The organism is Flavobacterium sp. MFBS3-15, assembly GCF_026107645.2.
Classification (GTDB): domain Bacteria; phylum Bacteroidota; class Bacteroidia; order Flavobacteriales; family Flavobacteriaceae; genus Flavobacterium.
In genome coordinates this window covers 56006-171348 of sequence record NZ_JAPCHV010000008.1, presented here as the reverse complement: position 1 = coordinate 171348, position 115343 = coordinate 56006, and the positions used below count along the sequence as shown (strand labels likewise).

Sequence of the window (115343 nt, the reverse complement as noted above, 5' to 3'; positions counted from 1 at the left end):
TTTTTCCCTTTTTGGTGCTCTATATAAAAAAACAGACCGATCGTGATAGATGAACAACTCATAACAGCATGCCGGAAAATGCACCGCGACGCCCAGCGGAAGGTGTACGAGTACCTTGCGCCGCGGCTCTATCGGGCCTGCAAGCGGTACCTAAAGAACGAGGAGGCGATTGAGGAAGCGATGGCCGATGCCTTCTTCACCATTTTTACGAAGATTGACCAGCTCAAGGAAGACAAGGCTTTTGAGGCATGGGCAAGAAAGATAGCTGTGAACCAGTGCCTGCTTACACTGAAGCGCAACGTAAACTTCAATATTTACATTGAAGACATGGGGCACAGTGTAACGCCGTCGGTTGGCGCGTCGGAAGCTTTGGAGGAAGAAGACCTGCTGCACCTGCTCACTTACCTGCCCGAAGGATGCCGCACGGTATTCAACCTTTTTGCCATTGAGGGCTACTCGCATAAGGAGATCGCCGAAATGCTGAACATCAGCGAAGGCACATCAAAATCGCAGCTGAACGTATCGCGCACAAAATTGAAAGAACTGGTAAACAATGTTTACTACCAAAACAGGAACAGTCATGGAGGATCAAGATAAATTATTTGAACAATTCAGGGCCTCTGCCGAAAAGGCAGAGCAAAAAGGCTTCGACCGCATGGAGGCGCTCTGGAATCGCGTTGAGGACAAGCTCGATCGGGAAGAACAGCGGAAATCGGCGACGTGGTGGAAGTACACGGGCATGGCGGCAGTACTGGTGCTTTTTGTAACGGTTGGCACATTCATGTACCGGGAAAACAGTCCGGAGATGACCCCACAGGGAATGCAGGAGAACCATATTACCGTGATCGACACACAAAGGGTAATGGAAACTTTTGAACCATCTAAGGAAAGTGTAGCGGAGGAAGCCGTGGTTTTTACTGAAAAAAAACAGCATACAAGAACACCTGATAATACTACATACGACACGTTGGCTCCCGGCAGGCTGGTTTACCGCGCACTTCCCGGCCAGATGGAAGCAATGAAAGATAAAAAAACCGCTACTGACGGTTACTATGACAATGCAAGAGCATACATTACCGAAGAAGCTGCTGACAATGGCAACACCATTACCTTCAGCGGTATCGTGACCGATGACCGGGGGATGCCGCTACCCGGTGCCCTTGTGAAATCAGAAGGGGGTACAGGCACAGCGCTTTCAGACATCAACGGGCGCTATACCATCACTGCTGCTGAAGGGGACAAGGTGACCGCTTCTTACATCGGGATGAAAAGCGGGTCAATACTCGCCTATAAGGCCAACAACAACCGCAAAGTAGCACTGGCCGAGGAAAACCCGGTTGCAGCAAATGCAAAAGTAAAATATACTGCGCTCCGGGATCTTACCCCTGCAGAAACAGAAGATGTACACAGTGGCTTCCTGCCGGGCGTAAACGGCACTGTAGCTGCCATTGATGAAGGGAAAGTACGCATCCGGGAAAAACAGGATGAAAAAATCGAGGCCAACACAGGCTATTTCAGCAATGGGCTGGCAGCTAAGAAAGAATCAGCACAGCGTGGCGATACTGACGACTACCTGCAAAAGCAGGCAGCAGGAATAAGCCCATCTGCCAGCAATAATGCTTCCAACCGGTTTCCGGACGATGTCATCGCAAACAGCAACCCGCTATATGTGATTGATGGGGAAATAGCCTCTGAAGAAGCCTTTAGGAAAATCGATGCAAAGGACATTGTGAGCATCACGGTACTTAAAGATGCCAATGCCAGAACAGTGTATGGCAGCAGGGCGAAAGACGGGGTAATCATAATAAAAACGAAAAAAAACCTGAGCGAAGAAGATCTTAAAAAGCTGGAACGCGACATGAAGAGATCCTACAAAGAAACGAAAAAGAAACTGAAGGCCGCCACAAAACCATAAGCCATGAAATACCTTTTTGCCCTTTTGTTATTAGCTAATGCTACTCAAGGTGTGGCACAGGGAGATTCCATCCAATCCGGGAGCATGAAAGTTGAAGATGTACAGCTGAAAAGCAGCTATGTACAATTGCAGCCCGGTGAAAGCGCACAAGATTTGGCAAACAGATTTCCATCATCAGTCCCGAACGAAGAAAGGGTGTACATTATTAATGGGGTACCTTTAAATTTTGAAGCCCTAAAGGTGCTAAATCCAAACGATATTGTAAGTGTTATCGTTTTAAAGGATGCTTCGGAAACATTGATCGGATGCAATAGATCGCCTTATAATGTAATAGTGATAAAAACTAAAAAGAACCTTACCAAGAGAGAGCTGCGAAAGCAAAACCGTGAAGAAAGAAGGGCCGCAAAGAAACTTGCGAAAGAATAAAAGAACAAATTCCTTTTTAGGTTAGGGAATTTCAACTACCGGATCCTATTTTTAACTAACTCAAATCCGAAAGCCCCGTGGGAGCCATAACCCGCGGGGTTTTTAAAAATTTGCCATGAAACAAATCATAATTGTCTTATTATTACTAACCGGATTTTGTTCCACTGCACAAACTCCTGAGAAATGGACACCACAGCAACAATTTGAAAAAGACCTTTCGGCAAATAACCTGCGAATATATATACTCGGTGGGATTGCCGCACGGCCAAAAGAAGGCGATGCCGACTTCGAAAAGAAATATGCGGTAGATTTTTATGATTTCGGTTGCCTTGCACCTGTCAACCTCAATTTTTACAATGAATACAATCTTTTAATTTTTAAGCATCTTACCGAAAAGAACGGAGAGGAATGGGAGGAAGCCATACGGAAAGATGTAATGGCGTGGAATAAGTGGAAGCCTGAAAAATGATACGTTCCTCTTGTCACTTCGAGCGCAGTCGAGAAGCAAAAAAATAACGGAATATCCATTTCGACTGCGCTCAATGTGACATTCCGTTATTTTTTTACTGAATTAACTTGTCAATTAATTCTTCTTCTCTATATCCCTTAGGTTTTCCATCTTCTTCATTTCGAGGAAGCCTTTGATGTCTTCAAAATGCTCTTTCACACGTTTGTGGCCAAATTCAAATACTTTGTTTACCAACCCGTCGAGGAAGTCCCTGTCGTGCGACACGAGTATCAGCGTACCGTCAAAAGCCTTTAGCGCATCCTTGATGATGTCTTTGGTCTTCATGTCGAGGTGGTTGGTAGGTTCATCGAGGATGAGCACATTTACCGGTTCAAGCAGCAGCTTGATCATGGCAAGACGCGTCCTCTCCCCTCCTGAAAGCACTTTTACTTTCTTGGTCGTATCATCCCCACTGAACATGAAGGCGCCCAGCAGGTTTTTAATTTGTGTACGGATATCGCCCACCGCAATCTGGTCGATGGTCTCAAATACCGTAAGGTTCTCGTCCAGCATGGCCGCCTGGTTTTGGGCAAAATAGCCTATCTGCACATTGTGGCCCACTTCGAGCTTCCCATCAAAATTGATCTCGCCCATGATGGCCTTTACCATGGTCGACTTACCCTCGCCGTTACGCCCAACGAAAGCAACCTTCTCACCGCGCTCGATAACCATTGCGGCATCCTTGAAAACTACATGGTCGCCGTAGGCTTTGGAAAGCTCGTTTACCACAACCGGATATTGCCCTGATCGTGGCGATGGCGGGAATTTCAGCTTGAGCGCCGAAGTATCTACTTCATCCACTTCTACGAGTTCCAGCTTTTCGAGCATTTTTACACGCGACTGTACCTGTAATGTTTTCGAATAAGTGCCTTTAAAACGCTCGATGAACTCCATGTTCTCTGCAATCATCTTCTGCTGCTCTTCGTATGCCTTTTGCTGGTGGGCACGGCGGTCCTTACGGAGCTCAAGGTAGTGCGAGTATTTCGCTTTGTAATCGTATATGCGGCCCATGGTCACCTCGATGGTGCGGGTAGTAATGTTATCGACAAAAGCCCTGTCGTGCGATATTACCATTACGGCTTTGGCACTGTTTACAAGGAAATCCTCCAGCCACTGGATGCTCTCAATGTCCATGTGGTTGGTAGGCTCATCCAGCAGGATCAGGTCGGGTTTTTGCAAAAGTATCTTTGCGAGTTCGATCCTCATCCTCCAGCCTCCGCTGAACTCCGATGTCGGGCGGGTGAAATCTTCACGTTCAAAGCCCATACCCTTCAGTACTTTCTCTACTTCGGCCTCATAGTTCACTTCCTCAATCGCATAGAATTTCTCACTGAGTTCCGATACTTTCTCAATGATCTTGTAATAGTCATCCGATTCATAATCCGTACGCACGGTAAGCTCCTCATTCAGCGCATCAATCTCGGCCTTCATTTTAAATATGCTTTCAAAAGCTTTCGAGGTTTCCTCAAAAACTGTTGCGGTGTCTTCGGTCAGCAGGTGCTGCGGAAGGTAGGCGATGATGGTGCCTTTCGGTGCCGATATCTGGCCGGAACTGGGCTTGTTTACACCTGCAATTATTTTGAGCAGGGTAGATTTTCCTGCGCCGTTCTTGCCCATCAAGGCGATTTTGTCGTTTTCGTTAATGGAAAAGGAAACATCGCTGAAAAGCGTTGTGCCGCCAAATTGTACCGAAAGTGAATCTACAGTGATCATTAGCTGTTTTTTTTGAAGCCGCAAAGATAATGGTTTTAGCCACGAATTTCACGAATGCCCGTAATTTAGCATTGCGGTAACTTTAGTATCTTTGCTTTATAATTTTGAAGGATGAATAAGAGCTGGGTAAAGTTCGGATTGATATGGGGCGCCCTTATGGCCATCATAATGAATATAGGCTTCCCGTTATTTGACGGTGAAAACATCAACTGGCCAAAAGCCGCAGTATCACTGCCGGTGTGGTTAATTTTCGGACTTATCTTCGGTTACGTTTCCCGAAAGAAACCTGTAAAAAAGCAATAAAATGAACCGGACAGCGCGATTCGCAATTATTTGGTTTGTGGCATTCTTTGTCCTCAACACATTCATTGGCCCACTGATTGGCATAAATGAAGTAGAGATGACACCTGTGTATATAGCCGGAAACTTTGTCATTTGGGGTGCCGCCGCTATGGCTATGTATTTTATACTGAAACGGAAACAGAAAAAATCAGACGGCAATGAAAAAATGGGTTAGGTCGGGGCTTGTATGGGGAGGCATACTTTACGTGATCACTATGGTACTCTTCCCCTTAATCGACCACGAAAAATTCGACACTACAAAAATACTGCTCGGCATCCCGCTGTGGATCGTGACAGGATTGACCATCGGGTATCTTTTTGATAAAAAGAAAAAGACAACTAAAGCCAGGAAAAAGGGATAGCCCTATAACACTTTGAGGATATCAAAGAGCTTTCCGGCAAACTCGTAACTCTCATTAATGGCATTATGTCCTTCTCCTGCCAAGGGTATCAGGATCACATTTTCCTTATCAATTTCTTTTAGACGTTGCGAATGGCTGAAAGGTATCAGCTTATCCCCGGTTCCGTGAAAAATATATACCGGCGATTTCATTTTTCCGATTTCGTCATACGTATTGAATTTGTACCTCTTAATGAATTCGGGAATAAGCGGAACCTTCTCGCTTGCCAAATCAGTAAGGCTGTAGTAAGGCGCCTGCAATATAAGAGCCTTTACATTTTTGGCTGCTGCCAAATGTGCCGCAGGGCCGGTGCCTATGGAATAACCGGCAATGATGATATTGGCCCCGTACTTCGGTTGCATGAAAAAAAAAGCCTTCTCTACATCCGCATTTAGCTGTTGCTCGCTTTCAATATGCCCATTGCTTTTGCCATAGCCCCGGTAATCCAACATAAAAATGTCATAGCCCGCCTCGTTATACAACTCTGCCGAGTGCCCCCATCCATCTACACAACCTCCATTGCCATGCAGGTAGAACACGAGCCCCTTGCTGTTTTTTGCTTTGAAAAGGATGCCGTGCAGCTTTACATCATCTTCAACAGGAATGTAAACTTCTTCAAACTCATTTGAAAAAGAGAACTTGTGCTTTTGGTCCAAAACTACAGGATGGAACAGTAGCTTTTCCTGAAAAAAATAAAGCAATGTGAGCGACAAGGCATAAATACCTATTATTACTAAAACTACCCTTAACCAAAAACGGTATATTTTTTTCATACTATTGGCCACAAAAAATTAAGGTATGGATCCCCATACCTTAATTTCATTTTGATTATTTCATTATTGGCGTAATTTCAAACTTGAAAGGCGCATCCTGTAATCCATCTACTACATAAACGTAAAATGGTGCTTTCACCTTACTTGGAATAAATGAATTATTTATATTCCACCACACCGATGATGAAACTTCAGCAACATTACTATCAAAATCTTCACGATAAATTTCTTTTTCGTCTTTATCTTTTACTATTATTGAAAACATATCGCTATTTGCAGCATCGATTGTACTCCTTTCTACCGTCAGCATTACGATACCTCCTTTAGCACTTCTTTTGAGAATATCTGTTTCAGACTTTAGCTTATCCTCAGACCACATTTCCTTGGCGCTCTCCTTCTTCAAATTTTCAATTTCCTGTACCAGGGAAGTATATTTTAATTCCGTAGTTCCTCCATATTTATGCTTCCCGGAAATAAGCTTTACTTTATACCCCTTGATACCCTGTGCTTCAATCGAATCCTGCACAAAAGTATCCGGTTCTTCTTTTACGGCAGATAGGGTATCTACAGTTTTCTCAAGTCCATCCGAGCTGGTGTCGGTTGCTTTTTTGTCATCTTTACAGGCAAATAGCATGGTCGCGCAAATGCCCATCATTAAAAATTTGGTTTTCATGGTTTATATGATTTTAGACGACCAATATATGATTTTTTTCTTTACGTAATAAAAAAATTAATGTTTTTTACCGGTTCGTAATTTCATACCACACCGAAGGCGAGCCTTCATCATAGAATGTCCCAATATATTTCAGTCCTGCTTTTTCAAGTACAGAATGGGAATTGATGTTTCCTGCATCGGCATAGGCATTGATCTTTGACAGTCCCATTACATTAAACCCATAATCTATAAATGCCTTGGCTGCCTCGGTTGCATAGCCTTTTCCCCAATGCCTCTTCATAAAGCGATAGCCGAGGTCAAAATGGTTAATGTGCCCATTGATTTCATGCTCCATAAACTTAAGCCCTGCCCAACCCAGGAACTCGCCTGTTTCCTTTAAAATGACCGCCATTCTTGCGGCACCATTGTCAAGGTATTGCTGGCGAATCATTGTAATCGCACTTCTTATCTCATCCATAGATTGTACGGGAGTATTGCCGAGGTAGCGGTGCACATCGGGGTCGGAATCCATCTCAAAAAGGCTATCTTCATCAGAAGGCAGCAGTTCGCGGAACAAAAGCCGTTCCGATTCGAAAGTTTCAGGCATATCAGGAATAATTTGGTTAAATATAAAATTAAAAACGGGCAGCATACGCCGCCCGTTCCAGGTTATATGCAAATTTGTTTTATTGTTTCACAACCTTAATAGTTTTTGACGCGCTGTCGCCCATCACTTTAACCATATATGTACCGGCAGACAACTGAGACATGTCTACTGAGGCTTCATTTTGGTTAACCGTTTTTGCGAATACTTTCTGGCCTACAATGTTGTACACCTCTACAGAAGAGATATTCTTATCGAAAGAAAGCGTAAGCACATCCTTTACCGGGTTTGGATGATAACGGAACGAAGCCGCATTGAAATCTCCATTGCCCAAAGTTACTGTCGCGGTTACCTCAAAACCAAGGCTCTCACAATCGTCAATAGTCTGTGTTGCATAATAAGTCTCTCCCGATACAAGCACAGTATCTGATGAAAGCGGGTTTTCGCCCTCTTCGGCATCTTCCTCTGTGGCATACCATGTTACGGTGCCGGCAGCAGTAACTACTAGGTCGGCAATCGTAGCTTCTTCAGCAGCAGCAACTGAAATTTCCTGTTCCTCATCTCCTGTTGGTACATCTGTAGTTGTTATTTGGACCGTAACCGGGGTACGGCCAACGCTTTCGCAGCCATCCATTGCCTGCGCAGCATAATACGTAGCACCTGAAACCAGCTCAAAATCGTCAGCGAGCGGCTCACCTCCTGTTTCATCTGCATACCATATTATTTCACCGTCTCCGTCGACATCAAGGTCTTCGAGTTCAGCTTCGTTACAGAATGTCTGTGTAGGCTCATCGGTTGTCGGGGCAGGGATGATAGTTATCTGGGCTGTAACTGCGGTTCTCGCAACGCTTTCGCAGCCACCGTCAGGAGTTACCGATGCATAATAGGTTGTACCATTTACAAGCTCAGCTGCTTCATCTACAATGTTCCCGCCTGTTGCGGCAGTGTACCATGTTATGGCATCACCTTCTGCCTCAAGTTCGGCCACGGTTGCCCCCTGGCAGAACATTTGTGTAACATCGGCATCAGGTGCCTGTGTGGCTGTTATGGTCACGGTAACCGGAGTCCTCGCAACACTTTCGCATCCTCCGGCAGGAGTCACCGAAGCATGATATACCGTCCCGTTAGTAAGCACTGTAGTTGAAGCGAGTGCCGTACCACCTGTAGCAGCGGCATACCAGGAAATGACTGTTCCTGTAGCTTCAAGGTCAGCTACTGTAGCTCCGGGGCAGAATGTCTGTGCAGCATCGGCAACAGGAGCAGCAGTTGCACAAGTTACGGTAAGGATTCCGCTTATGTTTGCAGTGCCATCCCAGTATCCGCCTCCACCGGCATTATATCCTCCATAAGTATAAGGGCCTCCGTTTAGTTGGAAACGGCTGGCGTAGTAATAGGTACCCGGCGCAAGAGTTGCACCTATAGTAGCCATATATTCATCGTTATTTCCTAAATCCGTTGCAGCAGTATTGAATGTTACAGGCACCCAGGTAGTCCAGGTATTTGGATTGGTATTGCTTCCCACAGGGCTGATGCCGATCCATGCAGTAATGCCTGATCCTGCACCGGCCGCTTCAGTTACGCCCGGCTCATATGCACGTGCATACACAGTATCTGAGCCACCCTGTGCAATATTTATTGTTGCAGGCCACTGCAGGTTGACCCAATCAATTGTCTCTACTACAGGCAGGGTTACATTTATAAGATAATCTTCAGCCTGTCCATAGCCTGTGTTTTGATTGCCACAAGCACCTCCATAAGGCAATGTCCATTCATCATCATCTTCATAATACCAGTTCTTCACTACTCTCATATAGGTAAGGCCTGCCATAGCTGCGGCTGGTACTGCTATTGGCCCTGTTACCTGCTGTCCGTCAGTACCGTTCGAATCAATAAGGAATCCAGGGATATTATATGTTTCATTTGTATCCCCAAAATCGCCATCGTGATTCCAGTCAATGAAAACTGTAAAATAATTTTCATAACCGTCGCCGAAATCATCGTTTGTATTTCCCGCAAGGGTTATTGGGTAACTTTGCCCGGCGGTTACCTGTGCAGGCGCTACTGTAGTAAAATTCTGGAGCGGGGCACTGCCATCTACCGTTGCGGATGAAGTATTATTGATACCTGCAAAATTAACTAATGTTATCGGTTCTACACCTTCATCAAAATCAATCGCGCACGGACATGGAGCACCGCTGCTCACTACCTGAACGGGCGCAGAAGTCGCAGACTGTCCCGATGCTGTACAGGTAACTACCAGACGGTACCAAGTTGTTGCAGCCTGGGTTGTGGTTAAAGTCGCCGAAGTGCCACCAGTGGGTAAGTCAGTATACGTAGTGTTGTTGGCAGAAGTCTGCCATTGGTAGGTAAGGCCTGTGTCGGTGTAAGCAGGTGTAACGCCTAATGTTACTGAAGCGCCGTTACACAAAAGTGCACCCGAAGCAACGGCAGCAGAAGCAGCAGGAGTCGCGTTACAGGCAACAGGCTCAGCCTGGGTAACATTGACCTGATCAAAATACACAAAGAAATCGCTGTTTTCATTTGTTAACGCTGCGTAAACACCGAGATAAACCTGGCTGCCGGCCGGCGGATAGAATGTCACGCTGCGCTGCGCACAGCTTGTCGATTCGATATGGTTGGTGGGATCTATGGTTTCAAGGAGGTAGAATGGCCCTGTAGCAGATGTCGCCCAATATACCTCAATAAACCCCCAGTTTTCAGAGTTTTCTGTAGCATCAACAGGTGGGGTGTCATAGTTCATCACTTTGTAACGATAATTAAACGTCACTTGTCCTCCGTTGGATGTACCTATGCTTGGAGAAACTGTTTGGGCTTCGGGTTCAAGATACCAAAGGTTTGCCCGCATAGCGCCATTACCCATGCAGGTACTAACACCGGTATGGTCGAACACATAGTTATCCCAAGTGTCCACGTTAGCCTGATTGTTAAAATTTGCCGTGTAATTGATCTGTGCTTCTGCACTCCCCGCAATAAGCAGCATACATAGGGCCGCAAAATTGCAGAGCAATTGTAATCGTGTTTTCATAACATTTTATTAATTGGTTGAAAAGCTAAATTTAACAAAAAAAACATACAAAAATGTTAAATATCACATATATATGCATTTATGCGTAAATTTTAACATTATTAAAATGCATTCTAACCACTTTATGAAACAAAACTCATTGACTTGCATTATTATCACAACTGGATATCCCACCTTTTTAAACAAATTCATGAAAAGCAACAATAAAACCCTCTTTCACTGCATTTTGCCAAAAGATTGATACGGATTTAACGAAAACGTTTTAGTTTTTAAAATAATTACGGATATCCAAAGATTTTACTTTACGAAAACGTTTGAAATCTATACTTTTGCCACACAAACAACAAACAAACTATCTCTCAGATGAACAACAATGTTTTATACGAAAAGGAACTTTCCTTCCAGGCCGACAGGCGCAGGGCAGGCGTTGAATTCATAAAGATCGTAAGCGACCTGTGGTATGACAAATCCATCGAACTGGTGCTTTTCCGCAACCAACTTATCGACCGCAGCGTAAGCGACATCATGAACCTCCACGAGTATGCCGGCGAATTTGTGCAAAAGCCCATCAACGTGTTCGATAGCGTTGAGATCGCACGTGCCATCGAAGCCCTCGACCTCCCTCCTTCCCGCATAGACATTGGCAAACTTACCTACGAATACCATCTGGAAGACGACAAATACAACGACGCCACCGCCTTCGTTATTGACAAGCTGAAAGGCGCCCGCACATCAGGCTCTATACAGCCGAAAGACGTTGTGCTGTACGGCTTTGGCCGCATCGGGAGGCTGTTGGCCCGCGAAATGATGTCCAAAATCGGGAAGGGTAACCAGCTGCGCCTCAGGGCCATAGTAGTGCGCGACAAGAACGACGCGGTACTCCTTGAAAAGCGCGCTTCCCTCCTGCGCCACGACTCTATCCACGGGGATTTTGAAGGCTCGGTGAGTGCCGACTTCGAGTCCGGATCGCTGATCATCAACGGGACTACCGTGCACATTATCAGTGCCGCACAGCCTGAGGACATTGACTATACCCAATACGGCATCAGCAATGCCCTGCTTATCGACAATACCGGCGCCTTTACTACCGAAGAAGCCCTCCGCCGCCACCTGGCCTCCCACGGCATCGAGAAGGTGCTCCTTACCGCTCCCGGTAAGGGCGTTCCGAATATCGTATACGGCGTGAACCACAACGAACACAGCCCTGAAGAAGTAGATATCTACTCGGCGGCATCGTGTACGACCAACGCTATTACCCCGATACTCAAGGCAGTAGAAGACACCCTGGGCGTAGTGAAAGGCCACCTCGAGACCATCCATGCCTATACCAACGACCAGAACCTGGTAGACAACATGCACAAGAAATACCGCCGCGGCCGTGCTGCCGGACTCAACATGGTGATTACCGAAACCGGTGCCGGAAGCGCCGTTGCCAAAGCCCTGCCGTCGCTGGCCGGGAAGCTGACTTCCAATGCGATACGGGTTCCGGTGCCCAATGGCTCGCTGGTGGTGCTCAACCTTGAGGTGGAGCGCGCTACCACGGTGGCCGAGGTCAACGAGATCATGAAGCACTATGCCCTTGAGGGTGAGTTGGTTGAGCAGATCAAATACAGCATGAACAACGAGCTGGTATCGAGCGACATCGTGGGTACGGCACAGCCTGCCATATACGACAGCAACGCCACCATCGTGAGCGCAGATGGCAGGAACATAGTACTTTACGTATGGTACGACAACGAATACGGCTACAGCCACCAGGTAATCCGCCTGGCAAAATACATAGCTAAAGTAAGGCGATATACTTACTATTAATAGCTACCTAAACCAATCTTTTTTCCAAATCCGTGGCTCGCAACAGCCGCGGATTTTTTTTTCAGGGGTATTTTAGGGGTATTTTTAGGTGAATGGCATGACTTTAGGAGGATACTAAAGGAATTTTAAGGTACGTACATGATGATTTTAGGGGTATACGCAGGGGCATTTTAGGGCCTAAAAAACACCTTTGCCCTTTTTTTTGGCGAATTTTGGAAAACCACTACCCAAAACACCAAATGCTAAAAAATTTCTTACAGAAAAAGATTTGGCTAGTTGCCTCCCGCGATTTTGTGTCATTTGGCTACGCCGAACCACTTCGTTAGGTTTCGACCGCAGCCTGCGAAGTGGAGAAATCCCAAAACGGAAGCAATTGGAATTTCGGGTAATCGAACCCCGTCGATTCCACATGTGTAGGTTTTATGTTTTTGGGAGCGGAGGGGTTTGGGCTTTTTTAGAAGCGTCTTTCCCGCTTTCCGCTCTATCTCCCTCTGCTCCGCGCCGGGAGTATGCCGCTGCAATCGGGGCTAAAGTAGAATCGGTAGTTGCTTATATGTCGTTAGTTTCTTACGGTCAGTTTTAATCTTCAACCATTGTCTTCCTGACTTCATCATATCTAAATGTGATATGATATTTTTTTCATTTAGTAAAATATTATTGTTTTCGTCAATTCTTCCATATACAAAAACATATAAGCCAATATTGGGATCGACCGAGTTAGTTTGAAATTCCTCTAATGCTTTTTCAAACAGTGAATTATATTTGTTTTTTAGTCTCGAAAGACTATACTTAGATAACGAGTCTTTGTTAATTTTAACCTTATAATTATCAATACTATCTGAAGATTTATCTTTTGACTTGTACCCAAGCATAGTAAAGAGTACTTTATCTGAGTATTTGTCGAAGACACCTTTATTCGTCACTGATAACCTTAGCCTGCCGTAAAAAATTCGATCATTGCGTAAGGTAGAGGGATCTGTATTACTATCAATCTTCTTAAATAAATATCTATATTGAATTTTAGTATTATTTATTTCAATTTCAACATCTCTGTTATAGGGAAAGCCCAAATACCAATCCACAATCCTATCAATTCCTTGAACTCTATTTTTTCTATCGAACTTGATATTTTCGCTGTCAAATTCATATGTAGTGGCGATTCCTCCCTTGCCAGTAATTCCCTCATCTTGGCTATTTAGCCTTGCTTTTGTAGTCTTTACTTGCTTTATTTCGCTGTCGTCCTCGTTGAGATTAAAAACAGAAGGATAACCAATCTTTTTTATTTGTGTTATATTTAGTTTTTGATTTTTTCCAACTTGATATAGCTCATTCAAAATAGCATATTTGCAAGTATCGATATGTTCTCTATTCCGGTATTTTTTAAAATGCGGTTTCCTGTGATCTTTTTTGCTTATGCATGCTGGAGCCATTCGAACAGAACATTGCTCATCGAGACATACAAATTCAAGTTCTCTGTAATTTGGATAAAGTTCAAGCAGCATATCTGCTTTAACAATCTCATTTGTATTAAAAATCCTAGCTTTATTCATGGCTTAAAAATTAATAATTTTTAACTGGACTAATTGTCGCTATGCAATTTAGTCTTGTAGATATAGTTAAGGAACTATCAGCGAACCTTTGTAGTTGAAAAACTAGCTCATAAAGAAGCTATATCAATTATAGTGAAAATCAATAATTTAAACCATATATTTATCTAGCAGCTATTATTATCTTCATTTAAAACACTAATGAAAAAATCTCCGATAGCACCAATACTGAAAAATAAAAAGTAAATAAATTTTAAGAGTAAAGTCAAAAAAATAATTTTTAAAATCATTTCAAGTAATATATGCCAAAAAATCTTCATAGACTCAACTTTCCACTCTATATCAAACTTGTAATCAAATACATTATAACTAAAAAAATCCGTGAGAAAGGTTTTATAAATTAATATCAATACTATAATCAAAACTGATAATATTATATTTTCAAGTGTTACAAAAATATATCTATTTGTAAAAGCCTTAAATAATCTAAGTCTCTCCAATGCTCCCTGACTCTTCCTTTCTATATCTGTTAAATGACTATTTGGGTCTTTAGCAAATTTATCATATACTAATATTAGAACTGGAATAATTAATGTTGCAAAAATCGATGTAAATGTTAGAATAGCATTTACAAGATCATCGGATATTTTAATCACGAAAAGACTTATAATGATTGCTATTAAAGTTACATACAGGTTAAACTTGGTGATTATACTAAAAAAAACTGTTGGTTCCACATTAGAGGACAAGTCCCTGTGTCTCCATTCAAAGCTCTTTAAGCAGATTTTTCTTAAGTTATCAAAAGTTCTAATCCTCTCCATAAATCTCTTCTTCTAATTCTGGAAGCAATTCATTTATGCAATAAACTTTCAAAGTCTCCCAGTCTGGGTTACCATTTTCGTTGATGACAACAGAGTCAATCTTCTCTAGATAAATTGATGGCTGTATCGAAATATTGTCGTTATTAATTTCAAAACGAGCAGGATTTTTCAAGGTGTCACTTTTCAAATAGCCCGCTTTTGTATTGAAGGATTCAAGCTCCATTTCATTCTCTGGAAATTTAAATAGAGCTTTATTAATTATTTTCTTCCACTTAGGTAAGGATTGGACTGGAATACTTTCATTAACAGGGGTAATAATGATTTTGACATTGAACTTACCGGACAGTTTATCTCTACCATCTTCTGATAATTGATTTACAACCAAATTATTTGTTTGATAATTTAGTTCACTAACAATAGCAGTATTTCTCGCAAGATCAGCGAAACTAGTAGGAAAATGAGGTGCGACAACAGCTTCATACGTTTGTCCAGTAAGCTTGAATAGTTTTTTTATAAAAGGTCTGAAAATGTCATCAATTTTATCAGTTCCGTAACTTTGAAGAATAAGTATTCCTACTTTCTTATCCAATTTTGTCTGTAGTAAAAAATAAAAATCGTCTTGTATAATTATATTTTTTCCCAGCTTTTTACTTTCCCTTTTTGTTCTTCTATCACCGGTGGATTTCCCAACATCATATGGGCCACCTTCCAAAACACCATGAATAACGAAGTTATTTACGCCCTTTTTCACATCATTGCTTAATCTAAATGCCTTCCTTCTTTTGCCGTCTTCATTATAATCGGGATTATCCGACTTGAACATATCTGTAAAAAATTTATTGAAAATTTTATCATCTTTAGCATTCTCCTTCAATCCATATTTTTTTATAAAAAATTCTCTAAATGAATAAAATTCTTTTCTTCTCTCTGAACTTGGAGAAAGAATAACTCTATATACTTCTATTTTAGGATTCTTCATAATAATCTAATTATATTGCCTTCCAAATTATTTCGAAGCTCCTTGCTTCACCTTCTAGTAAAGGAAGAAAAGTTAAGTCGCCGATAATATTTTCATGCATCTTAGCATTTCTGACATCTAATACTGCAAAAATTACATTATCATCCACGTGAGTCCGTAATTGATTCTCCATTAGCGACAATATTTGCCCAATTTTATCTTTTGTAAGCTTATCAGCTTTAAAATATAGTTTTATAACATACGAGACACCGTCTATTAATAGTCCGACTTCTGGATTTATTTTTATATCTAAATCTCCAACCTTCCAATGGTCGAAAGGCGGCTCAAACCACTTTAATTTTTTTCTTCCCCAAAACTTTTGATATCCTTTGATTGCGGTTGGATAGTTATCTATTTTCTTTTTATCGGACAAGAATTCTAGAATTTCTTCAAGTTTAGCTTTACCACCATCTTCCTGATGATTTTGAACAATTCCATCTCTAATTGGTTTGTAAAAATCTGACGAGGGGTGATAATCATCTCGATTCTTAACTTGTCTTACCTTAGTCATCTTACTACTACCTGATTTATTTACAAAGTCTAGAAAATCGGTAAGAGATATTTTCATGGTTTTAGTTCTTCGAGTCATACTACCTTAAATATTTTATAAAATTATAAAAAATTAACACAATAATTAAATGCTATAAAATTAATTATTGCGAATTGCAAAGAATAGTAATTTATTTAAATTATATATAGGTAAAATTACCTGTTTTTATAAAACAGGTAATTTCCGCAAAAATGTTAAAATTAGAGACCCGATATCCTCGCAACGCAGCGAAGAGATAAAGGCGAAATTCCGCTGAAATGCGGGAGAGCACGGGAACTACGTTTAGCAATTACACGAAGCCCCGGCGCTCCTTATTTGTATTCAGTCACAGTCGCAGTTTTCAGTCCCACTCCTGCCTCAGGAAAGATTGCCGCGCTCCGTTCCTCCGCTCGCAAACCTAACGAAGTGGTTCGGCGCAGCCAATGCAGCACGGGGAGAAAATCTGTGGTCATCCGTACAAATCAGCGTCATCCGCGTTCTATTTAGAGATTCTTCGACTCCGCTGCGCTGCGCTCAGAATGACAAACGCCACTCCTGCCTCAAGGAAAGATTGCTTCGTCGTTCCTCCTCGCAAACCTAACGCAGTGGTTCGACGCAGTCAATGACTAACCACCCCGCCCGCCGCGGCGGGCACCCCTTTAGGGGAGGGGAATAAAAAAACTCCCCGGCTTTCACCGGGGAGTTCCTATTTAAAAACTAAAAATTATTTACGCTTTTGCGGCTTCGGCGCCGGCGGCTGCGATAAGGTTCAGTGCCGACCCTGCTACGAACCAGCCGATCTGGCCTTCGTTGTAGCTGTGGTTGCACAGGATGGTGTCCTTTGTGCCGTCGTCGTGGATCACCTCAAGGGTTAGCTGCCTGTTGGGAGCAAACTCCTTCAGGTCAACAAAGTTGAAGGTGTCGTTTTCCTGTATCTTGTCGTAGTCGGCCTCATTGGCAAAGGTAAGCGCGAGCATACCCTGCTTTTTAAGGTTCGTCTCGTGGATACGTGCAAACGATTTTACCAGCACCGCCCTAACGCCCAGGAACCTTGGCTCCATGGCGGCATGCTCACGCGATGAGCCTTCGCCGTAGTTGTGGTCGCCCACCACGATGCTCGGTATGCCGGCAGCCTTGTAGGCACGCGCAGTTGCAGGAACGGCTTCGTACTCGCCCGTTACCTGGTTCTTCACGTTATTGGTCTTTTGGTTATAGGCGTTTACCGCGCCGATAAGCATGTTGTTCGAAATGTTGTCGAGGTGCCCACGGAAACGCAGCCACGGACCCGCCATCGAGATGTGGTCGGTAGTACATTTCCCGAATGCCTTGATCAGCAGCTTGGCACCCATGATGTTCTCGCCGTTCCATGGCTCAAACGGGGCAAGCAGCTGAAGCCTTTCGGAAGTTGGGCTCACCACCACCTGCACTTTGGAACCGTCGGCAGCCGGGGCCTGGTAGCCCGGGTCTTCCGCGTCAAAGCCTTTCGGCGGAAGCTCGTTGCCTGTTGGTTCGTCCAGCATTACCTCTTCGCCATCTTCGTTGATGAGCTTGTCGGTGATCGGGTTAAAGCCCAGGTCGCCCGCAATGGCGATCGCCGTTACCAGTTCCGGTGAACCTACGAACGCCAGGGTGTTCGGGTTACCGTCGGCACGCTTGGAGAAGTTACGGTTAAAGGAGTGCACAATGGTGTTGCGCTCTTCCTTCTCGGCACCTTCCCTGTCCCACATCCCGATGCACGGGCCGCAGGCATTGGCAAACACGGTACCGCCCATCTTATCGAACGTGTCGATAAAGCCGTCGCGCTCTATGGTATAACGCACCACTTCCGATCCCGGGGTGATGGTGAATTCTGCTTTGGTTTTCAGTTTCTTTTCAACCACCTGCTTCGCAACGGATGCCGAACGGGAGATGTCCTCGTATGACGAGTTGGTACACGACCCGATAAGGCCTACCTGCACCTGCAAAGGCCAGTCGTTCTTTTTGGCTTCTTCCTTCATTTTAGAGATCGGCGTAGCCAAATCCGGCGTGAACGGCCCGTTAAGGTGCGGCTCCAGCTCAGAAAGGTTGATCTCGATCACCTGGTCGAAGTAGTCGTGCGGGTTGGCATATACCTCAGCATCAGCCGTAAGGTAAGGAGCTACCTCTTTGGCAGCGTCGGCCACATCGGCACGGTTGGTGGCACGCAGGTAGCGGTCCATCGAATCGTCGTACCCAAAGGTAGAAGTCGTTGCACCCACCTCGGCGCCCATGTTGCAGATGGTACCTTTACCGGTACATGACATGGCTTTTGCGCCTTCGCCAAAATATTCTATTACAGCGCCGGTTCCGCCTTTTACGGTAAGGATGCCGGCAACTTTAAGGATAACGTCTTTAGGGGCTGTCCATCCTGATAGCTTACCTGTCAGGTGTACGCCTATGAGTTTCGGGAATTTAAGTTCCCATGCCATGCCGCTCATTACGTCAACAGCGTCGGCGCCACCAACACCAATGGCCAGCATGCCAAGGCCACCCGCGTTCACGGTGTGGGAGTCGGTACCGATCATCATACCGCCCGGGAAGGCGTAGTTTTCCAGCACTACCTGGTGGATGATGCCCGCACCCGGTTTCCAGAACCCGATGCCGTACTTGTTGGATATCGAAGAAAGGAAGTCGAATACCTCGTTGCTTTGCTCCTTAGCACGCTTAAGGTCGGTTTTCGCGTCTACTTTCGCCTGTATAAGGTGGTCGCAGTGTACTGTGGTCGGTACGGCTACTTTGGGCTTACCGGCGTGCATGAACTGGAGGAGGGCCATCTGTGCGGTGGCATCCTGGCAGGCAACACGGTCCGGTGCGAAGTCTACATAGTCCTTGCCGCGCTCAAAAGCTTTGGAAGGTGTGCCTTCCCACAGGTGTGAATATAAAATCTTTTCGGATAGCGTAAGCGGTCGCCCGACAAGCTCTCGTGCTTTGTCTACGCGTTCGGCCATGTTAGCATACGCCTTTTTGATCATTTCAATATCAAAAGCCATAGTAAGTGTATTAATGTTCGTTTGTAAAAAGTCCGTAAATTTACGGAAACCTGCGGCAATTAAAAAATTTTTATTGTTTCTTTAGTTTCAGGCAAATATTATTTATAAACATTCTATTTTGCTGAATAAACGGTAACAAATTTAAGAAAGAGGGTCAATTTTTTAGGAATTCGTAATATTTCGATTTTATATTATCAAATTACAAACAAAGGCCTTAAAAAAATAAAAAAGCCACGCTCCAAATTTCTATGGAGGTGGCTTTGAACTTTTTATTGCGGAAGCTAATAGGTTACGGTAAGCACGCTTTCTTCGTTATAGTTGTATTTAACCGTAGCGAAGCGGTAGAGCATCAGGCCGGCCATAAGCATGCCCATGCCGAATACGCCCCAAACGACTAACTGGAACTCGAGCGCGCTGACAGCAAATTTTTCAAATGCCCCCGACTCCGGATGCGCCCAAAGTGCCATGTACGCCGAAGCGATCCCAAAGGCACTGCCGTAAATAAGCCCAAGGAAACGGTTTTTGTAAAATAGCTGGAGGAACATCAGCCATACAATTAAAAGGGCAAAATAATTATATACATCCCCTGTAAAATAATTATCGGCCGCCCAAAAAATGCCCAAACCCATAAAGTAAAGCTCAGGCGTGAATTTTAGTAATGTCTTCATAATGTTTTTTTAGTTGCGCCATAAATATATAACTAATATTACATTCATTTTATTGTATTGTAAATAATTTTTCCGAGATATTATTAACAGGTTAATAAAAATCTGTTGACAATATTAAATTATCAATTTTTAAGAAGTTCATAATCTTTACATTTGGGCGTGGCGCTCCATTGCTTTGCGCGCCGGGCTATCGGCTTTATCTGCTCCGTGCCTCCGCAGGATACCGCCTCACCCGAGGCTGAAAGCCGAATTGGCGAAGCAATCCCTCACGCAGGCGTATCCCCTTCAAAAGGGCCTTTCCATTTCGAACGCAGCCTGGAGTGAGAAATCTCATTACGGCAAAATGAACAGATAAAAAAAAGCTGTCCTAAAACAGCTTCTTGATTATCATTTCCTCGGTGATGCCTTCGGCATCCGCCTTGTAGTTCTTGATTATGCGGTGCCTCAATATACCGGTAGCCACTGCCTGTACATCTTCAATGTCGGGCGAGTACTTGCCGTTCAGTGCAGCATGGGTCTTTGCGGCCAGGATAAGGTTTTGCGAGGCGCGCGGCCCTGCACCCCAGTCGAGGTAGTTCTTTACATAATCATTTGCCAGCGGGCTGCCCGGACGGGTCTTCCCGACAAGTGTCACAGCATATTCCACCACATTGTCGGCCACCGGTATGCGGCGTATCAGGTGCTGGAAGTCCAGTATCTCCTGGGCGGTAAACAAAGGCGTAATTTTTTCGGTGTTGTCGCTGGTAGTGCTTTTTACTACCTGTACCTCTTCGGCAAAAGTAGGATAGTCGAGCTTTATGGCAAACATGAAACGGTCCAGCTGTGCTTCCGGCAGCGGGTAGGTTCCCTCCTGCTCAATCGGGTTTTGGGTAGCCAGTACAAAATAAGGCAGCGACAGCTTATGGTGATGCCCCGCAATGGTTACCGCCTTTTCCTGCATCGCTTCAAGCAGTGCCGCCTGTGTCTTTGGCGGCGTACGGTTGATCTCATCCGCAAGGATGATGTTAGAGAATATAGGTCCCTTTATGAATTTAAACTGCCTGTTCTCATCCAGGATCTCACTGCCCAGGATGTCGCTCGGCATCAGGTCGGGCGTAAACTGGATGCGCTTAAAGTCGAGCCCCAGCGCCTGCGATATAGTGTTTACCATCAGCGTTTTTGCCAATCCCGGCACACCTACCAGCAGGGCATGCCCCCCGGCAAAGATGCTCAGCACAATCTGGCCCACTACTTCCTCCTGGCCTATTATTATTTTCGATATTTCCTTTTTAAGCTCTTTTTGCCTTGTGACTAAATTCTGTATCGCTGCTACGTCTGACATAGTGTTTTATCGGATAAAATTAAAAGGTTGCCTTACCGAGTTTCCCTGTCATTTCTACGAGAGGAGAAATCTCAATCCCTATAACCGAGATTTCTCACTCCTCCGCCGCGGCGGATGCGTTCGAAATGACAACACGTACAAGACAACCCTTCAAACTTAATAAATATTTTTACAGTATCACCTATACCCTTAAGGCAATACCCCTTATTTTTTTGTCCAGTTGTTCACAAACGGGAAATTCTGGTACTCCGGGCTTATCTTTATGTAGGTATCCTTGATTTTCTGGTCACTCCACTTGGCAATTGCCTTCTTCTGCTTTTCCCTGAGGGCAAGATCCTTGATTCGGGTATAGTCCTTGGCATAGTCGGCTGTGTGCTGGTCGTAGCGGTTAGCTACCGTATACAGCTTGTATGTCTTTTCACCCCTTTGACCTTCCACCAGTATGGGCTGCGATACCTCGCCGTCCTTCAGCGATTCTACATCACCATAAACTTCCGGCGGCAGCTTGGTCAGCTCAAAACGCGTCTCAAGCGTCCTTGGGTTCATCAGCAGTCCGCCGCTGTTGCGCGTCTCTTTATCTTCCGACTCCGAGCGTGCCGCATCGGCAAATGATATTTCACCACTCACAATGCGCTGCCTTATCCTCTCAATTTTCTCTTTTGCTTTTACCAACGCTTCAGTGGTCACCTTTGGCGAAAGCAGTATGTGCCTAACATCCAGGTCCTGTCCGCGTATTTTTTCCACATAGATGATATGGAAACCGTATTCGGTTTCGAACGGCTCCGATATCTGCCCTTCATCAGTACTGAAAGCCGCATCCTTGAATTCCTTTACCAGCGGCGACTTCCGGTTCATCTTGATAAAGCCCCCGCTTGACCGCGAACCCGGGTCTTCCGAATAGAGCACGGCCTTGCTGTAAAAGCTGGAACCATCAATTACATCCTTTTTTATCTGCCTGAGGCGGTCAATGACTATTTGCTTTTCGGCCTGCGTTACCTCGGGTTTTATCACGATCTGCGCCACTTCCATCTCCGCCCCGAATACAGGCAATTCCTCTTTCTTAAACTGGGCAAAGTACTGCCTTACCTCTTCAGGGGTAATCTCCACCTCATCCATTATCTTTTTCTGCATCTGCTCGGTAAGCTTCTGGTTCTTTATAAGTTCCGAAAGCTCTGTCCTGAATGCCTCAATGTTTTTCTTCTTGAAGTACTTCACCATCTTTTCTTCCGAACCGATCTGCTGTACAAAAAAGTCAATCTGCCTGTTCATGGTCTCGTTTACCTCAGCATCGGTCACAATGATACTGTCCTGTATCGCATGGTGCGCATACAGCTTGTCTTCCATCAGTTTGCCCAGCAGTTCCCCACGGGGTATTTCCTGTATCGGCATGCCCTGCGCCTGCATTTCGCGGTACATAAGGTCAATGTCCGACTCCAGCACCACAAAGTCGCCCACTACGGCAATTACACCGTCAACTTTGGTACGCCCCTGCGGCATGGCAGGTTTTACCGTATCTTTCGGGGTTTCAGGTATAATCTCCTGTGCACTGGCGGCCATCCCAAAAAATGCCAATACACCCAAAAGGGCAAGCCTATTTATAAACTTCATACTTTTTGTCTTTAATCGCATCATCCGTTATCTCTTTTTCAAACTTCTTTATTAACTCCAGCTTCCTGTTATTTATTATTACCTGTTCCAATGTGGGCCTTATGTATTCAAACGGTGCCACCTGGTTCCTGTCTATCACTCGGGACACCTTTACCAGATACACATCCGTCGAATCCGGGTATTGGTAGCTTATGCCGCTGCCAATGTATTTGTCCCTGTTGTCGGGCGTGATGAAGGGCAGCTTGCTGTACACCTCATTCATCTCTACCCAGGTAGTATCGTTAAAGGCGTAGCTTTTAAACTGTATCGCCATGTCATTTAACGCCTTCAGGTCCTTTTTATTGCCGCTGCCAAACCTGCTTTTCACGGTGCCTAACTTCGGGTGTTCCTTATCCATCCGTATGTACCTGAGCCTCACAAGGGTTCCGGTAGTGCGAAAATTCCCTTTATTATCGTTATAATATTTTACCAGTTCCTCCTCAGCAATTACCGTATCTACCCTCGACTTCACGATCTCCTCCATGTAAGCCTTGGTATACAGGTCTACTTTATACTGGCGTATCAGTTCGTCATATTCCTCCTGCTTCTCCTTGCTCAGGTTCACCTGTGCCCTGCTGTACAGCAGCTTTTGCGAAGCCCAGCGGTCTATGTAGCTCTTTACGATGGCTATGCTGTCCTCTTTCGGGGTACCCGCCGGAACAATCCCCTTCAGGTCGTCGCGGTATAAATACGCATCACCCACCCTTGCCACGGCTTGCGGTTTCTGCCCTTCCCCGGCATCGTTGCAGGAAAAAGCCAGCAGTCCCAGTAGTGGCAGCAGGTAACGTTTCATTACTTTTTATTGATCTGTTTCTTTACTTTTTCAAAAGTATCCTGGTTTACCTTTATGGTAAATTCTTTCTTCAGCTCCGTTACCCAATTGGCCTCCAGGTATTGCTGGTAATCGTTGATCACACGGCCCCTTGCCTCATCGAGTGTTTTCGCACCGGCAGGCATTTGCTTGTTGATCTTTACCACATAGTAGTAGTTCCCTTCACGGATGATGTCAGAAACACCCGTTTTCCATACCGCCTGTTTTGGCAGTGCGTCGCTTCCCTCCTCAAAGGTGCCCGATTTTTCGATGATGTTCACCTTTTTGTCCACGTTCAGCTTCTCTTTGATAAAGGCAGCATCCTTGCCCTGTGCTAACAGTTCTTTGGCCTGTTTCACCATTTTCTCATCGGTAGATGAGTATACATCAGCCTCTACCCTGTTCTTCCATTGGTAGTTCGCCTTGTTCATGTCATAAAATTTCTGCAGCCCAATGGTATCGTTTTTGGCTTTGTCCCAAATTTCCTTCTCCATAAGGTCAAACAGCAGCAGCCCGTCGCGGTACTCCTCCATCACCACGGCAAACTCAGGAAATTCCTTCTCAAGGTTGTCATTATAATATACATTCAGCTGCTCTTCGGTAAACTTATCAAACAAAACCGATGCCAGCCTCGAAACCGGCTTTGCGGTTTGCGGCGACCTTTGCTGGGCATTTACATATTCAAGGAACGTTTTAGCATCTGCCTTGCCGTCGTTATTGATCACAAGCACCGTTTTTCCCTTATAGTCGTCAAGGTTTGCAGGCAGCTTCCATGCTCCCGAATAAATACTGTCAGTTATTGCTTTTACGGCAAGCTCATAGCCGGCATTATCCTTTTTAACGCTATATTTCTTCTTCAGCTTTTTGGTCATCGATTCCGCAATAAGCTTCGAGCGGTCGTCCTTGCGTATCCTGTTCTCGAAATCCGGCTTAACCTCATCAAGCGTTTTTACCGGATGCTTTTCTATCAGCTTTACGATGTGCCATCCGAAAGCCGATTCAAAAGGTTCCGATATCTGGCCCGGCTTTGTCAGTGCAAAGGCATGATCCTCAAACACGGTAGAGCTTAGTTCGCCTGAGCTGAACCTGTTCAGCTGGCCGCCCCCCGCAGAGGTCGATTTGTCCTGTGAAAACTGTTTTGCCAACGCGGCAAAATCCTCGCCCTGCTGCAGCTTCTGGTATATTTCGTTGATGGTATTTTTAGCCTTGGCGGCTTCTTCGGGATTGTCTTTCTTGGGCTTCATGATCATGATGTGCGCCGCGGTGATGTCGCCCCTGTTTTCCCTCACGTCGTTCACCTTAATTAAGTGGTAGCCAAAACGCGTACGGATGGGCTGCGACACCTGCCCTTTCGGGGTGTTATAAGCTCCCGACTCAAACGGGTACACCATCCTGAACACGCTGAAGTAGCCCAGGCTGCCATTATTCTCCTTTGCGGAGGGGTCTTCGGAATATTGTGCGGCCAGCTTGCCAAAATCTTCGCCTGCCATTATTTTTTTGCGTACATCCACGGCTTTATTGTAGGCCTTCAGCGTATCGGCCGGCAGGGCGTTCTCATCGGCGAGGAACAAAATGTGAGATGCGTTGATCTCTTTTTTGGATCGTTCGTAGGCTTCATTAATGAGCGCAGTGGTTACTTTAGAGTCGGTCAGGTAATTTTTAGACAGCTGCGTACGGTACGTTTTCAGCTCGCCCTGGTATTTTTTTCCTTCCTGCAGGCCCAGCTTATAGGCTTTGTTCACCTTAAGCTTGTAGCCAATGAAAAGGTCGAGGTAGTTGTCGAGGTCTTTTTGCGAATCATCCTTTACAAGGTCAAGGTTCTTGTTGTAAACCCTGATAAATTCGTCGGTATAATACGGTTTGTTGTCAATGGTAAAAAGGGTTTCTTTCTTGGCTTCTGCCGAATTCCCCTGTGTAGATTTGCACCCTGTAATGGCAATGGCCGTGAACATAAGGCCAGCAAGAACATGTTTTAATTTCATTATAACTGTAAATTTATAAAGTACCGTTAGTAAACGCAATGTAAGCGCAAAAAGTATACGTGGCATTTTGCGACCAACAAAAGTAACAATTCATAAAGACTAAACAAGAATATATTTTGCATTATGAGGGTTTATGTCAATTTAATTGTCTATATTTAAAGTACGAAACACTTTCGCACCCTTATCTGACCCGCTATGAAGAATATCTTTACATTTTTGGCCGCCCTGAGCCTGCTCCTTGCCGGCCCGGGACATGAAACGGACGACTCCTTTTATTAGTGTAATCCTTAAAAAGATAACGAAAGCCCAAAGGTTTACGGAACCTTTGGGCTTTTGTTTGTTTGTCAATTTTCTATTTTTCCATCCCGACAGCAGGAGAAATCCCCTCTTCCATTTCGACCGAAGGGAGAAATCTCTCTATTCCATTTCGACCAACGGGAGAAATCTCAAGTTCACGAATATTAACCAAGATTTCTCTCTCCGTAAACTCCGTTCGAAATGGAAAAAACGCATTTCGACGACAGCCCCTCTTCCATTTCGACCAAAGGGAGAAATCTCAAGTTCACGGATGCAACCGAGATTTCTCTCCGTAAGCTCCGTTCGAAATGGAAAACGCATCCCGACCAACGGAAGAATCTAAAAAAAAACATTATTTTAGTATATGCAAAATACACTCGGAACCCATAATTACTATGTGTACATAATGACTAATAAAGTCAAAACCGTACTATATATCGGTTTCACCAAAGATTTAAGGGACAGGGTTTACAATCACAACACGCCAGATCCGTTATCCAAAGCATTTACTGCAAAATACCGATGTTTCTATCTGATATATTGGGAGCATTATTCTGATGTTCAAATCGCTATCGACAGAGAAACAGAGCTAAAAAAATGGAGGCGCAGTAAGAAAGATGCCCTTATATCCGAATTCAATCCTGATTGGAAGTTCCTTAATGATGAGATTTGATCTTTACTGAGATTTCTCTCTCCGCAGGCTCCGTTCGAAATGGAAAACGCATTTCGACGACATCCCCTCTTCCATTTCGACCAACGGGAGAAATCTCTCTATTCCATTTCGACCAAAGGGAGAAATCTCAAATTCACGGAAGCCAACTGAGAGATTTCTCTCTCCGTAAACTCCGTTCGAAATGGAAAACGCATTTCGACGAGAGCCCCTCTTCCATTTCGACCAAAGGGAGAAATCTCAAGTTCACGGAAGCCAACTGAGAGATTTCTCACTCCGTAAACTCCGTTCGAAATGGAAAACGCATTTCGACGAGAGCCCCTCTTCCATTTTGACCGAAGGGAGAAATCTCAAATTCACGGAAGCCAACTGAGAGATTTCTCACTCCGTAAACTCCGTTCGAAATGGAAAACGCATTTCGACGAGAGCCCCTCTTCCATTTCGACCGGAGGGAGAAAACTCAAGTTCACGGATGTAACCGAGATTTCTCACTCCGTAAACTCCGTTCGAAATGGAAAACGTGAGGCCTACTTCCTCACAATTATAAAATCACTCCTTCGGTTCAGTTGGTGCTCCTCTTCGGTACACTCCACATCGTTGCTGCATTGGTTGCGGAGGCGGGATTCGCCATAGCCATGCACGCTTTCAATGCGTTTCGGGTCGATGCCCTTTGCAATGATATAACTGAACGTCGACTTAGCCCTGTCATCCGAAAGGCGCATGTTGTAGTCGTCTTTACCCCGGGAGTCGGTGTGCGATTCGATTCTAATGATGATATCCGGGAAATGCTGCATCACATACACTACTTTGTCCAGCTCGGCAGCGCCCTGCGGGGTAACATAGTATTGGTCGAAGTCAAAATAAATAGGGTTGATATCGATCTTCTCTACGTTATCCTCAATGCGTACCAGCTCTTCGTACTTACCTAAAACAAAGTCGACATTTTTAAGTTCGCCGGTCACTTTCCCCGTTTCCACATCTTTCCCGTCTGAAGAATAGCCTTCTTTGGAGGCAGTGATGTGTTGTTTTAAACTGCATGGAGCGTTGAAAGTATATTTCCCATGTATGTCAGTAATCGCGGAAACAACCGAGTCGCTATGTGCTGTCAACAATCTTACGCCTGCAATAGGCAGCCCGTCTTTTTTATTCCGAACCGTGCCGGAGATTGTATAAGTACACGGCTTCTGCCTTTCCTGTTTAAAAAAATAAATATCATCGTCACCCTTACCGCCTTTGCGGTTGGACGACAGGTAACCTGAAGTTCCTCTTTCGTTGATGATAAACCCAAAATCATCGCCATTGCTGTTGATGGGCTCACCCATATTCAGTGGGAAAGCGAACTCCATGTCCTTGCCGATTTTTACAGAGAACACATCCAGGCCGCCCAGCCCGTAATGCGCATCCGAAGAAAAATAGAGTGTATCGCCCTGCACATAAGGGAACATCTCCCTCCCTATGGTATTGATGTCCGGCCCGGCATTTACCGGCGTTCCAAAAGTACCGTCGCTGTAAATTTCCACATAGTAAAGATCCGTTTCGCCATACCCGCCCGGCATATCCGACACAAAAAACATATACTTGCCATCGGCACTCAGAGCGGGGTGCCCCACCGAAAAATCTTCACTGCAAAATGGCAGCTTCTCCTGCTTTTCGAGTTTGTCGCCCTTTATGGTGCCTTTTACTATTTGTATGTTGTTCGTCCCTTTTTGATCGTCCACCAGCTTGTTGCCTTTCTTCACATTGTTTACACTGAAGTACACCGTTTTCAGGTCAGGCGAAAAAATAGCCGCCGCATTGTGGTACGTAGTCTGGCCTTTCTGCAAAAACTTTTTGTCTTTAGAAAATGCCCCGGTAGCGGTGTCGCGTTTGGCCTCATACAACACCAGGTAGGGCTGGTCGTTCCAGGAATATTTCTTTTTGCCTACGGTATCCCGGCTGGAGGCATACACTACCTTATCGCCATACCATGCCACGCCAAAGTCGGCTTTATTTGAATTGACCGCCAGGTTAGATACGCTATACTTTGCATGGTCGGTAAGGCCGTTCCTGTAATCAAAAAAGTTGGCCTTTTGGTGCATCATCCTGCCCATGCCATTCAGGTCGCCCCTCGCCTCCATCCGGCTGAACTGCAATTCATCAGCCACTTCATATTTCTCTCCGGCGCGCAGGGCCAGCAGGTAGCGGTGGAAGTGCGTGTCGCTCATTTTCCCGCCCTGCAATTCATGGAGTTTGGAATACCACCGCAGCGCGCTCCCCATATTATTGATATAATAATAGGAGTCGGCGGCTTTGGCCACTACCTCAGCTTTCGGTTTTTTGGCATCAGCCAAATAGTCTTCATATAATTTTGCGGCTTCGGTATATTCGAAGGCGGCATACTTGCGGTCGGCTTTCAGGAGCTTTTGCGCAAAGCCCTGTGTCATGCAAAAAAGGAAAGCCAGTAAAAATAATGTTCTTTTCATAGTTTGCAATTTTAGAAGAACCGTGGCGATTTGACGCGTGAACCCGACGGCACCAACTGGAACCTCAGGATGATCTCGTGCGAACCGTCATTATACTTGTTCAATTCCGTAACCGAGTAGTCATACGAATACCCCGCAAAGATGCTCTTGGTGATCTGGAAGCCGGCCAGCGCGCTCACCGAATCGTCCCAACGGTAGGAAGCGCCCAGCGTAACCGTATTTTGTATCAGGAAGTTGGCCGAGGCATCTACAATGAGCGGCGAACCCGAAACGATCTTGCCCAGCACTGCCGGCTTGAATTTCAGGTCGTCCGTCAGGTCGAACACATAGCCGCCCATCACGTAATAGTGCAGCCGGTCCGACACCGTAGCCTCCTGCACGTCATCATAATAATCCGACCGCAAAAAGTTCGGCACCGAAACACCGGCATACCATTTCTCGTCGTACACATAGATGCCCGACCCAATGGTAGCGTTTATCCTGTTGTTGATGTTGGTATTCAGCAGCGGGTCGCCCTCCTGGTAGTACCGGCCTTTGGACCAGTCGATGTTGAGCATACGGGCGCCGGCACGAAGCCCGAAAGCAATTTTGGTATCGGCCCCCAACGGCAGTGTATAGGAGAAATTCCCATTGACAAAAGTCTCGTTAGATGGCCCAAGCCTGTCGTTTACTACGCTCAGTCCCAGCCCGACATTATCGGCCAGCATAGGCGCATGGATGGTAAACGCCTGTGTTTGCGGCGCCCCATCAATGCCGACCCACTGCGTGCGGTGCTGCAACGTCGCCTCGAGATTGCCGGTCGACCCGGTATAGCCCGGATTTACGGTAAGAGTGTTGTACATATACTGCGTATACTGCGGGTCCTGCTGGGCCGGCAGCTGCATTACATTAAATATAATGAGTACCGGCAGCCATCGCGCCAGCTTCGTTATCAGGGGATTGGAGTTTGTTGGTTGGCACACTTTTTCTTAGCAATTAAAAACTGTAGCTGTAAAAATAGTGTTTTCAGGGATATGTGGGAAAATATTGAGGGTAAAATGCTTATTGTGTGTAAATAGGGAGTATAGGTGATGGGAATTTTGGCGGGTTTGCGCGGATTTTTCCTTGAGAGGTTTGTAAACACACGTAGAACGTTTGAGTCTTTGCGAGGAGGAACGACGAAGCAATCTTTATAAATTCAGATCTTTGTAAAGTGCCGCAATGACTCTATCTACTTTATCAACAAATATTGGATAGCCAGACATCCAATTAATATCTGTATTTTTATCTGCTGCAATATTAAGTTCAGCATTATTTAGTAAACTCATTTCGCCAATTAAATCTTCAAATTCTTTACGACTTTTACTACTCAAAAATATAGAATGTTTTTCATAAAGCCTGTGCAGTTTCTCTCTATGAGTAAGTGCTCCTTCGCCTTCTTCTGGATGTGGTGCAAATTCATTTCCTGAATTTTCAGCAATTACTGCCATAAGATAACGCTTAAAATCTGTCAGCCCTTCATTAATTTGCTGAAAAGCTGCGACTTTTTGTTGTATTAAAATTTCTGTTTTCTTAGACTTAAGTCCAAATCTATAACCAATATAAGTAGCTATACATGGAACCGCTAATGCGGTCGACTTTACAACCAAATCCCAATCTACAACCTTAACTAATGAAACCATTTTGCGTTTTAATTACTGAACTCAAATATACCCAATTTCCCCAAAACTATGTTTTCCAAAATATAAACCCTATTTTTGCACGGTTTTATAAAAAGCATACCCATGAGTTTTAAAGAAGAAATTGAAAGAAGGCGCACCTTCGGCATCATCTCGCACCCCGATGCGGGTAAGACCACGCTAACCGAAAAGCTGCTCCTTTTCGGGGGCGCGATACAGGAGGCCGGCGCCGTAAAGAGCAACAAGATAAAGAAGGGCGCAACGTCCGACTTCATGGAGATCGAGCGCCAGAGGGGTATCTCGGTGGCGACATCGGTGCTTGCTTTCAATTACAAGGATAAAAAGATCAATATCCTCGATACGCCCGGCCACAAGGACTTTGCCGAGGATACCTTCCGTACCCTTACCGCGGTAGACAGCGTTATCGTGGTGATCGACGTGGCAAAAGGGGTCGAGGAACAGACCGAAAAGCTCGTACAGGTGTGCCGCATGCGCAATATCCCGATGCTGGTTTTCATCAATAAATTGGACCGTGAGGGTAAGGATGCGTTCGACCTGATGGACGAGGTGGAGCAAAAGCTCGGCCTTACCGTTACCCCTCTCAGCTTCCCCATCGGCATGGGCTACGACTTTCAGGGCATCTACAACATCTGGGAAAAGAACATCAACCTGTTCAGCGGCGACAGCCGTAAGAACATAGAAGAAACCATAGCGTTTTCGGACATCAACAACCCGGAACTCGACAATATCATCGGCGCAAAGCCGGCAGTGAAGCTCCGCGAGGAACTGGAGCTTATCGACGAGGTGTACCCGGCATTCGACCGCCAGGCCTACCTTGACGGCAAACTGCAGCCGGTGTTCTTCGGTTCGGCACTCAACAACTTTGGGGTGCGAGAACTGTTGGACTGCTTCATCGAGATCGCCCCTTCGCCAAGGCCTAAGGACAGCGATACCCGCGAAGTGAAGCCCGATGAGGACAAGTTTGCCGGCTTTGTATTCAAGATACACGCCAACATGGACCCAAAGCACCGCGACCGTATCGCGTTCGTGAAGATTGTTTCGGGTAAGTTCGAGCGCAACAAGCCCTACCTGCACGTACGCCATAACAAGAACCTGAAATTCTCCAGCCCGAATGCTTTTTTTGCGGAGAAAAAGGAAATTGTGGACGTGTCCTACCCCGGCGATATTGTCGGCCTGCACGACACGGGCAACTTTAAGATAGGCGACACGCTTACCGAGGGCGAACAAATGAGCTTTAAGGGCATCCCGAGCTTCTCCCCGGAGCACTTCCGCTACATCAACAATGCCGACCCAATGAAGGCCAAGCAGCTTGAAAAAGGCATCGACCAGCTGATGGACGAAGGTGTGGCACAGCTATTTACCCTCGAAATGAATGGCCGTAAGGTCATCGGTACCGTGGGCGCGCTGCAGTATGAAGTAATCCAGTACCGCCTGGAGCATGAATATGGCGCCAAGTGTTCCTACGAAAACTTCCCGGCCTACAAAGCCTGCTGGGTAAAGCCGGACGACCCGAAGAACGAGGAGTTCGCCGAATTCAAGCGCATCAAGCAGAAATTTTTGGCCAAAGACAAATTCGGGCAGCTGGTATTTTTGGCCGACTCGGATTTCTCCATACAAATGACACAATCCAAATACCCGAGCGTAAAGCTGTTCTTTACGTCGGAGTTTGATTAACGATACTAAGCCGTCTGAAAAGATGGCTTTTTTATTGATTCCTATTCCGCAGTTTCCATTTCTACAGCAGGAGAAATCCCCAACTTATTTACGTTATCACCCGAGATTTCTCTCTCAGTAAACTCCGTTCGAAATGGAAAACATCCCCCTTTCATTCGTCCCAACGGGAGAAATCTCGTTCTTCCATTTCGACCAACGGGAGAAATCTCAATTTATTTACGTTATCACCTGAGATTTCTCACTTCGTAAACTCCGTTCGAAATGGAAACACATTCAACGACAGGTGCGGCCCTTCCATTTCGACCAACGGGAGAAATCTCAATTTATTTACGTTATCATTCGAGATTTCTCTCTCCGTAAACTTCGTTCGAAATGGAAAAGTATCGGCCCTGCCTCTATAAACTAGCTTAAAAACCGCTGCTGACAGGGCTTCCGAGACTCATTCATGATTGCAGGATTCTGCTTCCCTGCACGCAGAAAATGACTTCCTGAATTTAAAAAAACTTCCCTTTTTACTACAACATAGGACTACACATTTTGCCATTTAAACATAATAGTTTGATTTTTAAATCAATATAAATACGTTGTCTATACTTTGTCTATGCCTTATTTTGTAGGTTTTTTTAAGATTTATTTAACACGTTTCAGTACCTTGAGGTCACCAAAAACACCTTGTTACCCTAAATGAAATACATAATAATTAAAGGATCGAAAAGTTCCGGAAAATCTGCCACCGTAAAAGATATTTGTAAACGCCTTAACCCATCTTCAATAAAAGAATTATATATAGATGAAACAGGCATGGCTACTTTAAAGCCGTTGGCTGTAACCGAAATCGGGCCGGCCAATTACCTGCTGACCATTAAGAAAAGGAACATACTGGTAGTAGCCGCCGCACCAACAGAACAGCGAAAAAGGATAACCGATATCCTGTTTGCCGTGCACAGCCTTAATATTTACCCCGAAATGGGTATCATCGCCATGTGCGGGATTGAAAAACTGAAAGATTATGCTACCGCCAAAGAACTCGAAAAGTTTGGCGAATGCATCCATGAAACAAAGATATGGAGGATTCCTTCCAACCAGTTCCACAAGACTGAGGAATGGGACTCCAGGATATCCCAACTAACCTCCCTGGCCCTCAAGAATATTTAAGGGATATCCGGGTTCTGCAATTAGCGGGACCCTTTTTGTTTATCACCGCCTCATATCCCCTAAAGACTCCAAAGTATCCTCCAATTCAAAGGATGCCTCCTTAATTTAAACATTACATTCGTCTCGCTTTTTCGAAATGAGTTTATAAAAAAGGCTCCCATTTATTTTGGGAGCCCTTTATCACAAAAACAATTAATAACCTATCGCTTAATTACTTTTATGGTTGCCGAGCTGTCGCCCGATGTTATTTTTACAATATAGTTCCCACCGGCAAGCGATGACAGGTCTATCGTGGCCGACGCAGCGTTTGGAGTTGCCGTAAGGACCGGCTGGCCCAATAAGTTGTACACCACTACTCCTGAGATGGCTTCACGGTAAGAAAGGTTCAGCACATCATTCACGGGGTTCGGATAGCAGCTAAGGCCGGCTTTATCAAATCCGCCTGCACTTAGCACCTCATCAACAACTACCGCAAAAACATCGCTTGTACACCCACCCTGGGCAGCCACAGCGTAATATGTGTTGCCGTCTGAAAGGAGGGTTGTTTCAGGAAGCACATTTATAAGATCTTCTTCAGCATACCATACGATATTATCGCCTTCCACTTCAAGGTCGGCCAATGTTTCGCCTGCCTCAAATTCCTGCTCCCCTTCACCGGTGATGTCCGTCACCTCCGTCACAGTAACAGCTACCGGTGTCCTTGGGCTTTCACATCCGTTAATGGTTTGCGACACGTAGTAGGTCGCTGTTTCAAGGGCAGCCTCAGCATCCAGTTCCGTTCCGCCTGTTTCGGCTTCGTACCATTTTACAGCTGTACCGGTTGTAACTTCAAGGTCAGCCACAGTAGCGGCATTACAAAACGATTGTGTAGCAGCCGTTGGCGCCATAGTAACATTCAGTGTTACCTGTACGGCAGTCCTTACGCTTTCGCATCCGTTCACTGTTTGCGTAACATAATATAATCCTGATTGTACAGCGGCAGACGCTTCAAGAGCCTCGCCACCTGTGGCGGCGGCATACCACTGAAGGTTATCACCTGTCGCAGTAAGCCCGTCTACCGTTGCGGCATTACAAAAGGTAAGCGGCATGGTGGCAGGAACGGCAGGTACCGTGTTTACCGTAACAGCAACGGCAGCCCTTGGGCTTTCGCATCCGTTCACGGTTTGCGATACATAGTAGGTTCCTGTTGCGAGTGCGGCATTACCCGCAAGTGCAGTACCTCCGGTTTCGTCCTGGTACCAAAGTGCGTTGGTTCCTGTCGTAACAGCAAGCTGACTCACGATGGCGCTTCCGCAGAAGTCCTGGGCAGCAGCCGTTGGGGTATCTGGTATGGTATTAACAGTTACGGCTACAGGAGTCCTTGGGCTTTCGCAGCCGTTTATGGTCTGGGTCACATAATATGTAGCTGTTTCGAGGCTGGCCGTATCTTCAAGGGCTGTACCGCCGGTTTCGTCAGCATACCACTGAACGGCAGTTCCGCCCGACATAAGTTCGCTTACGGTAGACTCGCCACAAAATGCCTGTGCCGATGCTGCCGGGGCAGCAGTAACGGTAAGCTGTACCGCTACAGCCGATCTCAGTGTACTCTCACACCCATTAACCGTTTGTGAGGCATAGTATATCGATGTACCTGCTGTCAGGGCAGTAGTTTCTGCAAGTGCTGTACCGCCTGTCGGCGTAGTGTACCATAGTATGCCTTCGCCCGTAGCTTCCAGGTCGGCCACAGTTGCCTGCGTACAGAAAGGCTGCACATCGTCAACCACCGGTGCGGCAGGGATTGTGTTAACGGTTACGTTAACCATTGTCCTCGGGCTTTCGCAACCGTTTACCGTTTGCGACACATAGTAAGTGCCTGTTGTTATGGCAACAGTTGCGGCAAGCTCTGTCCCGCCTGTTTCGGCTTCGTACCATTTTGGCGCTAAGCCTGTAGTTACGGAAAGGTCAGCCACTGTATTTGCACCGCAAAATGCCTGTGCGGCAGCAACCGGCGCATCAGGGATTGCGTTCACGGTAACGGCAACCATAGTCCTTGGACTTTCGCAGCCGTTTACGGTTTGCGTTACATAGTAGTTGCCTGTAGCTATGGCTTCTGTTTCGGCAAGCTCAGTACCACCTGTTTCAACATTGTACCATTTTGGGGCTGTGCCTGTAGTTACAACAAGGTCGGCCACAGTTGATGTCCCGCAGAATGCCTGTGCAGCGGCAACAGGCGCATCCGGTATAGGGTTTACGGTAAGTGCTACAGGGATCCTTCCGCTTTCGCAGTCGCCTATGCTTTGCGAAGCGTAGTAAGTTTGGGCAGTAAGCACTTCTGTCATTGCAAGGGCAGTACCGCCGGTTTGGGCAGTGTACCACTTAATGCCGGTTCCTGAGGTTGTCTGGAGGTCGGCCACGGTAGAGCCGTTGCATACGGTTTGCGCAGCAGGAGCTTCAGGAAGGTCAACGATTACCACATCCAGCGTCAGCGGGTTGGCCGTGATGTTCATTGGGTCAACCAATTTTATTTCGAAAGTAAGCGTGCCGTAGCTAACGCCTGCGGTAGGGTCAAAACGTACATATACCGTTACATCTTCACCTTCTTCCACATCTTCCAGCAGATAGGCGCCCTCGTCAAATGTGCCTGTAGCGCTTCCGCTAAAGCTGATGCCTTCCAAATCTGCACCGTTCGGGCCGCTGATGGCCACATCGCCAAGCCCGATGCCCTGTCCGCTAAGGTTCGTAGCATCAAAAGTAATGGTGCCAATTGCCCCGTTCGGGTCAGTGCTAAGGCATGCCGGCTCAAAGTCGATGGTGTTGCTTATCAAAGTAAGCGTAGTTGGGCCGGCAAGCGCAGCGGTAGTACCTGTACCCGCCGTGCTCCATGGTGTCTGAACGCCTGCGCCATTCTGTGCCGCAACGTCAAACGAATAAGCAGTATTGGGCTGGATTACGTCGACACTTATGATAGCCCCCCATTGTGAAGCAGTGAGCCATACGATGGTGTCTGTAAGGTTGCCATTGGCATCCACATACATATCGGTATTGCCGCCGCCGTTAATCCTGATGGCATACAGTGTATTGGCAGGGTTGCCGTTTACATTCAATGCGATATCCAGCGCAAAAAGCGAAGGGTTGCTTGTAACCGGTACACCCGGAGTATTGGCGTGCGTCCAGAATGAATATTCAGCTCCATAGGATGTCCCTGTGCTGTTGGTAGCATAGGCCCTGTAGAAATATTGCGTATTTGGAGAAAGCGAGGCCAGGTTACTGGTAAAAGTACCCTCCCCTGTGCCGTCAGTTGTAAGAGACGAAGCCGTGGTAGGGTTTGCCGTGGTGGCATATACCGTGCCGCGCGCTGATACTACATCCTGCCCGTCATCGGTTACGTTCCCGCCTGCTGTTGCCGTCGATGCTGTAATGCCTGCCGGAAGAATCTGGGTTGTTACCACAGTTGCAGGAACAGGGTTAGGCGTAGTTAGAGAAATAGTGTTGGAATCGTCCGATGAAGCAGTATTGATTTCCGCACGCACCCTGTAATAATAGGTTGTATTGGCAAGGATATCGATATCACAAAACTGCGAAGTTCCCGATACTGCGAAATTGTCATATATCTCGTGCATTTGGGTAAAAGCAGCATCGGTAGCTACATCAAGCCGGTAGCCGGTAGCGCCTGTCACCGAATTCCAGTTGGCCATAAACCCTGTAGATACAATATCTGTAGCTGCTGTAGCCACAGGAGCCTGAGGAGCGGACGGAGAAACAACACCGTGGATCACGATTGATTTTACGTGGCTGTACCCTAATCCGGATGTACTTCCCGGGGCACGCTGTACTTTGATGTCGACCGTAGCATTTTCCGGAACCAGTTGGTTGGCTGGGGGGACGACAAGGGAATTTAATGCTGCCGTACCCGAACAGCTTGAGCTGCCGCTGATAGTAGCCGCGGTTCCCGTATTTGTATTGCCATTGTTTACATACACAATGGTAAAGAGGCTTGCTCCGGAATTACTTCGCACACCTGTTCCTGAAATACCCGTAACTGTAAAATTATAGCCGGGCATGGCTTTCAGCCGGAGTGTAGTCACTGCATTAGCTCCGTTTGAAGTTGTGCTGCATGCCGTAACACCGTCATAGGACACAATCTGGATTCCTGCAGGCACACCGCTTGGGCCGCCAAATCCATGGGTAAGGGTAAATGCCTGTCCCCACGAAAGCACACCGATCATCAGGGCTGCAAGAGTGAGTAAGGCGGACATTTTCTGTCGTAAAATTTTCATCATAATTTTTTTATTGGATTTATTTTTTCAAATGCAACCAAAATTATAATTACGATGCCCCAAAGAGGTTTCTATTAAATAAAATAACAGTTATGTTTTTGTTAATCAATTTTTTACAAACCCAAAAAATCACAGCGTTAAGAATGCGCGATTACCGCCAGCACAGCAAAACATGGGGATTGCCGTACTTTACATTAGGTTAATATCACAGCAAAAAAAATGAAAAACGTAGAGGAGTATAAAAATTTTACGGCATTTAAAATTTCCATACCTGTACCGCATACGGCGGCAGCGTAACATACCTGCCGTCCCTCGGCAACTTTACATTCGGTGTCCCGGAAAGCAGTTTAAGATGGGCAATGCTGTAGTCTTCATACGGATCCAACAGCACTTCTTCGGTGTCAGGGGAAAGGTTTATTACAACCAATACTTTTTCCATTTCGAAGGTACGCACGAAGGAAAACACTTTATCGCTCGTATTCGGTATGGTTTTGTAATCGCCTTTTGACAAAGCATACCATGTTTTCCTTAGTTTAATCAACTGGCGGTAGTAGGACCACAGTGAGTTCGGGTCTTTTTGCTGCTCCTCCAGCGAAATGCCATCGTCAGGCTTCATGTTGCGGTTGTCCCACCACAGGCCGGAATCCTTATACCACGTGGCCATGCCGGGGCCATCCTCTTTCGCATACCATTCAAATGCCTCACGGATAGGGATGTCGGTGCCGTCGGAAGCGTGCTGCACCCGCTTGCCTTTCATGCCCAGTTCCTGCCCGTAATAGATAGAGGGCACACCTCCGATGAGCAGGTTCAGCGCGGCGCCTATTCTCAGTTTCCCAATATTCATGCCCGGCTCTGATGCAAAGCGGTCGGTGTCGTGGTTCTCAATAAACACTACCTGCTGTTTCCCTGCGGGGTTATACAGGAAAGTACTGTCGGCAGCTTTTTCAATCTTCTTTTTATCAAAAGTGCAAATGGCCTGCTTCAGCCGGAAGGCAAACACCCTGTCTACATTTCCTTTGGTAAAATATTCGTGGCCGTATGAGTTCCAGTCGGCCTGTTCGGCAACGATCTGCAATGCAGGGTTGGTTTTCCTGAGGCCGGTAAGTATCGGTGTCCAGAAGTCCTTAAACAGGTTAGTAAGCTTGTTGGCATTGTCCAGGTTGTCCATCATGTGGTCAAGGCGATAGCCATCCACTCCGTCATCAAATTTGCCATCGCCGTTTGGATCGGCCCAGTATTTAAGAACCTTCAACGTGTATTCCTTTACTTTCGGGTCTTTCATGTTGACTACAATAATCTGTTCCTTCAGGTTATCGTAGGTGGTAAACTCCGCCACATCCCAAAAATACCATGGCTTTTCATTGGCCTTATCATTATAATAAAGGTATTTACTGTATTGCGACTTTGGATTTTTATACGAATCCGCAAACCACGGATGCTTACCGGTAACATACTGCATCTCCACGTCCTGGTACAGCTTCATCTTTCGCTTATGCACCTCCGTAATTAGATCCCTGTATTCTTTGAACGTGCCGTACTCCTTATCAATAGCATCAAAATCGGTTGCAAAATAATTATGGTAAAAATCACTTTGGTACAGTGGTGTAAGCAGTATCGTGGTCACGCCCAACTGGTTCAGGTAGTCCAGCTTTTGCTGCATACCCTTCAGGTCGCCGTGGCCATCGCCGTCGCTGTCAAAAAAACTGCGCTGGAACACATGGTACATTGCTTCCTGCTGTGCCGAAGTACTCAGGGTAAAGAATATTGATAGTATAAGGATGAGCTTTTTGGTCATGGTCATTTTTTACCGATGTGGGTTAGTATTTGAACTTCAGCATAAGGCGATAACCGCATGTTTAAAACGTCACCTGCCGCAATACCGTCTTGTCCATAGGAACCAGGGTTACGGTTTCGTTCTTTCCTGTCTTTGGATTATACAGCCTGGTTTCAAATATAAGGCTTTTCCCTTTTTGCTTCACTTTTTCGCCTGCAAATTGGTACACAACCAAATCCTCAGGGGTATACTTCAGGTCGGCATAGCCCGGCAGGGGAAAGAATTTTGTTTTCGCTTCCGTACCTTTTATGGCATGCGCCAAAACCAACGCCCCATAGGTAAAATAATGCTCCCCGTTGATGTCCTGATGTGCTTTAACTTCCGGAATGAAATCTAATGTTACAGCATCTTTTCCCTTCCAGTCCTTCGCGATGATGATGAAGCCGTTCTCCTCTTTGTATTTCGCATTGACCTTAAATTTTGAGACCCAATCCGGCTTGCGTATTTTTAGGACAAAATCCTGACCTGCACCTTCTACTTCGAACGTGATTGTGTTTTCATGCGGATAGTTGGTAAGCTCTTTAACGGTAATATTGCCTGACTTTACAGTTGATGGCCCCAGCAATGATGCCACCAGGCTGTTGCCGTCCTTCAGCCACATATACTGTGCATAGTAAGGTGAAATCCTGCCGGCATTGGGCACACAGCACACCGCAGCATCCTGGTGAACGGGCGAATATTTATACCTCGTTTGGGTCTTTACCGAATTGTCCCCATTAAGCCCTCCGGTCATTTCGTACGAATTGTCGCTTTTCAGGTACGCAATGCAGCTTTGCTCCGGATGCCTTGCCCCCTGTGCCGCGTTGAAGAAAAGCCGTTCGATACGATCGCCGTAATCCTTGTCGCCCGACTTCGCATACAGGCTGGCATAGCTGTGCAGCAACTCCTGAAGTGAGCAGTATTCGTAACCGCGACCTGTAGCATCGGCCTTTTTGCCTGCTATCCATTCGTCGCCCACCGGCCCGCCCGATGCCGTAGTTGTTTGATTAATCTTTTCTTCAAAATTATCTATCGCCTTTTTCAGTGCGGGATTCCCCGAAGTTTGGTAAGCTGCCGCCAATGAACGCAGGTGCTCATACGTGTGCACGCCGTGGCCCGTCAGCATCCGCGAGGCATCCATCAGCTTTTTATACTGCGCGTCCTCATTCAGCTCATGCGTCGAAAAGTCCTTGTATAAAAACAATGCATAATCAAGGTATTTCTGTTCTTTGGTCAAATAATACAGTTGCTCCAGCACATCGGTAAACGTAAGCCCGTGCGACAGCCCGCCCACATTGGGGTTCACCGAATAGAACGGCTTCGACCCATCAACCGGACAGTTGAACATTACATTGTCCACTGCCCTTTTCACGGCATCCAGCACTTCCGGCCTGTCGGTATATTCATACCATGCCAGCAGGCCGCGCAATAGTGTGGCTTTCGCCCAAAGCTCGCCGTTCTCATTATCAAATTTGTAACGAAGCTCGGCATCGTAAATGCCCAGATAGCCATCCTTGTCCTGTGTGCTGAGAATGCGCTGTACATATTTTTCGATTCGCTCCAGATGTTTTTTATCATTTGCCAAAATGGAACTGCGTATATAGCCATCCCACCAATTGCTTTGGGTCTCGCTGTTCCACCACAGGAACTGCACCTGCCAGTCGCCCTCGTTGTCGCCTAATGCGCCCACATCCTTGCTTTTTACCTTTTTGGTCAGCCTGTCCTTCCCGTAAATGTCATCTTTTTGGATAAGGTCGGGAACCAGTTCATCCAGATGCCCGGTGTAGCCGTCGAGGTTGTCCTGTAGCTGGTCCTTAATCCAGCCCTGCGGCACCACATCGCCAAAAGGCAGTATGGTAAACGTCTCCGGCAGGCTGTTTATTTTTTTAAAAGGGTCTTCCTGGGCGCTGGTTACTAAACATGCCAAGGAAAATAGCCCCGGAAGAAGCCCTTTTCTAATGTTATTTTTCATGTCATTTACAGATTGATCTTCAAATAATCTTTCATTTTCGAATTAATTCCCCACTGGTCAGCCAAAGGCTCGCCGGTAAAAGGCATCGTGGGCATATAAGGCACGGGGCCAAACTCCGGTGTAATGGTAAGCCTCCTGCCTTTCCCGGTCCGGTAATGCTTAATGTCCTTCCACCATGAGAGAAAACAATCCAGGTGCTGCTGCCATTCGGGCGCAAACGGGTCGGCAGCCTGCGGGCCCTGCGGATGGCCGATGCGGGCATGGATGTGCCCAATATGGGGCAATACCCGTTCCAGCACGTAGCCCTGGCCTTCCAGCATGCTTTCGGACACATTGCACCAGTGCGAATAGTCGGCTACAAGCTCCATCTGCGGAAAGCGGTCCAGATAGGGCAGCAATGACGGGCCGTGAAAGCTGAACCTCCCGCGATGTGTTTCATGGAGGATCCTTACCTTGCTTTTTTCTCCAAAAGACCCGATCGCCTCAATCACTTTGCAATTCTCCTCAAAGGAATAGTAATCCTTGCCGGTATGCGAATTGATGGCATCCGGCTTCAGGCCGGCCAGTGTTTGCAAGCGTTTAAGCACCCTTTCGATATGCTCTTCCACCGTTTCATTCTTAGCATCCGGAACACATTGCGCGATAAATGCGAAACCGGGACGCGTTTCCCTCACCCCGGACAATTGCTGTTTAAACTCCTTTATGAATACTTCGTCATCGGGCATATTGATCTCGATCCCGTCGTAGCCTTCCTCCAGTACGGCTTCAAAAAAAGCTTTCGCCGTTTGTCCTTCACTGCCCCAATGCGGGCATAAGTAGTGTAATGTCATTATAGTAAGTGTGGATTTGGCCTCACCCCCGGCCCCTCTCCGAAGGAGAGGGGAGCAAGGATGGAAACCAACATTATAAACGTTAAATATTCTTTTTATATCTATTCAACCCATTCTATACATCTGAGCGAGGCTGCACCTCTCCTTTGGAGAGGGGTTGGGGTGAGGCCTATTGATACAATATCGGGTTCAGCGGCGTGATGATCACCTCTCCCACCGTAGCACCGGGGCACCATGTATGCCAGTCATTTATCTGGTTCTTGTTTTCCGGTTTTTTGAGCACCATGTCGCGATCCATGTAAATTACCGTCATCACCTTGCGCATTTCGTCGGTTGTGTTGGCCCCCGCCCGGTGGAATACCCACCCTGAATGGAAGCTCACCTCGCCCAGGTCAAACGGCTCAATCACGTGCTCAAAGTCGGTTACGCGCAGTTTTTCCTGCATCACGTTCTCGCTCTCATCGCCTATCTCCAGGTCGCGGCCCTCCACAATCACATGGCTCCCCGCACTGAATTCCAACGGGCCCATCTCCAGCGGGGTGGCCTGCAGCGGTATCCAGGCCGTTACGGTTTTATCGGTTTCCAGCGGCCAGTAGTATTGGTCGGCATGCCACGGGGTAATGCCGCCGCCGCCTTCCTTAAACAATGCCTGGTCGTGGTACAGGCGGCTTCCCTGCACCTGCATCAGGTCGGCCGCAATTTTGGCCAGCCTTTCGCTGAACACCAGTTGCTTTACCACTTCATTTTCCCTCCAGAGGTTGAACAGCTGCAAAAACGCCTTGCCGTAGGTATCCCTTTCGTCCAGCGACTTTTGCTGTGTATTCATTTTATTGACCTGCTGCGTAATTGCGTCGTTGAAGAAAGCGATCGTTTCGGCATCAAGCACTTGCTTTAACTTGATGTAGCGGTTCTTTTGGTAAAAGGCCACCTGGTCAGCCGTTAGGGCATACGGTTCCGAAAGGTGCTGCGCGATGGTTTGCGGTATCGATTCCATAATCTTTTTTTACAAAGCTAAAGGGGACGAGTACGGTTTTCAGGCACAGGAAGTCAAAATAATAGCACTATATTGACAATAATAAATTTAAAATAACAAATAAAGATTTATATTGTACCCATGAAAGCAGCGTATGAAAATGTAGAAAGCAAAAAGGAGGGTGCGTCGTTTGTGGCCTATCATTCTGTCGTGCCTTATTTTGAATTCAAATGGCATTACCACCCGGAATATGAGCTTACACTGATCACACAGGGCGACGGCAGGCGTCTGGTAGGCGACAGCTATGAGAATTTTGAGGCGGGTGACCTTGTGCTGCTGGGGTCGGGGCTGCCGCATACCTGGAGCAGCGAGCCAACAGCTAAGGGCACTACTTCAGCAGTGGTAATACAGTTCTCGGAAGAGTTCATCAACAGCTTTTTGCAGCATCCCGAATTTGAAGCCATAAAAAGGCTTCTGGATGCCTCGCATACCGGTATTTATTTTCCTTCTCAAAAATCCGAAGCCATTATACGCAAAATAAAAAAACTGCCGGAGCAAGCAGGTATTTCGAGAATAACCTCACTGCTGGACATTTTGCAGCTGCTCAGCACAAAGGTGGGAAAGCCGCTATCTTCTGAGTTTTTTGCTTCAGCGAAAGGGAAAGAGAACGAGGAACGCATCAACAAGGTGTGCGGGTACATCCAAAAACATTCTGCCGAAAGCATCAGCCTGGACAAAGCGGCAGGGTTGGTAGGATTGACGAACAGTGCGTTCTGCAAATTCTTCAAACGGGTGACCGGCAAAACATTCTCTGATTACGTAAATGACATCCGCACCGGCAATGCGTGCAGGATGCTCACGGAATCGGACAAAACCATCAACGAGATTGCATTTGCCTCGGGCTTTGAAAGCCTTACGTACTTCAACAGGGTGTTTTTAAAGAAAAAGAAGATGACTCCGAGGGGTTTCAGGATGAGTATCAAGCGATGATTTTGAAAGTTATTTCGAAAAGAAGACGCTAAGAGACACAAAGAAAAAGAAGGAAATTTAAAACCAGACACATCATTACTGTAAAAATCTTTACGGAACTTGTGCTTCTTTGGGCATCTTTGTGTAATAACCAAAACAGAATTTATATTACATTTACCGTAACCCATTAACCAACACCTATGGAATACGTTTTACTCATCGTACTCATTGTAGTATTCATAATATTCCTCAATACCCTTTCGTCGAAAATCGATAAGCTGAAGATTGACCTGTTTGAGGCGCACCGCAAGCTGGACTACCATACCCGGCTGCTCGAAAAGTTCCAAAAACCTGCCGAACCGGCCAAAGAACCGGCACTTGTACCCAAATCTGCTCCGGAAATACCAAAGCCGCTATCAGACTGGCCCGCAGAAAAACCAAAGGAAGAGTCCCCCACTCCCATACCTCCTGCCCCTAAACCGCAGGAACAGCCTGTGCCGGAAACTACTTTACGTGCTGCGGCAATGCAGCAGCCACGGCCTGTTGAGCCGTCAGCTACCCGCACCAACGTAGTACTGCCGGAACAAAAATCGTGGTGGGAAAAATTCAAGGAGCAAAACCCGGACATGGAGAAGTTCATCGGCGAGAACCTCATCAACAAAATTGGTATACTGATACTGGTGCTGGGTATCAGCTACTTTGTAAAATTCGCCATTGACAAAGAATGGATTGGAGAGCCTGCCCGCGTGGGCATCGGAATATTAGCCGGCGGCATCGTGATGCTTGTGGCCCACAGGCTGCGTAAAAATTATAAGGCCTTCAGTTCAGTGCTGGTCGCCGGCGCGGTATCGATATTCTATTTTACCATAGCCGTGGCCTTCCACGACTACCAGCTCTTCAGCCAGACAGTGGCCTTTATTATCATGGTTGCCATTACGGCATTCAGCGCCTTCCTATCCGTCTCGTATGACCGACAGGAACTGGCCGCCCTTACCCTCATTGGCGGTTTTGCCGTGCCGTTCATGGTGAGCACCGGTAGCAATAATTATATTGTGCTGTTCAGTTACATTACCATACTCAACGTTGGCATTTTGGCTATAGCCTATCACAAAAAATGGGGACTCATCAACCTGCAGGCGTATGTTTTCACGGTGCTGCTTTTTGCCAGCTGGCTATTCACCATCATCGGCACCGAAAATGCACCTTACGAGGGTGCTCTGGCTTTCGCCTTCACGTTCTACTTCGTGTTCCTGCTGATGAACATCATCAACAACGTGCGCCGCAAAACACCATTCTCCAATATGGAGCTTAGCATACTGGTGAGCAACACCTTCCTGTTCTATGCGGCGGGAATGGTACTGCTTGAAAATTACACACCCGAATACAAGGGGATGTTTACACTGTTGCTCGGAGTTTTCAACTTCTGCTTTTCGTGGCTGCTCTACAAAAAGCTGCATGTTGACCAAAGGGCCATTTACATCCTCATCGGACTGACGCTGACTTTTGTTACCCTTGCCATACCGATACAGTTCGAGGGCAATTACATTACCCTTTTCTGGGCCGCCGAAGCGGTATTGCTGCTTTGGCTAGCCCAGAAATCGAAAATTGAGAGCTTCCGGTTTGGGTCGGCCATTGTGCATGCCCTGATGCTCATCAGCCTTGTCATGGACTGGATGAACCTGTATTATTATGGCGAATCGTTGCGCATCATCATCAACCCGGCATTCCTTACGAGCCTGTTTGCCATTGCGTCGTGTTTTGGCGTTATCCTGCTGTTGCGTAAAGATTCCGGCATCTACAAGCTGTACGGATTGTCATTCAATGTAGCGAATTACCAAAGGATTGTTGGTATTTTTACATTGCTGCTAGTGTATACTGCCGGTTTCCTTGAACTGAACTTCCAGGCTGATTACATCCTTGAAAGCACCTATGCTGCCTATAGCCTTTTGGTATTCTACCATATGGCTTTCTGTATTGCATTCATCCACCTCCATTGTGTTGGGAAAGATGCACTGCACCGAAAGCTGGGTACGCTCATAGGCATTGCCAACACCGTAGCCTTCATACTGCTGTTTTCCAACCTTGCATACTATGAGGTGGAAGACTATCTGGGCATGGGCGTTTCGTGGCCCCTCGCCTACTGGCTGCATTTTGTACTGCTGGCATTGGCATTATACACCATCCTGCTCGTTTACAGAATGAATAAAGAAAGCATCCTGAACCGCATGCGCAACGAAAAAGCGTTGCCGTGGATCACGGTTTTCCTTTTGGTATACCTTGCCAGCTCGGAACTGATGCTGAACTGGCTCATGATAGCCCTTGAGCCAGTAACAACTGTGGTTGAGGCCATTGGGAATTCGGTTACCACCAATGATGCTTATGAACAAATAGACCGCGTACGCGACCATGTTGTAAAAACAGGTTATCCGGTACTTTGGGGTGCCATTGCCTTTTTACTACTGCTCATGGGGATTCGCAAGCAGCTACGCAGCATTCGCATTGCCGCACTCGTATTATTGGGTCTGACGATAACGAAATTATTTATCTATGACATCCGCAATGTATCGGAAACCGGCAAGATCATCGCGTTCATATTGCTGGGTATACTAATACTCGTAATATCGTTCCTTTACCAAAAGGTAAAGCGCCTTGTAATTGAAGACAAACCTGAAAATGAAGCTGATGATAAGCAAACTGATTAAACGTATAACCATGATGGTGGATAGCCTGGATTACTCTACTGCATTCACGCTTAAAATATTTTTGGCCAGCCTGGCCGTGCTGTTATCCTGTGCTGCCATTTCCCATTTGACTACGGCCCTGTATGGAGTGATGTATTTTGCAATATTCCTGTCGATATTTTCTGCATTCATCTCATTCATCGTCCTGCTTTTTCTTTTAGCCAAAAGACATTTCTGTAAAAGTTAACTACCATGCGCACCAAACACTTCTGCCACACGATCAAGTTAAAATTATTCCTGTTATTAGGGTTTTCCTCCTTTGCACAGGAATTTACCGTATCAGCAAAGATTTCACCCATAAAGGAGAGCGGCCCGCATGTGATCTATGTGGGCTCGCAGTTCCGCACCCTTGCTGACGAAAACCCGGAGATCATCCGCATACTGGACAGCAAAAATAAGGAAGTGCCTTATTTTTTGGAGTATAGTCCCACTACAGTGAACGAGCAGGGCTTCAGGAAATTCCCGATCATTGCAAAAAACAGTCTCCGCGGCAAGTCATCCTCTTTTACCATTGAAAATACTTCAGGCGGCAAGATGCAGGAACTCACTTTGGCCATCGCTAATACTGACGCAGTAAAAACGTACAGCATCAGCGGAAGCAATGACAATAAAGAATTTTTCGGTTTGGTAAACAATCAAATCTTAGACGGCCTCCATAACCCTGCTGACACAAAAATATACAAAACGCTGTACCTCCCGCTGCACAATTATAAGTATATCCGCATCGACTTTGATGATAAAAAGACCCTTCCTGTAAACCTGCTCGAAGCCGGGCAGCTTACTGAGAACATTACGCCTGTTGCCATGGAGCAAATTGCACCCTATGTAAAAATTGAAAATATGGATGGCGGGAAGAAAACACGAATCAGTGTCAAACAAGAACACCGGATTCTCATCAACCGGATGGTTTTTGACATAAAGGCCCCGTCATTCTATAAGCGCAGTGCCCGCATTCTGGTAAACCGCGAGGAGACCGTTAAGCGAAAGAAAAGGAAGAATGTGTCCGTGCTGGAAGAATTTGAACTGGATTCATCCACAAAAAACGCCATCGACTTCCTGCATTTTGAAGAGCAGGAATTCGTTATAGAAATAGATAATCAGGACAACCCACCCCTCGACATCACATCGGTAAAATTTTACCAGGCACCTATACGCATCGTGGCCGACCTGAAAGCCGGGGAAACATATACCATGGTTACAGGCAATGAAAAGCTGGGTGCCGCCCTGTATGATTTTATCAATTTTAAGGATAAGCTCCCTAAAAACCTGCCTGTTGCCACACTTTCCGATGCAAAAGCCATCAATGCAGAGCCTGTAGAAAAATCGCCAACCCACAATCCCTGGATCATGTGGGTGTGCATAGCGGCCGGGGCAGGCATCGTAATCTATTTTTGCATCAGCATGGTAAAGGACATGAAGGATAAGTAAATTACCACAAATTACACGAATTACACGAACTTCACCAACTCTTTGTTGTCACACCCGAAGGCGCAGATTGACAAATTTGTGGAATTCATGTAACTCGCGGCTAAAAATCCTGTGCTTTTGCGATTGATAATTGTTACTTTTGCAAAAAATTAAACACCACAACAATGCTTATCATCGGAATTGCCGGGGGTACCGGAAGCGGGAAAACTACGGTTGTACACCAAATAATGAACGAGCTGCCGCTTACCGAAGTGGGCATCATCAGCCAGGACCACTACTACCGCGAAACTACCCACCTCAGCTATGAGGAACGCGGAAAAATCAACTTTGACCACCCGCGTGCCATCGACTTTGAATTGCTTACCGAGCACCTTACGCAGCTAAAGGCCGGTAACGTGATCGAGCAGCCGGTGTACTCGTTTGTAACACATAACCGAACTGACGATACCATTCTGACCCACCCACGCAAGGTAATGATCGTAGAAGGCATCCTTATACTGTCGGATCCTAAATTGAGGGAACTTTTCGACATCAAGATATTTGTGCACGCCGACCCGGATGAAAGGCTCATACGCCGTCTGAGGCGCGACATTGCCGAAAGGGGCCGCGACATGGATGAGGTACTGAACCGCTACAAGACCACGCTAAAGCCGATGCATGAACAGTTCATTGAGCCTACCAAGGCCCATGCCGATATCATTATCCCGAATGACCGTTATAATAATGTCGCCATAGATGTGGTGAGGGCGGTGATTAATCAAAGGATACTTTAGTTTAAATTCCAAGTTCCAAATTACAAATCACAAACTTTAGGAAAATACAAATCGCAAATAGTTCCAATAGCAAATCCTAAATAACAAACATGGAGCATAAAGTACACAACCTGGAAGAAAGAACTTTTCTTTTTGCGAAGGATTGCCGAATGCTTCTGAAAAAGTTGCCGAGGACGATACAGACTATTGAAGACGGAAAACAATTGGTACGCTCATCGGGATCTGTAGGTGCGAATTACATTGAAGCTAACGAATCTCTGAGTAAAAAGGACTTTTATTACAGGATAAAAATTTGCCGCAAGGAAGCAAAAGAATCTAATTATTGGCTTTCTTTGCTAAAGGTTTGCAATCCGGAGTTTGAAAGTGAAATAATGGCATTGATACAGGAATCCACCGAATTAAAGAAAATATTTTCGGCAATACTGGAAAAAGCCACAATCAAACCGTCCTGAATTTCAGGTCCGGAGTTTGAAATTTTAGAATTTAAAAGATTGGAATTTATTTGTAATTTGTGATTTGCTATTTGGAACTTAGCTCTATGAAACTCTTCAAAAAAATAACCACCCGCCTGCCATTCCTGAAATTTTTAGGAAACCGCTACGTGCTGGTTATTGTTTTTGTAGGGATTTGGATGCTGTTCCTGGACAATTACTCCTACTTTGAGAAAGGTATTCTTGACAAAAAAATTGAAGAGCTGGAGAAGAACCGCGACTACTATCTTAATGAGAAACGCAAGGACAGCGCTGCCATAAAGCAGCTGAACAATCCTGACCAAACCGAAAAATATGCCCGCGAGAAATACTACATGAAGCGGGAAAATGAAGATATTTACATCATTGAATACGAGGGTGACACCCTTGAGGACGAAAACACAAAATCACTTTAGCATGAGCAGCCTGTTTAATGAATTTGACGCCGTTTCCTCCAAGCAGTGGAAACAGCAGGTACAATATGAGCTTAAGGGCGCCGATTATAACGATACGCTGGTATGGGAAAGCCCTGAGGGTATAAAGGTAAAGCCTTTTTATCACGTGGACGAGTTTAAGGAGCCCATCGCTTCGGGTGGCAAGGCGGCATCATTTACCATTTGCCAGAACATTTATGTGCAGGATGTGGAAAAATCAGCCGGGCGCGCTCTGAGCACCCTAAAGCGCGGTGCCGAAAGCATCCGTTTTACGATCCCTGCTGAAGATACCAATGTGGAAAAACTACTGGCACGCCTTCCGAAAGACGTTTCGGTGTACTTCAATTTGGGTTTCCTTTCAATCGATTTCGTAAAGAAGCTGGATGCAATTGCAGCTGTTAACGGCGCGAATTATTTTGTGTTGCTCGACCCCATTGGCCAACTCGCTAAGGACGGTAACTGGTTTACCAACCTGGAGACAGACATTGAAGCCCTTAACACTATTGCCTTAGCGTGCACCAACATCCATTTTTTGGGTGTCGACAGCACAACGTACCAGAATGCAGGCGCCAACATCGTACAGCAGATCGCTTATACCCTGGCACACGCCAACGAATATTTTAACCGTGTGGCAACTGTCGGAAAGCCGGTTACGCTACAAGTGGCTGTCGGCTCAAATTACTTCTTCGAGATCGCCAAGATAAGAGCGATCAGGCTTCTGTTTGGAATAATCGCAAAGGAGTATGACCATAACTACGACTGCCACATTATCGCCACTCCCACCAAGCGCAACAAAACGCTGTACGACTACAACGTAAACATGCTGCGTACTACCACAGAATGCATGAGTGCCATATTGGGCGGGGCCGATGCTGTTGCCAACCTGGCCTACGATGCATTGTACCATAAGGATAATGAATTTGGCGACCGCATAGCACGCAACCAGCTGCTGGTCCTGAAGCATGAAAGCTACTTTGATAAGGTAGACAATCCGGCCGATGGAGCCTACTACATTGAAGAACTGACCCAGCAACTGGCCGAAAAAGCGCTGGTGCTATTTAAGGATATTGAAGATAATGGCGGCTTCCTTACACAGTTGAAAGAAGGCACTATACAACGCAAGATAGTCGAAAGCGCCGCAAGGGAGCAGGAGCTTTTTGACAGTGGCAAAGAAGTGCTGCTGGGCACCAACAAATACCCCAACAAGAACGATCGCATGAGCAGCGACCTGGAGTTGTACCCGTTCGTAAAAGCCAACCCGAGGAAAACGCTGATAATCCCTATCATCGAAAAAAGGCTGGCGGAAAAAATGGAGCAGGAAAGGCTGGAAGCCGAAAAAACCGGAAACAATTAGTCATGAGAAAAAACCTCCAACATATTAAGTTAACCGCTAACCCGGAAACCGGAAACCGGAACGTTGTCACATCGGGCGCAGTCGAGATGCCTGAACAAAATGACTTTGTAACAGCCGAAGGCATTGCCGTAAAGCAGGAATATACTGCTGAAGACATTGAGAACCTCGAGCACATTGCTTTCGGGGCTGGGTTTGCGCCCAACCTTCGCGGGCCGTATGCCACGATGTATGTGCGCCGTCCGTGGACGATTCGCCAGTATGCCGGATTCTCAACAGCCGAAGAAAGTAATGCCTTTTACCGGCGTAACCTTGCCGCAGGGCAAAAAGGATTATCGGTGGCATTTGACCTGGCCACACACCGCGGTTACGACAGCGACCATGAGCGTGTGGTGGGCGACGTGGGCAAAGCCGGTGTAGCCATCGACAGCGTTGAGGACATGAAGGTGCTATTTGACCAGATACCACTGAATGAGATGTCCGTATCAATGACCATGAACGGTGCGGTACTGCCCATCATGGCCTTTTACATCGTGGCAGCCGAAGAGCAGGGTGTATTGCCGGAACTGCTTTCTGGGACAATACAGAATGACATCCTCAAGGAGTTCATGGTGCGCAATACCTACATCTACCCTCCTGCCCCGTCGATGAAAATCATTGCCGACATATTTGAATATACCAGCCGCAAGATGCCGAAGTTCAACTCCATCAGCATCTCCGGCTACCACATGCAGGAAGCGGGGGCCACTGCCGATATTGAGCTGGCTTATACCCTTGCCGACGGATTGGAATACATTCGCACCGGATTGGCTGCCGGTATGAAAATCGACGAGTTTGCACCGCGCCTGTCTTTCTTTTGGGCTATCGGTATGAACCACTTCATGGAGATAGCCAAGATGCGGGCAGGACGTATGCTTTGGGCAAAATTGCTAAAACAGTTTGATCCTAAGGACGAAAAATCGCTTGCCCTGCGTACACACTGCCAAACGAGCGGGTGGAGCTTAACCGAGCAGGACCCGTTCAACAATGTGGCACGTACATGCATTGAGGCGGCGGCGGCGGCATTTGGCGGAACGCAGTCGCTGCATACCAACGCACTGGATGAGGCCATTGCACTGCCAACCGACTTCTCGGCACGCATTGCCCGTAACACACAGATATTCCTCCAGGAGGAGACCAAAATAACCAAAACGGTCGACCCATGGGCCGGCAGCTACTATGTGGAAAGCCTTACCGACGAGATCGCTAAAAAAGCCTGGGCGCTGATTGAGGAAGTGGAAGAGCTGGGCGGCATGACCAAAGCCATTGAGGCCGGCATACCGAAGCTCCGCATTGAGGAGGCTGCAGCACGCAAGCAGGCACGCATTGACAGCGGGCAGGACATCATTGTAGGTGTGAACAAATACCGCCTGGAAAAAGAAGACCCGCTCCATATTTTGGATGTCGATAACCAGATGGTGCGCCGCCAGCAGATAGACCGCCTGGAACAGATAAAGGCATCACGCGATGGCGAAAAAGTAAAGGAATGCCTGGACAAACTCACCGTTTCGGCGAAATCAGGAGAAGGGAATTTACTGGAACTGGCCGTTGAGGCCGCTCGCCACAGGGCGACCCTGGGCGAGATAAGCGATGCACTGGAAACAGTGTTCGGGAGGTACAAAGCACAAATCAAATCATTTAGCGGCGTGTACAGCAAAGAGATAAAGAACGACGAAAGCTTTGAAAAAGCAAAACAGCTGGCGGATAAATTCGCAAAGCTGGAAGGCCGCAGGCCGCGCATCATGATAGCCAAAATGGGTCAGGACGGCCATGACCGCGGCGCCAAGGTAGTAGCGACAGGCTATGCCGATGTGGGCTTTGACGTGGACATTGGCCCGCTGTTCCAAACCCCGGCTGAGGCTGCCAAACAAGCGGTGGAGAACGACGTGCATATACTGGGCGTATCTTCATTGGCCGCGGGGCATAAAACCCTTGTGCCACAGGTGATCGAAGAGCTGAAAAAATACAGCCGTGAGGACATCATGGTGATTGTAGGTGGGGTTATACCCGCACAGGACTACCAATACCTGTTTGATGCAGGTGCGGTGGCGGTTTTTGGGCCGGGAACGAAGATCAGCGAGGCGGCTATTAAGATATTGGAAGTGTTGATTGAGGGTTTTGAGTAATTTCTTATTGATTATTTTTTATTTTCTACTTTGCCATACGATATGAAAAATATACTATCCTGCTTCCTTGTGTTTATAGGCCTAAGCGCCTATGCTCAAACCGATAACCCAAAATACGACAAGGCTTTGGCCGAATCATTGGGCGGTGATGACTACGGCATGAAAATGTACGTATTCTGCATCCTGAAAACAGGGACTGCCAAAATTGAGGACAAGTCCAAAGTGAACGAATTGTTCCGCGGGCATATGGAAAATATAGGTCGGCTGGCCAGTGAAGGCAAACTTACTGTTGCAGGTCCATTGGGTAAAAACGACAAGAATTACCGAGGGCTGTTCATTTTCAACGTAAAGACCATTGCCGAGGCACAGGCACTGCTGAAATCAGACCCTGTCGTTGCCGCCGGCCTGCTGGAAGGTGAACTCTATGAATGGTATGGCTCTGCCGCCTTGCCGGAATACCTCAAGGCGCACGAGAAGATCGAGAAGAAAAAGCCTTAATATAGGTTTCAACGTAATTCAAACGAAGGAGGAATCTCTTTATATCAGGGATTTTTATATTTCTTCCCACACATTTCCCCTTAATCCATATTTTTAGTACTTTGCGCCAAATTTAACGCTTTAACCCTTTTATGAAAAAAATTGCCCTTGCCCTCGCGGCTGTAGTACTGTTGATTGCATGCAATAAAGAAGACCACGGAGATGCCAACCTCCACATTACAGGCCACATCAAGGGGTTGAGCCAGGGTAAGCTATACATACAGAAAATAGTAGATACCTCATTGGTACCGATGGATACGATCATCATTACCGACGCAAAAAAAGGTTTTGAAAGCCACCTGAAAATCGATTCGCCTCAGATGCTGTACCTGTTTTTAGACAGGGGGCAAACCAACTCGGTAGATAACAGCCTGCCGTTCTTTGCCGAACCGGGTAATATGACCATTGAAAGCCACAATGAGGAGTTCTTTAAAAGGGCGAAGATAACCGGATCGAAAAACCAGAAATTGTATGAGGATTTCCTCAAGATAAAGAGCCGCTTTACCGACAATAACCTAGACCTTATGAAAGACGGGATGATTGCCTCGAAGTATGGCAAAGTTGCGAAGCTGGACAGTGTACTTGTAAAACAGGAAAAACTGAGGGACAGGAGGTACTTTTATACCCTTAACTATGCCGTACAGCATAAGGATTATGAAATTGCCCCATACCTGGGTGTGTATGAAATAGGCGACATGAACGTGGTATTCCTCGACACACTGCAAAAGAGCATTACACCAAAAGTGGCAAAGTCTTTGTACGGCAAACAATTCAACCAGCTAATGGAAGAGCGCAAAAAAGCCGCCACAGCTGAAATAAAATAGCACCATGAAAAACAAAAGCCACGATAAGAGAACAAATCCCAACGAGATGCATTCTTTTATCGGGGCTTTTTGCTGCCTGCTCTTCTCCGTTGGCAGCAACGCACAAACCAAACAACGGCAAAATGCCACCTACACCCCGGTAGAGACCATCATTACCGACCTGAATGCCGACACAGTAAATGATACCATTATCCTGTACCAAACTCCTGTTGAAGGCGACCCGGGTCTCTTTACAAAAATGAATGTTTCGGTAAATGGCAGACGGATGACTTTTTTTGCAAAAAATGCGTGGGATGAAATAGGCTTTTATCTTGCGGAAACCGGACAAAATGCCGTCCTTTCGAAGAACGCCTATGTGCATAAGGAAGGTATACAGTCTTATATATTCCTTTTCGGATTTCCGTACGGGTCAGGACGGGAGGAAGTTTTTATCCTTAAAGTGAAAGGGAGGAATATGGATATTATTTTCCACAACAAACTGGAGGAACTGCAACGTGTTTCTGACCTGGACAACGACGGCCATGCCGAAATGATCGTACGCAGGAGCCCACAATTTTTAACTGTTGAGGAGGACATCGGCACGTACAGCCCTTTTATAATCTACTCACTTGAAAATTTTTCTGTCAACAAATCCCTGACCGAAAAATACAACAAAGAACACTATATTTGGGAAGGGATAGAATATAATGACCAAATTGAAGTTTATTACCCAAACGACGGCAGCAAGCCAAAACTATTAAAACCATAAACCATGAAAAAATTATTATTACTGCTACTACTATTCCCTGCGTTTACATTTGCGCAAAGCCTTACCGGAAAGTGGGCCAGCGAAGAAGACAAAACCAAAATGGTCGAATTTAAAGCTGACGGCACCATGATGTTCATTGACCCTGAGGAACCGGATGCCATGGAGGGCCTCGAAATAAAATACAAGCAGACGGAAGAAGATGGCAAAAAATACCTTACCTGCGACCTTTCGTTTCAGGGTGAGCCAATGGACAGCCAAAAGAATGTATACAAACTGGAAGGCGACAAGCTGACCATTATTGACAATCCTGATGAAGCACAGCCCGGCAAAAGTCCGGAGAATGTGTACCTCAGGGTAAAGCCTTAAGAATGTGAAAATAATATACAGAATTATTAAAATACAAAAACCGCCTCATTTCTGAAGCGGTTTTTTTATTGAGCCGATAGAGGGACTCGAACCCACGACCTGCTGATTACAAATCAGCTGCTCTAGCCAGCTGAGCTACACCGGCGTCTCAATACGGGTGCAAATATAAGCCTGAATTTTAAATTTCCAAACGTTCACCCGTACTTTTTATCGATTTTTTTCGCTTACAGCGCGTTGATTTTCGCAACAAGCTGACCGGCAGTTTCTTCCAGTTCTTTGTTGATTTGCTTAAAATGCGCTGTTTTATTCTCAACGTTCTTTGCGTTCACTTTTTTGATAAGCGTGTCAAATGCCACAATGGCCTCATCAATAATCGCTTCCGATTTGTCCGACGGCTTTCCGCCTTTAGCAAGCTCGGTAAGGTATACTGCCTCGATGATATCGCCCATTACAAAATTGATATCCTTCTTTAAATTTCTAACGTTTGCCATTTCTATTTTTACTTTATGGTTCAGTTTGCAAAATTACATTATTCTTTGCTAAATCCTGTTAAGAAATACTTATTTCCAGCAAAGTGGCTGTGCCCGTAAGCAGGTAAGAGGCTAAAGCGGCCGGCACCAGTATGGTATCGCCCTTCTTAAAATCATGTTTCTGTCCGTCAAATTCCACTGAAAATGCGCCATCGGTACAAATGTATACCCTGAAGCTCGAGCCGTCATTCGTCTTGCCCGCGCTGCCCTCCAGCGGAAGGTAGCTTGTAGTAAAGTACGGGCAGTCTACCATTACATTGCTCTTGTTCGGCTCCTGCGTGTAATTCTTCTGCGTATCTGTAGTGTTATAGTTCATCGCATCCAGCGCCTGTTCTACGTGCAGCTCACGGCCTTTACCGTTGGCATCTACCCTGTCCCAGTCGTATATGCGGTAGGTGATGTCGCTGGTCTGCTGTATCTCAGCGATCACAATGCCTGCTCCTATGGCGTGTATCGTTCCGGTTTCCAGGAAAAACACCTGCCCCTTTTCTGCCGGCACTTCATTAAGTATCTCAATCAGGTTTTTGCTTTCCAGGTGCTGAAGGTATTCCTCCGCGCTCGACTGGTGCTTAAAGCCCACAATAATGCGCGAACCTTCATCGGCCTGCATCACGTACCACATTTCAGTTTTGCCGAACGAGTTATGGCGCTCTTTGGCCAATGCATCATTCGGGTGCACCTGTATGGAAAGGTCCTCCCTTGCATCCAGAAACTTGAACAATAGCGGAAATTGCGTCCCAAACTGCGCATGTACTTTTGTGCCCAGCACTTCGGCAGGGAATTTCTCCAAAAGTTCGGTCAGCGGCTTTCCGGCATAAGCACCGTTATTTACCACGCTCATATCGCCATCCACAGCCGACAGTTCCCAGCTTTCGCCGGTTGTGCGTGTAGGAAGGTTGGTTTTGCCCAGATCGCTTTCCAGCTTGGTGCCGCCCCATATCCTGTCTTTCAGGATGGGCTCAAATATCAATGGATACAATTCCATACTCATATCATTCTCCTTTATAGGTTACAAAATTTCTTGGGGTTTCATACAGCACCACTTCCAGCGCCATATTTTGATCGATGCGGGTGCGGATACGCTCCCATATAACTACCGCAATATTCTCGGCTGTGGGATTCAGGTCGGCAAACTCCGGCACATCAAGGTTCAGGTTCTTGTGGTCGAACGGCATCTCTACTTCTTCATAGATGATATCTTTCAGTACTTTCATGTCGATCACATATCCTGTCTGCGGATCGATGGCCCCGGTCACGCTCACGGTAAGCTCATAGTTATGCCCGTGGAAATTATGGTTGTTGCATTTCCCGAACACAGCAGTATTCTGCGCCTCATCCCAGTCCTTGCGGTACAGGCGGTGCGCGGCATTAAAATGGGCATTGCGGCTAACGGTGACTTTCATTTGGTTTTATGGTTGTCGGTTGTCGGTTTGGCGGTTGTCGGGAGCTTCCGGCAACCATAAACTGAAAACCATTATTTAAAATAAAGCGCATATGTGCCGGTACTACGAAGCTGCCGACAACCGGCAAGCATCAACCGACAACTATAATTTGTGTTCTTCCAGATAATGGTAAAACTCATCAAATATGATCCTGAACCACACGGTATACTGCTCAGGATGCTCCTGCATATCCTCCTTTACGGCATCGATGGCCATCCATTTCCAGCTTTCGGCCTCATCGCGGTTGATTTCTGGCTCGCCATTGTAGTACCCAATCATCACGTGATCCAGTTCGTGCTCGGTAAGGCCGTTATCAAAAGGCGCTTTGTAGATAAAGGAGAACAGCTCCTTGAGTTCAGTGGTAAAGCCCATTTCCTCCCGGAGCCTGCGCGTGCCGGCCTGGATATTGGACTCCCTTTCGCGCTGGTGGCTGCAGGTGGTATTGGTCCACAGCAGGGGCGAATGGTATTTTTGAGCCGCGCGCTGCTGCAGCATGATCTCGTTAGCTTCGTTCAGCACAAAAACCGAGAACGCCCTATGCAGGACACCCTTTTCGTGAGCCTCCATTTTCGGCATCAGGCCAATTGGTTCGTCGTTTTCGTTTACAAGTATTACTTTCTCTTCTTCCATGGCGGCAATTAGCTTCCAAAAATAAGAAAAACTTTGCAGAAAGATAGGCGTTTAACGAATGTTTAAAGCCCGACAATAAGAGTGGCTGAAACTGCTGTCTTTAATGGAAATAAAACAAATCCAAAACATTAGAGCCGTTGCAATGCAACGGCTCTAATGTTTTGGCTACAATATTCAGACGTTGCAGTGCAACACCTCTACAACGGGAACAGAAATATTTTTATCAAAGAATTGATTCCATTATTATCACACGTACTTCTCATAATCATTTATCCTTACTTCTGCCTTAAGATCCGAAAGCAGGTTGTACAGCCCCAAAAACGTTCGGTTGATGTAGATGAAGTGCTTTGACCCGCGGTTGCCGTTCATCTTTCGCAGCGTTTTATCGCTGGCAAGCTCCTGGCTCATGCGCGCCACCTCCTCAAGGAACGACGGTTCGGAAAAATCGAAGGTTTCATTTTGAAGCGGCCTGGTAAACACTACCAGCAACTCATGGAACAGTTCTGAGAAAAATTTAATATCTTCGGGCGAATCGGTCTCCTTGAGCATTTCAAGCTCGTGCATCAGCTTCATATATATTTCCCTGTTCGCAAGGTTTGCCGGGTTTACCAATTCGAAATATCGCTGGTAAAAATTATCCGGTATCCTTTTCATGCAGCCGAAGTCGATGGCTATCAGGTTATCATCTTTATCCACCAAAAAATTTCCGGGATGAGGGTCTGCATGGAAATACTTCAGCTTGTGTATCTGGAACATATAGAAGTCAAACAGCGCCTGCCCTATCCTGTCGCGCTTTTCTTTGGAAAGTCCGGAAGTATTATATTCCGAAAGGTGTATGCCATCCATCCAGTCCATCGTGATAATCTTCTCGCATGAATATTCAGGGTAGTATTCCGCAAACCTGAGGTTTGGGATGCCGCTACAGGCCAGCCGCACATATTCGCTCTGCTCCATTTCCAGTACATAATCGGTCTCCTCCATCAGCTTGCCTTCAATTTCCTGAAAATACTCATCCGAAGTATCCTTCAGGTTGAACATGCGGATGGCGATAGGCTTTACAATGGCAATATCGGTGCTGATGCTTTCCTTTACGCCGGGATACTGGATTTTTACGGCAAGTTCCTTTCCGTCTTTCTTCGCCTTGTGCACCTGTCCGATACTCGCTGCATTAACAGAATCAGGCGAAAACCAGTCAAACATCTCGTCAGGATATACCCCAAAATAGTTTTTGAACGTCTTGCGAACCAATGGAGCCGATAATGGCGGTACTGAGAACTGGCTTAGCGAGAACTTGTCCACATAGGACTGCGGCAGGAGGTTCTTTTCCATACTCAGCATCTGGGCCACCTTGAGCGCACTGCCTTTCAATTCTTTCAGTGTATCATAAATATCGGCGGCATTGTCCTGGTGCAGCTCGTCCTTAGTCAGCTCAGGGTTCACCATTTTCTTGCCGTAATATTTCAGGTAGTTCCCGCCAACCTTCACGCCTGTGGTCACAAGGCGCGTTACCCTGTCGATTTTGTTGGTAGGAATGGAGTCCAGTCGTTTCATTATGCGTTAAATTTTTCTTTCCAGATGAATTTGCCCAGGTCGAGTACGCTTTTCAGCGGGATATTGTATACCAGGTCGGCCGAGGCTTTTACTGATTTTTCGATGAATATGTCGGTTTTCTCAAAGGAAGCTGAAGTATCATCCATCCAGAATTTCAATATGGAGAGGAATTGCAGCCATGCCCCTTCACGAAGCGCCGCGTCCTGTACCTTGCCAACACGATGTCCATAGGTTTCAAACGGCTTTTCGAGAATGGCTTCGGCATATGGCAAAAATGCTGTGCGGAGTTCCTTTAACTTAACAAGGTTGCGCAATGCCGTGCCGCCTTCCTTTAGGGCAAACATCACAAAGCTCCTGTTGGCCGTGGCGAGTTCAAAGAAAGTAAAGTAGAATGCCGACAGCTTTTCGGTGCCGGAATATTCCGTATATGCGGGTGATTTTTCAAGAATTTCAAGGGTGTGGTTGAACATTTCAGCAAAGAAATGTTTCTCTAAAGCCTCAAATGATGAAAAATGCTTGTAGAAATGTGACTCCTCAAATCCGTTATCCTTTGCGAATTTGTAAACCGACTCCGGCCTCTTGCCGTGTACAAGGCAATGATCGGTATACTTACTGATAAGTAACTGCCTGTCAGGGGTTGTATTTTTTTTCGTAGCCATAAATTTGATATTTATACTATCAAAATTACAGATAAGTACAATCCGATGACTCGAAACAATGTTAATTGTCTTTCAAAATTTTTGAAAGTTCAGAAACTCGAGTTGTTTCAGATTTAAGAGTGTAGATTTTAGATTTACGACTCAGCCGTAGACTAACAAACTAATGATTGCCAATCAAATACATTGCGACCTATTCTCCAACCTTCACCACGAACACATTGTCCGGTTTGGTATTATCGTCGGTATAATCGCTGCAATCCTTTTCCCCGGCCAGACGGCAATTGGCAACTTTCAATGTGTCGACACCTTTTGCAATGGCTTTAAAAGTATAGGTAGTAACCCCTCCCGCACCATCGGCAGATGATTTTGGGTTGAAGTCTTGCGAGATGAGGCGTACCGACTTTACATCTGTAAGCCAGCAGTTTTTCCCGCCGGTTGAAGGATTTTCATCTAATTTAATGACAAAAGTATCGCCTTCTTTCAAATCGAAAGAAGCGTTTTCACCACGCGTATAATGGTCTTTGCCATCAGTATAAAACAATACGCCCAGCGTTATAAGCAGGGTTGCAATGAACACGACAACGCGAATAGGTTTCATAGTAGTTTCTAATAATTAACGCCGTCCCAGCAGGTCGTAGTATTCCTTCAGGTCGGCAGCACGCATTTTCAACAGGTCGATAGAGCGGCTGATGGGTACGATGCCGTACGGGTATTTATTCTTATGGCCGTATAATCCGCGGGCCAATACATTTTCGGAGCCTTCATATTCCTGCCATTGCTTTTTTGCCTCCTCCAGTTCTTTACGGTTGGGTTCATCGAGCACGGCATACAGCTGCTGGTAGTTTTTTTCAACTTCCGCTTTCCATGACTTCAGGGCTTCCATGAGGCATTGGGCAATGGCTTTTTCATTGTAGTCGGCTTCGCGGATACATTTTTCAAGGGCGATGTCGATAAGGTGTTTTTCGACAGCCGTCTCCTGTGCCACAACCGACAGCGATACCGCAATTAAAATAAGCGAAAAATACTTTTTCATGGTTTTCTTTACTTCTCAAATATACAAAAGGCCGGGTAATAAAAAAGAGCAACATCTCTGCTACCCTTTATGTATACTTTAATGCAATTAAAACCTGTTATCGCCATCGAGCAGGTTGCCAAGCCCGCCAAGGATACTGCCTTCGCCCCTTTGCTGGCCACCGCCTTGTGGTGCGGATGCATATATCCTGCCCGCCAGCCTGCTGAAAGGAAGTGACTGTATGAACACAGTACCAGGACCTTTCAACGTGGCATAGAACAAGCCTTCGCCGCCAAAGATGGTGTTTTTTATACCGCCTATGAATTCAATATCATAATCCACTGTCTGCTCAAAGCCCACGATACAGCCGGTATCTACCTTTAGTACGTCGCCCGGCGCAAGCACTTTTCGCGCAAGCGTACCCCCTGCATGCACGAAGGCCATGCCGTCGCCCTCCAGCTTTTGCATGATGAAGCCTTCACCTCCAAACAGCCCCCTGCCCAGCTTTTTCGAGAACTCTATGCCTACTGTAACGCCCTTTGCAGCGCACAGGAATGCATCTTTCTGGCAAATGAATTTCCCTTTGAACTGTCTCAGGTCGATAGGCACGATCTTGCCCGGATAGGGCGATGCAAAGCTCACCAGGCGCTTGCCGTGGTGCTGGTTAAGAAACACGGTCATGAAAAGGCTTTCTCCTGTAAGCAGTCTTTTCCCTGCCGAAAACAGCTTGCCCATGAATCCTTCATTCTGGTTGGAGCCGTCGCCAAAGATGGTCTGCATCTGTATACCGTCATCCATCATCATGAAGCTGCCAGCTTCGGCCACAACGGCCTCCTGTGGGTCGAGCTCAATTTCTACATATTGCATTTCTTCACCATAAATATGGTAGTCAATTTCGTGTGCTGTCATTTTTATTGATTAATTATGATTGATTTTATTCTTGTTAGAAGCATGGGAATCCCATTATCCTATAATTATTAGATGAATATAATGGAATTTTGTTACATCTTAAAATCAACACACTATTTTATCACTTCGAAGCCGCTCAATAAACTATGAGACCAGTTTTGCGGCCTGTACGTGCATCCAGTCGTAATTGCGGTTGCGGCCAAGGCTAACCCAGCCTTCCTCTTCCCAAAACTCCCACCATCTATTATATTCCGGCCTCGCAAAAACAGCCTTGTCCCTGCCCCATTTCAACTGGTTGTTTTCCGGGTCGAAATCGAGCGCGATACCCCAGGAATGCATGCTTAGCTCAGTTCCGCCACGCATGGCCCTGTACATGAAACAGCCACCGTAATAATCCAGACGCAGCCTTTTTATTTCTGCAGGGCCATAGTGCTGCAATGTTTTGTTAAGCACCCTCAATATGCTGTCCTTGACTTTTTTGTGGGCTGTAATTTTAGTAGTTTTCTTTAAAGGATCCCATGCTATAACCAATGGATAAGGTACTGCAAATGTTTCAAGATTTTTGTTGCCTGTAGGTTTGGCAACACCGTAGAAAGCATCAAGCGATGCCCTGACCTGCAGCGGCCAATGGTTGGGGTTAACAGGTGTTCTGTCTTCCGGGCGCCATGGCTCCTGCGCCTTGCCATATAGCAATATGTGCCGCAGGTCATCATAGGCAGTTTGGGTTTGCGTCCCCCACAAACCGTCCACAGGACCCGGATCCAGCCCTTCGTGCTTAGCATACAGCTGTATGGCAGCAAAAAATTTCCGTTCATTGCTCCAGGAAGCTTTCAGCCCGGGCAGCTTGTTGAGCGCCGTATAAGTTTTACTTCCGGGTATGCCGTCTACCTCACCGGCATTAAGGTTCAAAAGGTTTAGGTAGCGCTGTACAGTCTTAATGATTTCGGGTGTTAAGTCCATAGCTTCTAAATATTTAGAATAAACTTAACATATTTTCCCGACAACATAAACGCCTACAAGACAAACAGTTAAAAAAATCGATTAATGACACAGGAGTATATTAATACGTTCCGTCTGAGTAGTACCACTTTCCGCTTTCATTAATAAATACCGATTTTTCATGATGTACCTGCGCTTGCAATTTAGAGTCAAGGTAATATGCTTTGAACTCAACAGTGGTTTCAGTTGCCTTCAAAATCTCAAGCTTAACCCAATGATTGGCTTTTGCCCACTGCAATATGGCGCTTTTACTATAATACTTCCTCATTTTCGGGGCAGTGGTTTCCCAAAGATAACCGGCATCATGCACAGCATAAGCCGAATAGCGTGAACGCATAAGGGTTTCGGCGGTGGGTGCATTTTGTTGTCCTGATATATAGGGCTGACAACAATGGCCAAATGGAATACCCGAGCCGCAATGGCAGTTTTGTCCGTTCATAATGGCATAAAATGAGAAAGGGCCGCATAAACGGCCCTTTTGATGCATCGCAAAATATTATTTTTTTGTAGTGATAACGGTAGTCGTTTTGGTATCGTTGGTAACTTTCATGTTTATCTGCATCCCCTGCGCTTCAAAGCCCATATCCATGGTTACAGTAGCAGTGTTAGCCACAGGATAATTCTGGTCAAGGTCATATACCATTTCCCCTGAACCCGTACCGGAACCTTTCATGTCCTGGCCTTCCACATTTGCCTGAAGGGTTATTACATGATTCACATCGAATATGGCTTTGCGGCCTTCCACTTTCTTAAGCCTGAATGTCGCCACATCCTTCATATCCATCGATATTCCGGGCCCTACAGGTATTTCCATTGGAATGTCGATTGCAAAGCTCTCACCTACCTTCATTTTCTTAGCCGGAAAAAAAGTAGTCAAAAAAGCCTGCTCCATCATGCTTTTGATCATATCCTTTACCTGATCCGGCATGTTTGGTGCATCTACCGATTCAAAAGCAAGCTTTCCGCCTTTTACTTTACCCAATATTTTTGCACCATTCAGCATTTCAGCGCCTTGTTGGTTTGGATCTACAGCCATTGTTATTGTAAAAGGCAGTTCATTGTTGGTAAGCTTTCCTACCTCAATGGTCCTTGTAACGTTAGCAGGGGCTTCCTGCTCCATTGGCTCGTCTGCGCCTTCATAAGTTATTGCTATCTTGTTGTTTTGGACTTCTGTTTGTGTGTAAGTAGTGTTTGCCTTAAATTCCGGCTTCAAGCTAACTTCCTGCGCGTTCATGCCCATTGCCATTACGAAAGCAACTGCCAGTGTCGTGATTTTTTTCATTGTTTTGGTTTTTTAATACCCCAAATATACTATTTCCAAAATAAAAAAGAGCTTTTCGAATCCCCTTTTAGTTTATCTTTTTGTTGTATTGCTTTATCATATCCAACGTTGAGGCATCACTGCTGAATACGGTATTAAGTCCTTGTGGCTCCTGAGGAGGGTCGGCAGTAAAGTCATCACCCTTAGTCCATTTGCCATTGGCCGGGTTGTTTTTCCCGCTTCCGCCAAAGCCCCAAAAATTAAGGGCTGCAAAGGTTTCTTCGTTTTTAACACTCAATGCCAGTCTGTCGAAAATGGCCTTATAAAAAGCATCTCTTGCGTTAACTGATGATTTCCTGTCGAGGCTCTCCCCTTCTCTTGGCAGGCCAAATTCCTCCAATACAATGGGTTTTCCAAGCCTTTTTGCTACTTCAATGTGTTCATCAATATAGGCAACGGCCTTTACTATTGATGGTTGTAAAGTTTCCTTCTCGTTTTTATGGTCGTACCAGCTCCAGTTTTTCGGCCAGATGTGCATCGTCAGGTAATCGATCTTAGGGTTGTCGTGCGTGCGTTCAAAAATGGCAATATCATCTGCCGATCCTGCCTTGCCCTCACTGCCTGTACATATCAGCTGGTTGGGAGCAAGTGAGTCCAACAGGTCTACCACACCATTGAGCCATTTGGTAAACGCAGCCTCATTATCGGCAGTAAACACACGCGGCTCATTGGCTACCTGCCATGCCATGATGGTGTTATCCTCGGTATACTTCTTTTTGGTATAGGTATTGGTGCGCCCCAATATGAACTTTATATGGTCATTAAATGCCTTTATGCACGGTTCGCACTTGTGGAATTGCTTCGTATATTCCATGAACTGTGGCCAGGTGTTGGGCTTAATGTTTGGATTAGGGAGCTTTCCGTAGCCGTTCCACTCCAGGTATTGCGCCATGCCGCCGCTCCATTCCCAGTTATTGTTAAGATACAGCACAGCATACATCCCGCGCTTGCCCATTTCGGCCAGCAGGTAGTCCAGCCCTTCGAGCAGATTGTCATCATACCTGCCCTGTTGCGGCTGCAATGCCGGGGTCACGGTAAAGTCCTGATTGCCTGCTTCAGCACCTACAAGTATGCGAAGGTTGTCAACACCATTGGATTTGAGCAGGTCGAGTTCTTCAGCGAGGCGTTTGCGGTCGCCGCCATCTTTCGAAGCAAGCAGGGCACCATACCAGTAATTGGTACCGATATAATGATAGGGCTTGTCACCTTTGTAAAACTGAGTACCTTTAACTGTTATGCGAGGCTGTTGTGCCTGGCAGGAAGTCGATAACATGACAAGGAATAAGAGTTTGAATATTTTTTTCATTGATGTTTATGAGTTTGATTGAAGCTCAATCTGAAATCTGAAATAATTATGGCATTGCATAAAGGTTTGGCACTGTATCCTGCAATACCGATTCGGCTTTGTTAGCAAACTGCACAAAGTCCTGCGTATTGCTTTGCCCGGCAGGCGGAACATAATAGCCGTCCTGGTTGTTAGCCCAGAACATTACAAAAGCAAGTTCCACATTGTTAGCGGTCATTGCCGTATAAATGTTGTTGGCAAAAAAGTTATTTATCGGGCTTGTGCCTGATGTTACCGTGAAGCCTGTTTCGGTCAATGCAGCTATCTTGACTTTTTCTTTGGCAAGGTCTGATACCATTTTCAGCTTGTTGTTGGCTATGGTTACTCCTGTAGCGCTGCCATTGGCAAAATCGCCGTAATTATCCATGCCCAGTACGTCGATGTAATCATCGCCAGGATAACGGCTCAGGTAGTTGCCCGAAGTAGCATAGCTGTTGTCGGGCGAAAAAGAGTACAATACATTATGTACATTTTTCGTATCGCGAAGGTACTGCACGGTAAACTGCCACGCCTGCTTATACTGCTCCGGCGTACAGTAGGCCGCACCCCACCAAAACCAGTTTCCGTCAAACTCATGGAACGGACGGAAAATCACAGGTATCAGCTTGCTGTTATTGTCTTTGAGATTATTCAGAACACTGGCTATTTTGTCCAGTTTTGCTTTATAGTAATCGTGGTTCACACCACCAGGCAAAATGCTGGCAAAAGCTTCCTGTTTTTGCTGTTCGGTCATTTCACTGGTGTAGAACGTTTCGCCTTCAAAAGGCTCCCTTAAATGCCATGCAAAAACATTTACCATGCTTTTACCGTAAGCTTCCTTCACATCGTCAATGATGAGCTGCTCCTGCTGGTAAAACCAGTTGGATGGCGTGCCATCGTTCTGGTCATCGGTAATGAACATGAAATCGGAACCCAGCAACGCCGGGTCTTTTCCGGTAGCTTTCTTCATGTCGCTGTCGCCACCGGCATTGTTATAAAAACCGGTAAAGGCATCCTGCTGGCCAACCAGGTATTTTGTTTTAGAGAGCTGCTTCAGGTTATAAAACAGTGCCACGGTCTCGGCGGTAGCATTGGGATCGACCATGTAAGACCGAACATTCCCGGGTGTGAGCACATCCGGTTCTTCGTTTACAGGGCCGTCATCGTTAATGCCGGAGTAGCGGCTGTCTTCGGAGCAGGATGTAATGGCCAAGAAAAGGAATGATAAGGTTGTGAGAATTGTTTTTTTCATAATATGGTATATTTCAGACCTCACCCCCGGCCCCTCTCCAAAGGAGAGCGGAGCCAGGGACCGAAAAGGGTATCGATAATTCTCTTAATTAAATTTCATTATCCTGATTTAATCAGTCAATATACATCTGAGTGAAGCTCCTCCCTCTCCTTTGGAGAGGGCCCGGATGAGGTCAACTACAACCTCACCATCAGTTCCAAACAAGACCTCGAGTTATGGTACGGGCATTTCCAGAAACCGGCTTTGTCTTTTTTGATCTTCGAATAGTCGGCGTTCACGCCCCATATCCATTCGCCGTGGCTTTTATCAAGGATATACTGCTGTACGAATTGCCAGTTCTTTTCAACGGCATCAAGGTATTTGGCATCGCCCGTTATCTGCCAGGCGTTTACCATGCCAATCCAAAACTCACTTTGTGGCCACCAGTGCTTTTCAGCAATGAGCTTTTCCTCCTGCGGGTCATATTCGTACCATAGTCCGCCATCTTCATCCAGCCCTTCAAAGGTGGCATCGGCCATGGTCACAGCATGTTTTTTATAGATGCTGATGAGTTCCTCATCGTCAATCACTTCAGCGCACCATTGCAGCAGCCACGCTGCCTCAATGTCGTGCCCGTACGAAACCACATCCGGCTTCTCTACCCATTCCTCACTGAAGAACAGGCGCAAATGCCCCGTTTCCGCATTGATGAAATGCTCATTGATCGTATGCAGCAATTCTGCTATCTTATTTTTTAACCCCTCATCCTGCCATACTTTATACAGGTTGGCATATCCCTCCACAATGTGCAGGTGGGTATTCATGGTCTTTTTTTCGTTGGCATCCTTATCGCTCAGGCGAAGGTCGTCAATGGGCTGCCAGTTGCGGGTAAAGGCTTCAAAATAACCTTTATGTACAGGGTCGTAGCTGTATTGTCCGATCTTATGATAAAGCTTTTTGGCCAAAGCCAATGCCTCCTCATTTCGCGAAATAGCATAAAATTCAGAAAGGCCATAGATCATGAAGGCCAGCGCATATACTTGGTTCTTCGTATCTTTCGGGTTGCCGCTATGGTCAATGCTCCAAAAGATGCCGCCATTCTCCTTGTCGTAAAAATGAGAGTTTATATAATCATATGCCCTTTGGGCCAATTTTAAATGTTTCTCATCTTTAGTAACCGGGTAAGCCGCCGAAAACGCCCACAAAATCCGCGCATTCAGCACAGAACCTTTGTCGGCATTAAAATCTTTATTTTCAGAAAAATCGATGTTGCCGATGAAACCGCCGTTGGTTTCGTCAACGGTATTTTCTGTCCAGTAATTAAGTATGAACAGCAACTCATCGTGCACTTCCTGCTTCAGGTTTGCCATTACAGGAATTTACTGTTATTATCCACCATTTTGATGATTGTATCCACCGATCCTGCCGAAGTAAAAGTGTCCGCCGGGGTGTTCATGGCATAATCGACCAACTTGTCAATGGTCGAAACCGCCACGTGCATGCGGGTATCGGATGATGCGTAGTAAATATATACGGTGCCATCCTCATCGGGGATCCAGCCATTTGAGAACAATACATTCGACACATCGCCTACCCTCTCCCCGTCTTCAGGGGCCATAAAGTAGCCCGCCGGTACATGGGTCACTTTTGAAATATCATGAAGATCGGTCATGAAAAGGTACAAGGTATAACGAAGCCCTGCCGCGGTATTACGAACACCGTGGGCCATGTGCAGCCAGCCTTTTTCAGTTTTTATCGGCGCCGGGCCAAGGCCGTTCTTCAGTTCATATATGGTGTGGTACACTTTACCGAAAATGATCTTCTCGTCCTGTACAACAGGGTTTTCCATATTATCTACAAAGCCAAGGCCTATGCCGCCGCCGCTTCCCACGTCGATAAAGCCATCCTGTGGGCGGGTGTAAAGCGCATATTTGCCGTTCACAAATTCAGGATGAAGCACCACGTTGCGCTGCTGGCCGGTATTGGATACTAAGTCCGGTAACCTTTCCCAATTGATAAGATCCTTACTGCGAACAATGCCTGCATTGGCAACAGCCGCGCTTGTATCGCCAGCCGGTGCATCCGGGTCCTTTCGCTCAGTACAAAAGATGCCGTACACATAGCCGTCCTCATGGGCAACCAGGCGCATATCGTATACATTCGTATCAACATCCTCAAGCTGTGGTATCACGCAGGGCTTGTCCCAAAATTGGAAGTTATCCACACCGTTCGGGCTTTCAGCAATGGCAAAGAACGATTTCCTGTCCACGCCTTCCACGCGCACCGCCATCAGGTATTTATTACCCCACTTCATCGCCCCGGCATTAAACGCCGCATTGATGCCTATGCGTTCCATCCCGTGCGGATTGGTAGCCGCATTTAGGTCGTAACGCCACGCAATGGGTGCATGCGCCGCTGTAATTACGGGATTTTTATATCGTGTATAGATGCCGTTACTCTCGCCAACGGGGCTGTTTTTTTGTTCTATAAGCTGTTGGTGCGCGGTAGTGAGCGCATCATAGTTAGGTATCCGTACCAGCCTGTCAGTAATCATGTCATTACCCATCTTAATATCTGTTCTTTAATTTGTATTTCTTAATAATCGGTCAGCCTGTTCCACCAGGTACGTTTCATTGTCAGGAATATTATGGCCAGCAGCGCCAGCACAATGCCAAAGCCTGTCCATTTGGAAAGGATAAAGTACATCGGCAGCAGCGTGAGCAGTATCTGCCCTGTTATACCCATTGCCACATTGGCCATGTTGATGCCAAAATTCCTGTTCTTCTGTATGCCCGGATCTTCGGAAGCCTGGATCTTTTGCCGTACCGGTTTCCAAAAGCCCCACGGCCTTACGGTTTTATAAAACTCCTTCAGTGTTTCTTCATTGGTAGGAGGCGCGGCATACGATCCCAATATGCACGCGATGAGCTGTATCACGATGAAAACAGGGAAGAAGTACAGCATTCGTGTACCGTCGAAGTAGGTCGTAATACCGCTTACCGACAGTGCCGGCGGTATTGCGCTGGCAATGATTCCGGCGAACATCCCCCAGAAGTAGCCGTTGGCATTAAAGCGCCACCAGTACCATTTTAGCACGTTGGCACAAACAAACCCGCCGTACAGCCCTGCCGTGATGATGTTGAATATCATGTTCACATCCTTAATCATCAGGCCAAGACCCACACCAAGTATCACCATTACCGTACCCGATAAGTAGCTCATGGTAATGATCTGCTTCCTGTCGGCATCCGGCTTGAAGTATTTCAGGTAAATGTCGTTCACTATATAAGCCTGCCCCGCATTGAGCGTACCCGAGAAGTTACTCATGAATGCCCCGAGGAACCCGGCAAGTACAAGGCCAACCAACCCTACAGGCAGGTATTTGTTGATCACCGCCGGCATGATGCTTTCGAAGTTCACTCCGTCTGCCGTCTGGCCCAGGGCAAGGTCTTTAAAGTATAGTACACCCAATATGCATAAGCCCATCGTCATGAAGTAGCGTATCGGCAATAGTATAATCGAGATGAAGCCACTCATCTTGCTGGCCTCCTCCGGCGACTTGGTGCTCAATATTTTCTGGCAGTCGTAGTTTGGCGCAGGCCCGGCAAGGCTTTTCAGCACACCAGAGAAGAACATCATTCCCACCACTGCCGAGAATAGCTTGTACCCATCCTTCTCCAGCTTTACCTGGGCATCAGCTAAGATGTTTTGCCAGTCAAGGCCCAGTTCCATCCCGAAAAGTGGGTCATCCCAGCCCAAAGGCATTTTATCGGCAAGCACGATTCCCGAATCGGCAAGGTGTATCATGGCTATCGTCCCTACAAAAAGGGAACAGATGATCATGATCATGTATTTGATGAAGTCGGCCAGGACAATGCCATGCATACCGCCGATGATACTGTAGAATGTTGCCACAAGGCAGATGCTTACGCCATAAAACTGTGCGGTAATATTCTTGGCTTCGTATAATGCCGTGGTATATTCTGCCGAACCGGCAGAATATTGTTCTAAATTCTGGTTAAGGAAAGGGATTACTTCTTTTACCGACTCATAAGGAATGAATATCTCAAGAAACTCTCCCACCCCAACGAATGCGTAGGCCATGTAGCCAATGCACAACATGAGCGCGAACACCACCACTATGGCGTGGCTTTGCTTTACACCTTTGTCTGTAAGCCCAAAGCGAGTACCCAGCCATTCGGCACCCGTTGTAGCATTGCTTCGGCGGAGCCATTTGCTCAGGAACACCATGAGGAACACCTGGTTAAAGACAGGCCACATCCATGGGATCCAGACGCTCTTGAAGCCGTACAGGAAGGCCATACTCACGAGGAGCATCGTCCCACTGATATCGAACATATCGCTGGCATCGCTGAGCCCCAGCATGTACCAGGGCAGCTTTTTGCCACCCATCAGGTAGCTGTCCTTACTGCGCTTGGCGCGGTTCTTCATGATGATGCCGATGACGATCATCATTATGAAATATAAGGCTATTATCGTAAGGTCTATGGCTGTTAATCTCATTCGTTCTGTGGCTTATACGCTTATCGGTATAATTTTTCTTTAGTCACATCGCTTTGGAACAATGTATTCTTTCGGTTATAAAATTCTATGAAATCTTTTTCGGAAACCTGGCCTTTGTAGGGGCCGTAGTAGTGCATTTTGGCCGGCTTGAACCAGTCATTCCAGCCGTGGTTGCGCCATACCAACACATACGATATTTTATGGTTGCCAATAGCCTCCGCCAATGTGCCCGTCCACCATTTGGCATCCGGCACTGCTTCGTAACCCGTTTCGGCAATAGCGCACAGCTTATTGTGTTCGCGGGCCACCTTATCCATTATGGCAACAATGTTTTTGGTTTCCTTCAGGAACTTTTCGCGCTTTTCGCCCTCGCCGCCCTGGTATACATCGAAACTCACCATATCTACCCACTCATCACCGGGGTAATATTCCATGAAGTTGGCTTCGGTAGCCACATTTTCGTTGGATGTATTGTATACATAGATCAGGTTGTGCACGCCTTTGCCCTGGAAGTATTTTACTGTAAAAACCCACAATTCCCTGAACTGCTGTGGCGTGGTCGTATTTTTGCACCACCAGAACCAGTCGCCCGTAAACTCGTGGTACGGACGGTATAATATCGGAATCGGCTTCCCATCGCTGCCTTTCAAAGTCAAAAGGTATTCAGCCGCGTTGTCCAACCAGCCTTTGTATTTTTCGTGCTGCGAACCTCCCGGCAGTACCGAAGCTACCGTGCCCGGAGGGTTATCCCACGCGTCCTTGCCGCTAAGCGGATTATTTACGTGCCAGCTCACGGTATTGATGCCGCCACGGTCATACACCTGCTTCATCCATTCGCGCATTTTATCGAACGGCACGCCGTCAAGGTCTTTCGATTCTTTATTCTCTATGCGGCCAAAATCCCAGCCATACACCGCAGGATAATCACCGGTTACATCTTTTACATCGCTCCTGCCCTCTTCATACTTCCACTCCACACCATAAGCCAGTGCATCCTGATGGCCGAACATGTACCCCTTCTCCTTCAGGCGGAAAAGGTTTTGGTACAAGGCAACGGTTTCTTTGGTTGCCTTTTTATCTGCAGGCATGGGAGCCAAAGCAGTAGTTTGCGAAGTCCCTTTGCAGGAAAGCAGCATCAAAAAGGCCGGTATTATTAATAAAAGGTTCTTCATTAGGTGTTGCATCTGCTTCAAAGTTAAGCCTATAGGATTGTGAAATTCACAAATATTTATATCTATATTTTAGGACAGTGTAATTTTAAAGACACTTTTTTGATAATGCCAAAGATAATTTGACTCATAAATTTAAGTTAATATTATTTTATCAAATTTATATCATATAATTGCACTAAATATTTAAAATATGGACAACCAAAAGTTCTATCGTGAGATCCCGCCGCTTACAAAAGGTGACAGCTTCCTTGTTTTTGACCGCACCAAAGATACTTTCGACTTCCCCATACATTACCATGAGGAATTTGAAATCAACTTCATACTCAACGGGAAAGGCGTAAAACGGATCGTGGGCGACCATATCGAGGAGATTGACGATGTAGAATTAGTACTGGTTGGCCCGAACCTGTATCATGGCTGGGAACTTCACAAGTGCAAGAATAAGAAGATACACGAAATAACAATACAATTCCACAACGACCTGTTTAGCGATTCGATGCTGGAACGACGCATCATGCAGCCGATACGCGACATGTTCAACAGATCCAATCACGGGATACTGTTCTCAAAAAAAACGGGAGCCGAACTTGCTGACAGGCTGGTAAGGATCTCCAAACTCGATGGTATGGACTATTTCCTTGAAATCATTTCCATACTCCATGATATGGCCAACTCAAGAAACCAAAGGCTGCTTTCGACCTTCACTGTTGATTATGACACTTTTGAAGATGACGACAAGATGAAGCTGATTTACGAATATGTACAAAAGAACTTCTCCGAAAAGATTACCCTGGACGACGTTTCAAATGTAGCAAACATGAGCCCCGTATCTTTCAACAGGTTCATCAAGAAACGTACAGGCAAGACATTTGTCAACTACCTGAACGACATCCGTGTTGGATATTCTGCGCGATGGCTTGTAGAAAAAGACCTAAGCATTTCTGAAATTGCATTCAAATCGGGCTTTAATAATATTGCCAATTTCAACCGTATTTTTAAGAGCATAAAAAACACAACCCCAAGCCAGTACCGCGAAGAATTTTACGGCATGAAACGCTTCCTTTAAACAGCAAATGATTAAAAAATATTGCCCTTATTGGTTGTAAAAGGTAAATCATAAACTATTTTAATCACTGTAAATCAATGATTTAATTTTTACAACTTATTTTCTCACACTTATAGATATAATATTTACGCAATCGTTAGAGAAAATATTATCAATAAATGATAAAATAATATTAACAAACGCTTAACAACTCCCATAAATTTGTTTTTGTCAATATTCCCTACCTAAAATTATTGATAGTCAAAAGAATTTGTTATTTATTTTAAGATTTAGTAACTAACCAAACACAAATTACTATGGGTAATACTCTACTACATGATCTTATTAAATGGTGCACAGGGGGCCGCTCCCTTGTTTACCTCATCCTGTTTTGCTGTGCGGGTGCCGTACAGGCACAAAACACGGTATCAGGGGTGGTGTCCGACGGAAGCGGGATGACCATACCGGGGGTAAACGTTTCCATTAAAGGCACACAAACAGGTGTTGCCACCAATGTTGACGGTGAATATGCCATCGATGTCCCTGCCGACGCAGTGCTTGTGTACAGCTTTATAGGCTTTGAAACACAGGAAATTAAAGTTAACGGACGCCAACAAATCAACGTGACGCTTGTGGAAGGAAGCGAACAATTGGAGGAAGTTGTCGTAATCGGATACGGTACACAGCGCAGGGACGATATTACGAGCGCCGTATCAACCATCCGTACAAAAGACATTGAAAACCTTAAGCAAACTACCGTGGACCAGATGATACAGGGTAAAGCAGCGGGTGTATCGGTAACCAACAACTCGGGGCAGCCGGGTAGTGCGGTATCCATCCGTGTGCGCGGTACCACCTCAATATCAGGAACTAACGAACCCCTTTACGTTATCGACGGCGTGCCTGTATCAGGAGATGCAACAGGTAAGTCGATGAGTGGCAGGCCTGTCAGCGGCAACGACTTCTCATCAAGCGGCAGTGCGGGTAACAACGCTGTGAGCCCATTATCGATGATTAACCCTAATGATATTTTGTCAATTGACATCCTAAAAGATGCATCTGCAACGGCCATTTATGGCTCCAGGGGCGCCAATGGCGTTATCATAATCACTACCAAATCGGGTAAAAAAGGCACAGGGAAGCTATCTTACGAGGGTTGGACCTCAGCTTCGGCCATATCTAAGAAGCTGGACGTGCTAAACCTTCGCCAATACGCTCAGTACCAGAACGAACTATCATTGCTATTCGGTGTTTCACCGGACCAGCTTCGTCCGGAGTTCGCTCATCCTGAACTATTGGGCAACGGTACCGACTGGCAGGACGAAGTGTACCGTACTGCGGTAACCAAGAGCCATCAGCTGGCATTTTCGGGGGGTAGCGAGACGACTTCATACTACCTCTCAGGCGGTTTTATGGACCAGGAAGGGGTACTTTTAGGTTCAGGCTATAAGAGATACACCATGAGGCTTAATCTCGACACAAAAGTGAAGGATTGGCTTAAGGTAGGTGCCAACATCAGCACCGGTATCACCAATGAGGTCCTTACCATCAACCAGAGCTACGGCGGTATCATCAGCAACACGTTGCTACAGGCGCCGGACATACCGGTACGCAACCCTGACGGATCGTTTGCCGGGCCACTGGACAACAGCCAGAATGTTACCTACTTCAACCCGGTTGCGGAAGCATTATCTAAAGACAACAAGCTGATACGCAAAAACTTCCTGGGCAATGTATATGCCGAAGCTGAGTTACTAAAAGGGCTCAAGTACAGGCTGGAGCTGGGTGCAAACACCGAGTTCTCGGAGCATACCGAATTCAGGCCGCAATATGCATGGGGCGTGCAGACCAACGCAAGTGCCGACCTTGATGAAAGAAGGCAGAACTGGTACTCCATCAACCTGAAGAACCTGCTTTCGTATGACAAGATGTTCGGGAAGCACAAGATAACGCTATTGGCCGGACAGGAAGCCAATGACAGCCACTGGTCGGGCATATCTGCTTATGCGACAGGTTTCCAGAGCAACTCCCCTTACGGGCTCAACCTTGCCGACCCTGCACAAAGCACGGTTACAGGCTACAAAGGCAGCGCTGCACTGTTCTCACTATTTGGCCGTGCCATTTATGAATATGATGACCGTTACAGTGTTTCTGCTACCTACAGGGCCGACCGTTCTTCTAAATTTGACCCTACTACGAAGAACCAATGGGGCTATTTCCCGGCAGTATCAGGCTCATGGAAACTTTCTAATGAAAACTTCATGGAAAGCACACGCAAGTATATCGACAACATCAAATTCCGCTTAGGCTACGGTGAAACGGGTAACCAGCAGATTGAGAACAACAGGTATACGGCAATGCTTAACCAGCAGAACTCCGGCCTTGGTTCAGGCTTCCTGGTATCGAACATCCCCAACCCAAACCTTACCTGGGAATCGATGCAGCAAACCAATTTTGGTATCGACTTTACCCTTCTTGACGAAAGGTTTGGCGCCAGCGTTGACTTTTACAACAAAACATCAAAAGACTTCCTGTTCCAGGTACCGCTTGCCGACTACCTGACCGGTGGCGGATCGCAGTATGGCGGTATCGCGGCACCAATCTCCAACCTTGGGGAAATGCAGAACAAAGGTGTCGACATCACCCTTACCTATTCTACAAGGGGCGAATTCAAATGGAACTCTACCCTTGTATTCTCACGCTACCGCAACGAGCTTACAGCCATACAGGACGGGCTTCCGCTTACGCAGGAAGTGAACACCAACGGCTATATTCCGGTAGTTGCTACTAATACTGAAGTAGGCCATCCGATAGGAATGTTCTACGGCTATGTGGCAGAAGGGCTTTTCACAACACAGGAGCAGCTTGACAATGCCCCGATACAATTTGAGCAAAGCGTTGGCCCCGGTGCAGGGCAAACTTACCTGGGCGATGTGAAATACAAAGATGTTGATGGCAACGGCGTGATCGATGCCAATGATAAAACATTCATCGGCAACCCGCACCCCGACTTTACCTTTGGTTTTACCAACAGTTTCAGCTACAAGAATTTTGACCTTTCGGTATTCGTACAGGGATCTGTGGGGAACGATATTATGAACCTTACCTACAGGAACGGCACGTCGAACTCCGGCCTGTACCAAAACGCGCTTGCAGACGCGCTTAACTACTGGACACCGGAAAACACCAATACTGACATACCGAGGCCAATTGGCACGCAAAGCAACCCGAACGTGCAGATATCAAGCCGTTATGTAGAAGACGGGTCGTATGCAAGGATACAAAACCTGACACTGGGCTATACGCTGCCGGGCGACTTGGTTTCGAAAATTAAACTAAGCAGGGTGAGGCTGTACGGAAGCGTGCAAAACCTTCACACCTTTACTAAGTATAGCGGATATGACCCTGAGATTGGTTCCTTCAACCAGAACCAGCTCCTAACAGGGATTGACAACGGAAGGTACCCGACTCCAAGAACATGGTCTGTGGGCGTAAATGTTGAATTCTAAAAAAAGAAAAAGAAAATGAAAAGATTTCGCAATACATACAAATTGTTAAGCATAGCAGTTGTATTTTCAATATTATGGTCCTGCTCGGAGGAATTTACCAACCGCCCACCGGAAGACGGTATCAGCCTTGATGCCTACTACAGCACCAACGCGCAGGTAGAGTCGGCCACCAACGGTATGTATGCCCGTACGTGGTTCCAGTTCCACAACAAGTTCTTCTTTGCTGTGGCAGAGGTAGGGTCCGGGAACATGTATTCCGGCTCCAGCGACGTTAGCGCCATGCGCAACTTTTCGCTGAACGGCAGTGACCCGGAGCTTAACCAGGGATGGAGGTCGCTTTGGGCCAACGTAGCCCAGGCGAACGCCATCATCAACTTCCTTGCCGACCGTGTGGGTCCAGGCGTGGATGACGAAGTGCTCCAGAACACCATAGGTGAAGCCTACTTCATGAGGGCTACCGCTTACTTTTACCTGGTAAGGCTATGGGGCCCGGTGCCTATCATCGAGAACAACCTGGATTATGTATCGACGCCAAACATCAACACCAACAGGATTGAGGACATTTACACGCTTATAGAAAGCGATTACAACATGGCCATCGAAAAGCTGTATGCAAAAGTAAGGGGGTCCAACTACTCGGCAAACGGCCGCGTATCAAAGGGTTCGGCTAAGGCGATGCTCGCCAAGGTGCACCTCTACCAAAAAGAGTATACAGAAGCAAGGCAGCTGGCTGAAGAAGTGATCAACAGCGGCGAGTTCAAGCTTTTGGGCGGCGCTGAGCTTCCGGGCAAAACATTCGGGGACCTTTTCACGTATCCGAATAATAATAACGAAGAGTCGATATTCGCACTGCAGTGGGTAACCGACGGCAACTACGGTTCGGCCAGCAACTGCAACACGCAGTTTGGCATCAGTACCGCTGCGCTTACCACATCAAATGCTTCCTACGGGGGCGTGTTTGCCCCTTCGCAGGATGTACTTGACCTGTATGAACCCGGTGATGCGAGGAAAAATGAAACCATCATGTTCCCCGGCAATAGCTATCCGAACATGAAAGTGATCGTAAACGGCACAACAGAGCAGGTTGGCTTTACCGTTCCTGCAGCCGACCAGATTGGTGGACAGGGCGCGGGAATGGCTATCAAGAAATACTGCCAGGGCATTGTGAACGGGAATGCTACCGGGCCTATTGATGCCTGGGCGATGATGGAGAACAACACCTACATCATGCGATATGCCGACCTATTGCTCATCCACGCTGAGGCCGTACTGGCCGGTGGCGGAAGCACATCTGACGCCAGTGCATTGGCATCGTTCAATGCGGTGAGGGCAAGGGCCAACCAGCCGGTTGCGACAAGCATCACGTTTGACGACATCTTCCTTGAAAGAAGGCGTGAGCTGTGCTTTGAGGGCGACTTTTGGTTCGACCTGGGCAGGCTGCCAAGGGCTCAGGCCATAGCTTTCATTGCAGCACAAAACAGGGGCAATATGTTTACTGCAGAGTATTTTACCCCGGATGAATCTGACTTTTACCTGGACTACCCGGACAACGACGTGGCTAAAAACCCATTGCTCCTTGCCGATCCGGTGCCGTATAACTTTAATTAAAAAAATCGCGATATGAAAAATCTGAACATCAAACACTTATTTGGATTGCTGGCTGTTGCTTCCATAGCGCTGTTTTCAGCCTGTAGCGAAGATGACTCTTCAGGAGGCGGGCAGCCTGTTATCGAAAGCGTGAGCCTGGCCCAAAACGATTCGCTTGTAGAGCAGGGCTATGCTGATAATATGTACATCATCCGTGGGCGTGGCTTTACGGGTACAGAAAAGATCTATTTCAATGAAACGGATACATACTTTAACTCAACACTGGTGACCGATGAAGTAATATTTGTAACCATCGACAGGAATACGCCTTATGAAAATGCACCTGACGAACTGAAAGTAGTAACTCCTGAAGGTACTGCCGTATATCATTTTGTGGTGGCTCCGCCGGCGCCGTTTGTAAGGAGTTTCCAGCCGGTAAATGCTGCCGATGGCGAGCAGATCACCATTTACGGGTCATTCTTCCTCGACCCTACTGTTACGGTAGGCGGCAACCAGGCACAGATCGTATCAAGTACACTAACCGAAATTGTGGCAATCCTGCCGGCAGGATCGCAGCTCCAAACGGTTACCGTATCGACCATTTCGGGCGAGTCGGAATGGGGAACGGCTGTAGGAACCGCCATTTATGACGATGCTTTCTACGCGCCATGGGACATTGAGCCATGGAACAACCACACCTACGTGACCGATGCCGAAAAAGCCTACCAGGGAGTGAAGTTCATCAAGAAAACCATCAACGGATGGGACAACATCCAGGGCAACTGGGCATGGAACGACCAACTGTCACAGTACACCGGAATCCACTTCTGGGTACGCTCTGACGATGAGGGCGCTAAGCTTGTACCAATCATCAACGGAAACGGATGGGGCGATGCATCAAAAGCCGTAATCATCAATAAAGAGTGGACAGAATACCGCTATACCTGGGAGCAGCTGGGCAACCCTGCCGCACTGCAAAACATAACATTCCAGGAGTTTACCGGTTCGGCCCATAACTATTATTTCGACAACTTCGGTTATACTGTAGATTAATATCAGATATAAGTTGTTTTTGTGTACATTCCCTGACCAAACATCAGGGAATGTTTTTAAAGAAAAGTACCGCAAAGATGCGCAAAGAAGACGCAAAGGCCCACAAAGGTATAGTTTGGAGATGCCCATAAGCAATTTTGCCAAAAGGCAAAATAAAACGTGTGCGAACTTCGCTTCTGTTAATTTAATAGTCCTTCACGAAACTTTGCGCCTTCTTTGCGCATCTTTGCGGTATAGTCCTTTTAAAACTAAACGCAAAATCCGATAACACAATGGAATACCAACCGTCTTCGTCACGATACAGCAACATCCAATACCGCAGGTGCGGCAACAGCGGGCTTAAGCTCCCGGCATTGTCGCTTGGGCTATGGCACAATTTTGGGCATGTAAACGATTTTGAGAACAGCCGCAACATCATCCATACGGCATTTGACAACGGCATTACCCACTTTGACCTTGCCAACAATTACGGCCCGCCACCGGGAAGCGCCGAAGAAAACTTTGGGAAGATATTGCACAATGACCTGAACGGTTACCGTGATGAGCTGATTGTTTCGACAAAGGCAGGATACACCATGTGGGATGGCCCTTATGGCGACTGGGGATCGAAAAAATACCTGGTATCGAGCCTGGACCAGAGCCTGAAAAGGATGAAGCTGGACTATGTGGACATTTTTTACCACCACCGCCCGGATCCGGATACGCCTTTGGAAGAGACCATGCAGGCACTCGACCTCATCGTGAGGCAGGGAAAAGCACTGTATGCCGGGATATCGAACTACACTGCGGAACAAGCTGGAAAAGCCATAAAAATGCTGAACGAACTGGGCACACCCTGCCTGATACACCAGCCGAAGTACTCCATGTTTGAGCGCGGCCCTGAGAAAGGCCTGCTTGATGTACTGGGAAATGAAGGTGTAGGGTGCATCCCCTTCTCCCCTCTTGCGCAGGGGATGCTTACGGACAAATACCTCAATGGCATACCGGCAGACTCGCGGGTGGCCACAAGCGGAGTGTTCCTGAACGAAAGCAGCATAACACCTGAAAAGCTGGATACGATTAAAAAACTCAATGCGTTGGCCGGGCAACGCGGGCAAAAGCTGGCGCACATGGCACTGGCATGGCTGCTGAAGGATGAAAGGGTGACATCGGTACTCATTGGGGCAAGCAAGCCGGCACAGGTTACCGATTCGCTGCAAAGCCTTAACAATATTGCCTTCAGCCGTGAAGAGCTGGATGCGATTGAAACAATTTTAAAATAAAACCATTATTGATAGTGTTTCCGTTGCATTGCAACGTATGGCATAAAATAACACAACAATGAAAAAAATACTCTGTCCTGTTTTTACATTACTGGTAATCCTTGCCGCAACGGCGCAGGGCAACAATTATGTACAGGATTACACCAAGTACCCTGACCTGGCCATGACACCGCCAATGGGTTGGAACAGCTGGAACAAATTTGCCTGCAATGTAGACGAGGACATGATAAAGCAAATGGCCGATGCCATGGTGAGCAGCGGTATGAAGGATGCAGGCTACACCTACATAAACATTGACGACTGCTGGCATGGCGACCGTGATGAGAAAGGGTTCTTAAGCCCCGACCCGAAGCGTTTCCCGAATGGGATGAAAGCCGTTGCCGACTATGTGCACAGCAAAGGACTGAAGCTTGGCATTTACAGTGATGCCGGGAGCCAGACCTGTGGCGGAAGGCCGGGCAGCCGCGGCTATGAGTTCCAGGATGCGCTTACCTACGCATCATGGGGCATTGATTACCTGAAATATGACTGGTGCAACACCGAAGGCCTGAAAGCCGAAGGTGCTTACAAAACCATGACAGCCGCCCTGAAGCGGGCAGGCCGCCCAATTGTACTGAGCATTTGCGAATGGGGTAACGACGAACCATGGAAATGGGGACAGAACGTAGGCCACCTGTGGAGGACGACGGGCGACATTTACAACTGCTTCGACTGCATAAAGGACCATGGCAGCTGGAAAGCTTTTGGCGTAATGCAGATACTGGACAAGCAGGAAGGCCTTCGCCGGTATGCTGGCCCGGGGCACTGGAATGACCCCGACATGCTCGAGGTGGGCAACGGCGCACTGACCGCAGGCGAAGACAGGGCGCACTTTACCATGTGGGCCATGCTTGCCGCACCGCTTATTGCGGGTAACGACCTGAGGAGCATGACAAAGGAGACCATTGAAGTTTTGACGAACAAAGAGGTAATTGCCATCAACCAGGACAAGCTGGGCATACAGGGCTTTAAAGTTTCTGCCGAAGACGGGCTGGAAATATGGGCAAAGCCGCTACAGGGCGGCGACTGGGCCATCGCGTTCCTGAACCGCAATACAACGGCTAAAAAAATCGACTTTAACTGGGCCACGCAAAAGGTGTATGACAACGTTAACACGCTGGATGCGGCTTTTGGCACTACGACTTATAAAATAAAGAACCTTTGGGATAAAAAGGACAAGGGCACAGCCACAACAAAAAAGGCTTTTAAAGCCGAAGTGCCTGCCCACGACATCATTACCCTAAGGCTTAGCAAAACCAAATAACATGAAGCATTTCATTAAAACACTGCCTGTACTGCTGTTCTCTGCCCTCTCGTTCGGGCAGGGCGTAAAGGAGCACGGTCAGCTTAGCGTAAAAGGCACACAGCTGGTAAACAAAGACGGCAATCACGTAATGCTGCGCGGCATGAGCTTTGGGTGGCACAGCTTTTGGCCGAGGTTCTACAACGCCGGGGCTGTAAAATGGCTGAAGGATGACTGGCATGCCAATGTGGTACGCGCCGCGATGGGCATAGAGACCGGCAGCGAAGGCCTTACCTACAAGGAAAACCCGGCAGACAGCAGGAAAAAGATAATGGCGGTGGTAGATGGTGCCATCAAAGAGGATATTTATGTAATCATCGACTGGCATAGCCACAACATCAACCTTGAGGAAGCCAAAGCATTTTTTGACGGTATGTCTAAAAAATACGGCAAATATCCCAATGTCATATATGAGGTATTCAACGAGCCCGACGACGAAAGCTGGACCGATGTAAAAGCCTACAGCGAGGAGGTAATAAAGGTGATCCGCAAGAATGACCCGGATAATATCATCCTCGTAGGCTGTCCGCACTGGGATCAGGACATCCACCTGCCTGCCGCGGACCCTATCAAGGGTTACGACAACCTCATGTATACGGTGCATTTTTATGCCGCGACCCACAAGCAGGAGCTGCGCGACCGCACCGATGGCGCACTGCAAAAGGGCCTGCCGGTATTCATATCGGAATGTGCCGGGATGGAAGCGACCGGAGACGGACCCCTGAACCCGGAGGAATGGCAGCGGTGGATCGACTGGATGGAAGCCAGAGGGCTGAGCTGGGTAACATGGTCGGTATCTGACAAGGATGAGACGTGCAGCGTATTGCAAAAATCGGCGGCATCTGACGGCGGATGGAAACAACAGGACCTGAAGGAAAGCGGCATTAAGACAAGGGAATACCTGCGAAAACTAAACAAAGCGCCAAAGGCAAATAAAAAGTAGTCACCGTAGATATTCGAAAAGATAAGTTGAGTTAGTTTAAATTTGGGTTAGAAGCCCCTGCGCAAGCGGGGGCTTTGGGTTTATATACACCCGCAAAAAAAAGCAGCGAGCTACCACACCCGCTGCTTAACATCTATAAAACTAAAAACTTTTGGCATCTTGGGGGCGCTAAAAGTTTGCCTTCATTCAAAATAAAAAAGCGGCGGGACTATGTAAGACATAATTCAGTAGGGAGGGAGGTTGGCATTCTTAGGGGGCATGAACACCGAATTATTAATCCCGCCGGGCTTTTTTAATCAGATAACTTTGTAAATGGTATTGTGCAACTATAACATTATTTAATCATTATCCTGAGTCAAAAGTAGCAAGAAGGGATTATCCGGCATAGGTAGAAATTACCTGTTTTTGTAAAACAGGTAATTACCGCAAAAATGTTAAAATTTTGATAAGATAAAGAGATAAAACACACCTTAAATACCCTGTAAACAAGGAATTAAGGCTAAATAAGGGGGAGTTCCTCCACCCTGATGACGCCGTGCTGTATGGCAAAGATCACAAGGCCGGCAATATTCTTGGCGCCTGTTTTGGCAAAAAGGCTGCTTTTATGCCCTTCTATGGTACGCTGTGTGGTAAACAGGGCATCGGCAATTTCCTTGGCAGTCTTTTGCTGGCAAATGAGGCGCAGCACTTCTGTTTCCCTATCCGAGAGGCTGTCTTCCTGTTCCAGTGATGGCTTTGGCGATTTGGAGGATATCTGGTCACGCAATGCATTTACCTGGTCCGGCTGGAAGTAGTAACCCTGGCTGTGCACGGTACGGATGATTTCAACCAGGTCGATGGGTGAAATGCCTTTTGGCAAAAAGGCCGCCACCCCCATTTTGAGCATGAAGCCCATAAAGCTGCGCTGGTAATGCGATGACACCACAATAACACTAACCGAAGGATACTTTGCCTTCATGTGCTCGGCAACCTGCAGGCCGTCCATGCCTTCCATCTTCAGGTCGAGTATCAGTACGTCGGGTAGTACCGGGACTGCCTCAAGCTGCTCCAGTAAAGCACTGCCTTCATTGGCGGTAAACAATACCTCAAACCCCTCTACACTGTGCAGGTAGGCCTGCAGAAGGCTTACGATGAGCGCATCATCGTCGGTAATGGCTATTTTGATGTTTTCCATGGGTTGGTTTGTTTTTGGCCTCACTTCACCCGATAGTCACGGAGGCTTAACAAAGTAAATGATTCCGTAAATATAATTCTTCTTTTGTCCTGAAACAAAAGAAGTAAAAATTCAAGGCCAGCTTCTACACAGCCGCAGCCATGAATGTGGTAGTCCCCTGCCCCGGTTTTGAGCGCACTTTGTACCTGGCATTAAGGTACTGCATACGGAACTCGAGGCTGTTGAGGCCCAGCCCTTTTTTGAGCTGTTTGGCATCAAAGCCTTTGCCATTGTCGGAAACCGACAGTACTATGCCATTCGCCGTATGGCGGAAGCCTACCTGTACCTGTGTTGCGCCGGCGTGCTTTATGATGTTGGTGAGCAGTTCCTGCACTATGCGCAGCAGCTGGATCTTTACATCGGGGGTAAGGTCGGCGGCAACGCGCACATCGGTATGGAAACGGATGTCCATTTTCTCTTTCCACGGGTTGATCACGCCTTCCATGAGTTCTTCGGCACGGGAGAATTCGAGCAGCGGCGGCGTAAGGTCGTGCGATATCCTGCGTGCCTCGGTGATGCTTTCGCCCAGCAGGCCTTCAATTTCAGGTAGTGGCGACCCTATCTGGCTTTTCATCCGGATAAGGGTAAGCTTGCCGATGAGGCTGTCGTGGAGGTCGGCGGCAATGCGCCCGCGCTCCTTTTCCTGCGCCTCGAGGTTGGTTTCCATGAGTTTCTTCTGGTGCTCCAGGCGGGTCTGTGCCTCGCGGAGGTTGGCCTCGGTCATGCGCTTATAGCCGGCATGCATGATCTTCACCACAAAAAGGATGATGGTAAATATCAATACGACTATGATAGTAATCCATATAGCAATTACCTGGGGGTCCTGCCATTTTTCCATAAACATCGGGTAATAATGCCCCAAAAGTAGGAAGTTTAAGGGAGAAATGTAAAGGAAAAGGCAGCCAATAATCAAATGACTACCGGCTGCCCTCTGTAATTTCATTCACTTAGCTACAATGTCAGCAGATAGAAGCTTGTCTGCGGCAATGTTACGCTATATTGTGGTACTGGTGTCGCATAATTATCATAATACGTAGCGCTGCTTGTCTTATTGATGACGATCAACTCTGCCACAAAGCGCGTACTCACTGCTTTCAATGCAAGATATACCTGCGATTCCTTTCATAATTAGTTGATTTATTAGTTAATAAAATACTAATTTACAAAATTTTTATTTCTATGCTTTTTTAAAATTTTTCCCGTTTTTTATAATAGAATAAATCAGGTAAGAATAAAAGGATACTGTTGTTATCAAATTAACAAGCCAGAAATAAAGCCCTGTTCGTTCATTTAATATAAAATTAAGTGGCAGGAAAAAAATCAGATTAATCGAAAAAAAGATTAATATCACGGCATTTAGGTAAAAACTATCAAGTTTCGATTCTTTGTATTCATGAATTTTTTCGCTGAAAAAGGCAAGTGCTAAAGTTATAATAACAAAATTATCTGCGACTTTTGCATAAGACTGAAATTGGCGAACATTGTTTGAAAAGTAGAATAATTCCCAAATTATATATGATGCAGCGATAATACTAAACAGTTTTATCAGTATATGGCTTGCCTTAAAAAGAAATTTATAATAAAAGAAAACAAAAAATAACATTTCAACGAGACTATATACAAGCAGTACGATCAGGTTATTTCCGAAATTGTACTGAAAAAACCTGCTTGCCATATCAATTAAAAGCATCATTAGCAAATAGCCAATGATGCCTTTGTGAATATTATTTAAGCGTTTAAAGTAGGGCAGACCTATACCTAATCCCATAATTAGGATAAAAGGCGATAAAAAATTGAGTAATTTATATAAACTGGTAAAGGTCATGTATTAAATTAGATAGATGCCGCAGCTTGTAATAAATAGAAACTTGATTCTAGTGCAGCGGCACCAAAAGGCGGCACAGGGTTTACAAAATCATCAAATTCTACCAAAGTCTTATCATTGGCATTCGCTACAATAAGGTCTGCCGACATGGGCCCTTCGGCACCCTGGAGTTGCAAGCCCAAAGTAGCAAGGCACTCGTCGCCTGCAAAATCATCCGCAGGGATATTAAAGGCCTTAAACATACCGACAGGATCTGAAACCTGCTTTACTACAAAAGCCTGGTAATGCTCAATCCAACGGGCTATGCGCAGTTCGGCTTCCCAATCGGGTATCGTATGCGAACCCATTAACGTCCATATTACCGGCCGGCACTGGGTGTGCAGGTTGATCTCATCTTTATACGCTTCATTATCATAAGCATCAGGTATTACGAAGAAATATAATTTATCCTCAAAAATTCCCGGGTAAGCGTGTATATATTCTGTTGGCTCTGCCTGCTTAATGTTATCATAAGTGAAGGTGTTACCCTGTTCAAGGGCTTTGATGAGTTGCGCACTGTTGCTAATGATTGCCTGCCATGCAGCGATGCTCTCAAGGATTTCCTCCGATGTAAATACGTGTGTTGACATATATATAAGTTTATTGGTTAATTGGGGCTATGGAATATAGATGAAATAGTTTTAACAAATTTAATTTTTTCCCTGAAATCACTGGGGAATTTGCGCAATATTTTATCATTAATCATTAATTAATTAATTGGCAACCGCTAAAATACTGCTTCCGCCTGTTAAATATTTGGATTACGGAACAACCGAAGAGTAAATTTAATATTTTAGCTACCTTATAACACTGATAACATGAAAAAATTAATGTTCCTTTTTGTGGCCGTATGCCTCTCTACAGTTGCATCTGCCCAGAAACTGACCGAAAAAGACCTTCAGGGCAACTGGAAGCTTTCTGCCCTTGAAACTTCAGGAATGGTGATCGATGTAGAAAAAGAGAAAATCGTACTCCCTCCTGAGATGGAAGCGCAGCTTACTGATGACCAAAAGCAGCAAATGAATGCCGGCATGGCACAGGCTATGGAAATGTTTAAGGAAGCTTATGCTAAGATTGAAGGTAAGACGCTGAAGCAAACCCTGGGGCCTGAAGGGCAGGAAGGTACTTTTGTACTGTCTCAAAAAGACGGCAAAAACATCCTGACGCTTACAGAGGGCGACGGGTCAACAAAAGAAATTACCGTTTCTATTGTCGATAAAAAATTGCGCCTTGAAGAATCTGAAGGCGGCGCGTCGGCAGTATTTGTGTACGCAAAGCAATAAATTTACCCAAAGAGGGTTTATTATGAAGTCCCGTGCAATGCGGGGCTTTTTTTATGATATCAAATACCCATGAAAACCTTATTTTACTCCCTGGCATTTTTTCTTATTGCAACACTAGCCTCAGCCCAGGCCATTACGCAGGAAAGGCTGCAGGGCGCCTGGAAGATATGCGCCTTTAATGTGAACGGAATCAACTGGGATTTTAAGACCGATGTGGTTACCCTACCTGCCGAATATGAGGCCTCGACACTTGGCCCGAGCCAAAAGGAAGCCATGATTGCCGACATACGGGCGGGCCTTGCCGACTACAAAGATGGCAGCTTCGTAATTAAAGGCAACTATGTAGAGCAATCCATGGCAGGCCAGACGGCCAGCGGCACTTTTAGTTTGCAGGAGCAAAACAAAAAATGGTACATCAATATCGTGAATGATGATGCCGCCAAAACAACCGAAACCCTTATGGTAGCGCTGAAGGACGGCAAAATGCAGCTTACCATACCCGATGGCATGGGAGGGATTACGATATTGACGTATTGTAAGTAACCTGACAATCGGGAAGTGTAAGCCTTTCTTCTTTTGTCTTGAAACAAAAGAAGCGATCCGCCGCGGCGCACAATGCTCCAATATTCACTCAAACGCTCTTACGCTTTTTTCTTCCACACAGCATTAATATCTCATCACTATGGGCTTTCCCCATGCCTGTAATCAACGGGCAGGAGATCGCCGGCCTTGAGGCTCGCCATGTGGCCGCTAAAGGTCAGTTCGTTTAGCGGGAAAAAGAGCCCGTTGGCATCAACATAGAACGTACCCATTTTAAAGCTGATGGCCGATTGCTGTTTTTTATCATACAGGATATTAAAGCTCACACCGCTGAACTTACCTTCTTCCTTCTTTGGGTTAATCGCAAAAACACCGGCCTTCTTCGAACCTTCGGGCGGCATTTTCAGCAGGCGTACTTTTTTCAGGTCAAGCGTATCGCTTACGCCAAAATAATCGTGCGGATTATCGGGGAAGCTGCCGGTGTAAAACCTGAACTTCTGCTTTTCCCAATCGCCTGCCACAATGGTGCGCACCAGGTGGGTAGGCGATCCAAGGTAAGCCTCGCTGCGCACTTTGGCAGCCTTCTTTTTGTTTTTGGCGGTATCGGTATAAAAAGTGGTACCGGCAAAATAGTTGCCCAACACATCATATTCGGAGAGGCTTTGGGCACGGTACTTTACATTAAAGCCGGCCAGCTCAAATACTACCTTGTATTGCAGTCGCTTGTTTACAATACGGATCGGCTTTGCGGCAACGGCATACAGCGTGTTGTCGTCGACGTCATACCAGAGTGTAATGTCGTCCTCGTTTTCAATCGTGCAGGAGCGGCCTGCCCTTGAGCGGCCAAGGAACTCCTCCCGGAAAGCACCCAGCAATTGCCTGCGGCTAAAGGGGCCTTTCTTTTTTGTCACGACCACCTCGTCCAGGCGGGTTGACTCTTCGCGCAGCAATACTTTAAAGGGCTTGCAATAGCTGAAAGGATCTTCTACGCGCAGGGTTTCAAACCCTATGAAGCTGACCACCAGTGCGGCATTGTACTTTTGCGGTGCAGTGATGCGGAAAAAGCCCCGTGCATCTGTAGTGGACGAAAGCGTTGTACCATCGAGGTAGACCGACGCACCCTCCAGCGGCTTGTTTTCGGGTTCGTCATACACATAACCGGAAATAGTCTGGGCATCCAACGGAAGGAAAAAGCCCAATAAAAGAATAGCAAATATGTACTTCATCGCAACGCCGTTAATTGTCGGTTTCCACGCTTATGCCCACCGTAATGGCATTGGGGAGGTAGATGTTCGGGAAACTGTTTCTGATTGCTATGTTATACTTCCCTTTAGAAAGCTTACTGTTTTCCTTCAGCGGTGTAAAAAGGTCGCACACGTCGCCCAGGCACTCCGAAAGGTCATTCCCTTCTTTATCCTTAAGCTCAAGATTAAGCGCAACGTTTTCCTTTTCCCCTGAGGGATAGGTGATCACTGCTTCCACGGGAATGGTTGTAAACTGGGGATCGTGCACATGCGAAAATTTCATGATGATGTCTCCGGCATTGATATCCCTCGCCAGTTCAAATTCAAAATTCTTCACATCGGTTGCCAGCCAGCGATTGTCCTTAAAGTCTTCGGCAGTCTCGTTGTATAGCACTGTGTTGTCACATGATGCAAAGGCAAACAGGGTTGCCAGCAGGAGTAGTTTTTTCATTTTGGAAATTTTACCTCACTAAGGTAGGAAAATTTTGCGGATTACCTGTCATACCACGCCTCCACTTTCACTTTAACCGTTTTGCTTTTGCCGGGTTTTGCAATCACGATGTTGTCGTCTTCGCTTTGGTCGGTTGCCGCCTTCGAGTCCCAGCTGCCACGCGTTATCCTGAACTCAAGGGGGAATTGTACGCTGAGGGTTATCTCCCTTTCAAAATCAGAGACTTTTTTCAGCTTTACTTTCCCGGGATCCCAGTCACCGAGGCTATATTGGTTTCCGGCGATAAAGGCATCGTCGTTTTTATTTGGTACAATGACTTTAAAACTAACCAGCCATTGATCGCCCTGTGGTTTTGCCGGATTGCTCCCAACAAAGGCATTGAGCTTCTTCAATCCGTACATGAGCGACGGCACATAGGTATGCAAGTGGTTTTCTTCAGGGAATTCCTTTACCAATACGGTATACTTTCCAAAATCGTCTTTGGCATCAATGAATGTTTTGACTTTCTTATAGCTGATCCCCCACTCTTCCCTCATTTTTATTAGTTCATTCCCCTGGCTGATGTAGAGGAACCTTTTTTCACCGGGCTTGTTGAAATCGGCCGCAATGAAATCATTAGCCAGCCTGTACTCATCATAGGCCAGATTCGGCGAAATCGCAAGGCAGCCTTTAAAAACCGGCGGCGCATGGATAGCCTTGTCCAGCACGAATGATGCGCTTAGCGAATGCCCTATCGCATACTTCTCCGATGTGGTGCGGAACTTTTTATCTATGAAAGGCATAACCTCATTCGTAACGTATTTCCAGAAATTCTCTGCATTGGGATTATTTGTAAGCGAAAGTTGCTCCACGTTAACCGGCTTTGGAAGGTAATCGCTATTCCTGTAGTAATCCTGGTCCGGATAAGGCGGTGAGCAGATGCCTACGACAATGCAGCTTCTCGGCTTGTCGGTAAAACCCATTGCCGCATGCACCATGTCGAACATCTCGCGGTTTTGGGCATCGAAAACGTAAATCACATCATAACTCACCAGTTCACGCTCATCATAAAACCGGGGTGTAAATACCAGTATTGGCCTGTCCTGACTTAGTATTTTTGATTTAATCTGCAGTGCTTGCACCCTCGGGATTTCCTGTGCTTTTAAGCCCACGGGCAAGAGGATTGTTAAGCAAAAAAGGATGGCTGCCTTAGCTATATTTTTCATGGAGGACACAATTTATACCTCCAAAAGTAATGTAAGATTATACCCTAAAATTGTACGAATGGGACATTAATTACTAACTTTACGTACAAACTAACAAACACATGGAATTATTCATCTACATTTTTGCGGCGCTTTTTTCGGTGATCAATCCTTTGGGGGCCATACCGATATTTGTGGGGCTTACCCAGGACGACTCCCTTAAGGAACGCCAGCGCATTTCCTTTTGGACAGCAATCAACGTGTTCCTTATCATGATCATCTCGTTTTTTGTGGGGCAGTATGTGCTGGCCTTTTTCGGCATCAGTATCGATGCCCTGCGCATAGCAGGGGGGTTCATCATCGTGAATTCGGGTTTTACGCTGCTCAACCGCAAGTTCAGCAAGAGCCGCGGGGTGAACAAGGAAGTAGAGACCGACGCCCAAAAACGCAACGACATAGCGCTTACCCCCCTGGCCATACCCATGCTAGCCGGGCCCGGATCCATATCGCTGCTCATTGCCATGTACCAGGATTATAAAGACGATATTACCAACCTCATCATTGCCTGCGCCGCAATGGCTGCAATGGCCCTGTCGATATTCCTCATCATGAGGAGTTCGCACTACCTGTCAAGGATATTGGGTGCATCGGGCATCGTGGCCATTTCGCGCATCATCGGGTTTATCGTGATCGCCATTGGCATACAGTATATTGCGAGTTCGGTGGTGAATATTTTGGAATCGATTGATTTCGGGTGATAAAGTTTTCAGTCGCAGTCTCAGTTTTCAGTCTGGGGACTACTGTGACTGCGACTGAAAACTGCGACTTTTACAACGCCAAAGGCTTCAAATCCCCATTGGCAGTAACTACATAGACTGTCTTCTTGTCGGTCGGCTTAGTATCTTCTTCCTTTTTCAATTTAACGGTCACATACAGGTCGTAAAATACCTGTACCGAGGGCTCAGTCACTTCAGGGTTGATTACAAAGTCGTGTGTCTTTACCATAACCGGATTGTAATAGCTGGTTTCGTTTTTGGCCATGTCATTAACGATGCCATTGCGCGAATGCGGCAGCTGTGAACGCGAAAAAGCCGTATAGCTGCTGTAGCTTTCCACCGGATATACGAGGTTGTAGCTCTCCGATAGTGTTTTTTTCTTCAGGGCAAGGTCCTCGCCGAGCACCTGCGAATAGTATTTCAGTTTAGCCGTGTATTCCTCCAGGGAACGCGCCTGCAATTTTGCCTGGATGGCTTCGAGGTTGGTGATCACATAATCGACCTTAACCAGGTCGTAGACTTCATTGGCCGCACATACCGAAACGATCTTATCCAGCACCTGCGACTTGTACTTGATGATGAGGTTTTTCCGCATTTCGTAACCTGCCGGTTTTTCGGTATAGGTCTTTTTGCTGAAAATCTTTTTAGTGACCTCATATTCATACACCGGTACAAAGGAAATCATATCGGTCAGCACCTCGATGGTTGGGTCGACAGCCTTGATGCCCGCTTTTATGGCAGTGATCTTCTCATTCATCAGCGCATCGATCTCCTCCAGCGAGGTGCCTACTTGCACAATACTGAACGTAGCCGAAAACTGGGTGGGTTTTTCGTTATAAATGCCGCGTATGGCAATGCGTATCTCATCGCTATTTCCTGTGGTTGTGTTGGACATTTGCTGCACCTGAGGCCGGTAATGGTTTCTGCCATGGTTTACGTTACCGGCTTCCTGTGCGGTGGCATGGAAAAAGCTAAGGATGAGGAGGGGTAAAAGAAAGTTTTTCATGATTGTCTATTTTTTATTTTCTATTGATTATTATTGAGGGCGCCGTCATTGCGAGGAGGAACGACGACGTACTCATTGGAATTTGAATTTGGTGCTTGTAATTTAGAATTTACCAAACCTGGAATTTCTACTTTTTTATATGATACACAATCTTCATCTCCACCACATATTGCAGGCATACTTCGGGGTCGGACGGATTGATGACCTTATCGAATGACGAAGTATCGATGCCCTGGTAGTAGAACGTTTTTGCTTTGCGGGCTTCTTTCTTCACATATTGGCGGTCGCCTTCAATGTAGCTAAGGTCGGACGTCTCGAACGCACTATATTTTTGGTACTGCGTGCGAGGCTGCACGCTGTAATAGCTGTCCTGTATGATGTTGAAATCGTCCGACAGCACTGCCTTAAACGCCTTTACATACTTCTGCTTTTTCGCATCGATGGATTTTACGGCCTCATCAAACAGCCCGGCATAAAGCGCATCTACATCCTCATTGATGTATTCGGCTTTTACGATATCGTATATCGCAAAATCGGAAGCGATGTCGGTAAGCCGGTTAAAAGCTTTCACATTCGCCAGGCGGACAATCACGTTCTTCTTTACCTCAAAGCCCGTTTCCTTTTGCACGGCTTTGGTTTCGCCTACTTCATAATCATAGATCCTGGTCTGCGAAATAAAATCGGTATATATATCAGCTTCCCTGACACCAAGGCTCTTTACCTCTTTGATAAAACCGTCAATGCGTTTTTTGATGCCCTCGTTGCAGCCCTTCACGGTTTTCGATTCCTGGTTAAGGCCGAGGGTCACCACAAGCACATCGGGCTTTACATTCATAAGTATGCGTGTAGAAATGGTAAACTGGTCGCCACTTGCTGAGATAGAGGGTTGCGGAGTGCTGCTGCCACGGCGGTTATTGTAATAGTCATTGTTGTCGCCGTAAATTTGGTTGCCGCTGATTTGGGCAGATGCGGAAATGGAGATGAGGACAATGAGAGTTAAGAATAGTCTGTTCATAGTTTATGGTTTATTTTTTATTGTTTATTTTTTAATGCTTGGTTATTGATACTGCCATTGCGAGAAACGAAGCAATATTTCAGGGTGAATGCCAATGATAACGGAGGAAAGATTGCTTCGTCGTTCCTCCTCGCAATGACTGAGCATAGTTGATTTGAGATTTTAAAAATTGGAACTTACTTGTCATTTGAGAATTGGAATTTCGAATTTCCCCGTTGTAATTTCAACACCGCAAAACTATTTTTCGTTTCACACAACGCTACAGTAAGTCATTGGCAAACAACCTGAAAATTATTTTTCAGTAGTTTTACAGTGCATTTACAGTAGGCTGAGCGGCCTATTTTAGTACATTTACTTCCGGATGAATGACATTGCCCTTTTTTACCTGCTCAAGGAAAAGATTCTCGTAAAATACCGGGAGCATTACCCCTATTATACCGGCACCATCCATTCGTTTGGCAATAAGGACATCGCACAGCTAATCGACCTGATTGAAAAAGATTGTAATGAAAGGGTGAGCGAAAAGTGGGTGTACACGCACCTGAAGCCTACAGAAAATGAAAAACTGCCCAGAAAAGACATGTTGGACATCTTCTGCAAATGGACAGGTTATAGCAACTGGGATGCGTATGTTTTCCACCACAAGGACGAACATGCTCAGGTAATGAAGGCGCAGAAGCCTGAAGTACAGAAAAGAAATACTAAAATCACATATATGGTAATGGGCATAGCCGCAGTCATTTTTGGATCAGCCATTGTTCTTACGGCTTCGGGAGGCGATGTGACCATCTGCCTTCGCGACCGCTATACGCAGAAAGAAGTCGAAGAAGGCAAGGTTACGCTGTATGTGCTGGATAACGGCAAGAAAGAAAAGCTTACGCATAAGGATGGCTGTTTCGTGATCAAAGAGCATAAAGGGGAAAAGCTGGTGGTTGCCGAAAGCCCGTATTACAAAGCCGACACCCTTAAGATTGCAGCAGGCACGACACAGTATGAATTTGACCTGCAGCCCGACGACTATGCCATGATGATGCGCGCCTACATGAACAACAATGCCGATGACTGGAAGAAACGCCGCAGGCAGCTGGACGCGGTAATTTCAGATGATGCCGTGATTGTTGAGGTAATGTTCGACGACATTGGCGTGGAATTTTTGAACAAGGAGGAGTTCATCAACAAAATGACCACGCCGTCTAAAATAGCCCGGGCAATGGAAATTGTCGAAATTGAATACAGCGGAAAGAAAATTGTTTCACTAAAATACATGCAAAAAGAAAAATGAAAAAACTGATAGCCATAGCATCACTTGCTTTTATACAGGCAATAAATGCACAGGATGCCGGACGCAGGGCGGAAACAATTTCGCCAAAAATGATGGAAGCTTACGAGTTGAAAGCCGAATCCAGGGCGGCGGAGTTCTTCAGTTATGTTGAACTGCTTACCGACCCTGCAGCTAATGCCGAGATGAAAGCGCAAACCACTGCTGAAGCCCTTAAGCTGTACCAAAATGACAAGGTGACGCTTGAAAATGTATTCGACGGAAAAGAAAGCCCTGTGACCGTGAAAAAATTTTTGGAGCTGGCATCGGCACAAAAAAAGAAAGTTGGCATTTCCATAACCGCAGTACAGGTAATGCAGCGTGGGGATACACCAAAACGCCGCGACTGGATGCTGACCTATGAACTCATCGTCGGTAAGAAAGTGTATAATGTGAGTCAGATGTTCAGCATGATCCTGGAAGAAAAACAATTCGGCAATTCAAAAAAGCTGGTTTGGAATTCGTACCTTGGAGAAATGCGGTCGATTAAGTAAATCCCATAAAGCAAAAACTCCGGAAAGGTAAACTTTCCGGAGTTTTTTTAATAATTCTTCTCTGCGTGTATGTGCAGCCCGCACTCTTTCTTGCCGCCTTCCCACCACCAGCGCCCGGCCCTGAAGTCTTCACCTTTGCTTATGGCGCGCGTACATGGGGCGCATCCTACGCTCAGGTAGCCTTTGGCATAGAGTGTGCTCAGTGGTATCTTATGGCGTTTTACGAGCTCTTCCACCTCCTCAAGCGTATGGTGCAGCAACGGATTATATTTTACCAATTGGTTCGCATCGTCCCACTCGAGGTATTCCATGGTTTCCCTGTTGGCAGATTGCTCTGCCCTCAGCCCTGTTATCCACAGCCCGGCGCCTTCAAGGGCTTTTTTGAGCGGCACTACTTTGCGTATTCGGCAACATTCCTTACGGCTTTCAATACTGTTGTAAAAGCCGTTGATACCATCTTTCGCAACATACTCCCTGATGTCTTTCTCATCCGGGAAAAAAGTCTTTATTTTTAGTGATGGGTACTTGTCGTGCGTTTTCTGGAATACTTCATAGGTTTCATTGAATTGCCTTCCTGTATCGAGTGTGAAAGCCGATACAAAACCGGCATAAGGATGGATATAGTGGGTTAGCAGCTGGTCTTCTATCCCGAAAGATGTTGAAAATACTTTCTTTCCGGCAATATTTTCCAGCACAAATGGCAGGGCTTCCTCCAGCGCCATGCCTTTCAGGCGGCTATTGAGGTAATGCAGTTGGTCTGTGTCCATATTTATGATTGCAAATATTTTTCAAATATAACTATTACCCTATAGATATAGTAGACTATTATCATAAAAAAAACGCTACAATTGTGTTAAATCGTATAACGACTTGTGTGCCAACAGTTCCAAAGTATTGTCACGAACCTCAGCCATGAATTTATTCAGGGAGCAAACCTCCTCGTGCGGGCAGTCGTCACACTTTTCATAATAATTAAGGCTCACGCAGGGCAGCATCGCAATGGGGCCGTCCAGCACACGTATTAGGGTTGCGGCAGTTACCGTTTTAGGGTCTTTTAAAAGATAATACCCTCCACCTTTTCCTTTTTTGGAACCAAGGATACCAAATTTCTTGAGGTCAAGCAATATGGCCTCAAGAAATTTTTTCGGTATCTGCTCCTTTACCGAAATATCGGATATCAGCACCGGTATGGTGCTGTCCTGCTTCGCTATGTAAATCAGCGCCTTTAGGCCGTATTTCGTTTTCTTGGATAGCATCTATTTCTTTAATAAAAATACCTCAGCCATCATGCAGCGCGCGCTTCCGCCACCGCAGGCCTCAATGGTATCAAGGCTTGAACTGAGTATTTCGGTATGTTTTTCAATTTTAGACACCTGGTCTTTAGTAAGCACCTGCCTTGCCGATTCGCTCATCACAAGATAGCTCTTGCCGTTGGCTCCTTGTACCTGCAGCATGTTCCCGGCAAAATGGTTTAGTTGCTGTTCTGTAAGCAGTATGATCTCCTTGCCGTCTTCCCGAAGGTTTTCCAGCACCATTTTGCGCTCCTTTTTATCATCAATGCAATCAGCGCAGATAACTGCAAAAGTATCACCTATGCACATCATTACATTGGTATGGTATATGTGCCTGCGCTCACCATCCACAGTCTGGAATGCCTCGAATATAACCGGGGATAGTTCAAAATCCTCGCAATACTCTATCAGCAGCTCTTCATCGGCACGCGGCGAAAGTGCACAGTAGGCTTTATGGTTGGCCCTGTCCAGCACAATGCTGCCTGTACCTTCAAGGAAAATACCATCCTCTTCGGCTGATGTATAATCTACAATATTCTCTATGTTGAAACCCTGGTCTTCGAGCAGGTCCAGTATGTCCTCACGGCGCTCGCTACGGCGGTTTTCGGCAAACATAGGGTACAATGCCACATCACCATTTTCATGGAATGACACCCAGTTGTTCGGGAAAATCGAATCGGGCGTGTCGGGATCAACCGTATCATCCACAACTACAACATTAATGCCTGCCGCACGCAGCTTTTCCACAAAAGCGTCAAACTCCTGCTGTGCCTTTGCATTTACAGTGGAGGGCAGCAACCCGTCCATCACCTTCTGGTAATAATTATTCACGGCAGTCTGCTCGTTCATCCGGAAAGCTACCGGGCGTATCATCAGCAGCGTATCAGTAATCTGTCTCATCGTATGGTTATTCCCTTATAAGGGGTAATGTTGAACATCTTAAAAGCCCTTCCTGTTTGGCAATCTCGGCATAGGGTACTTCCTCTACGGTAAACCCGCGTTCCAAAAGCCAGTTTTTCAGCCTTGTAAAATTCCTCTCGATTACCACTACGTTGTCATCAATCGAAAAGAAATTCGAGGTCATATGGTACATCTCTTCCCTGTCAATATGAAAGAGGTTCTCTTTGCCAAATAAGTTTACAAGATACAAATAATCTGCTTCTTCCCTAAAGCCGCTTTTATAAATTACGCCTTTATCCCTGCCCACGGGCTGGAAGCAGCAATCCAGGTGCAATGCGTTATCACGCGCTTCAATCCTCGACTTTACAAGATCGAATTCTTTTACGATCTTGTTTGGAAAAAGCTGCTTTATGTAATTCACTCCATGCATGTTGGTACGTGCCGTAATGAAATCCTTATAATCGCTGCCTTTATAGGTTCCTATGAAAATATGGTCATTCCACAAAATCACGTCGCCGCCCTCAATATGGACTTCCTCCGGGGGACGCACCACTTTAGCAGGATCCATTTTGTCAATTACATATTGTATGGCATCCAGTTCCCGCTCACGGTCCGGCAGTATATTTGCCTTTATGAAAATATCGTCAATCACAAACCCGATATCCCTGCTGAATATCTGGTTATAATCATTAATTACCTGCGGGCGGTATACTTCAACGCCGTACTTTTGGAAAACGGCATTAAGCGCTTCCATTTCTGTGACCATGTCTGCCTCAACAGGGTAGGTGCCTGCTTTGATATGCTCCAGCGACTTAGGATCATAAGCCTCGTCAACCGTGGGCGTTGGGCCGTTGCTTTGGGCAGTTCCCAGTACTACCGCTTTTAATCTCGACGTTTCGTTCTTTACATTCAAGTGTAACATTGTTTGTTTGTGCTTTAGGCAAATATATAAAAAAGCCCCCTTTGGGAGGCTTCTTTATATATTATTCTCATTCTATATCTAAAAAATTGATAATGTGAGTGTTTTATACTATTTCACTACAAATTGCTTTGTAGACTTGGCACCATTTGAAGTTGCGGTTAACAAATAGATACCTGATGCATATCCTGAAGTATCTATAGTTGGATTTCCGTTACCCGGAGCAGAAACATGCACCACCCTCCCGGTGATGTCACGCACCTCAAAAGTTGCCTTTGCCGAAGCATCGCCCATCTTTACAATAATATAATCGGTTGCCGGGTTAGGGTAGAGCGTCATCATATCGGACTCAAAACTCTTCCTTCCAAGCGCTTCCATTGTAATTGTACCCTGGTAGGGAACAAAGTTCTGTTGTGTCACAGTAACATCAAGAAGTCCTTCACCTTCAAAATCGCCCAACGAAATTACCGCCTGTCCGCCGGATACTACCGCTGTCCCAATGATAATGCCATTTTGGGTAATCGCTACTACTGCACCTTCCACAGCACATTGCACAATGATTTCGCCTGCCGTACTTTGTACCGTTGCAGGATGTGTTGCCACCAGTTGTGAAGCCTCTGCAGTCCTGAATACCACAGACGGGTCACCAAAGAGTACCCATGTCTGCATCACTTCTACTGCTGTAGGGCTCTCCCAGTAGCTTTCCAGCATACTGTATTGTCCGTTATAAAATAATCCTCCTAAAGTATTTTTGTCATTCCCCGGTTCACCACCAACAACAAGCTCTGTCATTTCATCCTGGGTCTGCATCGGCTCGGCCCAGGCCATCAAAATCGACGACCCTGCTGCAGCAATCGCTCCCGCAGGCATATTATTGTGCTGTACCCTCAGCCAGGCTTCACAGTGCGATGTGCCGGCGGCAAAAGTCCCGTTATTGCAGGCTACAGAAATGACAAACGGGTACATGCCATTATTCTCAAGCATATTAACATGGTCATTGGTATACCACCCGGTTACCATTACATCCTGCGCACCATGCCCGGTATAGTTGATAAGGCCAACGCCATCATTCACTGCTTCAGATATCATGTACGGCTCCACGTTACCATCCTGATCATTTCCTCCGTGGCTTCCATCGAACAACTCGTGAATATAAGTATAGCCATTATCTAACAGCCTTATGCCCATATTGCGGTTATGAAGCCAGTCCGGTTCGCCGTCATCGCCAAAGCCGTCACCCTCATTCGATCCGATCCCCACCGCACGGGTCATCCAGTTGCCTTGCATTGGGTTCATTTCATATTCCAGTGTGCGGTTTACCATTACGGCTACTTCACCTATATTTCCTGAAAATCGTCCAACAAGTACTTCAGGATAAAAATCGTCACCTTCAAGCTGCGCGTAATATGTATCGCTCCATAACTCCTCCCCCGCCCCGGTAATTCCGTAGGAATAGGTAGGCAGGTCCTCATGGTCGCCTGCAAAAAGTATATATGCCAATCCGGGATTATTATCATAAAACCCCTGGATGAAGGACTTAATGTTTTCGGCAGCTGCACCTGTCTGGGACAAAGTAGCTACAGTAGTCTTTATCCCTTTTTTGTTTTTCCACGCTACCAGTGGTGCCACTGTTTCAGCATAATTATCAGGTACAATTACGAGCATTTCCCCATTTTCCGAAACTGGCTCATACATAGCTTCAGCATTCGCAAAGAGGTTTCGGTAAACCTGGTTAAACAGTGAGTTGCCTGCGCCCTTACCACCGGAAATTTCATTGATACCCTGCTCACCTGCATTTACCACAAATGAGGCCCTGATGCCATGATAAAGCCTCAGTTTTTTTGTAACAGGATTGTACTGGTATGGAAAAAAAGAAACTGTCACGCCACGTGTTCCCCTTAGTATGAAAGGGCTGGACATTTCTGCAAGATTGCCAGGATAAAAAGCATCCTGCGAGTAGGTTCCGCCAAATTCATAAGGTACGGCTGAAGGGGTTATATTCCTTTTAAGACTGCCCTTGGACGGCAGTACCGAAATGTTATCAAACTCTTCAAAGCTATCGTAAGTTACAACTATGGTAACATTTCCTGCATCGGGCACAATAACCGACTCAGAATGTACAGGAAGTGCCGGTGCGCCTTTTGTCATGGTAAATACTTTGGCTGTATTGCCGAAGTCCTGATACGTGGCACCATTTACCAACTTGTCCTGCTTAATGAATGCCGGTGCAGTGTTTTGCAGCGCCATTCCGTTTCCGTTGTCCTTTAAAAATTTAATATCCTGCGCAGAGGCACCTAACAAAGAAATTGATGCCAGCAGGGAGAAAGTAAGGTGTTTTTTCATAATTCCTGTTTTATAGTTTTCATAGCGGCCTAAAGATAATATTTTTTTCAATTAAAATGTTAACACCCAATGTGTATCACAAAAAAAAGCCGCTCCTTTTGAGAGCGGCCCTGACTATATCGAAATAGCTTATTTCCTGTTTTCTACATTTACGAATTCACGTAGTGGCGAACCAGTATAAATTTGCCTTGGACGGCCAATAGGCTCTTTGTTTACCCGCATTTCTTTCCATTGTGCAATCCAGCCGGGAAGGCGTCCGATAGCAAATAATACAGTAAACATTTCTGTAGGTATGCCCAGCGCCCTGTAGATGATCCCTGAATAGAAATCAACATTAGGGTATAAGTTCCTTGACTTGAAGTACTCATCCTGCAATGCAGATTCCTCCAGTTTTTTGGCAATGGTAAGTACCGGGTCATCTACACCAAGTGTGGCAAGCACTTCGTCGGCAGCCTTCTTGATGATTTTTGCCCTTGGGTCGAAGTTTTTGTATACCCTGTGCCCAAAGCCCATAAGGCGGAACGGGTCTTCTTTATCTTTTGCTTTTGCAAGGTATTTATCGGCATCACCGCCGTTAGCCTGGATTTCCTCAAGCATTTCAAGTACTGCCTGGTTGGCGCCACCGTGAAGCGGGCCCCAAAGTGCAGATACTCCTGCAGAGATCGAAGCAAAAAGACCGGCATGCGACGAGCCCACCATACGCACCGTAGACGTTGAGCAGTTTTGCTCATGGTCGGCATGAAGTATGAACAGCTTGTCAAGCGCGTCGATAACTACGGGGTTTATCTTGTATGGCCCGGTAGGGAGCTCAAACATAAGCCTCATGAAATTTTCAACGTAACCTTTTGTATTGTCGTAGTAATTCAATGGATAACCCATGTTCTTACGGTACGTCCATGTAGCGATAACCAGAAATTTACCCATGGTTTTGCAAACGGCCTCGTACATGTCTTTTTCGTTTGTCACGTTTACAGACTTCGGATTGAAGGCAGTAAGCGCACTTGTAAGCGATGCCAGTACGCCCATTGGGTGGGCGTTTTTAGGAAAACCATCAATGATGTTCTTCATTTCCTCATTTACGAGGGTATATTTCCTTATGTCGTTCTCAAATTTTTCGATCTGGGCAGCTGTTGGCAGCTCTCCAAAGATCAGCAGGTAGGATACTTCCAGGAAATTCGACTTCTCAGCAAGCTGCTCGATAGAATAGCCCCTGTAGCGAAGTATTCCCTCTTCCCCGTCAAGGAAAGTGATCTCACTCTTGCATGAACCCGAATTCTTATAACCGGGATCCATGGTGATGGCACCGGTCTCACTGCGCAGCTTATCGATATCAATGGCAACCTCATTTTCCGAGCCCACAATTACCGGAAACTCGTACTTTTTGCCATCAATCTCTAATATTGCAATATTTGACATGATTGTATTGTGATTTTGGTTGAGAAAAATTAATCCTGCGAATTTAATGAATTGAAATTAATTTTTAAAGGAAATTACGTAAGAAAATGGTTAAATATGGCAATAAAAATCAAAAGTCGACGGCAATGGCACATCGACTTTTGATAATTGTTTAAAATTCTGTTGCTATAATTTACTCCTTCACGACCTTCTCTACTTTCATGCCTTTATCAGTAAACACTTTTACAAAGTACATTCCCGTTGGCCTGGCCGTAAGGTCGATGGTCGTGCTGCTATCGTTCACAATACCGGTTTCCAGCAGCCTGCCCTGTATGTCATACATCTCAATGCTCCTTACCGTATTGTCCGATGTAATGGTTACGATGCCTTTGGCCGGGTTCGGGAACGCCTTAACCGAGTTGTCTTTTTCGAAATCGCCGGTGCTCAGGGTTTCAAATGTAGTATTGGCATCATTGGTCTCGGCGGGGAATTCATAATCAAAGAAAATCCTTGCCATATTGCTCACTGTGGCTCCCTGGGTAAGGCCAGGTTTCGTTTTTACCTTAAACAGTATATTGCCATGGTCTGCCACCGCCATGTTGGCATCTTGGAACATAAATTCCACCTTGTTGCCGGTAACCACAGTACGCATGGCATGCGAGCTGTTGATTACCTGGACCGATGAGGCATCAAACTGTGCAGGATCGACATTGTGTTTCACCACCACGTTGGTAATCGTTTCGGTACCGGTATTCTTAAAATTCACTACGTAGTGGAGGTAATCGCCAATGGCGGCAGGCGATTCGCTCTCACCTTCTATGCAGACAATATTGTTAGGGTTAAATGTTTCCACAGCTTCCTGTTCCAGCACAAAATTATTATCGGCAGGGATGTCATCACCTCCATCCACAGTCAGTACCGAGGAGAACTGCAGCACCTCGCCCGCACTTACCGGTGGAGTATCTGCCGGCCCATTGATGTCAAGTGTAACGTTGATTTCCCTGTTCTCAAAAGGCCTCAGCCCTGTAAAGTTCCAGGTGTAGGTACCCGGCACAACCAAATCCGGAAAAGGGTTCACGTAGGCATAGTCGATAAGCGTAATGTCGCAGCTTAATGTCACGCTGCCCGACACGGTCTGGTTGCCTTTGTTCTTATAAACAATCTTATAGGTAGCCTGCCCTCCGGGAACTGCCGGCATGAGCGGCTCTATGACAACTTCTACATCAGGGTTATTTCCATTTGGGGTAATGCAGAAATCACGTACTTCCACTGAATTGTTTACCAAAGGAAAAGTCACGCTTTCCGATGGCTGGGTAACCGTAAAAAATCCTGCATTCTCCAATTGCGGGGCGATGGTAAACGTACCTGCCTGCGTATAAATGCTGTAGTTCCCCCCTTCGCCGGAAAATGTAATGCCCGGTTCAGCATTGCCATCAATGCGTATTGGTATGAAAGGCTGCGGAATTTCACCTGTACATCCGTTGCCATCGCCGTCAAAAAGCATGGTGCCTGCAATGGTATTATAATCGCCTCCGGGCACAAAGGTGCAGTATTCATTGAAGTTTACTGTCATGCCGTAGGCTCCGGCGATGGCAGACACTACGGCTTCCTCGCTTTCGTCAATGCAAACAAATGCAAGGTTGGGATTGCCTGACCAGTTATTGGGCGCTGTAAGTCCGTCATACACCTGTGTAGCGCCGTTTTTTATATTGATGAATGTAATGTCATTTGAAAAACAATCCAGTTCATTGAAAGCCGGGCAACCCGAAAAGTCGAGTGTCGTCAGCTGGTTTTGCGAACAATCTACCCTTTCAAGATAGTCCATTCCTGAAAAGTCGAGCGCTGTAAGGTAGTTTTGGCTGCACAGCAGCGTTTCCACATGGTCCAGGCCGGAAAGGGTGAGCGCAGCAAGATAATTATTACTGCAATCCAACAAGCTCAGGTCGGGCAGGTTAGTTACCGATAACGAGGTAAGCACATTGCCGCTGCACTTCAGTTCGCGCAGGTCGGCAAGCGAAGTTACATTAAGCGTAGCAAAAGCATTATTATTACATTCCAGCCAACGCAGGTCGGTAAGGCCGGTAAAGTTAATAGACGAAAGGTTGTTACCCGAGCAATACAAACCTCTCAGACCGGAAAGCCCGGTCACATTTAGCGTAGCCATAGCAGCATTGTTTCCGCAATAAACAGTCTCAAGATTCCCTAATCCGGTAAGGGTAAGGGCAGCAATGTTATTTCCCGAGCAGTTTAAAACCTCAAGGTTGTTGAACGACTGTATGCCGGACATATTCGTTATTCCCGCCGCGGAAACATCCAACTCGTATACCGCATTGGCTTCAGACTGCTGGATATAGTTATCGTTGTTCGTGTCGATCTTCATTGAAGCGCCACTGCTGTTTTTCGCAATGTTATTAGTAGTGTTGGCCGCAAGCAGCCTATCCCTGAAGCTGGTATCAGGAATGCTTATTATCTGCGCCCCGGCAATGCCGGTAAACAGCAAAAGCAGTATGAGTAATAATCGTTTCATAACAAATGTATTTGCCGGTTTTTTCAAATATATCCTTTTTAAGGCATTTTGCTCCTTCCTGTTTAGAATTCGCACGCTGCCATTGAGAATTCGTAGCACTATAACGACTTCAGCAGTTCCTGCAGCCTTTCCTTCTTTCGCTGCGAAATGGGCAGGTTGCTGTTATCTGCCATTACAGCGTAGCCGCCGTCTTTCTTTATATAAGACTTGAGGTAGGCCAGGTTGATCAGGTGCGACTGGTGTATCCTTTCAAAACCCTGTTCCGAGAGCAGGTCTTCATATTCCTTCAATGTTTTGGCTATCAGCACGGGCTTATGGTCCTTAATATGAAAGCGCGTATAATTGTCCTGCGACTCCAGCCGTATGATGTCACTCACCTCAAACAGGTGGATGCCATCAGAAGTTGACAGTGCGATCCTCTTGAACTTGTCGACCTTTTTGCGGATGTTTTCCAGCAGCAGGTCGATATGCGCGTAGCTGTCGTTATTTGTGAGCACCTTTTTTATTTTTTCAATCACTTTCCTCAATTCCTCCGGATCCACAGGCTTGAGCAAATAATCCAGTGCGCTGAAACGGAATGCTTTTACTGCAAATTGCTCATGCGCCGTAATGAATACGACGTGCGACGAAAGGCGGCCACTTTTTTTCGCAAACTGCTCGAGGATGTCGAAACCTGTGCCGTCGCCCAATTGTATGTCAAGAAAGATCACGTCCGGCTTGTATGTTTCAATTGCATTGATGCCACCCTTCACACTGTCGGCCTCGCCCAGTATAGTAATATCAGGCGCGTACATGGCCAAAAGTCCTTTCATACCGTTCCTCAGGTTGGCGTCGTCATCTATAAGTAAAGCTGTGATCATGAGTTAGTTATTAGCATATTGTACAGGCAAATTTAATATAATTCGCGTTCCCGCCGGCTCGCCTATTGTGTTTAAAATCTCTTTTATTTCTACATGGGAAGATCTCGAAGTCACCGCTTGTATTACCTCCAGCCTTTTCCGTGTAATTTCCAGGGCCATCGATTTGTGTACTGTTACCGAAGCCTCCTTAAGCTTCTTCGACCTGTTGATTCCTATGCCGTCATCGGTTACTGTGCATACGAGCTTTTCGCCCTCCAGTTTAAAGTCAATGGTGATGAGTCCCCGCATTTTTTTGGGAACGATGCCATGAATGATGGCATTTTCAACAAAGGGCTGCAGCAATAATGGCGGAAGGGCCATGTCGTCTTCGATGTCCGGGTCTTTTGTTATCTCAAATTCAAACATATTGTTGAAGCGCAGCTGCTCCAGCTCTAGGTAGTTTTGCAGGCTCTCAATCTCCTTGTCTATCGGTATCACAGACTCCTTGGAATATTCCAGGGTAAGGCGCATGAGCTTCGAGAATTTCGAAAGGTATTTTATCGCCTGGTCGGTACCGTTCTGTACGATAAAGCTCGAAATACTTCCCAAACAGTTGAACACAAAGTGGGGGTTCATCTGAAGGTGCAGGGCCTTTTGCTCATATTCGGCAAGGTCGCGTTGCAGCGTAAGGCGTTTTTTCAGCTGCAGCCTGCTATAGACCAAAAAGGCTATCCCAAAAACCAACACCGCCGAAAGACCTATGAACAGCAGTTGCTGGCGGTGCCTTTTGCCCTGCTCATCATACAGCACCTGCCGCTTTTCCTGCTCTACTTTCGCCAGGGCTGCTTTTCGTTCAAATTCATAATTCATCTCCTCGCGAACTATGCTTTTTATGTTCTCGCTATTGATGATCTTGTCTTTTGCCGCCGTATATTTCTTATAGTGGCGGAACGCTTCGGCATCATTGCCCATTTTTTCGTAAATGTCGCTCAGCGCCTTTTCCGATTCCCGTACCTGGTCCAGCACGCCAATTTCTTCGGCCAGCGCCGACGAACGCTTGAGGTTAGCAATAGCATCTGCGGTACGGCCCTCCTTTACATACACGCTGCCCAAAAAGCTAAGCGAAGATGCGGCGCCATACTTTTCCCCCAACTGCTCAAACAATGCCAGTGCCTTATTGTAATAAGCAATTGCCTTTTGAAGCTCGTTACCCTTTTTATAAAAATTGCCATAATTATTGTAGAGTTCTGCAAGACCGCGATTGTTTTCAAACCTTCCAAATTGCACTTCCGCCTCGTTAAAGGATTGGAGCGCCTTCTCATCATCATCCTTGGCAAGATAGATTTTCCCAATATTCGAAATAGTAATTGCCGACGACGGGTCACCGGTTTTCTTCTGTATCCAAAGCGCCTTGTTGAAATAATCCAGCGCCTTGGTATATTCCTTCTGCGTGCTGTATATATCGCCTATGTTGTTGTAAACTATTGCTACAATTTCTTCCTGCCCCGTTTCCTGAAATAATTTCAGGGCCTTAAAGTAATACTCAAGCCCCTTGGCATAATTATTCTGCTCCGAACAAACAATACCTATGCTGCCATATACATTAGCCAGCCCGTTTTTATAATCATTGTTTTTCCTGTCGGATTTCACCAGGGCCTCATACAATTGCTGCGAATTGGTAAAGCTTTTAAGGGCAAGCGTATATTTGCTGAGGATGATATTGGCATTGCCCACATTGCGCCAGGCATTAGCCTCCTGCTGCTTTAGTCCTGCCCTGTGCGAAACATCCATTGCCTGCCTGGCATAGTGCAGCATCTTTTCAGGCTCGTTCTCATATTCTGCAGCAATACCATTGAGCAGCACGGCCTTTTCAGTTTCATTGGCCGGGTGCTTCAGCTCGTTAAAAAGGCTATCCAGAAGTTTCGTTTGGGAGAATGACGGCATACTGCTGAAAACAGCACAAAGCAAAGCCAGGTATTTTAAAATCTTCATACGCCGCATGTATTACGGAAGCAAATGTATGATTTCGTACGGATTAATTATTATCCGTTTAGAATTTAAGGGATGTGATTTAGAATTTGAAGCAGATTACAGGTCAAGCTCCTTATTGATTAAGTGCTTCTCATTTTTCCTGTCACTTTTTCTTTTCTCGGATTTAATTTGCCCAGACCATTTATCTTTATCGCAATCAAAATAAATACTCGTCCAGGCAAAAGGTGTCCCTTGCCTTATCATAACACCATTCCATAGACAATTATCCCGACCGCAATCGTGTTTTGAGTATGTGCCAAAATTCCTGTGTCTGATTTTTTTATCATCAAGTATTTTTTTCTGGGCTTTCCTGAGGTCGTCCCAAATCCCGTTTCGGTCACCTACGGTCAGTTGCTCTCCAAGGTATTGGACTTCCATAAAAGTTACAGGGTCTTTAAGCTGAAGAAAATCAAACGATTTTCTAAATAGTTTATGCGCATAGTCCCTTACCTGTATTTTTTCTTCAAGGTTCAGTTTATCATTTTCCGAAATCGAGCGATATAATCCAAGCGTATTAAAATCGCTATACTTCTTATGATTATCAATATAGAATAGGTACTCCTCTAATGATAATGTGTTGAATTTTTTACCGATTTCCATAATAGTAACTTGTTACGCATTTTCAGCAATACAAATAAAACAAAAATCGGGATAGGTCAACGAACCTATCCCGATTTTCTATACATTCTGAATAATTACTTCTTCACCTTAAAAGCTTTCTCTCCCGGAAAGTAAGCCACTTCGGCCAATTCTTCCTCGATGCGCAGCAATTGGTTGTATTTTGCCATACGGTCAGAGCGTGAAGCCGATCCCGTTTTGATCTGGCCGCAGTTAAGCGCCACGGCAAGGTCAGCAATCGTGTTGTCTTCCGTCTCTCCTGAACGGTGCGACATTACAGAAGTGTAGCCTGCATTGTGCGCCATGTTTACGGCAGCAATCGTTTCGGTAAGGGTACCGATCTGGTTTACTTTTACAAGGATTGAGTTGGCTGTATCTTCAGCAATACCTTTGGCAAGGCGCTCTACGTTGGTTACGAACAAATCGTCGCCCACCAGCTGTACCTTATCACCAATCTTCTCTGTAAGGTATTTCCAACCGGCCCAGTCGTTCTCCTGCATACCGTCCTCGATAGAGATGATTGGGTATTTTGCAGCAAGCTCAGCAAGGTAATCGGCCTGCTCTTCGCTGGTCCTGATTTTTCCTCCTGCACCTTCAAATTTCGTATAGTCGTATTTTCCGTTCACGTAGAATTCAGAAGCCGCGCAGTCAAGGGCAAGCTTAATGTCTTCTCCAAACTTGTAGCCCGCATTCTCAATAGCCAGTTTAATGGTATCAAGCGCATCCTCAGTACCGCCTTCAAAGTTCGGTGCAAAACCACCTTCATCGCCCACAGCAGTGCTCAGGTGACGGTCATGAAGCACTTTTTTCAGGTTGTGGAACACTTCAGTACCCATTTGCATGGCGTGCGTGAAGCTGGTCGCTTTAACAGGCATGATCATGAATTCCTGGAATGCGATAGGTGCATCGGAATGCGAACCACCGTTGATGATGTTCATCATAGGCACCGGAAGCGTATTGGCCGAAACACCGCCGATGTAGCGGTACAGCGGAAGGCCAAGCTCATTTGCTGCCGCTTTGGCTACAGCCAAAGAAACGCCAAGGATGGCATTGGCACCAAGGCTCGATTTATTGGCAGTTCCATCAAGTGCGATCATGGCTTTATCAATAGCGTTCTGCTCGAATACCGACATACCTATGATTTCGGCAGCCAGCTTAGTATTTACGTTCTCCACGGCTTTGGAAACACCTTTGCCCATGTACGCCTTACCACCGTCACGAAGCTCTACCGCCTCGTGCTCACCGGTTGAAGCGCCTGATGGTACTGCTGCCCTTCCGAGGATGCCGTTTTCGGTAACTACATCAACTTCCACTGTCGGGTTGCCGCGTGAATCCAATATCTGCCTTGCGTGAACTTTAATAATAATGCTCATTAATTTTTTGTTTTATTGTTATTATTCGGTTGTTTAATTTGAGTAAAAACCAAATTTAATCAAATTAAAATATCAAATTCTTTAATTTTTAAAAACTTATAAACGCAAACGTTTTAGCGCCAGCATTTTACTCCCGAAATCAGGATTTACTTTTTTGCGCCTTCAATATTCGATATGAACTGGTCAAAAAGGTAGGTTGCATCATGTGGGCCCGGGCTTGCCTCCGGGTGGTACTGTACTGAGAAGCAGTTTTTGCTCTTCATACGCATTCCGGCTACAGTGCCGTCGTTGATGTGCTCGTGGGTAATCTCAAAGTCAGGATGTTTTTCCAGTTCTTCCCGCACTACGGCAAAGCCGTGATTCTGGGAGGTAATCTCACCTTCACCGGTCAATATATTGCGCACGGGGTGGTTAATGCCCCTATGGCCGTTGAACATTTTATAGGTGGGGATACCATTGGCCAAAGCCAAAACCTGGTGCCCAAGGCAGATACCGAATACCGGCTCATTCTTATCAAGGATGTTGCGGGCTGTTTCCTGTGCAGCATATAGCGGATCGGGGTCACCGGGTCCGTTGGAAAGGAAGTAGCCGTCGGGATCGAAGCTTTTAAGGTCTTCGTACGATGCATCATAAGGGAACACCTTGATGTAGCAATCCCGCTTGGCCAGGTTGCGCAGGATGTTCTTCTTAATGCCAAGGTCGAGCGCAGAGATTTTGTACTTCGCATCAGGGTTACCAACGAAGTACGGCTCTTTCGTCGACACTTTGGATGATAGTTCCAAACCTTTCATATCAGGTATACCCAAAAGTCGCCTTTTAAGGTCCTCAATATCGCATTCCTCGGTGCAAATAACCGCATTCATTGCCCCATTATCCCGTATATAACTCACGAGGGCACGGGTATCCACATCGGATATTGCAACAAGGTTTTGTTTTTCAAAATACTCTTTAAGGCTTTCGGTAGAATTGGGCCTTGAGTGGTTAAAGCTGAAGTTTTTACAAACCAGCCCTGAAATCATGATCTTGTCGGCCTCAACTTCTTCCTCATTCGTGCCATAATTACCAATATGGGCATTGGATGCCACCATGATTTGCCCAAAATAAGATGGATCGGTAAAAATTTCCTGGTAGCCGGTCATCCCGGTATTGAAGCAGACTTCACCAAAAACAGTACCTTCAATCCCAATGGACTTGCCATAAAATATAGTACCGTCTGCAAGGAGCAGGATCGCTCGATCCCTGTTAGAATATTTCATTATGTCGTTTGTTGTTGTGTTGTGTGCAAATTTACTTTAAAAAATCGTGAAAGCGAAACGTATTTTCAGGCCAAAAAAAAAAAGGACAAACGTTAAGTTCATCCTTTTTTGATATTTGAAAATCATTGTTTCATGATTATTCAGTAGCTTCCTTGTTTTCTTCTGTATCAACAGCAGGAGCTTCTGTAGCTGCAGGAGCTTCGGCAACCGGGGCAGCAGCGTCTGCTTTCTTGGCAGTACGGCTACGGCGTGTAGTTTTCTTAGCTTCTTTCTTAACAGCGTTGTACAGTTCGTTGAAGTCTACCAGTTCGATCATTGCCATATCAGCGTTGTCACCAAGACGGTTACCAAGCTTAATGATACGGGTGTATCCGCCCGGACGATCGCCTACTTTAGCTGCTACTTCCCTGAAAAGTTCAGTAACTGCATATTTGTTGCGAAGGTAAGCGAAAACAATACGCCTGTTGTGAGTAGTATCTTCTTTCGATTTTGTAACAAGCGGCTCAATAAATTGCTTAAGCGCTTTAGCTTTGGCAACAGTCGTATTGATACGCTTGTGCTCTATAAGCGAGCAGGCCATGTTAGCCAGCATAGCTTTCCTATGCCCTGTCTGCCTGCTTAAGTGATTATTCTTTTTTCCGTGTCTCATCTCTGTAGTAATATAAACCTAAAAAGGTCCGGATTATTCTTTATCTAATTTGTATTTCGTCAAATCCATCCCGAAGTGCAGGTTTTTAGACGCTACAAGCTCATCAAGCTCAGTAAGCGACTTTTTACCGAAGTTACGGAACTTCATCAAGTCATTCTTATTGAATGATACAAGATCACCCAAAGTATCAACTTCAGCCGCTTTCAAACAATTCAGTGCCCTTACAGAAAGATCCATGTCAACCAATTTGGTTTTAAGAAGCTGCCTCATGTGAAGAGACTCTTCATCATAAGATTCTGTTTGTGCAATTTCGTCGGCCTCAAGAGTAATTCTTTCATCAGAGAACAGCATAAAATGGTGAATCAGTGTTTTTGCTGCCTCAGTAAGCGCATCTTTAGGATGTATAGATCCGTCGGTGATGATTTCGAATACCAGTTTTTCGTAGTCGGTTTTCTGTTCAACACGGAAGTTTTCTATAGTATATTTCACGTTTTTTACCGGAGTAAAGATTGAGTCAGTGAAGATTGTTCCTATAGCGGCGTTTTGCTTTTTATTTTCTTCAGCCGGAACATAACCCCTGCCTTTCTCAATGGTAAGTTCAAGGTTAATGTTTATCTTGCTGTCCATGTTGCAGATCACAAGATCCGGATTCAACACCTGGAAACCTGAAATGAACTTCTGGAAATCGCCGGCAGTAAGCTGGTCTTTTCCTGTAAAAGATACAGATACAGATTCATTGTCGATATCCTCGATCTGGCGCTTAAAACGAACCTGCTTAAGGTTCAGAATTATTTCTGTAACATCTTCAACAACCCCTGCTATAGTGGAAAATTCGTGATCAACTCCTTCAATGCGAACTGAAGTAATTGCGTAACCTTCCAATGAAGAAAGCAAAACTCTTCTAAGTGCGTTACCAACGGTCAATCCGTAACCCGGTTCCAAAGGCCTGAATTCAAACTTGCCTGTGAAATCCGTAGAATCGATCATTATAACTTTATCGGGCTTCTGAAAATTAAATATTGCCATATTTCGACTAATGTCAATTATTATTTGTTATACAACTCAACGATTAGTTGTTCTTTGATGTTTTCCGGAATCTGGATCCTTGCAGGTACAGAAACAAATGTTCCCTCCTTAGTATCGTTGTTCCAGGTGATCCACTCATATACCTGAGCAGAGTTTGATAAAGAATTTGTGATGGTGTCAAGAGATTTTGACTTTTCACGAACAGCCACTTTATCGCCGGCTTTAAGGTGGTAAGAAGGGATGTTCACCAATTCACCATTCACAGTAACGTGCCTGTGTGAAACGATTTGCCTTGCAGCCCTGCGTGAAGGTGCAATACCCATCCTGTACACTACGTTGTCAAGCCTTGCTTCGCAAAGCTGTAAAAGGATTTCACCTGTTACACCTTTAGAGGCAGCAGCTTTTTCATACAGGTTTCTGAATTGTTTTTCAAGGATACCGTAAGTGTACTTAGCTTTTTGCTTTTCCATCAACTGTACAGCGTACTCTGATTTTTTACCCCTTTTCTTGGCCAGGCCGTGTTGTCCCGGAGGGTAGTTTCTTTTTTCGAAGGCTTTGTCGTCTCCGAAGATCGCCTCACCGAATTTACGGGCGATTTTTGTTTGTGGACCAGTATATCTTGCCATTTCTAAAAATTAATAAGCAGGAGGTTATGAATTCAGGTCTCATCCTCCGATAACCTTAATTCCCGCTCTTGTTATACTATAAAATTAAACTCTCCTTCTCTTTGGAGGGCGACAGCCGTTGTGCGGCATTGGTGTTACGTCGATAATCTCAGTAACTTCGATTCCTCCATTGTGCAGTGACCTGATAGCAGACTCACGTCCGTTACCCGGGCCTTTAACGTAAACTTTAACCTTCTTAAGGCCGGCCTCAAGAGCAACTTTGCTGCAATCTTCAGCAGCCATCTGGGCAGCATAAGGAGTGTTCTTTTTAGAACCCCTGAAGCCCATCTTACCTGCAGATGACCATGAAATAACTTCACCTTTCTTGTTTGTAAGAGAAATGATGATGTTGTTGAAAGTTGCGCTAATATGTGCTTCGCCTGTAGACTCTACAATTACTTTACGTTTTTTTGTACTCGCTTTAGCCATACTACTTATTATTTAGTTGCTTTTTTCTTGTTAGCAACAGTTTTCCTCTTACCTTTCCTAGTCCTTGAGTTGTTCTTGGTGCGTTGGCCCCTAAGCGGAAGACCTGCCCTGTGGCGGATTCCCCTGTAACAACCGATATCCATCAGGCGCTTAATGTTCAAAGATATTTCTGAACGAAGCTCACCTTCGATCTTATAGTAAGACACAGCGTCACGGATGGCGCTGATCTGGTCATCGTTCCAATCCTGAACCTTAATATCCTCGCTAACGTTAGCTTTAGCCAAAATCTCTGCAGCCCTGCTCTTTCCTACACCGAAGATATAGGTAAGGGCAATAACTCCCCTTTTGTTTTTAGGTATATCTACCCCTGCAATTCTTGCCATAATTATCCTTGTCTTTGTTTAAATCTAGGATTCTTTTTGTTAATAACATATAATCTGCCTTTCCTGCGCACTATGATGCACTCGGCACTTCTTTTCTTAACTGACGCTCTTACTTTCATTGTTAATAGCTT

Annotated in this window: 105 protein-coding genes and 1 tRNA gene (1 of these 106 cut by a window edge); 35 read left to right on the top strand and 71 right to left on the bottom strand. The window is 46.1% G+C overall.

The genetic code is table 11. From position 1 onward, the window contains the following. The first annotated feature begins 78 nt into the window (after nt 1-78). The 4 genes from OGH69_RS09070 (at nt 79) to OGH69_RS09055 (ending at nt 2810) form a co-directional block, all read left to right on the top strand. Nucleotides 79-597 (top strand): RNA polymerase sigma factor, encoded by a 519-nt coding sequence (locus tag OGH69_RS09070; protein ID WP_265174159.1) that lies wholly within the window; start codon nt 79-81, stop codon nt 595-597. After that, a complete protein-coding gene (locus OGH69_RS09065; protein WP_265174139.1) occupies nt 581-1915 on the top strand; it encodes a carboxypeptidase-like regulatory domain-containing protein in 1335 nt (444 codons plus the stop codon). Before OGH69_RS09070 ends, OGH69_RS09065 begins: the two co-directional genes overlap by 17 nt. 3 nt (nt 1916-1918) lie before the next feature. After that, nucleotides 1919-2341 (top strand): hypothetical protein, encoded by a 423-nt coding sequence (locus OGH69_RS09060; protein WP_265174138.1) that lies wholly within the window; start codon nt 1919-1921, stop codon nt 2339-2341. A gap of 115 nt (nt 2342-2456) precedes the next feature. Next, a complete protein-coding gene (locus OGH69_RS09055) occupies nt 2457-2810 on the top strand; it encodes an FEKKY domain-containing protein (RefSeq protein ID WP_265174137.1) in 354 nt (117 codons plus the stop codon). 114 nt (nt 2811-2924) lie between these two features. On the opposite strand, the gene abc-f is transcribed toward OGH69_RS09055, so the two are convergent. Next, nucleotides 2925-4562 carry a ribosomal protection-like ABC-F family protein gene (abc-f, locus tag OGH69_RS09050; protein ID WP_265174136.1) on the bottom strand — a complete coding sequence of 546 codons (1638 nt, stop codon included), beginning with the start codon at nt 4560-4562 and terminating at the stop codon, nt 2925-2927. Nucleotides 4563-4673: 111 nt separating this feature from the next. Here abc-f and OGH69_RS09045 point away from each other — a divergent pair, with 111 nt between their 5' ends. Genes OGH69_RS09045 through OGH69_RS09035 form a run of 3 tightly spaced genes read left to right on the top strand, consistent with a single transcriptional unit; the run spans nt 4674 to nt 5266 of the window. After that, entirely contained in the window at nt 4674-4865 is a 192-nt protein-coding gene (locus OGH69_RS09045) for a hypothetical protein (protein ID WP_265174135.1), read from the top strand. Between the two features lies 1 nt (nt 4866). Beyond that, nucleotides 4867-5079 (top strand): hypothetical protein, encoded by a 213-nt coding sequence (locus tag OGH69_RS09040; RefSeq protein ID WP_265174134.1) that lies wholly within the window; start codon nt 4867-4869, stop codon nt 5077-5079. Continuing rightward, on the top strand, nt 5063-5266 hold the full coding sequence (locus OGH69_RS09035; protein ID WP_265174133.1) for a hypothetical protein: 204 nt from the start codon (nt 5063-5065) through the stop codon (nt 5264-5266). The genes OGH69_RS09040 and OGH69_RS09035 overlap by 17 nt, the downstream gene beginning before the upstream one ends. Before the next feature lie 2 nt (nt 5267-5268). Here the strand turns inward: OGH69_RS09035 and OGH69_RS09030 are convergent, their stop codons facing one another. The 4 genes from OGH69_RS09030 to OGH69_RS09015 form a co-directional block, all read right to left on the bottom strand. Continuing rightward, nucleotides 5269-6078, bottom strand: coding sequence for an alpha/beta hydrolase (locus tag OGH69_RS09030; protein WP_265174132.1), 810 nt, complete (start codon nt 6076-6078; stop codon nt 5269-5271). Nucleotides 6079-6133: 55 nt separating this feature from the next. Then, the gene (locus OGH69_RS09025) at nt 6134-6751 is read right to left on the bottom strand and encodes a hypothetical protein (RefSeq protein WP_265174131.1); all 618 of its coding nucleotides are present in this window, start codon (nt 6749-6751) and stop codon (nt 6134-6136) included. A 67-nt stretch (nt 6752-6818) separates the two neighbouring features. Beyond that, nucleotides 6819-7340, bottom strand: a complete 522-nt coding sequence (locus OGH69_RS09020) for a GNAT family N-acetyltransferase (protein WP_265174130.1) — start codon at nt 7338-7340, stop codon at nt 6819-6821. A gap of 79 nt (nt 7341-7419) precedes the next feature. Next, a complete protein-coding gene (locus tag OGH69_RS09015; RefSeq protein WP_265174129.1) occupies nt 7420-10383 on the bottom strand; it encodes a T9SS type A sorting domain-containing protein in 2964 nt (987 codons plus the stop codon). 363 nt (nt 10384-10746) lie between these two features. Between OGH69_RS09015 and OGH69_RS09010 the strand changes: the two genes are divergently transcribed. Continuing rightward, on the top strand, nt 10747-12195 hold the full coding sequence (locus tag OGH69_RS09010) for a glyceraldehyde-3-phosphate dehydrogenase (RefSeq protein ID WP_265174128.1): 1449 nt from the start codon (nt 10747-10749) through the stop codon (nt 12193-12195). 527 nt (nt 12196-12722) lie between these two features. Here the strand turns inward: OGH69_RS09010 and OGH69_RS09005 are convergent. From OGH69_RS09005 to OGH69_RS08960, 10 genes are all read right to left on the bottom strand, one after another. Further along, nucleotides 12723-13745: a hypothetical protein gene (locus OGH69_RS09005; protein ID WP_265174127.1), complete on the bottom strand. Its 1023-nt coding sequence runs from the start codon at nt 13743-13745 to the stop codon at nt 12723-12725. Between the two features lie 164 nt (nt 13746-13909). Next, the gene (locus OGH69_RS09000) at nt 13910-14563 is read right to left on the bottom strand and encodes a hypothetical protein (protein ID WP_265174126.1); all 654 of its coding nucleotides are present in this window, start codon (nt 14561-14563) and stop codon (nt 13910-13912) included. After that, nucleotides 14550-15542: a hypothetical protein gene (locus tag OGH69_RS08995; RefSeq protein ID WP_265174125.1), complete on the bottom strand. Its 993-nt coding sequence runs from the start codon at nt 15540-15542 to the stop codon at nt 14550-14552. The genes OGH69_RS09000 and OGH69_RS08995 overlap by 14 nt, the downstream gene beginning before the upstream one ends. 10 nt (nt 15543-15552) lie before the next feature. Then, the gene (locus tag OGH69_RS08990) at nt 15553-16149 is read right to left on the bottom strand and encodes a hypothetical protein (RefSeq protein WP_265174124.1); all 597 of its coding nucleotides are present in this window, start codon (nt 16147-16149) and stop codon (nt 15553-15555) included. Nucleotides 16150-16838: 689 nt separating this feature from the next. After that, nucleotides 16839-19118, bottom strand: coding sequence for an aconitate hydratase (locus tag OGH69_RS08985; RefSeq protein ID WP_265174123.1), 2280 nt, complete (start codon nt 19116-19118; stop codon nt 16839-16841). Between the two features lie 281 nt (nt 19119-19399). Next, entirely contained in the window at nt 19400-19786 is a 387-nt protein-coding gene (locus OGH69_RS08980) for a hypothetical protein (protein WP_265174122.1), read from the bottom strand. A gap of 367 nt (nt 19787-20153) precedes the next feature. Then, entirely contained in the window at nt 20154-21107 is a 954-nt protein-coding gene (locus tag OGH69_RS08975; RefSeq protein ID WP_265174121.1) for an AAA family ATPase, read from the bottom strand. Between the two features lie 204 nt (nt 21108-21311). After that, on the bottom strand, nt 21312-22715 hold the full coding sequence (locus OGH69_RS08970) for a peptidylprolyl isomerase (RefSeq protein ID WP_265174120.1): 1404 nt from the start codon (nt 22713-22715) through the stop codon (nt 21312-21314). After that, on the bottom strand, nt 22699-23547 hold the full coding sequence (locus OGH69_RS08965; protein WP_265174119.1) for a hypothetical protein: 849 nt from the start codon (nt 23545-23547) through the stop codon (nt 22699-22701). The genes OGH69_RS08970 and OGH69_RS08965 overlap by 17 nt, the downstream gene beginning before the upstream one ends. Beyond that, complete coding sequence (locus tag OGH69_RS08960; RefSeq protein WP_265174118.1) at nt 23547-25547, bottom strand: peptidylprolyl isomerase; 2001 nt, start codon at nt 25545-25547, stop codon at nt 23547-23549. Before OGH69_RS08960 ends, OGH69_RS08965 begins: the two co-directional genes overlap by 1 nt. A gap of 661 nt (nt 25548-26208) precedes the next feature. Between OGH69_RS08960 and OGH69_RS08955 the strand changes: the two genes are divergently transcribed. Continuing rightward, a complete protein-coding gene (locus tag OGH69_RS08955) occupies nt 26209-26517 on the top strand; it encodes a GIY-YIG nuclease family protein (RefSeq protein WP_265174117.1) in 309 nt (102 codons plus the stop codon). A 524-nt stretch (nt 26518-27041) separates the two neighbouring features. Here OGH69_RS08955 and OGH69_RS08950 read toward each other — a convergent pair. The 3 genes from OGH69_RS08950 to OGH69_RS08940 all read right to left on the bottom strand — a co-directional run bounded on the left by OGH69_RS08950 (nt 27042) and on the right by OGH69_RS08940 (nt 30637). Further along, nucleotides 27042-28976, bottom strand: a complete 1935-nt coding sequence (locus OGH69_RS08950) for an OmpA family protein (protein ID WP_265174116.1) — start codon at nt 28974-28976, stop codon at nt 27042-27044. 11 nt (nt 28977-28987) lie between these two features. Beyond that, a complete protein-coding gene (locus OGH69_RS08945) occupies nt 28988-29938 on the bottom strand; it encodes a PorP/SprF family type IX secretion system membrane protein (RefSeq protein WP_306354380.1) in 951 nt (316 codons plus the stop codon). A 207-nt stretch (nt 29939-30145) separates the two neighbouring features. After that, on the bottom strand, nt 30146-30637 hold the full coding sequence (locus tag OGH69_RS08940) for a hypothetical protein (protein WP_265174115.1): 492 nt from the start codon (nt 30635-30637) through the stop codon (nt 30146-30148). Between the two features lie 102 nt (nt 30638-30739). On the opposite strand from OGH69_RS08940, the gene OGH69_RS08935 reads away from it, so the two are divergent. Together OGH69_RS08935 and OGH69_RS08930 are read left to right on the top strand one after the other, a co-directional pair. Further along, on the top strand, nt 30740-32329 hold the full coding sequence (locus tag OGH69_RS08935) for a peptide chain release factor 3 (RefSeq protein WP_265174114.1): 1590 nt from the start codon (nt 30740-30742) through the stop codon (nt 32327-32329). Between the two features lie 684 nt (nt 32330-33013). Further along, nucleotides 33014-33484, top strand: coding sequence for a hypothetical protein (locus tag OGH69_RS08930; RefSeq protein ID WP_265174113.1), 471 nt, complete (start codon nt 33014-33016; stop codon nt 33482-33484). A gap of 200 nt (nt 33485-33684) precedes the next feature. Here the strand turns inward: OGH69_RS08930 and OGH69_RS08925 are convergent, their stop codons facing one another. The 5 genes from OGH69_RS08925 to OGH69_RS08905 all read right to left on the bottom strand — a co-directional run bounded on the left by OGH69_RS08925 (nt 33685) and on the right by OGH69_RS08905 (nt 43349). Then, a complete protein-coding gene (locus OGH69_RS08925) occupies nt 33685-37743 on the bottom strand; it encodes an Ig-like domain-containing protein (protein WP_265174112.1) in 4059 nt (1352 codons plus the stop codon). 253 nt (nt 37744-37996) lie between these two features. Beyond that, entirely contained in the window at nt 37997-39541 is a 1545-nt protein-coding gene (locus OGH69_RS08920) for an alpha-amylase family glycosyl hydrolase (protein ID WP_265174111.1), read from the bottom strand. A gap of 55 nt (nt 39542-39596) precedes the next feature. Then, nucleotides 39597-41525: a beta-L-arabinofuranosidase domain-containing protein gene (locus tag OGH69_RS08915; protein WP_265174110.1), complete on the bottom strand. Its 1929-nt coding sequence runs from the start codon at nt 41523-41525 to the stop codon at nt 39597-39599. 5 nt (nt 41526-41530) lie between these two features. After that, the gene (locus tag OGH69_RS08910) at nt 41531-42355 is read right to left on the bottom strand and encodes a sugar phosphate isomerase/epimerase family protein (protein ID WP_265174109.1); all 825 of its coding nucleotides are present in this window, start codon (nt 42353-42355) and stop codon (nt 41531-41533) included. A gap of 169 nt (nt 42356-42524) precedes the next feature. Beyond that, nucleotides 42525-43349: a phytanoyl-CoA dioxygenase family protein gene (locus OGH69_RS08905; protein ID WP_265174108.1), complete on the bottom strand. Its 825-nt coding sequence runs from the start codon at nt 43347-43349 to the stop codon at nt 42525-42527. Nucleotides 43350-43469: 120 nt separating this feature from the next. Here OGH69_RS08905 and OGH69_RS08900 point away from each other — a divergent pair, with 120 nt between their 5' ends. After that, entirely contained in the window at nt 43470-44318 is an 849-nt protein-coding gene (locus OGH69_RS08900; RefSeq protein WP_265174107.1) for a helix-turn-helix domain-containing protein, read from the top strand. 179 nt (nt 44319-44497) lie between these two features. Next, nucleotides 44498-46999, top strand: coding sequence for a DUF2339 domain-containing protein (locus OGH69_RS08895; RefSeq protein WP_265174106.1), 2502 nt, complete (start codon nt 44498-44500; stop codon nt 46997-46999). Between the two features lie 30 nt (nt 47000-47029). Here the strand turns inward: OGH69_RS08895 and OGH69_RS08890 are convergent, their stop codons facing one another. Beyond that, on the bottom strand, nt 47030-47179 hold the full coding sequence (locus OGH69_RS08890; RefSeq protein ID WP_265174105.1) for a hypothetical protein: 150 nt from the start codon (nt 47177-47179) through the stop codon (nt 47030-47032). Nucleotides 47180-47230: 51 nt separating this feature from the next. On the opposite strand from OGH69_RS08890, the gene OGH69_RS08885 reads away from it, so the two are divergent. The 10 genes from OGH69_RS08885 (at nt 47231) to OGH69_RS08840 (ending at nt 56134) form a co-directional block, all read left to right on the top strand. Further along, complete coding sequence (locus tag OGH69_RS08885; RefSeq protein ID WP_265174104.1) at nt 47231-48466, top strand: hypothetical protein; 1236 nt, start codon at nt 47231-47233, stop codon at nt 48464-48466. A 164-nt stretch (nt 48467-48630) separates the two neighbouring features. Beyond that, nucleotides 48631-49239, top strand: coding sequence for a uridine kinase (gene udk, locus OGH69_RS08880; RefSeq protein WP_265174103.1), 609 nt, complete (start codon nt 48631-48633; stop codon nt 49237-49239). An 89-nt stretch (nt 49240-49328) separates the two neighbouring features. Then, nucleotides 49329-49691, top strand: coding sequence for a four helix bundle protein (locus OGH69_RS08875; protein ID WP_265174102.1), 363 nt, complete (start codon nt 49329-49331; stop codon nt 49689-49691). Nucleotides 49692-49777: 86 nt separating this feature from the next. Continuing rightward, entirely contained in the window at nt 49778-50125 is a 348-nt protein-coding gene (locus OGH69_RS08870; protein ID WP_265174101.1) for an FtsB family cell division protein, read from the top strand. Nucleotide 50126: 1 nt separating this feature from the next. Beyond that, entirely contained in the window at nt 50127-51497 is a 1371-nt protein-coding gene (locus OGH69_RS08865; RefSeq protein WP_265174100.1) for a methylmalonyl-CoA mutase subunit beta, read from the top strand. A 2-nt stretch (nt 51498-51499) separates the two neighbouring features. Then, complete coding sequence (scpA, locus tag OGH69_RS08860; protein ID WP_265174099.1) at nt 51500-53659, top strand: methylmalonyl-CoA mutase; 2160 nt, start codon at nt 51500-51502, stop codon at nt 53657-53659. A gap of 42 nt (nt 53660-53701) precedes the next feature. After that, a complete protein-coding gene (locus OGH69_RS08855; RefSeq protein ID WP_265174098.1) occupies nt 53702-54157 on the top strand; it encodes a YciI family protein in 456 nt (151 codons plus the stop codon). Between the two features lie 131 nt (nt 54158-54288). Beyond that, on the top strand, nt 54289-55020 hold the full coding sequence (locus tag OGH69_RS08850; RefSeq protein ID WP_265174097.1) for a DUF4369 domain-containing protein: 732 nt from the start codon (nt 54289-54291) through the stop codon (nt 55018-55020). A gap of 4 nt (nt 55021-55024) precedes the next feature. Beyond that, the gene (locus tag OGH69_RS08845) at nt 55025-55768 is read left to right on the top strand and encodes a hypothetical protein (protein WP_265174096.1); all 744 of its coding nucleotides are present in this window, start codon (nt 55025-55027) and stop codon (nt 55766-55768) included. A gap of 3 nt (nt 55769-55771) precedes the next feature. After that, complete coding sequence (locus tag OGH69_RS08840; protein WP_265174095.1) at nt 55772-56134, top strand: hypothetical protein; 363 nt, start codon at nt 55772-55774, stop codon at nt 56132-56134. 71 nt (nt 56135-56205) lie between these two features. Here the strand turns inward: OGH69_RS08840 and OGH69_RS08835 are convergent. The 19 genes from OGH69_RS08835 to OGH69_RS08745 form a co-directional block, all read right to left on the bottom strand. Beyond that, nucleotides 56206-56279, bottom strand: a tRNA-Thr gene (locus tag OGH69_RS08835). 79 nt (nt 56280-56358) lie between these two features. Then, nucleotides 56359-56625, bottom strand: coding sequence for a hypothetical protein (locus tag OGH69_RS08830; protein WP_265174094.1), 267 nt, complete (start codon nt 56623-56625; stop codon nt 56359-56361). A 58-nt stretch (nt 56626-56683) separates the two neighbouring features. Beyond that, nucleotides 56684-57655, bottom strand: coding sequence for a type I phosphomannose isomerase catalytic subunit (locus OGH69_RS08825; RefSeq protein WP_265174093.1), 972 nt, complete (start codon nt 57653-57655; stop codon nt 56684-56686). A 1-nt stretch (nt 57656) separates the two neighbouring features. Continuing rightward, nucleotides 57657-58067 (bottom strand): 6-pyruvoyl trahydropterin synthase family protein, encoded by a 411-nt coding sequence (locus OGH69_RS08820; RefSeq protein WP_265174092.1) that lies wholly within the window; start codon nt 58065-58067, stop codon nt 57657-57659. A 141-nt stretch (nt 58068-58208) separates the two neighbouring features. Further along, entirely contained in the window at nt 58209-58736 is a 528-nt protein-coding gene (gene idi / locus OGH69_RS08815; protein WP_265174091.1) for an isopentenyl-diphosphate Delta-isomerase, read from the bottom strand. Between the two features lie 246 nt (nt 58737-58982). After that, nucleotides 58983-60287, bottom strand: coding sequence for an ABC1 kinase family protein (locus tag OGH69_RS08810; protein WP_265174090.1), 1305 nt, complete (start codon nt 60285-60287; stop codon nt 58983-58985). Further along, a complete protein-coding gene (locus tag OGH69_RS08805; protein ID WP_265174089.1) occupies nt 60287-60946 on the bottom strand; it encodes a TetR/AcrR family transcriptional regulator in 660 nt (219 codons plus the stop codon). The genes OGH69_RS08810 and OGH69_RS08805 overlap by 1 nt, the downstream gene beginning before the upstream one ends. Nucleotides 60947-61136: 190 nt before the next feature. Continuing rightward, nucleotides 61137-61544: a protease inhibitor I42 family protein gene (locus tag OGH69_RS08800; RefSeq protein WP_265174088.1), complete on the bottom strand. Its 408-nt coding sequence runs from the start codon at nt 61542-61544 to the stop codon at nt 61137-61139. 15 nt (nt 61545-61559) lie between these two features. Then, entirely contained in the window at nt 61560-61979 is a 420-nt protein-coding gene (locus OGH69_RS08795) for a lysozyme inhibitor LprI family protein (RefSeq protein ID WP_265174087.1), read from the bottom strand. An 87-nt stretch (nt 61980-62066) separates the two neighbouring features. Then, the gene (locus OGH69_RS08790; RefSeq protein WP_265174086.1) at nt 62067-62867 is read right to left on the bottom strand and encodes a TIGR00266 family protein; all 801 of its coding nucleotides are present in this window, start codon (nt 62865-62867) and stop codon (nt 62067-62069) included. Between the two features lie 144 nt (nt 62868-63011). Then, a complete protein-coding gene (locus tag OGH69_RS08785; protein WP_265174085.1) occupies nt 63012-63827 on the bottom strand; it encodes a peptidoglycan-binding domain-containing protein in 816 nt (271 codons plus the stop codon). 100 nt (nt 63828-63927) lie between these two features. Beyond that, entirely contained in the window at nt 63928-64305 is a 378-nt protein-coding gene (locus OGH69_RS08780) for a YchJ family protein (protein WP_265174084.1), read from the bottom strand. A 57-nt stretch (nt 64306-64362) separates the two neighbouring features. Further along, nucleotides 64363-65148 (bottom strand): DUF6263 family protein, encoded by a 786-nt coding sequence (locus OGH69_RS08775; protein ID WP_265174083.1) that lies wholly within the window; start codon nt 65146-65148, stop codon nt 64363-64365. Nucleotides 65149-65215: 67 nt separating this feature from the next. Beyond that, nucleotides 65216-66493: a glycoside hydrolase 5 family protein gene (locus OGH69_RS08770; protein WP_265174082.1), complete on the bottom strand. Its 1278-nt coding sequence runs from the start codon at nt 66491-66493 to the stop codon at nt 65216-65218. Between the two features lie 46 nt (nt 66494-66539). Beyond that, on the bottom strand, nt 66540-67763 hold the full coding sequence (locus OGH69_RS08765; protein WP_265174081.1) for a glycoside hydrolase family 26 protein: 1224 nt from the start codon (nt 67761-67763) through the stop codon (nt 66540-66542). A gap of 176 nt (nt 67764-67939) precedes the next feature. Then, entirely contained in the window at nt 67940-69112 is a 1173-nt protein-coding gene (locus OGH69_RS08760) for an AGE family epimerase/isomerase (protein ID WP_265174080.1), read from the bottom strand. After that, complete coding sequence (locus OGH69_RS08755; RefSeq protein WP_265174157.1) at nt 69112-70296, bottom strand: glycoside hydrolase family 130 protein; 1185 nt, start codon at nt 70294-70296, stop codon at nt 69112-69114. The genes OGH69_RS08760 and OGH69_RS08755 overlap by 1 nt, the downstream gene beginning before the upstream one ends. A gap of 41 nt (nt 70297-70337) precedes the next feature. Next, nucleotides 70338-72266: a sodium:solute symporter family protein gene (locus OGH69_RS08750; protein WP_265174079.1), complete on the bottom strand. Its 1929-nt coding sequence runs from the start codon at nt 72264-72266 to the stop codon at nt 70338-70340. A gap of 20 nt (nt 72267-72286) precedes the next feature. Then, nucleotides 72287-73438: a glycoside hydrolase family 26 protein gene (locus OGH69_RS08745; protein WP_265174078.1), complete on the bottom strand. Its 1152-nt coding sequence runs from the start codon at nt 73436-73438 to the stop codon at nt 72287-72289. A gap of 190 nt (nt 73439-73628) precedes the next feature. On the opposite strand from OGH69_RS08745, the gene OGH69_RS08740 reads away from it, so the two are divergent. From OGH69_RS08740 to OGH69_RS08710, 7 genes are all read left to right on the top strand, one after another. After that, on the top strand, nt 73629-74504 hold the full coding sequence (locus OGH69_RS08740) for a helix-turn-helix domain-containing protein (protein ID WP_265174077.1): 876 nt from the start codon (nt 73629-73631) through the stop codon (nt 74502-74504). 296 nt (nt 74505-74800) lie between these two features. Further along, nucleotides 74801-77992 (top strand): SusC/RagA family TonB-linked outer membrane protein, encoded by a 3192-nt coding sequence (locus OGH69_RS08735; protein WP_265174076.1) that lies wholly within the window; start codon nt 74801-74803, stop codon nt 77990-77992. Nucleotides 77993-78007: 15 nt separating this feature from the next. Then, the gene (locus tag OGH69_RS08730; protein WP_265174075.1) at nt 78008-79600 is read left to right on the top strand and encodes a RagB/SusD family nutrient uptake outer membrane protein; all 1593 of its coding nucleotides are present in this window, start codon (nt 78008-78010) and stop codon (nt 79598-79600) included. A gap of 12 nt (nt 79601-79612) precedes the next feature. Then, on the top strand, nt 79613-80632 hold the full coding sequence (locus OGH69_RS08725) for an IPT/TIG domain-containing protein (RefSeq protein ID WP_265174074.1): 1020 nt from the start codon (nt 79613-79615) through the stop codon (nt 80630-80632). Nucleotides 80633-80904: 272 nt separating this feature from the next. Then, a complete protein-coding gene (gene mgrA / locus OGH69_RS08720) occupies nt 80905-81894 on the top strand; it encodes an L-glyceraldehyde 3-phosphate reductase (RefSeq protein WP_265174073.1) in 990 nt (329 codons plus the stop codon). 58 nt (nt 81895-81952) lie between these two features. Then, nucleotides 81953-83197, top strand: a complete 1245-nt coding sequence (locus OGH69_RS08715; protein WP_265174072.1) for a glycoside hydrolase family 27 protein — start codon at nt 81953-81955, stop codon at nt 83195-83197. A gap of 1 nt (nt 83198) precedes the next feature. After that, entirely contained in the window at nt 83199-84179 is a 981-nt protein-coding gene (locus OGH69_RS08710; RefSeq protein ID WP_265174071.1) for a glycoside hydrolase family 5 protein, read from the top strand. Between the two features lie 499 nt (nt 84180-84678). On the opposite strand, the gene OGH69_RS08705 is transcribed toward OGH69_RS08710, so the two are convergent. The 4 genes from OGH69_RS08705 to OGH69_RS08690 form a co-directional block, all read right to left on the bottom strand. Continuing rightward, complete coding sequence (locus OGH69_RS08705) at nt 84679-85353, bottom strand: response regulator transcription factor (RefSeq protein WP_265174070.1); 675 nt, start codon at nt 85351-85353, stop codon at nt 84679-84681. A gap of 124 nt (nt 85354-85477) precedes the next feature. Further along, entirely contained in the window at nt 85478-86230 is a 753-nt protein-coding gene (locus OGH69_RS08700) for a sensor histidine kinase (protein WP_265174069.1), read from the bottom strand. Between the two features lie 339 nt (nt 86231-86569). Continuing rightward, nucleotides 86570-87217 (bottom strand): hypothetical protein, encoded by a 648-nt coding sequence (locus OGH69_RS08695; RefSeq protein WP_265174068.1) that lies wholly within the window; start codon nt 87215-87217, stop codon nt 86570-86572. 8 nt (nt 87218-87225) lie between these two features. After that, nucleotides 87226-87846, bottom strand: a complete 621-nt coding sequence (locus OGH69_RS08690) for a hypothetical protein (RefSeq protein ID WP_265174067.1) — start codon at nt 87844-87846, stop codon at nt 87226-87228. A gap of 228 nt (nt 87847-88074) precedes the next feature. Between OGH69_RS08690 and OGH69_RS08685 the strand changes: the two genes are divergently transcribed. Next, nucleotides 88075-88539 carry a hypothetical protein gene (locus OGH69_RS08685; RefSeq protein ID WP_265174066.1) on the top strand — a complete coding sequence of 155 codons (465 nt, stop codon included), beginning with the start codon at nt 88075-88077 and terminating at the stop codon, nt 88537-88539. A gap of 69 nt (nt 88540-88608) precedes the next feature. After that, entirely contained in the window at nt 88609-89082 is a 474-nt protein-coding gene (locus OGH69_RS08680; protein ID WP_265174065.1) for a hypothetical protein, read from the top strand. A 137-nt stretch (nt 89083-89219) separates the two neighbouring features. Here OGH69_RS08680 and OGH69_RS08675 read toward each other — a convergent pair whose 3' ends face one another. The 3 genes from OGH69_RS08675 to OGH69_RS08665 are packed head-to-tail and all read right to left on the bottom strand — an operon-like array spanning nt 89220 to nt 91979. Further along, a complete protein-coding gene (locus tag OGH69_RS08675; protein WP_265174064.1) occupies nt 89220-90305 on the bottom strand; it encodes a carboxypeptidase-like regulatory domain-containing protein in 1086 nt (361 codons plus the stop codon). Between the two features lie 10 nt (nt 90306-90315). After that, entirely contained in the window at nt 90316-90774 is a 459-nt protein-coding gene (locus OGH69_RS08670; protein WP_265174063.1) for a gliding motility lipoprotein GldH family protein, read from the bottom strand. Between the two features lie 41 nt (nt 90775-90815). Beyond that, the gene (locus OGH69_RS08665; RefSeq protein ID WP_265174062.1) at nt 90816-91979 is read right to left on the bottom strand and encodes an alpha/beta hydrolase-fold protein; all 1164 of its coding nucleotides are present in this window, start codon (nt 91977-91979) and stop codon (nt 90816-90818) included. Between the two features lie 101 nt (nt 91980-92080). Here OGH69_RS08665 and OGH69_RS08660 point away from each other — a divergent pair, with 101 nt between their 5' ends. Continuing rightward, entirely contained in the window at nt 92081-92716 is a 636-nt protein-coding gene (locus tag OGH69_RS08660) for a MarC family NAAT transporter (protein ID WP_265174061.1), read from the top strand. Nucleotides 92717-92786: 70 nt separating this feature from the next. On the opposite strand, the gene OGH69_RS08655 is transcribed toward OGH69_RS08660, so the two are convergent. Both OGH69_RS08655 and OGH69_RS08650 read right to left on the bottom strand, forming a co-directional pair. Continuing rightward, nucleotides 92787-93740, bottom strand: a complete 954-nt coding sequence (locus OGH69_RS08655) for an SIMPL domain-containing protein (RefSeq protein ID WP_265174060.1) — start codon at nt 93738-93740, stop codon at nt 92787-92789. A 127-nt stretch (nt 93741-93867) separates the two neighbouring features. Next, nucleotides 93868-94755 (bottom strand): SIMPL domain-containing protein, encoded by an 888-nt coding sequence (locus OGH69_RS08650; protein WP_265174059.1) that lies wholly within the window; start codon nt 94753-94755, stop codon nt 93868-93870. Nucleotides 94756-95116: 361 nt separating this feature from the next. On the opposite strand from OGH69_RS08650, the gene OGH69_RS08645 reads away from it, so the two are divergent. Then, the gene (locus OGH69_RS08645) at nt 95117-96037 is read left to right on the top strand and encodes a hypothetical protein (protein WP_265174058.1); all 921 of its coding nucleotides are present in this window, start codon (nt 95117-95119) and stop codon (nt 96035-96037) included. Then, complete coding sequence (locus OGH69_RS08640) at nt 96034-96567, top strand: hypothetical protein (protein WP_265174057.1); 534 nt, start codon at nt 96034-96036, stop codon at nt 96565-96567. The genes OGH69_RS08645 and OGH69_RS08640 overlap by 4 nt, the downstream gene beginning before the upstream one ends. A gap of 47 nt (nt 96568-96614) precedes the next feature. Here the strand turns inward: OGH69_RS08640 and OGH69_RS08635 are convergent, their stop codons facing one another. From OGH69_RS08635 to infA, 19 genes are all read right to left on the bottom strand, one after another. After that, nucleotides 96615-97334 carry a phosphoadenylyl-sulfate reductase gene (locus tag OGH69_RS08635; RefSeq protein WP_265174056.1) on the bottom strand — a complete coding sequence of 240 codons (720 nt, stop codon included), beginning with the start codon at nt 97332-97334 and terminating at the stop codon, nt 96615-96617. A 75-nt stretch (nt 97335-97409) separates the two neighbouring features. Beyond that, nucleotides 97410-97823 carry an RrF2 family transcriptional regulator gene (locus tag OGH69_RS08630; protein WP_265174055.1) on the bottom strand — a complete coding sequence of 138 codons (414 nt, stop codon included), beginning with the start codon at nt 97821-97823 and terminating at the stop codon, nt 97410-97412. Next, nucleotides 97824-98759, bottom strand: coding sequence for a citrulline utilization hydrolase CtlX (gene ctlX, locus OGH69_RS08625; protein ID WP_265174054.1), 936 nt, complete (start codon nt 98757-98759; stop codon nt 97824-97826). It abuts the gene before it with no gap. A 7-nt stretch (nt 98760-98766) separates the two neighbouring features. Beyond that, entirely contained in the window at nt 98767-99681 is a 915-nt protein-coding gene (locus OGH69_RS08620) for a dimethylarginine dimethylaminohydrolase family protein (RefSeq protein WP_265174053.1), read from the bottom strand. A gap of 108 nt (nt 99682-99789) precedes the next feature. Beyond that, nucleotides 99790-102021, bottom strand: coding sequence for a C25 family cysteine peptidase (locus tag OGH69_RS08615; RefSeq protein ID WP_265174052.1), 2232 nt, complete (start codon nt 102019-102021; stop codon nt 99790-99792). 129 nt (nt 102022-102150) lie between these two features. Further along, nucleotides 102151-103437: a citrate synthase gene (locus OGH69_RS08610; RefSeq protein WP_265174051.1), complete on the bottom strand. Its 1287-nt coding sequence runs from the start codon at nt 103435-103437 to the stop codon at nt 102151-102153. A gap of 172 nt (nt 103438-103609) precedes the next feature. Then, the gene (locus tag OGH69_RS08605) at nt 103610-105943 is read right to left on the bottom strand and encodes a DUF7619 domain-containing protein (protein WP_265174050.1); all 2334 of its coding nucleotides are present in this window, start codon (nt 105941-105943) and stop codon (nt 103610-103612) included. 98 nt (nt 105944-106041) lie between these two features. Continuing rightward, on the bottom strand, nt 106042-106803 hold the full coding sequence (locus tag OGH69_RS08600; protein WP_265174049.1) for a LytR/AlgR family response regulator transcription factor: 762 nt from the start codon (nt 106801-106803) through the stop codon (nt 106042-106044). A gap of 3 nt (nt 106804-106806) precedes the next feature. After that, entirely contained in the window at nt 106807-108774 is a 1968-nt protein-coding gene (locus OGH69_RS08595; protein ID WP_265174048.1) for a tetratricopeptide repeat-containing sensor histidine kinase, read from the bottom strand. Nucleotides 108775-108870: 96 nt separating this feature from the next. Beyond that, nucleotides 108871-109413, bottom strand: coding sequence for a hypothetical protein (locus OGH69_RS08590; RefSeq protein WP_265174047.1), 543 nt, complete (start codon nt 109411-109413; stop codon nt 108871-108873). Nucleotides 109414-109508: 95 nt separating this feature from the next. Beyond that, the gene (gene eno, locus OGH69_RS08585) at nt 109509-110804 is read right to left on the bottom strand and encodes a phosphopyruvate hydratase (RefSeq protein ID WP_265174046.1); all 1296 of its coding nucleotides are present in this window, start codon (nt 110802-110804) and stop codon (nt 109509-109511) included. A gap of 146 nt (nt 110805-110950) precedes the next feature. Continuing rightward, nucleotides 110951-112060 carry a glutamine-hydrolyzing carbamoyl-phosphate synthase small subunit gene (carA, locus tag OGH69_RS08580; RefSeq protein ID WP_265174045.1) on the bottom strand — a complete coding sequence of 370 codons (1110 nt, stop codon included), beginning with the start codon at nt 112058-112060 and terminating at the stop codon, nt 110951-110953. A 136-nt stretch (nt 112061-112196) separates the two neighbouring features. Next, on the bottom strand, nt 112197-112709 hold the full coding sequence (gene rplQ / locus OGH69_RS08575) for a 50S ribosomal protein L17 (RefSeq protein ID WP_265174044.1): 513 nt from the start codon (nt 112707-112709) through the stop codon (nt 112197-112199). 33 nt (nt 112710-112742) lie between these two features. Continuing rightward, nucleotides 112743-113735: a DNA-directed RNA polymerase subunit alpha gene (locus tag OGH69_RS08570; protein ID WP_265174043.1), complete on the bottom strand. Its 993-nt coding sequence runs from the start codon at nt 113733-113735 to the stop codon at nt 112743-112745. A gap of 20 nt (nt 113736-113755) precedes the next feature. Further along, nucleotides 113756-114361, bottom strand: a complete 606-nt coding sequence (gene rpsD / locus OGH69_RS08565; protein WP_265174042.1) for a 30S ribosomal protein S4 — start codon at nt 114359-114361, stop codon at nt 113756-113758. Nucleotides 114362-114445: 84 nt separating this feature from the next. Beyond that, nucleotides 114446-114829: a 30S ribosomal protein S11 gene (gene rpsK / locus OGH69_RS08560; RefSeq protein ID WP_108776509.1), complete on the bottom strand. Its 384-nt coding sequence runs from the start codon at nt 114827-114829 to the stop codon at nt 114446-114448. 8 nt (nt 114830-114837) lie between these two features. Beyond that, nucleotides 114838-115212, bottom strand: coding sequence for a 30S ribosomal protein S13 (gene rpsM, locus OGH69_RS08555; protein ID WP_265174041.1), 375 nt, complete (start codon nt 115210-115212; stop codon nt 114838-114840). A gap of 2 nt (nt 115213-115214) precedes the next feature. Further along, nucleotides 115215-115331: a type B 50S ribosomal protein L36 gene (gene ykgO, locus OGH69_RS08550; RefSeq protein WP_002987490.1), complete on the bottom strand. Its 117-nt coding sequence runs from the start codon at nt 115329-115331 to the stop codon at nt 115215-115217. Nucleotides 115332-115342: 11 nt separating this feature from the next. Then, nucleotide 115343: a 1-nt sliver of a translation initiation factor IF-1 gene (infA, locus tag OGH69_RS08545; protein WP_007136545.1), read on the bottom strand. The gene runs 215 nt beyond the window's last position; a 1-nt sliver of its 216-nt coding sequence is all that appears in the window; its start codon lies off the right edge, out of view; its stop codon straddles the right edge of the window (only 1 of its three bases is visible, at nt 115343).

Excerpts from the sequence above, each read along its gene's own strand:
- OGH69_RS09070 (WP_265174159.1), top strand. The coding sequence starts at position 79 with ATGCACCGCGACGCCCAGCGGAAGGTGTACGAGTACCTTGCGCCGCGG.
- OGH69_RS09065 (WP_265174139.1), top strand. The coding sequence starts at position 581 with ATGGAGGATCAAGATAAATTATTTGAACAATTCAGGGCCTCTGCCGAA.
- OGH69_RS09060 (WP_265174138.1), top strand. The coding sequence starts at position 1,919 with ATGAAATACCTTTTTGCCCTTTTGTTATTAGCTAATGCTACTCAAGGT.
- OGH69_RS09055 (WP_265174137.1), top strand. The coding sequence starts at position 2,457 with ATGAAACAAATCATAATTGTCTTATTATTACTAACCGGATTTTGTTCC.
- abc-f (WP_265174136.1), bottom strand. The coding sequence starts at position 4,562 with ATGATCACTGTAGATTCACTTTCGGTACAATTTGGCGGCACAACGCTT.
- OGH69_RS09045 (WP_265174135.1), top strand. The coding sequence starts at position 4,674 with ATGAATAAGAGCTGGGTAAAGTTCGGATTGATATGGGGCGCCCTTATG.
- OGH69_RS09040 (WP_265174134.1), top strand. The coding sequence starts at position 4,867 with ATGAACCGGACAGCGCGATTCGCAATTATTTGGTTTGTGGCATTCTTT.
- OGH69_RS09035 (WP_265174133.1), top strand. The coding sequence starts at position 5,063 with ATGAAAAAATGGGTTAGGTCGGGGCTTGTATGGGGAGGCATACTTTAC.
- OGH69_RS09030 (WP_265174132.1), bottom strand. The coding sequence starts at position 6,078 with ATGAAAAAAATATACCGTTTTTGGTTAAGGGTAGTTTTAGTAATAATA.
- OGH69_RS09025 (WP_265174131.1), bottom strand. The coding sequence starts at position 6,751 with ATGAAAACCAAATTTTTAATGATGGGCATTTGCGCGACCATGCTATTT.
- OGH69_RS09020 (WP_265174130.1), bottom strand. The coding sequence starts at position 7,340 with ATGCCTGAAACTTTCGAATCGGAACGGCTTTTGTTCCGCGAACTGCTG.
- OGH69_RS09015 (WP_265174129.1), bottom strand. The coding sequence starts at position 10,383 with ATGAAAACACGATTACAATTGCTCTGCAATTTTGCGGCCCTATGTATG.
- OGH69_RS09010 (WP_265174128.1), top strand. The coding sequence starts at position 10,747 with ATGAACAACAATGTTTTATACGAAAAGGAACTTTCCTTCCAGGCCGAC.
- OGH69_RS09005 (WP_265174127.1), bottom strand. The coding sequence starts at position 13,745 with ATGAATAAAGCTAGGATTTTTAATACAAATGAGATTGTTAAAGCAGAT.
- OGH69_RS09000 (WP_265174126.1), bottom strand. The coding sequence starts at position 14,563 with ATGGAGAGGATTAGAACTTTTGATAACTTAAGAAAAATCTGCTTAAAG.
- OGH69_RS08995 (WP_265174125.1), bottom strand. The coding sequence starts at position 15,542 with ATGAAGAATCCTAAAATAGAAGTATATAGAGTTATTCTTTCTCCAAGT.
- OGH69_RS08990 (WP_265174124.1), bottom strand. The coding sequence starts at position 16,149 with ATGAAAATATCTCTTACCGATTTTCTAGACTTTGTAAATAAATCAGGT.
- OGH69_RS08985 (WP_265174123.1), bottom strand. The coding sequence starts at position 19,118 with ATGGCTTTTGATATTGAAATGATCAAAAAGGCGTATGCTAACATGGCC.
- OGH69_RS08980 (WP_265174122.1), bottom strand. The coding sequence starts at position 19,786 with ATGAAGACATTACTAAAATTCACGCCTGAGCTTTACTTTATGGGTTTG.
- OGH69_RS08975 (WP_265174121.1), bottom strand. The coding sequence starts at position 21,107 with ATGTCAGACGTAGCAGCGATACAGAATTTAGTCACAAGGCAAAAAGAG.
- OGH69_RS08970 (WP_265174120.1), bottom strand. The coding sequence starts at position 22,715 with ATGAAGTTTATAAATAGGCTTGCCCTTTTGGGTGTATTGGCATTTTTT.
- OGH69_RS08965 (WP_265174119.1), bottom strand. The coding sequence starts at position 23,547 with ATGAAACGTTACCTGCTGCCACTACTGGGACTGCTGGCTTTTTCCTGC.
- OGH69_RS08960 (WP_265174118.1), bottom strand. The coding sequence starts at position 25,547 with ATGAAATTAAAACATGTTCTTGCTGGCCTTATGTTCACGGCCATTGCC.
- OGH69_RS08955 (WP_265174117.1), top strand. The coding sequence starts at position 26,209 with ATGCAAAATACACTCGGAACCCATAATTACTATGTGTACATAATGACT.
- OGH69_RS08950 (WP_265174116.1), bottom strand. The coding sequence starts at position 28,976 with ATGAAAAGAACATTATTTTTACTGGCTTTCCTTTTTTGCATGACACAG.
- OGH69_RS08940 (WP_265174115.1), bottom strand. The coding sequence starts at position 30,637 with ATGGTTTCATTAGTTAAGGTTGTAGATTGGGATTTGGTTGTAAAGTCG.
- OGH69_RS08935 (WP_265174114.1), top strand. The coding sequence starts at position 30,740 with ATGAGTTTTAAAGAAGAAATTGAAAGAAGGCGCACCTTCGGCATCATC.
- OGH69_RS08930 (WP_265174113.1), top strand. The coding sequence starts at position 33,014 with ATGAAATACATAATAATTAAAGGATCGAAAAGTTCCGGAAAATCTGCC.
- OGH69_RS08925 (WP_265174112.1), bottom strand. The coding sequence starts at position 37,743 with ATGATGAAAATTTTACGACAGAAAATGTCCGCCTTACTCACTCTTGCA.
- OGH69_RS08920 (WP_265174111.1), bottom strand. The coding sequence starts at position 39,541 with ATGACCATGACCAAAAAGCTCATCCTTATACTATCAATATTCTTTACC.
- OGH69_RS08915 (WP_265174110.1), bottom strand. The coding sequence starts at position 41,525 with ATGAAAAATAACATTAGAAAAGGGCTTCTTCCGGGGCTATTTTCCTTG.
- OGH69_RS08910 (WP_265174109.1), bottom strand. The coding sequence starts at position 42,355 with ATGACATTACACTACTTATGCCCGCATTGGGGCAGTGAAGGACAAACG.
- OGH69_RS08905 (WP_265174108.1), bottom strand. The coding sequence starts at position 43,349 with ATGGAATCGATACCGCAAACCATCGCGCAGCACCTTTCGGAACCGTAT.
- OGH69_RS08900 (WP_265174107.1), top strand. The coding sequence starts at position 43,470 with ATGAAAGCAGCGTATGAAAATGTAGAAAGCAAAAAGGAGGGTGCGTCG.
- OGH69_RS08895 (WP_265174106.1), top strand. The coding sequence starts at position 44,498 with ATGGAATACGTTTTACTCATCGTACTCATTGTAGTATTCATAATATTC.
- OGH69_RS08890 (WP_265174105.1), bottom strand. The coding sequence starts at position 47,179 with ATGAATGAGATGAATGCAGAAAATATCGACAGGAATATTGCAAAATAC.
- OGH69_RS08885 (WP_265174104.1), top strand. The coding sequence starts at position 47,231 with ATGCGCACCAAACACTTCTGCCACACGATCAAGTTAAAATTATTCCTG.
- udk (WP_265174103.1), top strand. The coding sequence starts at position 48,631 with ATGCTTATCATCGGAATTGCCGGGGGTACCGGAAGCGGGAAAACTACG.
- OGH69_RS08875 (WP_265174102.1), top strand. The coding sequence starts at position 49,329 with ATGGAGCATAAAGTACACAACCTGGAAGAAAGAACTTTTCTTTTTGCG.
- OGH69_RS08870 (WP_265174101.1), top strand. The coding sequence starts at position 49,778 with ATGAAACTCTTCAAAAAAATAACCACCCGCCTGCCATTCCTGAAATTT.
- OGH69_RS08865 (WP_265174100.1), top strand. The coding sequence starts at position 50,127 with ATGAGCAGCCTGTTTAATGAATTTGACGCCGTTTCCTCCAAGCAGTGG.
- scpA (WP_265174099.1), top strand. The coding sequence starts at position 51,500 with ATGAGAAAAAACCTCCAACATATTAAGTTAACCGCTAACCCGGAAACC.
- OGH69_RS08855 (WP_265174098.1), top strand. The coding sequence starts at position 53,702 with ATGAAAAATATACTATCCTGCTTCCTTGTGTTTATAGGCCTAAGCGCC.
- OGH69_RS08850 (WP_265174097.1), top strand. The coding sequence starts at position 54,289 with ATGAAAAAAATTGCCCTTGCCCTCGCGGCTGTAGTACTGTTGATTGCA.
- OGH69_RS08845 (WP_265174096.1), top strand. The coding sequence starts at position 55,025 with ATGAAAAACAAAAGCCACGATAAGAGAACAAATCCCAACGAGATGCAT.
- OGH69_RS08840 (WP_265174095.1), top strand. The coding sequence starts at position 55,772 with ATGAAAAAATTATTATTACTGCTACTACTATTCCCTGCGTTTACATTT.
- OGH69_RS08830 (WP_265174094.1), bottom strand. The coding sequence starts at position 56,625 with ATGGCAAACGTTAGAAATTTAAAGAAGGATATCAATTTTGTAATGGGC.
- OGH69_RS08825 (WP_265174093.1), bottom strand. The coding sequence starts at position 57,655 with ATGAGTATGGAATTGTATCCATTGATATTTGAGCCCATCCTGAAAGAC.
- OGH69_RS08820 (WP_265174092.1), bottom strand. The coding sequence starts at position 58,067 with ATGAAAGTCACCGTTAGCCGCAATGCCCATTTTAATGCCGCGCACCGC.
- idi (WP_265174091.1), bottom strand. The coding sequence starts at position 58,736 with ATGGAAGAAGAGAAAGTAATACTTGTAAACGAAAACGACGAACCAATT.
- OGH69_RS08810 (WP_265174090.1), bottom strand. The coding sequence starts at position 60,287 with ATGAAACGACTGGACTCCATTCCTACCAACAAAATCGACAGGGTAACG.
- OGH69_RS08805 (WP_265174089.1), bottom strand. The coding sequence starts at position 60,946 with ATGGCTACGAAAAAAAATACAACCCCTGACAGGCAGTTACTTATCAGT.
- OGH69_RS08800 (WP_265174088.1), bottom strand. The coding sequence starts at position 61,544 with ATGAAACCTATTCGCGTTGTCGTGTTCATTGCAACCCTGCTTATAACG.
- OGH69_RS08795 (WP_265174087.1), bottom strand. The coding sequence starts at position 61,979 with ATGAAAAAGTATTTTTCGCTTATTTTAATTGCGGTATCGCTGTCGGTT.
- OGH69_RS08790 (WP_265174086.1), bottom strand. The coding sequence starts at position 62,867 with ATGACAGCACACGAAATTGACTACCATATTTATGGTGAAGAAATGCAA.
- OGH69_RS08785 (WP_265174085.1), bottom strand. The coding sequence starts at position 63,827 with ATGGACTTAACACCCGAAATCATTAAGACTGTACAGCGCTACCTAAAC.
- OGH69_RS08780 (WP_265174084.1), bottom strand. The coding sequence starts at position 64,305 with ATGAACGGACAAAACTGCCATTGCGGCTCGGGTATTCCATTTGGCCAT.
- OGH69_RS08775 (WP_265174083.1), bottom strand. The coding sequence starts at position 65,148 with ATGAAAAAAATCACGACACTGGCAGTTGCTTTCGTAATGGCAATGGGC.
- OGH69_RS08770 (WP_265174082.1), bottom strand. The coding sequence starts at position 66,493 with ATGAAAAAAATATTCAAACTCTTATTCCTTGTCATGTTATCGACTTCC.
- OGH69_RS08765 (WP_265174081.1), bottom strand. The coding sequence starts at position 67,763 with ATGAAAAAAACAATTCTCACAACCTTATCATTCCTTTTCTTGGCCATT.
- OGH69_RS08760 (WP_265174080.1), bottom strand. The coding sequence starts at position 69,112 with ATGGCAAACCTGAAGCAGGAAGTGCACGATGAGTTGCTGTTCATACTT.
- OGH69_RS08755 (WP_265174157.1), bottom strand. The coding sequence starts at position 70,296 with ATGATTACTGACAGGCTGGTACGGATACCTAACTATGATGCGCTCACT.
- OGH69_RS08750 (WP_265174079.1), bottom strand. The coding sequence starts at position 72,266 with ATGAGATTAACAGCCATAGACCTTACGATAATAGCCTTATATTTCATA.
- OGH69_RS08745 (WP_265174078.1), bottom strand. The coding sequence starts at position 73,438 with ATGAAGAACCTTTTATTAATAATACCGGCCTTTTTGATGCTGCTTTCC.
- OGH69_RS08740 (WP_265174077.1), top strand. The coding sequence starts at position 73,629 with ATGGACAACCAAAAGTTCTATCGTGAGATCCCGCCGCTTACAAAAGGT.
- OGH69_RS08735 (WP_265174076.1), top strand. The coding sequence starts at position 74,801 with ATGGGTAATACTCTACTACATGATCTTATTAAATGGTGCACAGGGGGC.
- OGH69_RS08730 (WP_265174075.1), top strand. The coding sequence starts at position 78,008 with ATGAAAAGATTTCGCAATACATACAAATTGTTAAGCATAGCAGTTGTA.
- OGH69_RS08725 (WP_265174074.1), top strand. The coding sequence starts at position 79,613 with ATGAAAAATCTGAACATCAAACACTTATTTGGATTGCTGGCTGTTGCT.
- mgrA (WP_265174073.1), top strand. The coding sequence starts at position 80,905 with ATGGAATACCAACCGTCTTCGTCACGATACAGCAACATCCAATACCGC.
- OGH69_RS08715 (WP_265174072.1), top strand. The coding sequence starts at position 81,953 with ATGAAAAAAATACTCTGTCCTGTTTTTACATTACTGGTAATCCTTGCC.
- OGH69_RS08710 (WP_265174071.1), top strand. The coding sequence starts at position 83,199 with ATGAAGCATTTCATTAAAACACTGCCTGTACTGCTGTTCTCTGCCCTC.
- OGH69_RS08705 (WP_265174070.1), bottom strand. The coding sequence starts at position 85,353 with ATGGAAAACATCAAAATAGCCATTACCGACGATGATGCGCTCATCGTA.
- OGH69_RS08700 (WP_265174069.1), bottom strand. The coding sequence starts at position 86,230 with ATGGAAAAATGGCAGGACCCCCAGGTAATTGCTATATGGATTACTATC.
- OGH69_RS08695 (WP_265174068.1), bottom strand. The coding sequence starts at position 87,217 with ATGACCTTTACCAGTTTATATAAATTACTCAATTTTTTATCGCCTTTT.
- OGH69_RS08690 (WP_265174067.1), bottom strand. The coding sequence starts at position 87,846 with ATGTCAACACACGTATTTACATCGGAGGAAATCCTTGAGAGCATCGCT.
- OGH69_RS08685 (WP_265174066.1), top strand. The coding sequence starts at position 88,075 with ATGAAAAAATTAATGTTCCTTTTTGTGGCCGTATGCCTCTCTACAGTT.
- OGH69_RS08680 (WP_265174065.1), top strand. The coding sequence starts at position 88,609 with ATGAAAACCTTATTTTACTCCCTGGCATTTTTTCTTATTGCAACACTA.
- OGH69_RS08675 (WP_265174064.1), bottom strand. The coding sequence starts at position 90,305 with ATGAAGTACATATTTGCTATTCTTTTATTGGGCTTTTTCCTTCCGTTG.
- OGH69_RS08670 (WP_265174063.1), bottom strand. The coding sequence starts at position 90,774 with ATGAAAAAACTACTCCTGCTGGCAACCCTGTTTGCCTTTGCATCATGT.
- OGH69_RS08665 (WP_265174062.1), bottom strand. The coding sequence starts at position 91,979 with ATGAAAAATATAGCTAAGGCAGCCATCCTTTTTTGCTTAACAATCCTC.
- OGH69_RS08660 (WP_265174061.1), top strand. The coding sequence starts at position 92,081 with ATGGAATTATTCATCTACATTTTTGCGGCGCTTTTTTCGGTGATCAAT.
- OGH69_RS08655 (WP_265174060.1), bottom strand. The coding sequence starts at position 93,740 with ATGAAAAACTTTCTTTTACCCCTCCTCATCCTTAGCTTTTTCCATGCC.
- OGH69_RS08650 (WP_265174059.1), bottom strand. The coding sequence starts at position 94,755 with ATGAACAGACTATTCTTAACTCTCATTGTCCTCATCTCCATTTCCGCA.
- OGH69_RS08645 (WP_265174058.1), top strand. The coding sequence starts at position 95,117 with ATGAATGACATTGCCCTTTTTTACCTGCTCAAGGAAAAGATTCTCGTA.
- OGH69_RS08640 (WP_265174057.1), top strand. The coding sequence starts at position 96,034 with ATGAAAAAACTGATAGCCATAGCATCACTTGCTTTTATACAGGCAATA.
- OGH69_RS08635 (WP_265174056.1), bottom strand. The coding sequence starts at position 97,334 with ATGGACACAGACCAACTGCATTACCTCAATAGCCGCCTGAAAGGCATG.
- OGH69_RS08630 (WP_265174055.1), bottom strand. The coding sequence starts at position 97,823 with ATGCTATCCAAGAAAACGAAATACGGCCTAAAGGCGCTGATTTACATA.
- ctlX (WP_265174054.1), bottom strand. The coding sequence starts at position 98,759 with ATGAGACAGATTACTGATACGCTGCTGATGATACGCCCGGTAGCTTTC.
- OGH69_RS08620 (WP_265174053.1), bottom strand. The coding sequence starts at position 99,681 with ATGTTACACTTGAATGTAAAGAACGAAACGTCGAGATTAAAAGCGGTA.
- OGH69_RS08615 (WP_265174052.1), bottom strand. The coding sequence starts at position 102,021 with ATGAAAAAACACCTTACTTTCTCCCTGCTGGCATCAATTTCTTTGTTA.
- OGH69_RS08610 (WP_265174051.1), bottom strand. The coding sequence starts at position 103,437 with ATGTCAAATATTGCAATATTAGAGATTGATGGCAAAAAGTACGAGTTT.
- OGH69_RS08605 (WP_265174050.1), bottom strand. The coding sequence starts at position 105,943 with ATGAAACGATTATTACTCATACTGCTTTTGCTGTTTACCGGCATTGCC.
- OGH69_RS08600 (WP_265174049.1), bottom strand. The coding sequence starts at position 106,803 with ATGATCACAGCTTTACTTATAGATGACGACGCCAACCTGAGGAACGGT.
- OGH69_RS08595 (WP_265174048.1), bottom strand. The coding sequence starts at position 108,774 with ATGAAGATTTTAAAATACCTGGCTTTGCTTTGTGCTGTTTTCAGCAGT.
- OGH69_RS08590 (WP_265174047.1), bottom strand. The coding sequence starts at position 109,413 with ATGGAAATCGGTAAAAAATTCAACACATTATCATTAGAGGAGTACCTA.
- eno (WP_265174046.1), bottom strand. The coding sequence starts at position 110,804 with ATGAGCATTATTATTAAAGTTCACGCAAGGCAGATATTGGATTCACGC.
- carA (WP_265174045.1), bottom strand. The coding sequence starts at position 112,060 with ATGAAATATTCTAACAGGGATCGAGCGATCCTGCTCCTTGCAGACGGT.
- rplQ (WP_265174044.1), bottom strand. The coding sequence starts at position 112,709 with ATGAGACACGGAAAAAAGAATAATCACTTAAGCAGGCAGACAGGGCAT.
- OGH69_RS08570 (WP_265174043.1), bottom strand. The coding sequence starts at position 113,735 with ATGGCAATATTTAATTTTCAGAAGCCCGATAAAGTTATAATGATCGAT.
- rpsD (WP_265174042.1), bottom strand. The coding sequence starts at position 114,361 with ATGGCAAGATATACTGGTCCACAAACAAAAATCGCCCGTAAATTCGGT.
- rpsK (WP_108776509.1), bottom strand. The coding sequence starts at position 114,829 with ATGGCTAAAGCGAGTACAAAAAAACGTAAAGTAATTGTAGAGTCTACA.
- rpsM (WP_265174041.1), bottom strand. The coding sequence starts at position 115,212 with ATGGCAAGAATTGCAGGGGTAGATATACCTAAAAACAAAAGGGGAGTT.
- ykgO (WP_002987490.1), bottom strand. The coding sequence starts at position 115,331 with ATGAAAGTAAGAGCGTCAGTTAAGAAAAGAAGTGCCGAGTGCATCATA.